A 115,343-nucleotide genomic window follows, 5' to 3' on the forward strand; every position below is an offset into this window, starting at 1 on the left:
CAAAGATGTGGCATTAGAAGACTTTTACTCTCAAATAGAGAAAAAATATAATGAACTTTTAAAATTAGAAATGGCATCTAGTGAATGTGAAGAAATCTTATGGGCATTTATAATGAACAAATTTAAAGATTTAGGCTTCAAAAATGAAAAAGATCACCTAGTAACCCTAAATGAATTAGTTAATTTTGTAGATGCTGAATTAATTGAGCTAATAAAAGAACTTAAACTTAATATCATGAATCTTAATAAAGACTATAGCTTCAATGAAAACGTATTTATATATCTAGCTATTCATCTTGAAGAGGCCATAAAAAGGATAAGGCTTAAGCAACAAATAGTAAACATAAATCTTGGAAAAATAAAGAAAGAACTGAAGAATGAATATGAGATAGCTTTAAGTTTTTCAGAAAAACTTGAAAAGAAAAAGGATATAAAAATACCAGAAGATGAAATTGGTTTTATAGCGATGTATATAAATGCTATGACTGAAAAGAAACCTAATCAGAGCAAAGTTGGAGTGATTGTTCTCTCTCATGGACAAATTGCAACTGAGATAGTAAAAGTAACCAAGCAGTTATTAAACGTAGATTTTCCTATTGCGATAGATATGCCTTTAAGTGAAAGTCCATCAATAATATATGAAAAGGCATTGGTACTATCAAAAATTATTGATGAAGGAAAAGGAATAATTTTTCTAGTGGATATGGGTTCCTTAGTAAAGGTAGGAGAGTTAGTCACTGAGAAACTAGGAATAAAAACTAGAACCATAGACAGAGTAGACTTACTTAGTGTAATTGAAGCAGTAAGGAAGGCATCACTAAAGGATTGTGATCTTGATGAAATATACTTTAGTTTAACTAGGTCCAGGACAAACTATTCGAATTTAGTTGTAGAGGAAACTTCAAAACCAAAGGCAATAGTTACATTATGCTTGACCGGTGATGGAACGGCTTTGTTTATAAAAGAATCATATGCAAGAAAATATCCGAACTTAAAGATATTTCAGCTTGGAATGATGGATGAGAAACTAAAAGATAAAATCAAGGAAATACAGTGTAGTTATAAAATCATAGCAATAGTAGGAACTATAAATCCAGAAATTGAAGGAGTTAATTTTATACCATACGACCCATTATTTATGAATCATGGTTCTAGAGAATTAGAGTTTGTATTGAACCAAAATAAGCCAGATATAGATCCGATTTTTGATGATGACTTAATACTTTTTGAGCCAGATATTAAAAACTCAAAAGAGCTTATTGAAATAATGTGTTCACTCCTTATCAATAAAGGCTATGTAAATAAAGGCTTTATGAAGTCTGTTTTTAAAAGAGAAGAAGTTGTGCCTACATTCTTTAAAGGCGGAGTAGCGATGCCACATGGAGATAATTCGGAAGTTAAAAAATCATCTGTAGTTTTTGTAAAGCTCAAGAGACCAATAAATTGGGGGTTTGGAAATGTGCAGATCGTATGCTTACCAACGCTTATGGTAAATGACAAGAAGATTGTAAAGAGTATGCTTAAACCGTTTTTAAATCAAGAATTTATAGACGAACTAAAGGCAACAGCAAGCTTAGAAGAATTTAAAGAAAAAATTTATTATACATTAAATTAACTTAAGGAGTGAATAAGAGATGTTAGATTTAGATTTAATCGAACTAAAATTAAAAGCAAGTTCATGGAGAGAGGTTATAGAGAAATTAGGCTGTAATATGAAGTCTAAGGGATATGTTCTAGAAAGTTATGTTGATGCAGTAATCAGCAGAGAAGAAAAACTTCCTACAGGATTGCCAATAGATGATTTCAGCGTTGCAATCCCACACACTGACCCTGGACATGTAAACGAATCCGCTATAGCAATAGCGACTTTAGAAGAACCAGTAGAATTTAATATGATGATTGATCCAGAGCAAAAGACTAAAGTTCAACTAGTATTCTTACTAGCTGTGAAAAATCCTAATGCCCAAGTTACATTATTAAAGACATTGATGTCAGTATTCCAAAACAAAGAATTACTAATCAATATCCAAAATGCTGAATCAAAGCAAGAAATAAAAAAGCTATTAGACTGTCTAGCAGTTTAAATATAAAAAAGAGGAGATAAAATTATGAAAACTTTTAGAGTATTATCAGTATGTGGTTCAGGTACAGTTACTTCTTCAATGATTGCTGAAAAGCTTAAGGATGAATTAGAAGAAAGAGGAATAAGGATTACAGCAACAGAAGCAAAACCAACTGAAGCTTTAAATCTTGCACAAGGAGGTGGATTTGATTTTATAACACATACTAGTCCATTGCCAAAGGCTGATTATGGGATACCTACAATAAATGCTGTTGGATTTTTAACTGGCTTTGGTGAAGAAGAATTCTTAGACGAAGTTATGAAAGTTATTAAAGAGTTATCAAAATAGTAAGATAAGGGAGGTATTAATATGTTTTTTCAAATATTAAAACAAGTATTCGACACCTTTGGAGCACCTGTATTTGTGCCAATAATGATCTTTATAATTGCAAAGATATTAAAAGTAAAAACTAAAAAGGCATTTTTCTCAGCTCTATATGCAGGGGTAGGACTTGAAGGTTTCACGCTATTATTAAATTCATTTACACCTATAATATCACCAGTAGTTCAAAAAATGGTTGAAAATACAGGTATCCACCTACCAGTATTCGATGTAGGCTGGCAGGCAACAGCTCTAGTTGCATTTTCAACTGAACCAGGAATGATATTCCTAGCTGTTGGTTTAATAGTTCAAACAGGGTTATTCTTACTTAAATGGACTGACGTATTCCAACCTTCAGATTTGTGGAACAACTACTCATATATAGTTTGGGGATCAATGGTGTTTGTAGTAACCCACAATATGTTATTAGCATTAGGATGTATGATTCTACTAAATATGTATAGTTTATTAGTAGCAGAATTAATGGCAAAAAGATGGTCAACCTATTATGGGTATCCAAACTGTACTATAATAGCAATGCACAATATTGAAGCTGCAGTATTTACAGCTGCAATAGATCCATTATTAAATTTAATTGGATTCAATAAGATAAAGTTAAATCCACAGACTTTACAAAAGAAATTAGGATTCTTTGGTGAACCAATCTCCTTAGGTTTATTATTAGGTATGTTTATAGGAATATTAGGTAACTTTACTGCTTTAAACACATTAGCTGCTTGGGGCGAAGTAGCTAAGATGGGTATAGCAACTAGCTGTATCATGGCTATATTCCCAAGAATAGCTGGACTTTTTGCTCAAGCTTTCCTTCCAATAACTGAAGCAGCAAGAAAATCACTTAAGAAGGATACAAGTTCTACTCGTACTTGGTTCTTAGGAGTTAACGATGCAACAGGTTATGGAGAACCAGCAACTTTAATAAGTGGTGTAATGCTTATACCAATAATGGTAGTAGTAGCAATGGTTTTACCAGGAAATAAAGTTCTTCCAGTAGTTGATTTATTAGCTTTACCATTCATGGTACAAGGAATAATTGCATTAACTAATGGTAATATTGCTAAAACTGTAGTGAACGGTATAATATGGTTTGGTTTAGGATTATACATGTGTACTTATACAGCGCCGTTATTTACTCAGATAGCAGTAAGTGTTGGTGTATCTTTACCAGTAGGAGCTTTAATGATAACAAGCTTCAATATATTAGGAAAACCTTTAATGGGATTAGTTTTCTTAGCTTTCTTGAGCCAAAACCCAATATTTATCGCAATAGCAGTTGGGGTTTATGCAGTACTTCTAATTTTATTCAGAAAGAATAAGAATGCAGTTTATGATTATCTAGAAAAACAAGCAGATAAGAATGCTCAAGAGCAAATGCAAGAGGCCGTATAATAATATAAAATAAAGTTTAGCTGTACGAAGGTATTTGATAAAACCTTTGTACAGCTATTATTTTTTGTCTATTTTTATGGTTAGCTGAAATTAAGGTATAAGTTTTTAGTGATCTATGTAAAAAATAATAGCTTAATTATATTTTAAATTCTATAACCAGAACCCGTGAGGGGTTTAAAAATGCATTTCAGATCGAAGTGAACATTTTTATATAGGGTTTCATTACGAAAACTTAAGTTATGCATGTTCGAAAATCGTGGCTACTGAGGATTTTCGCGGCATGCATAAATTAATAGTTAACAGAAGTATCACTTAGTTTTATTAAATGGAACTGAATTATCTATATATCCAGCTTACAATGTGAAGAAATAATATAGTTAATAAGCTTAAATAAAAAGTCAGAAAAAGTATATACAAAACTCTTAAACATTTTGTGAAATAATAATTATTTTAGGAAAATGTAAGAAAATGCTTACAATTCCTTGAGGGGGGGGCCATTTCATAGATTTTAATTTTATGGAATATGTTTGGCACGGAGTTTGCTTATATAAATTAACGTAAGAAAACTTTTAATAAAAGATCTTTATAGAGGTCTTTGGGAAAGGAGAAATGACTGTTATGAATGGAAAAATGAAAGCAGCAGTTATACATGGAATAGGTGATATAAGATTTGAGATGATAGACATTCCTAAAATAGGAGAAAATGATGTGCTAGTAAAGGTTAAGTATGCGGGGATTTGTGGTTCCGACTTGCCTAGAGCAATGGTTAGCGGTGCAAGAAAATATCCTCTAGTTTTAGGACATGAATTCTGTGGTGAGATAGCTGAAATAGGAACAGCAGTTAATGGTTTTAAGGTAGGAGACAGAGTTGCAGTTGCACCACTGATTCCATGCGGTCAGTGTGAGTATTGCAAAGCAGGTAATTATGGTTTATGCGAAGATTATAACATAATAGGAACTGGAAGCGATGGAGCTTTTGCAGAGTACACTAAGGTACCAAAGGAGCACATATTAAAAATATCAGATGAATTGGATTTTGAAACAGCTGCAGGAATAGAGCCAGCAACTATAGGTTATCATGGCCTTGAAAAAGCTGAAATTAAGCCAGGAGATACTGTAGTTGTTATGGGATGTGGCCCTATAGGTCAGTTTACTATTCAATGGGCTAAGATTTTTGGAGCTTCAAAGATAATAGCAGTAGATATTTTCGCTGAAAAGCTTGAACTTTCTAAGCAGTTAGGTGCTGACATAACTGTTAACTCAAAGGAATGTGATGCAGTACAAACAATTCTTGAGCTTACAAAAGGTGGAGCAGATGTAGTAGCTGAAACTGCTGGAAGCAAGTTTACTCAGGAACAGGCAATCTTGGTTGCTAAGAAGAAAGGAAGGATAGTTTTCTTAGGAATATCACATTCAGATCTACCATTAAAGGAAAATGGAATTGAAAAAGTATTACGTGGAGAGATAAAGATTCAAGGTTCATGGAATTCATATACATCCCCATACCCAGGTAAAGCATGGCATGCAACTATTGATTTTATGGCAAAAGGACAAATACAGTTTAAACCAATGATATCACATAAAATTGGGGTCGAAGAGGTTGGTCAGTATTTATCAGACATGGCAAATAGAAAGATTTACTTTAATAAAGTTCTAGTACAATTTTAGTTAGAAAGGTGATTAAAATGAACTCATTGATACTTAAAAATATTGCGAAAAACATACGTCTTAATATTGTGGATATGATAACAGAAGCAAAGTCTGGACATCCAGGAGGATCCTTATCAATAGTAGAGATACTTACAGTTTTATATTTCAATGAAATGGATATAAATCCGGACAATCCTAAATGGTCAGAAAGAGATAGATTTGTATTGTCAAAAGGACATGCAGCTCCTGCCTTATATGCTACTTTAGCTGAAAGAGGATATTTTTCTAAGGGAGAACTAAAAAACTTAAGAAAATTCGGTTCAATATTACAAGGACATCCTGATATGAAGAAAGCTCCAGGGGTTGATATGTCAACTGGGTCTTTAGGACAAGGTCTGTCAGCAGCAAATGGAATGGCTTTGGCAGCAAAGCTAGATAAAAGTGACTATAGAGTGTATACAATCCTAGGTGATGGTGAGTTACAGGAAGGTCAAGTTTGGGAAGCTGCAATGAGTGCAGCACACTATAAGTTAGACAACTTATTAGCTTTTATAGATTTAAATGGATTGCAAATAGATGGCTCAAATGAAGAAGTTATGAATGTAAGTCCAGTAGATAAAAAGTTTAAAGCTTTTGGATGGAATGTTGAAGTTGTAGATGGACATGATATAGAACAAATAAAAAATGCACTTTCCAATGCAAAGGATGTTAAGAATATGCCTACAGCAATAATTTGTAAGACCGTTAAAGGTAAAGGCGTTTCCTTTATGGAAAATCAAGCTTCTTGGCATGGAACTGCTCCAAATGGAGAACAGAAAGATCAAGCGATAAAAGAACTTAAAGGAGGAGAGTAAAGATGAATATAGCTACTAGAGAAGCTTATGGAGAAGCCTTAAAGGAACTTAGCAAAAATGAAAAGATAGTAGTTCTTGATGCTGATTTAGCTAAGGCTACTAAAAGTATTGAATTTAAAAAATTTGCTCCTGAGAGATTTTTTGATATGGGGATAGCAGAAGGAGATATGATAGGAACTGCAGCGGGACTTGCTGCTTGTGGTAAGATTCCATTTGCTAGTACCTTCGCAATGTTTGCTGCAGGAAGAGCCTTTGAACAGATAAGAAATTCAGTGGCTTATCCAAATCTAAATGTTAAAATAGCAGCTACTCATGCAGGGGTAACTGTAGGTGAAGATGGGGGTAGCCATCAGGCAATAGAGGATATTTCTCTTATGAGAGGCATTCCAAACATGGTTGTTATTAGCCCTTCTGATGCGGTTGAGGCAAAGAAAGCAATTCTTGCAGCAGCAGAATATTACGGACCAGTATATATAAGATTAGGAAGAGCTGCAACTCCAGTGATACATGAAGAAGATTATAATTTCAGAATAGGAAAAGGAGAAATACTTACACACGGAGAGCATGTAGTTATAATAGCTACTGGAATAATGGTTGCAAAAGCGCTAGAGGCCGCAGAGGTTCTAAAAGGCGAAGGAATCAATGCAACAGTGGTAAATATTCATTCAATAAAGCCTTTGGATAGTGAGCTTATAGTTAATTTAGCTAGAAAGATAGGAAAGGTTGTAACTGTGGAGGAGCATAGTGTTGTAGGGGGATTAGGTTCTGCAGTAGCAGAAGTATTATCAGAACAATGCCCAACAATAATGAGAAGAATTGGTCTACAAGATGTTTTTGGTCAGTCAGGAACTCCTGATGCGTTACTAAAACATTATAACCTAACTGTTGAAAACATAGTAGCTACAGTTAAAGAACTTTAAGAAAAGGAGAGTAGAGATGGATATAAAGATATCACCTTCTATACTAGGCGCTAACTTTTGTAATTTAGAAAAGGATATAAAGACTCTCGAAGAGGGAGGAATAAAGGCTATACACATAGATGTTATGGATGGTAATTTTGTTCCTAATATAGCCTTTGGTCCTGATCAGATTAAAATGTTAAGAAAGATAAGCAGCACTCTAGAATTTGATGTTCATCTAGTGGTAGCAAATCCAGAGATATTCATTGATTCTTTAGTTGAAGCAGGTGCTGATACAATAACTGTGCATGTAGAAACTTGCACACATTTATATAAAACCATACACACAATTAAGAGCTTTGGTATTAAGGCTGGTATTGCGTTAAATCCAGCTACACCAATAGAAACAGTTAAACATGTAAGAGAGATGGTTAATAAAGTTCTTATTATGACTGTAGAGCCAGGATTCGGAGGACAAGCTTTTATTCCTGGTATGAAGGAAAAAATAAGAGAACTAAATGAGCTTAAGCTAAGCAATGGTTTAGATTTTGAAATCCAAGTTGATGGGGGGATAAATCTAGAAAATATAAGTAATGTTATTGAACTTGGATGTACAGATATAGTAGTTGGATCTGCAATGTTCGAGAACAACAATATCTGCGAGACTCTAAATCAGTTTAATAGCAAGATTAGCTAAAAATATCTAAGTATTTTTAATAAAAAGAAGGTATTTATTATGATAGAAGAACTTAAAAAACTTCAAAGTGGCACTGATATCAGAGGTGTAGCTATAGAGTATGACAATCTTAAGTGTAATCTTACTGTTGATAAGGTAAGAGCCATAGGTTATGGTTTTGCAGCATGGATAAAAACTAACAAATCAGATAAGGAAGATAAGGTAAAGATATCAGTAGGCATGGATTCGAGGTTGTCAGGACCAAGCTTAAAAACTGCAATAATTGAAGTATTAATGCAGTCTGGGTGTGAAGTTTATGATTGCGGTATGTGTACAACTCCAGCTATGTTTATGACAACCATTGTGGAGCCTTATAAGTGTGATGGAGCAATTATGATAACTGCCAGTCATCTTCCTTATTATTATAATGGACTTAAATTTTTTACGGTGAATGGTGGCTGTGAAAAAGAAGACATAACAAATATATTAAAACTTGCAGCTAACTTTAAAAGTATTGTTTCCAATAGTGGTGAAGTGAAGTCAATAAGTTTTATTGATGAGTATGCAGAGATATTAGTTAACAAAATAAGGAAAGAAGCCGCTTTAACTACTGAAATTAAAGTAGAAAAGCCTTTGGCAGGAAGCAAGATTATTGTGGATGCAGGAAACGGAGCTGGGGGATTTTTTGCAGGTAAGGTTTTAGAAAGCTTAGGAGCAGATACAGAAGGAAGTCAATTTATTGATCCTGATGGAAGGTTTCCGAATCATATACCTAACCCAGAGGACAAAGAAGCTATGAACTCTTTAAGTAGAGCTGTCTTGAGACATAAAGCAGATCTAGGAATAATATTTGACGCTGATGTTGATAGGGCTGCAATAGTTAGTAAAGATGGAAAAGAAGTAAACAAAAATTCATTGATAGCTCTGATTTCATCTATAGTACTTGAAGAACATCCAAAATCTTATATTGTTACTGACTCAGTTACTTCCACAGGGCTAAGTAAATTTATAGCTGATCAAGGTGGAGTTCATCATAGATTCAAACGAGGTTATAAAAATGTAATAAATGAAGCTAAACATCTAAATTTAGAAGGCAAGGAATGTCATTTGGCAATAGAAACTTCAGGCCATGCAGCATTAAAAGAAAACTATTTTTTAGATGATGGAGCATACTTGATTGCTAAAATATTAATAAAGATGGCTAAGTTAAGGAAAGATGGAAAGGAAATTTCTTACCTTATAAATGATTTAAAAGAGCCTAAAGAGAGTTCAGATATTAGATTGAAAATAAATACAGAAGATTTTAGAGCTTATGGTGAAAAAATAATATCCGAACTTAGAACATGTGTAAATGATTTACCTGGATGGAGCATAGAACCGGTAAATTATGAAGGAATAAGAGTAAACTGTGATAAAGCTAATGGCGATGGATGGTTCTTACTAAGGCTTTCCTTACATGAACCAGTACTGCCTTTAAATATAGAGTCCGATTCTTATGGTGGAATTAATATCATACTAGATAGACTTAAAAGTTTTTTAGAAGAATATCCACATTTAGATTGTACGGATATGAAGATCAAGGAGATGATTTAATGCTTGCATTAGGCTGTGATCATGGAGGTTATAGACTTAAAGAGATAATAAAAGATTATCTGGATAAGAAGAGTATTCAATATAAGGATTTTGGGTCCTTTTCGGAAGAAAGTGTTGATTACCCTGAAATAGCTATTAACCTAAGTGAAGAAGTTGCTAAAGGAAATTATGATAAAGGAATTCTTTGCTGTGGTACAGGTGTAGGAGTATCTATAGCTTCTAACAAGGTTAAAGGAATACGTGCTGCTTTGGTTGGAGATTGTTTCACAGCAAAAGCAACAAGAGAACATAATGACTCGAATGTTCTGTGCCTAGGGGGAAGAGTAATAGGAGAAGAATTAGCTCTTATGATTATTGATATCTGGCTTAATACTGAGTTCATAGGTAAGCATCACACTAAGAGATTAGATCAGATTGCAGACTATGAAAATAAATGATTAAAGGTCGTTATAAATACAGGATATTAAATTAAGTGGTCATCCATCTGAAAAAATCATTTAATTCTAATAGCTCGCTCATAGAGCATCTCCTGTATAACCACTTAAATTTAAAGGATCCTATTAACCATATAAAAATATAAAAATTTATGAATATATGATTATATAAATTTTAAAATATATAATTATAAAATTATATAAATATATAGTCATACCAACGATTTGAGAGATAATGGAGGTATATTATAATGTTAGAAGAATTAAAGAAAAAGGTATTAAAAGCAAATTTGGATTTACCTAGGCATGGATTGATTAAGTTTACTTGGGGAAATGTAAGTGCTATAGATAGAGAAAGTGGATTAGTTGTAATTAAACCAAGTGGAGTAGAGTATGACGATATGACTGAAGAGGATTTGGTGGTAGTAGATTTAGAGGGAAATGTGGTTGAAGGAAGCTTAAGACCATCATCAGATACTCCTACTCATTTAGTTTTATATAAAAATTTCAAAGACATCGGAGGAATAGTTCACACTCATTCACAATGGGCTACTACTTGGGCTCAAGCTACAAAGAGTGTTCCAGCTCTTGGTACAACACATGCGGATCATTTTTACGGTACAATTCCTTGTACTAGAGAGTTAAATGAAACTGAGATAAAAGGACAGTATGAGGAAGAGACTGGTAATGTCATAGTTGAGACTTTTAAAGATACAGATCCAAATCATATGCCTGGAGTATTGGTTTATAGTCATGGGCCATTCACTTGGGGAAAAGATGCAGATGACGCAGTACACAATGCAGTTATCTTAGAAGAAGTTTGTAAGATGGCTTACGATACTTTAAATTTAAATTCGGATATAGATTCAATAGATAATAATTTATTAGACAAGCACTTCTTAAGAAAACATGGTGCTAACTCTTATTATGGACAATCAAATAGAGGGTAGATAAAACTTTATAGAGTTCCTAACTCAACTATTAATTTATACATGCCCTAAAATCCCCAGAAGCCGGGATTTTAGAACAAGTATAAATTAAGTTTCGATATAGGAACTCTTTAGTAGCATGATAAATTAAAAATAAATCGTGCTACTAATTTTTTTAAAATGATTAAAGTTGTAATATACATCTAATAGAAATATTGTTTATGAGAGGTAGAGAAGATGTTAGAGAAGTTAAAAGAAGACTTGTTAGAGGTTGCTCAAGAAGCAGATAGACTTATGCTATGTAAGCACAAGTCTGGAAACTTCAGTATTTATGATGTAGAAACAGGATTTGTTGTAGTGACACCAGCAGGAAAAGATCGTAATAAGTTGAGCTCGGACGATATTTGTGTTGTAGATTTAGAGGCAAATGTTATCGAAAGCAAAGCTAATCTAAAACCAACTAGCGAATTACTAATGCATTTACAGATATACAAAGTAAGAAAGGATGTAAAGGCTGTAGTTCATACACATTCTAAATTTGCCACTACCTTTGCAGTATTAAAAAAAGAGATTCCTGCTATAGTATATGAATGCTCAGTACTAGGTTTAAAAAGTGGGGTTATACCAGTGGCACCATATGCAACACCAGGAACAAAAGCTCTTGCCCATAGTGTAATAGATCCAATTCAGATATCCGATGCAATTCTCTTAGAAAGCCATGGAGTAGTAACTTGTGACGAAACAATAGAAGAGGCACTTTTAAAGGCAAGTTATGTTGAAGAATTAGCTGAGATATATTATAGAGCACTTATGTTAAATCAAGGAAAAGAACCTAATATAGTAAGCTTAGAAGAACTAAATAAATGGAAATATCCTTCTGAAATTATTTTTTAAAACTATTACAAAACAATAATCAACTTTCAGTAACACATTCTCGTTATGTAAATATAATGATTAAGTAAATAAATTTCTTCGAGAAATATGGAAAAGTTTTAAAAAAATCCTTCTTTAATTTAGTATTAGGTGGGATTTATGTTTACTTAAATTATTAATTTATAAGGAGAATCTACATGAAAAATTTTAAAAGAATTAGTGTCGTATTTTTGACCCTCATACTTTCAGTTGTAACTTTAATATCTTGCGGTGGACCAAAAACAACTCCAGAAGAGAGTGCGAAAATAATTTTAGATGTAGTGATAAAAGATGATAAGAGTAGTATAGATAAGGTAGGTATAACTGAAAAAGAATATACTGGTATAAGAGAAGCTTTTGAGAATGGGTTGATGAAGGGGATTTCATCTGCAGGAGTAGATAAAAATATATTAACAAATGAAGTAAAAGATAAGTTTAAGAGCGATATACTTACAGGTTTAAAGAAAGTAAAATATGAGGTGAAGAAAATATCTGAAGATAAAGATACTGCAAAGGTAGAAGTGAAATTAAGTGGGTTTGATATGAATAAGATAGGAAAAGCTGCTCAAGATGAACTTAAGAAAAAGTATGAGGCTAATCCATCTATGACTGAAAAAGATATCTACCAAGAATCCTTTAAAATTGTTGGTGGAAAAATAGCTGATGGTGTTCTTGTTGAAAATCCAAAGACTATGACTTTGACTTTTACTAAAGAAAAAAACGTATGGATGCCAAAGGAAAGTGAGTTAGTTAACTTGATGTCTGCAATAGTAAATTAACTATAAATTTACACGATAAGTTGACAGCTTATATAATAAGTGATATCCTATGTTTAACAATTAACCTTTAACTTGATCCAGAGAGATCAATAAGGAAGTTATATTAATGCTAAAAAGAAGATAAACCGAGCAGAGTTATAAGTATATCCTAGTATTTTATGTGTACTTATGTAACATAAATAATTTATGGTTTATCTGTTTGCTACCGTAGCGATATTATGCCTTCCTTTATAGGAAGGCTTTTTTATTGTAAAGAAAAGTGTAAAGTTTTTATGGATGTTAAACATAGAAGTTTTTATGGCTTTACAGTAAAAAATAAAATTTATTCGGCTGCCTAACTTTCAGCATATACATTTGAAAAGGGCAGATTGGCAAAAAAATATTAGCGTTCTATATAGTTTTCCTTCTTTAAATTAACACCGAGATGTTAAAAAGGAGAGATGAATATGTTAAAAGGCAGAAGTCTAATAGATCCTATGGATTTATCAAAAGAAGAATTAGAAGAAATATTTAAATTAGCAAGTGATATAATGTCATGTCCAGAAGAATTTTCTAAAGTTTGCGATGGCAAACTACTAGCAACTCTTTTCTATGAACCAAGTACTAGGACAAGATTCAGTTTTGAAGCCGCTATGATGAGACTAGGTGGCAAAGTAATTGGATTTTCAGAGCCTAATTCAAGTTCTGTCTCTAAAGGTGAATGTCTTGCAGACACAATAAGAACTGTGGGCTGCTATTCAGATATAATTGCAATCAGACATCCAAAGGAAGGTTCAGCAAAGGTAGCGTCTATTTACTCCGAAATTCCAGTTATCAACGCTGGAGATGGAGGTCATCAACACCCTACACAAACTTTAACTGATTTACTGACTATCAAAGAGCTTAAAGGTACCTTTAACAATATGACCATAGGTATATGCGGTGATTTGAAGTTTGGTAGAACAGTACATTCCTTACTTAAAGCCATGTCAAGATATGATAATAATAGATATGTATTAATTTCTCCAAGTGAACTAAAAGTCCCTGATTATATAAGAGAAGAAGTTTTAAAAAAGAACAATATAGAGTTCATGGAAGTGGAAACTTTAGAAAACTCAATAGAATCACTTGATATACTTTACATGACTAGAGTACAAAAAGAAAGATTCTTTAACGAAGCAGAATATCTAAGACTTAGAGATAGTTATATCTTAGATAAAGAAAAATTAAAGAAGGCGAAAAAAGATCTTATGATAATGCATCCACTACCTAGAGTAAATGAGATTGATTATGCTATAGATGAAGATGAAAGAGCCTGTTATTTTAAACAAGCTAAATTCGGAATGTATGCAAGAATGGCACTAATCGCAAAGCTTTTGGGGGTGAGATAATGCTTCAAGTTACAAGCATAAAAAAAGGTATCGTTATAGATCACATCACAGCTGGAATGGGAAACAGCATATATAAGTATCTAAACTTAGATAGTGCGGATTACTCTGTAGCACTCATAAAAAACGTAGAGAGTAAGAAGTTAGGAAAAAAAGATATTATAAAGATTGATAATGTAATTGATATCGATTATGAGATATTAGGACTTATATCACCTTCAATCTCAATAAACATTGTTGAAGGCGAGAATATAGTTAAAAAGCTTAAACCAAAACTTCCAAGTGTAGTTGAAAACTTAATAAAGTGTAAGAATCCAAGATGTATTACTACAGTAGAGGACTATATTCCTCAAAGGTTTGTACTTACAAACTTAGAAAAAGGAACTTATCGATGCAGTTATTGCGATGAAGAACATAAACTTACGATGAGACTGGAGGAATAGATTATGGACTTACTGATAAAGAACGCCAACATTATAGATGCTAGTCATAGCTTTTATGGTGATATATATATAAAAAGTGGAAAGATTGAAGAAATAGCTAGTAATATAAGCGATAAAAACTGTGAGCTTGTAGATGCTGAAGGACTTACTGTTATGCCTGCTTTTGTTGATATGCATGCTCATTTTAGAGAACCAGGCTTCACTTATAAGGAAGATTTATACACTGGTTCAAAAACAGCAGCTAAAGGTGGATATACCACAGTTAATCTAATGGCAAATACAAACCCTATTTGCAGCTCAAAGGAAGTTCTAGATTATGTTTATAAGAAGAACGAAGAGGCTGACTTAATAGATGTACATCAATGTGTATCTATAACAAAGAATTTTGATGGACAGACAATAACCCATTTAGAAGAATTTTCTGATGAAGTAAAGGCAATATCTGATGACGGAAAGGGAGTTTCAGATTCCAAAGTCATGATGGAAGCTATGAAGAAAGCTAAGGAGATGGATTGGTTAGTAATATCTCATGCTGAAAGTCATGAATTTTCCGATATAGATATGCGACTTGCAGAAAATATGATGACTTGGAGAGATGTTAGTCTTGCAAAGTATACTGGTGCGAGGCTTCATATGGCCCATGTAAGTACAAAAGAGGCTATGAAATATGTAATAGACGGAAAATGCGAAGGGGTAGATGTAACATGTGAAGTAACTCCACACCATATAGCATTAAGTGATGAGGTTTCAAATTACAGAGTTAATCCTCCAATAAGACCTATCGAAGACGTGAATTTTCTAGTTAAGGCTATCGAACATGGAGATGTAGATGTAATAGGTACTGATCATGCGCCGCATTCATATGAGGATAAAGAAAAAGGTGCACCTGGACTTATAGGACTTGAGACAGCATTTCCAATATGTTATACCAAGCTTGTAAAGGAAAAATATATAAATTTAAATAGGCTTAGTGAGATGATGAGCTCAAGGCCAGCTGAACTTTTGAAATTAAATAAAGGTAAGATTTGTCCTGGGTATGAAGGGGATTTAGTGATACTTAATCTAGAGAAAAAGTTCAAAGTTAAAGAAGAAGATATACTTTCAAAAAGTAAAAACACTCCATTTTTAGGATGGGAGTTTTATGGAGTAATCGAAAAGACAATAAAAGCTGGGAAGATAATTTTTGATAGGCAGGGGGAAGCGTTAAATGAGTAATCAAATAGTTGATAAATTATATGAAAAGGTAGAAAAAAACGGGGTAGTATGTGTTGGGTTAGACACTGATATAAGCTACATCCCAAAACAATTGCTAAGTAAATTTGCAAATATTGAGGATGCTATCTTTGAATATAATAGGAGAATAATTGATGCAACCTTTGATGTAGCAGCCTGTTTTAAGCTACAAATTGCCTATTATGAAGCTCTAGGAATACCAGGACTTGTGGCATATAGTAAAACACTGAAATATCTTAGAGAGAAAGAGTTAATTACAATCGCAGATATAAAAAGAGGAGACATAGCAGCAACTGCAAAGATGTATGCAAAGGCACATTTTACAGGAGAATTTGAGAGTGATTTCATAACCTTAAATCCATATATGGGGATGGATAGTATAGAACCATACTTACCATATCTAGAAAAGCATAATAAGGGAATCTTTACACTGGTTAAAACCTCAAACAGTGGCTCAGGTGATATACAAGACTGCACAATAGAAGGTAAAAATGAAGTTTACGAACATGTAGGCAGTATGATAGAAACCTTAGGAAAAGATTATATAGGGGATAGTGGATACAGTTCTCTTGGAGTTGTAGTTGGATGTACACATAGAGAGCAAGCAAAAAAGCTTAGAAAAAGTCTTGCAGCATCATACTTCTTAATACCTGGATATGGTGCTCAAGGTGGAAGTGCAGAAGATGTTGCTCTTTCACTAAAAAGTGGTAATGGTGGTGTGGTAAATTCCTCAAGAAAGATATTACTTGCATATAAAGAAGAAGAAAATTTCGTAAACTTTGAAGACAGTGCAAGAAAAGAAACAATAAGGATGAGAGACGATATAAAGAGAGCAGTTCTTGATCTGGAGGGCAAAAATGAAGGCAAACTATAAAAAAGTTAAGATAATAGATAATGTAAACTTAGTAAGTAACATTTATAAGATCTCCTTAGCTTGTGATGATTATATTGTATCTGGTCAATTTTATATGCTTAAGCCTAAAAGAGCGCTTCTAGGTAGGCCAATATCAATCTGTGAGAAAAGAGATGGAGTTATATCATTTTTGTATGCTGTAGTAGGAAAAGGTACTGAAGAATTCAAAGAACTAAAAAAAGATGAATTCATAGAAGTAATTGGCCCCTTAGGAAATGGATTTGATGAAAATAAGCAGTTTGGTAGAGTTGCATTAGTTGCTGGAGGAATAGGCATAGCTCCAATGCTTCAGTTGTCTAAGACAATAAAAGATAATGGTGTTTCAGAAAATATAGACTTATATGCTGGCTTTAGGGATGATATTTACTTAATTGAAGAGTTAAAAGATTATGTAAATGAAGTATTCTTAGCTACTGACAAAGGAACTTATGGACATAAAGGTTTTGTAACTGAGATTATAGATTACTCAAAGTACGATACAGTATTATGCTGTGGACCAGAGGTAATGATGAAGAAGGTAATTGATGGAGCAAAAGCAAATAATGTAGATATATATGCATCTATGGAAAAACATATGGCTTGTGGTGTGGGAGCATGTCTTGTATGTACTTGTAAAACAAAAGAAGGCAATAAAAGAACTTGCAAAGATGGCCCTGTATTTAATGGTCATGATCTAGAACTTTAGGGGGATGAAGCTATGCTAAAAGTAAATATAAATGGGATAGACTTTAAAAATCCAATTATTGCTGCTTCAGGAACGTATGGTTTTGGAGAAGAATATGGAGATTTCTATGATGTAGGAATTTTAGGTGGCATAAGTTCAAAAGGTCTAACCTTAAATAGCAGACAAGGTAATGATGGAATAAGAGTATTTGAAACAGAAGCAGGTATGATGAATAGTGTGGGACTACAAAATCCAGGAGTTGACTCGTTTATAACTGAAGTTTTACCTAAGATGAGACTTTTAAATACAAATATAATAGCTAATCTTGGCGGAAGTACTGTTGAAGATTATGAAAAAGGTGCTGAAAAACTAGATAGAACGGATATAGATATGATTGAGCTAAATATATCATGTCCAAACGTTAAATCTGGAGGTATGGCTTTTGGTATTAAAGCAGATGTGGCATACGAGGTTGTATCTAGAGTAAGAAAGGTCACAAAGAAGCCGCTGATGGTGAAGCTATCACCAAATGCTCAAGATATTGTTGAAATGGCCTTAAGTTGTGAAAGAGCAGGAGCTGATTCACTATCGTTAATAAATACTGTAAAGGGAATGGCAATTGACATAAAGAAAAGAAAACCTGTGTTTAATAATACTTTTGCAGGACTTTCCGGCCCAGCAATAAAACCTATTGCATTAAGAATGGTGTATGAAGTATCAAAAGCTGTAGATATACCTGTAGTAGGACTTGGTGGAATCATGAATGACAACGATGCTATAGAATTCTTGATGGCAGGAGCAAAGGCGGTTCAAATCGGAACTGTAAACTTTGCAAATCCAACAGCAGCACCAGAAATAATTGAAGGAATCGAGAACTTCCTAAAGGATCAGGGAATTAAAGATATCAATGAGATAATAGGAATCATCTAAGATTTACGGTGCGTTGAAATTAATTGGTTATTCATCCGATGTTTAAATGAGCTTACGCAAAGAATTTTTAATTAAAAGGAGATAAGAAATTATGGTTTTAGAAATATTAAAAGAAGTTGAAGCACTACTAGAAGGACATTTTTTACTATCCTCAGGAAAACATTCTAATAGATATTGTCAATGTGCGAAGTTGTTACAACATCCTGATAAAGCAGAGAAAGTATTAAGTGTTGTTGCAGATAAGCTTTCAAATATTGATTTTGACTTAGTTGTAGGACCTGCTATGGGAGGAGTTATAGTAGCCTATGAATTAGGAAGACAAATGAAGAAACCAGCAATTTTCACAGAAAGAGAAAACGGGGAAATGACCCTAAGAAGAGGGTTTTCTATAAAGCCTGGACAAAAAGTTGTTATAACAGAAGATGTAGTTACAACCGGTAAATCCTTTAAGGAAGCTGCAAAAGTTATAGAAAGTTTAGGAGGAGAAGTAGTAGCGGTAGTATGTATAGTTGATAGAACAACTTCGAAAGTTACTGACTATCCTATGTACAGTGCCATAAAGCTAGAGATTGAATCTTACGAAAAAGATGAGTGTCCTATGTGTAAGGAAAACATACCATATATTAAGCCTGGAAGCAGAAATATAAAGTAATTATGAAGTTAGTTCCAATTGAGGGTATGATTTTTAAAAGAAAATGTATCCTCTTTCTCTTGCAATATTTGATTTAATAATTTATTATTTAGATATAAATACGAATCTTATTGTAAAAATGGTTAAAAATGTTTGTGTTAAAAATTAACTTTTGAGGATAAGCTTAATTTATTATAAAGGATATCGTTAAAAAATAAACAAAGTATTAAGGCATATACGATCTGTTTAATATAAAATATGAGATATAATTTTCAAATTATCATGTATATAACTTAAAAATAAATAAAATAATAAAAAAGGTAAATGAAAATGCATTTCAAGTGAAATAAGGTCTTAACAAATGTATACTAATATGGTATAATATTTTTAGAACATCAGATATACATATTATGATAACAATAGAACTTTTAGTGTAGCAATAAAGCTACAGCAAGGAGGATTTTCATGTATAAACAATGGGATGGTTTTAAATCAGGTACATGGCAAGAAAAAATTGACGTAAGAAACTTTATTCAAAAGAATTATACAGTATACGAAGGAGATAAAAACTTTTTAGCTGCTCCAACAGATAAAACAAAAAAGGTTTGGGAAATATCAAGTAATCTTATAGTTGAAGAAATTAAAAAAGGTATTATAGATGTAGCAACTGATAGAGTTTCAGGTATAGATAACTATGAACCAGGATACATTGATAAGGATAATGAAGTAATAGTTGGATTACAAACAGATGCACCACTTAAGAGAATAGTTAATCCATTTGGCGGATTTAGAATGGTAGAACAATCTTTAGAGGCTTATGGATATGAGTTAGACAAAGATATAACTGAAAATTTTCCTAAGTATAGAAAAACTCACAATCAAGGTGTTTTCGATGCATATAGTGATGAAACAAGAGCAGCTAGATCAGCAGGTCTTTTAACTGGACTTCCTGATGCATACGGAAGAGGTAGAATAATTGGTGACTACAGAAGAGTAGCACTTTACGGTATTGATTACCTAATAGAAGAAAAGAAAAATGATTTAAAAGAGCTAAAAGGTGACTTCTTAGATGAGTTAATAAGAAAAAGAGAAGAAGTTTCAGAACAAATAAGAGCTCTTAAGGACATTAAGTCAATGGCAGCTAGATATGGTGTTGATTTATCAGTACCAGCTTCAAATGCAAAAGAAGCAGTTCAAGCAGTTTATTTAGCTTACTTAGCAGCAATTAAAGAAAACAATGGAGCTGCTATGTCACTTGGAAGAACTAGTACATTCTTAGATATCTATATAGAAAGAGATTTAAGAAATGGTGTAATAACTGAAGCTGAAGCTCAAGAGATTATAGACCAATTTATAATCAAACTAAGACTCGTAAGACATTTGAGAACTCCAGAGTATAATGAATTATTTGCAGGAGATCCAACTTGGGTTACTGAATCAATCGGTGGTGTTGGGGTTAATGGTAAGCCATTAGTTACGAAGAACTCCTTTAGATATCTTCATACTTTAACTAACCTTGGAACTTCACCAGAACCAAACTTAACTATACTTTGGTCAGAAAAGCTTCCTGAAAACTTTAAGAAGTATTGTGCTGAAATGTCTATACTTACAGATTCAATTCAATATGAAAATGATGATGTAATGAGACCTATATATGGAGATGATTATGCAATTGCTTGCTGTGTATCCGCTATGAAGGTTGGAAAGCAAATGCAGTTCTTTGGAGCTAGATGTAACTTAGCTAAGGCACTTCTATATGCAATAAATGGTGGTGTTGATGAAAAGAAGGGAACTGTAGTTATAAAGGGACTTAAACCAATAACTGATGAAGTTCTTGATTTCGAAACAGTTAAAGAAAATTATAACAAGGTATTAGAATATGTTGCTAAGCTTTATGTTGATACAATGAATGTAATTCACTACATGCATGATAAGTATGCTTATGAAGCAGGACAAATGGCTTTACATGATACTGAAGTGGGAAGACTTATGGCATTTGGTATAGCTGGTCTATCAGTTGCTGTAGACTCATTAAGTGCTGTTAAATACGCTAAGGTTAAGCCTATAAGAGAAAATGGAATAGCTAAAGATTTTGAAATAGAAGGAGACTTCCCTAAATACGGTAACGATGATGATACTGTAGATGATTTAGCTGTTCAATTAGTAGAAAAGTTCTCAACTGAACTTAAGAAACATCCGTTATATAGAGATGCTAAACATACATTATCTGTACTTACTATAACTTCGAATGTAGTTTATGGTAAGAAGACAGGAGCTACACCAGATGGAAGAAAAGCAGGCGAAGCTTTTGCACCTGGAGCAAACCCAATGCATGGTAGAGATGCAAATGGAGCATTAGCATCATTGAACTCAGTAGCTAAGATACCATATACTCCATATTGTGAAGATGGTGTATCAAATACTTTCTCAATAGTGCCTGATGCATTAGGTAAAGAAGAAGATCTAAGAATAGAAAATCTTGTATCAGTTATGGATGGATACTTCTCACAAGGAGCTCATCATTTAAATGTTAATGTATTTAATAGAGAAACTCTTGTAGATGCTATGGATCATCCAGAAAAGTACCCAACTCTAACAATTAGAGTATCTGGATATGCAGTTAACTTTAACAGATTAACAAGAAACCAACAATTAGAAGTCATAAGCAGAACATTCCACGAAAGTCTATAATATAATTAAAGGAAGCTCAGTAGAGCTTCCTTTATTAAAAATAATTGATAGTTTTTTAACAAGTCATTTCATGTAGGGGATTAAATCTTAAGCGTTTTTAGATAAATCCCCAATTGTATCATGAAAGAGAGGAGAATGAGTATGATAAAAGGAACAATTCATTCAATAGAATCAATGGGGCTTGTAGATGGACCAGGAATAAGAGTAGTAGTCTTTTTTCAGGGGTGTAAACTAAGATGTGCTTATTGCCATAATCCAGATACCTGGGCTGAAAAAGGAAGCGGAACTGAAATAAGTGCTGAAGAATTGATTAAAAAAGTAATGAGATTTAAGCCGTATTTTTCAAAGTCAGGAGGCGGAGTTACTTTTTCAGGCGGGGAGCCATTACTACAGCCAGAATTTTTAATAGAATGTTTAAGGCTATGTAAGGAAAACGGAATACATACAGCATTGGATACGGCTGGATATGGACTGGGAAGTTATGAAGAAATATTAAACTATGTTGATTTAATATTATTTGATGTGAAACATATTAAAAAAGAAAAATATAAGGAATTAACGTTATCTAACATAGATGAATCGTTAAAGTTTTTGGAAGTAGCACAAAGATTAGAAAAGAAAATGTGGATACGACATGTTGTAGTACCAGGTATAACTGATAGTGAAGAACATCTAGAAGAGCTTTCTAAATATATAATGAGTATTAAAAATGTAGAAAAGGTGGAATTACTTCCGTATCATGTATTAGGCGTAAATAAGTATGAAATAATGAATATTAATTATAGACTTAAGGATGTAAAACCTATGAATAAGGAATATACAAAAAAGTGGCAAGACAAGATAAATGAAGCAATAAAAAATCGTCAAGGGAACTAAACCTTGGCGTTTTTTTATTGGCTAAGTTTATGTATTGAAATTAAATAGAGCTTTTTACTGTAAAAGAAAATATAAAATTTTATTTAGATTAAACCTCGATATTCAATACTTTCAGAAGCTTTTTATGGCAGTACAGTAAAAAAATAAAACTCATACGCCTACCAAATTTTCCTCATATTCATTCAGAAAGGCATATGCGCAAAAAATCACTGAAGAAAGTCTCTTCAGTGATTTTTTCTTTAGTAATTATTATTCAACTACTGAAAATTGATCCTTGCCAACTCCGCATAGAGGACATAACCAATCTTCTGGAATATCTTCAAAAGAAGTTCCAGGAGCTACTCCATTGTCCTCATCACCTATAGCTGGATCGTAAACATAACCACATACATCACAAACATAACTTTTCATCTTAAATTACCTCCTAAATTTATATAAAGTGTTATTAACAAATAATAATTATTAATTAATTCAATATTATTATATCATATGAAAACAATAAATCAAGTATATTTTTTCATAATTAGCAGAATTTATACTATAATAATAGTAATAGAGGGAGGTTTAGCAATGAAAAAATTTTTACTCAATACTATTATAATATGCATTTTTTTGTTTTTTATAACGTGCATTTTAACTTTTGCTACTGAATTAAGTGTGAAATCACAACTTAAGGCTAGTAATAAGGTGGAGTATAAGATATCTGATAATAAAGTACAGGTTCCTAACTCTTCAGAAAGAGCAGTAGCAAATTACCAGTTCTCAAAGGTTTTTTTAGTTATAAGACTAATTATAACATTCTTAATACCAGCTTTGTTTATCTATTTAGGTGCAATCAAGCTGGCAAACACTTTTAAAGGAAATGAGTTTCTTAGACTTATTAAATTAACTTCACTTTATTTGTTTTTTGATTTGTTTTTATCTATTCCATTATCATTCTTCAGTTCTTTTTATAGATTGAAACTTATAGGTATATCAAACTCAACATTTTTCTTATGGAGCGAAAATTATGTTAAAAGTTTTGCTTTAAATTTTCTTATAACTGTAGCCTTTGTAATAATTCCTTATATTATATTCATAAAGTTTAAACGCTGGTATATCGTCTTAGGGCTCCTTACAGTGCCAGTAGGTTTTGTAGGTAGTATTTTAGCACCTGTGTTTATAGACCCCTTATTTAACGATTTTAAAGCTATACAGAACGTCCAGGTAAAACAAGAGATATTAACCTTGGCTAAGAAGGCTAATATTGGGGATGTTACTATATTAGAAGTAGATAAAAGTAAAGAAACTAAAGCATTAAATGCCTATATGACTGGACTGTTCAATACTAAGAGAATAGTTATATGGGATAATACGTTGAATCAATTAAGTTCAGAAGAAATTCAATCGGTAGTTGCACATGAAATAGGACATTATAAGCTCAATCATATTCCTAAATCTATAGCACTTTCAGGAATACTTTCAATAATATTGCTAGGACTTACAGATTTAATTTCAAAAAATATAGTGATGAAAGTAGGTTTCTTCAGAAATAATATAAGAAACTATAAATCTTTAGCTGCAATACCTATACTAATACTTATTTTTACAATATTATCCACTTTGTCTGACCCTCTGACAAATTGGTATTCTAGAAAAATTGAAATGGATGCAGATAAGTTTGCAATAGAACTAACTCATGATAATCTAACTAATGCAAAGCTAGAAGCTAGATTTATGGAAACAAATTTATCTATGAATGATGTGAATCCACTTTATAAGTTCTGGTTGTATGATCATCCAACGCCAAAAGAAAGAATTGAGATGAGCAATAATTATAAACCTTGGGAGACAGGGGAGTATAGATTCGATAAGATAATAAATGAAAAATAAAAAAAGTCGCTTCAGCGACTTTTTTACTGTCAAGGAATCACTCATGAAGGTAAAAACTTCACAAAGAATAATGAAAAAGAGATTATTTTTTTCGTAGGAAAGTATAAAGTTTTTTATTAGCTAAACTTAGCAATTTAAATGGTTTAGAGTAGCGGTTTAGGGTGAACAGTAAAAAAATAAATCATATTCGCCTGCCAGATTTTCCTCATATACATTCGGAAAGGCAGATGCGCAAAAAAAAGTCGCTGAAGAAGGATCGCTTCAGCGACTTTTTTTATTTATTAATCATTTTACTAAAGTAACCAGCTGGAATATGCTTTTGTTTTATACCTTCAATAACGGCAAGGTAAGTGGCTGCAGTATCAAAACGTGCATCATGATAATTACCGCTACCTTCAAAAAGATTATCTGCAGTTTGCGCAATCTTTTCTTTAGTAATGTTAAGAAACTTCACTAGTTCTTCTAATTTAGGGTTCTTGTATTCACCGTTAGGTCTTAATAACTTACAGACATTCTTATAATAGTTCATTGTACAGAAGTTATTTTTAGGTTCCCAGTCTTCGCCCATTCCAGACAATTCATGTTTTAAAAACTTGATATCAAAGGACACATTATGTCCTATAACAAAGTCTGCTGTTATAAAGTCTTCATAGAATTCTTCAACTAGGTCTTCAAAATACAATCCATTACTTAAATCATATAACTTTTCCATTGAGAAACCATGAACCTCTTCTGCAGCGGGATCCATTTGATCAACTGTAAAGAAAAAATTCTTGCCTATTGTTGTCTGAGGTTTCACAGAAGAATCGACTACTATGTAACTTAATTGGCATATGCTGCCGGGTCTTATACTTGTTGTTTCAGTATCAAAAAATAAGAGTTTCATTTCTTTCCTCCTAATAAAGAGTTCCTATGTTGAAACTTAATTTATACTTGTTTAAAAATCCTGTCTTCTGGAGATTTTCAGGCATGTATAAATTAATAGTTGAGCTAGGAACTCTAAGCATCGCGTGAAAATTAAATTTGTATCTATACATGTTCATTAAGAATTACGTAAAAATATCAAGTAACTACTATACTCAAAAAATTATTTGCTAACTCTTCAATTATAAATTATATAATAACATAATATAATAAAAAGTTTTATATGAAAAGTTTTATCAGTAAATTAGTAAATTTTAAAATGAAAAAATCTCGGATATGATCCGAGATTAAAGATTTTCAGCTATAACTTGAAGCATCTTAAGGCAATTCTTTAGTGTTGTATCCTCAATATCTAGTTTTGGATTAAACTCTACGAAATCCATTGAACGCACCTTTTTAGTTAATAGCACTGATTTTGTAATTGAAGTAACTTCATCTAAGGATAATCCTTCACTTACAGGGGTACCAGTTCCAGGAACTAAAGATGAGTCTAAACAATCTATATCAAAGCTTAAATGAAAATTATTTACTTTAGAAGAGTCTAAAGCATCATAGAATTCTCTAATAACCTTATCTGTTCCTTTATCCTTTATAGCTTTAGTAGTCCATACATTCAGTCCAAGTTCTTTAATAAGGTCTAACTCACCCTTATCTAAGTCTCTTGCTCCTAGTATGAAAATGTTGGACGGTTTAACTTTTCTTCCTTCAAAATATATATCTACAAGATCTTTATAACCTAGTCCCATTGAAGCAGCTAGTGGCATGCCATGTACATTTCCGCTTGGTGAAGTTGTATCAGTATTTATATCACCATGAGCATCTATCCATATTACGCCGAAATCATCACCATGAAATCTTGCTGATCCAGCAACTGAGCCAAGACCTAAAGAGTGATCTCCACCTACTGTAAAGGGAAAACAATCAGATGTTAATGAATTATATACTACGTGAGCCAAATTAGTATTCACTTCTGTTATTGGAGATAAATACTTCATTACGCTATGGTTAGTATATTTATCTTTTTCATCAACTGTTTCGACATATAAATTTCCTATATCATAAATTTTGTGTTTACCATCTACACTAAGGACTGTTTTTAATTCGTTATCTCTTAAGGCATTTGGTCCAAATTCTACGCCTGGTCTATCACATCCATAGAAAAGAGGAACACCTATCAAATTAATGTTCATATGAAGCACCTCCAATAATCTTTTGTTAGCCAAAAAAGATTATATATTATATTCTTGCAAAATATAAGTATTTTTGAAAAAAAAATAAAAAAAATGTTATTTTTTTTATTATAAAATATATGTTAAAAAATTATCATTACATCTTGATAATTGTTATCAAATGATATAATATATTAATATACAATAGTATATTAAATACAACAAAAAAAGATACTAATTAATATATATAGTTTTGAGTATAAAAAGTATTTTATACCAGTAACAAAAAACAGAAAAAGATTATATTTCTATAATAGTCATAATAAAGAATATAATCAAAAAAGGAGGCTGAATTAAATGTTAAAAGATAAAGCAAGCAAAATATCAATTATAGGAGCAGGTTTTGTTGGTTCCACTACAGCATATGCATTAATGTTAGAAGGCTTAGCTTCAGAAATTGTTATAGTCGATATAAATAAAGATAAAGCAGAAGCGGAGGCAATGGATTTAGCACATGGAGCAGCTTTTGTGAAGGCTGTTAATGTAATGGCAGGAGAGTATTCAGATACAGAAGATTCAGATATTGTTATAATTACTGCAGGAATAGGACAAAAACCAGGAGAAACTAGGTTAGATATCATAAATAAGAACTTGGCGGTGTTTAAACAAATAGTACCTGAAATTGTAAGGTATAGTCCTAATGCAATCTTATTAGTTGTATCAAATCCAGTAGATATATTAACTTATATAACATATAAGTTATCAGGATTACCAGAGCATAGAGTAATTGGATCTGGAACAGTATTAGACACATCAAGATTTAAATCAATGCTTAGTGATCATTTTGAAATTGATGCAAGAAACATTCACACATATATAATAGGAGAACATGGTGATTCGGAGATTGCAGCTTGGAGCCTAACAAATATAGCTGGAATGAGTGCAGAAGATTACTGTCAAAAAACTTGTGAAAAATGTGATGGAAACTTTAAATTCACTATACCAGAAAAAGTTAAGAATGCAGCATATGACATAATCAATAAAAAAGGATATACAAACTATGCAGTAGCTCTAGCAATAAGAAGAATTGTAGAAGCTATTCTTAGAGATGAAAATTCAATCCTTACGGTCTCATCTTTATTTAGAGGACAGTATGATTTAGAGGATGTCTACTTAGCTATACCAACTATCATAAATAGAGATGGTGCTAAAAAGATATTAGAAGTACCATTAGCGGAAGAAGAAAAAAATAAGTTGGCCGAATCAGCAGGGATATTAAAGGCTCACTTAAAAGATGCTAAATTACAATAAATATTAATGAAATTTATATTTAGATTACCACTTTGTCTAATATTCATTTTTCTCGGCTATCCCAAAAAAAGTTTTTGGAAAAGTTCAAGAATTATAATTTAGATGAACGTGGTAATTTTTTTATTAAATAAACTCAATAAAAAATAGTTTTGCACTTATTAATAGTTTTGACAAATTCAATAAGCAAGTAGTAGTCAAATTACATATAAATATATAAAATAACCTAAAGTTTCATATACTGATATTTTTTAATATAATTTTGGTTATACTAATTTGGAATCCTTTATGAAAAATGAAACCTATTAATAAATTTATATTTAATAAAGTAGTCAATAATAAATTTGACAATAATGTTTTTGATAGTTTATCCGAAATATGGAAATAAAATAAGCTTAGGGTGATGTCGATGCAAAAAAGAACAGGAAGTTTCTTAAAGTTTGTTGCAATAATATTTTTATTATTGATTATGCTTTGTTCTTTGGGATATTGGTATCTAAGAAATACTATATATTCTAATGATAAAATTAATTTTACAGAGGAAAACATTGAGGAAAAAGTACAAGTAGGGCAGTACTTTAATAAATCATTTAAAGAAATTAATCCTATAATAGGTAGTATTAGTAATAATGAAATGAATGAGAATATAAATGCGGAAACATATAAAGAACAAGAGGGGATAACCAATATATTATTACTAGGAACTGATGGTAGAACGTTAAATGAAAGTTCTAGATCAGATTCTATAATAATTGCTACCCTAGATAACAATCACAAGAAAATAAAATACACATCTATAATGAGAGATACTTATGTACAGATAAAAGGTCATGGAGAGGATAAGATAAACAGTGCCTTTGCATATGGAGGTGCTAAATTATTAACTGATACAATTTATAGAAACTTTAATATGAAAATAGATAAATATATAGTTGTGAATTTTTGGGGATTTGAAGATATAGTAAATGAATTAGGTGGGATAGATGTTAATATAAAAGAATATGAAATTAATGAGATAAATAAATATATTGGTGAGGTAGATGACATCAAATCACCGAAAATAGCACATGCAGGAATGCAACATTTGGATGGACAACAGGCATTAGCTTACTCCAGAATACGAAAAGTAGGAAACGGAAGTTATGAAAGAACTCAAAGGCAAAGGACAGTAATGACTGAAGTTGGTAAAAAGATAATGAATATTAATCCGATACAATACCCAAATATGTTAAAAGCAATACTTCCATATATAAAAACTAACGTAGAACCAATACAACTTATGAATTACGCATATACAGCATATTCAATGGGGAGTGTAGAATTTGAAGGGTTGCAGCTTCCCGCAAATGAACTGTGCGAAGGAAAAATATATAGAGGTGCATGGGTACTGTTGGCTGACAAAGAACAAAATGCAAAGATGCTGAACGAATTTATTTTTAAGGATAAAAAATACAATCCTAATAATTTCGACAGAAAACAAGTTCAATGGATAATTAATGAATATTCAAGCAGAGAGTAAAAAATAAGATATAGGAAGAATCCTATATCAAAAATATAAAGTAAAAATAAAGTTAAGAGGGCAAATTAAATTCCGTTCAAATAATATATATTCTACATATTATTAAAAATTCCTCCTTTTATATGATAAAACATATAGCAAAGTTAAATAAAGTTAAATAAACTAATAATTCTTGCCTTTATATATTAATAAATAATAATTAATTATTAAATTAAATTTGCTAAACTAAGTTGCAATTATTGAACATATACATTTATAAAGGTACATTTAAAAGTTTAAGCAGAATATTATTAATATAAACGCTTCAGGCACAAATGTATTGCAAATTAATTTTAGCAAAGTGTCTCATTTATAAATACTTTTATGAAGCGAATCTATATAAGGGGGTTGTTAGTTTGAAAAAAACTTATGTACTTGATACCAACGTTTTACTGTACTCACCAGGGGCTGTGTTAACCTTTGAGGATAATGATGTAGTTATTCCAGAAGTTGTATTAGAAGAGCTGGATAATTTGAAGAAGACAAATAATGATTTGGGATTAAACGCTAGGCATGCTGCAAGGCTATTGGATAAATTGAGGAAAGAAGGTAACTTAAGTGAAGGCATTCAATTGCCAGGTGGGGGCAGTTTAAGAGTTGAATCAAATCACTATGAAACTAAAATACCTCCAAGCTGGGATATTGTGAAAGCTGATAATAGGATAATACAAGTGTGTATAGCACTTAAAGAAAGTGGAGAGGACGTTCATTTAATAACAAAAGATATATTCGAGAGAATTAAGGCAGATACAGTAGGAATTGAAGTAGATGATTTTCATGAAGAAGTAGTTCCTGAACAAGATAACCAATATACTGGTAGAATTGAAGTTTATGCTACTCAGGAAGTAATTGAAAAGTTCTATAAAGAAAAACAATTAAAGCCAAGTGAGTTGTCTGTGTATGATAACAGCAGCCAGACATATGCAGAGCCTAAATTAGAGGTAAATCAATTTTTGATTTTGCATTGTGCGGAGAATAATAAGCAAACTGCGTTAGGTAGATTTGATGGACAGATGATAGTACCACTAATCTATAAAGACAGTAAGTCCTTTGGACTCTCAGCTAGAAATGTTGGACAAAAGTTTATGATGGAATGCTTATGGACAGACGCAGCTAAAGCTCCATTAGCAATAATTAAAGGACCTGCTGGAACAGCTAAAACTTTATTTTCATTAGCAACTGGGCTTCAAAAAATTTTAGAAGAGCAAAATAGTCAGTTTAGAAGAATATTAGTATGTAGACCAAATGTGACGATGGACGAAGAAATAGGGTATTTACCGGGGTCTGAGCAGGAAAAGATAGCTCCATTTATGAGACCGATTTTTGATAACTTGGAGATTTTAATTGATTCAGATGAAAATGAAAGATATAAAAATGAGAAAGAGCTAAATGATAAAATAATGGAGTTGTTTGATAGGAAAATTATAACTACTGAAGCAGTTGCTTATCTAAGGGGGAGATCAATAGTTAAAAACTGGGTTATAATTGATGAGGCACAAAATCTTACACCAAAACAAGTAAAAGCAATTATAACTAGAGTTGGTGAAGGCACAAAGTTAATATTAATAGGGGACCCAGATCAGATAGATCAACCATTTTTAGATTCCAGATCAAATGGCTTATGTTATGCTTCGGAAAAGATGAAGGGAAGTAAACTTTGTTATCAAGTAACCTTGAAATATGATGAATGCGAAAGAAGCGCTATTGCTTTTGAAGGAGCAAAAAGATTGTAAAAAAAGTATAAACTCAATTGAATTATAATCTCATTAAAGATATAATAAAGCAGGTAGACGATATGGTTTACCTGCTTTATTATATTGACTTTAATAACTGGCAGTTTTTTAGATATATAGATATACCAATTTAATCTGAAAATATAAGTTTTATTATGAAGTTGAACATCAATATAACCATTAAAGAACTAATGACTATGTATTATATTTTTGTTAAAATTAAATTAAACCGTAGATAAAATTAAGAGGTGTATGGCCAAATGAATAAAAATAACGCTAATAAGAAAACAACATCTATTATAAAAAAAATTATTTTTTTATATACATTTATTTTTACCATGTCTGTAGTATTGTCAGCATCTATAATTTCAATTAATAAGTCGAAAAAGAGTACTCAAATAATGACAAATAAAGAAAATATACCTAGCCAGGATAGTACAGAAAACATTTCTATAAACAGTGGAAATAATATAAGTGAAACTAAACAAAACGTGGATTCTAATGATGATGGAAAGGGTAAGCTTACAAGTGAGATAGTGAATAAAATATCATCAAAAGATTATAGACTTCTTTTAGTAAATAAAGATTATCCTTTAGATAATACATATAAACCAGATAACCTTGTGATTCCTAAGGTGAAAATGATGGGATCTGTTTCGAATGAAAATAGAAAGCTAAAAAAAGAAGCTGCAGAAGCTTTAGAAGATTTATTTAATGATGCAAAGAGAGAAAAAATTAATTTAATATTTGTGTCCGGGTATAGAAGTTTTGAAAGTCAAGCTAGTGTATATGAAAGAAAAGTGAAAAGTGATGGTGCAACAGAAGCTAGCAAGTACGTTGCTAAACAAGGGTCAAGCGAACATCAGACGGGGCTTGCGGTAGACATAAATTCTTCACCTTACTATGATTTGGCTGAAGATTTTGAAAAAACTAAAGAAGGAAAATGGGTAGCAGAAAATGCTTTTAAGTATGGATTTGTTATTAGATATCTAAAGGGAAAGAGTGATGTAACTGGATATAATTATGAACCATGGCATTTAAGATATGTAGGTCAAGAGAATGCTAAATATATGTATGAAAGCAATCTGTGTCTTGAAGAATATATATATAAGCTTGCAACAGAAAAAAATAATTAAGTTGCGAGCAGCTGGAGGAAAAACAATGAAAGAAAACAAAGAAAAGAAGAGAAATCTTTTCAATAAAATAAGCTTAAATTTATTTAACTTTATTTTTGCAAATATTATTATTGGATTGATTATTGCTATACCAATGGTCTTTTACGGACCATTTAAAAACATAAAGGAGTTAGTGGTAACTTCTGCAATGACTACACTTAGCCATCAATATTTAGCTACTTTATTTTTAAATGATACAGAGATAAAGAGTATAATGGCAAGTAATACAATTGATGATAGTAAAAATTCGAATTTAGATGAAATTAGTATTAACAACTCTGTAATCAATGATAATCAAGGCGATAAAGGAATAGAAGTGAAGGAGATAAGTGGAAATTCATTTAGTGGACATTTATTGATAGTAAATGATGCTAAGAGAATTCAGCTTGGGCTCACTGATAATCTTGGGCGTTTTGGTATGAAACTTGATGACATAGTAAAAAAAGAAAATGCGGTAGCTGGTATAAACGCAGGTGGATTTCAAGATGAAAATGGACAAGGTAATGGTGGAGTTCCAACTGGAATAGTAGTTAAGGATGGAAAGATTGTCTTTGACGATAAACTAGAGGAAAAAGTATCGCTTATTGGATTCAATAAGGATGGAATTATGGTTATTGGTAAGTATGGTAGAAGTGATATAACAAGACTAAATATTAAAGATGCAGTTTCGTTCAGTCCTTTTCTAGTGATTAACGGAGAGGGAGTTATTAAAAGTGGAAATGGTGGTTGGGGAATCGCTCCAAGAACAGCCATTGGACAAAGAAAAGATGGTACTGTACTTATGTTAGTTATAGATGGTAGACAAATTGGCAGTTTAGGTGCAACTTTGAAGGATGTACAAGATATAATGCTTGAAAATGGGGCTTATAATGCTGCAAACTTGGATGGAGGTTCTTCCACAACCATGGTGGTTGACGGCAAGATAATTAATAATCCTTCTAGTAAAGATGGGGTTAGATTTATTCCAACTTCATTTATCATAAAATAGGGGGGATTTTTATGGCTAAATATATAAAGAACTTAGGTTTATATTTTATAATAGCAGTTATTCTTCAAGTTGGAGTTTTGTATTATATTAATAATTTTTATTTAAGTGGTTTTAGTAGTGATAATGAAAACAAATCAACTATAGCAGCAAATAGTAGTAATTCAGCAAGTACAAAATCTAATGATATAAACGACATTTCGGTTTCTGGTAAGAATGAAGTTGAGACTACCGTTAAATTTGCAGTACCAGAAGATTCGACTGAAATAGAACTTTCTAAGGAAAATGATAAGGTGGCATATATTAAAGATTCTGTTCTTCAGATAGTGGGTAAAACAACAAATGAAATTGTGGATTTACAAGAGCTTAAACTCCTGAAATATCAATGGTTAGATGAAGGGAATTTAGTTATTGCAACTTCAAAAGAAAATAGTACAAAGGTATCTTTTTATAAATATAGTATATCAACTAAACAAAAAGAGCTTTTGGCATCAATTCAACTTAAAGACAAAAAGTCTTCGATTGATAGTATAATAAGCTCCCCGCTTAAGGATTTAATATTTGTTAGGGTAGCTTTAAGCAATGGTAGCAGTGAATTATATAAATTAAATGTAAGAAATGAATTTGAAAAAGTTACTTTAAGAGAAAGTAAAATTCAAGATATCTATTTAATTCCTCATGAAGACAAATTAATATATAATTCTTCTTTAAGTAGTAATTTATATGTTACATATTTGGAGCAGAAATTATCTTTAGCACAAAAGGGACTTACTAGAATAATTGGAGTAGACAAATCAGAAAATGTGTATATAGGATTAGTGAATGATGGTAATATAAGTAAGATATATTACGGGTCAATAAGTGAAAAAACTTCTACATGGAAACAAGTACCTTTAAATAATGCAGAAAAAGTAGATGATTTAATAGTTATAGAAAGTACTGTATACAAGCTTAACAGTATGAAAAATAAGTTAGAAGATCTGAATGGGACAAGTAGTATTAGTTTTAAAGGTAAGTTCTTAAAGGTTTGTAATGGAAAAGTTTTAAGTATGGAGAATGGAAATATATATATAAATTAAAGGATATTTTAAAAACGCACTACTTGATATAGTACTAGCAAGTGGTGTGTTTTAACTTATAGGATTATTTTCTTTTCAGACTGTTATAACCAATCATCTAGAAATGTTTAAACATTGAAGTAACATGTGTATATGTGTTATAATTTTGAACTAGGCCATTTATTGATTCTTTTTAATATTGTGAATCACATCATGGAAAACTTTGAAAAAGTAACGGATACTATAGAAACTTTAAGAATGGAGATAAAATATGAGAGAAAAGTTGTTAGAGTTAATTTTGATTATTCCAGCTATATTAATTGGATTTACTTTTCATGAGTATGCGCATGCAAAAGTTGCAGACATGCTTGGAGATAAGACACCAAGATTTCAGGGGAGACTTACCCTTAATCCTTTAGCACATATAGATCCAATAGGACTCATCATGATACTTATAGTGAAGTTTGGATGGGCGAAACCTGTACAAATAAATAGAAGGGCTTTTAAGAATGGTTACAAAGATGATTTGAAGGTGACAATAGCGGGACCTTTAGCGAATTTGTTAGTAGCTATCATATTTTCAGTTATATTTGGATTAGCATATAAGTTTTACTTTATAAATAACTATACTGATATAACAAACATAATAGTTCAAATATTAAACTTGATAATCATTATAAATGTAAACTTATTTGTTTTTAACTTATTACCTTTGCCAGGACTTGATGGTTTTGGAATTCTTGAAGATTTATTTCCTTCAACTTTCAGTAGAATAGCAGATTCTTTATATAGATATCAATTTATAATATTTGCTTTGATAGCTTTTGGTGGAGTAAGGTTTCTAGAGAAACCAACAGGATTTATATTAGATATTTGTGCGAAGATAGTGACAGGCATTATAGCATAATTAATTAGGAGGAAAATATGAGACTTAGGAAAAAATGGTGGGCAAGACCAGAATTAGAAGAAGCAAAAAATGTTGTAACGAACCCATCCGAATTTAAAGGAAGATGGAATGAAGCATTTGGTGATAGTAATCCAGTGCATTTAGAATTAGGATGCGGTAGAGGCAAGTTTATAAGCGAAAAGGCTGCTGTAAATCCTAATATAAATCATGTTGCAATAGACTTAAAAGACGAAGTATTAATATATGCTCTTAGAAAGGTAAATGAAGCAGAGGTTCCAAATGTAAGGCTTATACCTATGAATATATCTTTTATTGGAGATGTATTTGATAAAGACGAAATAAGCAAGATTTATATAAACTTTTGTAATCCATGGCCTAAAGAAAGACATAAGAAGAGAAGACTTACACATAGCAGCTTTTTAAAGATATATAAAACTTTTCTTAAGCCTAGTAGTGAGATTTGGTTTAAAACAGATGATAAAGGGCTATTTGAAGAATCACAAGAATACTTTAAAGAGAGTGGTTTTACATTAGAATACCTAACTTATGATTTGCATAACGATGATTTTAAAGAAAATATAATGACTGAATACGAAGCAAAGTTTACTTCTTTAGGGATGAAGACAATGTTTTTAATTGCAAGACTTAATTCTTAAAATGATAGAGACTATTATATATAAAATATATGATAGTCTCTATTTTGTTGTCTTAGAAAATATAAAGCTTTTAGAGCAATGTGACCTAGATATTATATGGATGTACCACTTCATAATAAAGCTTATATTTTTAAATTCTCTCACCAGAAGCTGTGAGAGTTTTAAAAATAGATTTCGGTTCGAAGTGGTACATCTTTATAGAGTTACTAACCCAACCATTAATTTATACATGCCCGAAGGCCTTCAGAAGCTGAGATTTTCGAACAAGTATAAAAATTCCCAACTTCAACTATTAAGTTATGCATGCCGCGAAAATCCTCAGTAGCCACGATTTTCGAACATGCATAACTTAAGTTTTCGTAATGGAATCTTATAGTAATTGTTTATATGTGATACATAAAAAAAGTAATAAAAATTAATAATATAATAAAATAAGTAAATTCATTATGTAAATGTTAATAGATAAGGTGAATTACTTAAGCAGCTTGGATCTTTGTTTTTTACATAAATATAAATGAATATTTAACTTTTGTTTTATAGAATGCATAAGAATCTAAGCTAAGTTCAATAATCAGTTTTGTATCTATATAATTTATATAAAGGAGTGAGGAATATGAGTGAAAATTCAACAAGAACCATTGTAGGAGTTATAAAAGATAGTAATGATGAAATAGAAGCATATAAGCTTGATAGTGGAGAAATAGTAGAGAAAGAACAAGCAATTAGCTTAGCTAAAGAAGGAAAGATAAGTGGAGTCCAGGTCTCAACTTCTCGTAAAGGAGAAAAATACCTTAGAAGTTATCCTGATGGCACAAAAAACAATAACTTAGATAATTTACCTGAAATAGAATAATATAATTTTAAATGCCCCAAAGTTTGTAAATAAGATAAACTTTGGGGCATTCATATAGGGATGCTTGAAATCTGAAAAGTATTTCTAAAATATAATCACATAAACAATTATCAATTTTGCTTTAGTACAAGCAAGTTTCTGTTGTATACTTCCTGGAACTTATTCCCTGCTCTCATTGCTTGACCAATTTCTAAGATAAGTTCAGATTCTGATTTTAGGATTAGTGTAATAGTATCATCACTAATTGTAACATCAAAATCATTTACGGCACCTTCTAAGCTTCTATCAAGACCTTCTGCAATTCTTAGTAGTACCCCAATACTTTCTACAGCCTCTATATCCAATCTATTAATGATGCTAGTAAATTTTATAAAAGGAAGCTGATAATTATTATTTCTATGCATAGATGCAACTAATGCACTCATTAAAATCTCTCTATGGGAAAGACCACTTATAGCTGAATTAAGTATAATATAAAACGAATGTATATGATGGTCATAATACCGTATACTAATACCACAATCGTGGAGTAAGGAGGATGTTTTAATTATATTGTTATATTCATCACCGAGCTTGTGAATTGGTTTTAAGGCTTCAAAAAGTTTTTTTGTAATGTTGTAGACTTTTTGAGCATGTTTTTTGTTTATATTAAGAGTTTCGATTATTCCTTCAATACTATAGTCCAGTATATCATTCCAAGCAGTTTTATAATTATTGTTAAGGTATTCTTGAACTATACCTTCCCTAAGACCTCTTCCGCAAATTTTGATGTTCTTTATTGAAAGAAGCTCTACCAATTTATTTAAAAGAATAAGGCCACCAAATATTACATCGGCTCTGTCAACGGATAATCCTTCTACCTTACTTCGTCCTTTTAGGTTTTTACATTTTAAAAGATTATATATCTGACAGATATCATAATCATCAAATGAATAATTATGTAAGGTACCTATTGGATATCTTTTTGTATGCTTTTGTATTTTTGCAATATTTCTTATAGTGCCTCCAATTCCTATGATACTTTCAAATTCTGTTTCAAAAAGCCATGGAATACTTTTTATAGTTTCATGAACGAAATTATTTGCAGCTATCGAATTGTTATAAGTGATAACATCAGTAAGCTCATAGTCATTTGAAAGGTTTATACAACCTAGAGGTATAGTTATTTTTTTTATTATCTCATTATTTCTTATCCAGGCTAAATGAGTATGATTACCGCTTATATCTACCATCAGAGCATTATTATAGTAAAGACTATTTTTTATACTTAGGTGATTATAATAGATTTCTTCATCAAAGTTTAAAATTCTTATATCTAACGATAACTCCTTTTTTATTTTATCCTTAAGGATTTTCTTGTTAGTAGCACATCTTAATGCTTCTGTTGCAACTAAGATTATCTCAGATGCACCCGATTCGATGCATAGAGATTTAAAAGCTTTTAATGTTGCTAAAGTCTTTTCAATCTTTTCTACTGAAATAGATGAGGTCTTAGAAATATCTTCTCCAAGTCTTATAGTTTCTTTTATTTCATCAATTATCTTAAAGTATCCTGTATCTTCAACTTGTGCAAGCATTACTCGTACTGAATTAGAGCCAAGGTCAATTACCCCAAATCTTTTCATAGACAAATCTCCTTATTGTAACATATAATAAAATAGTATATAAAAAAAGGAAAGTTTTCAACTGCTTTTGAATTATTATTTTAAAAATGATTTCATAACTCAATGAGTTATGGAGGAAATCATGGAAATAAAAAATGCATATTGACAAAAAAAATTTTTTTTGGATATAATATAAATAATTAAATAATTAAAATCTAAGAAAAGAAGAGTACTTTATTTGAATCTTTAAGCGAACAGGAGATGGTGTAAGCCCTGTAAGATTAGATTAAAGGAAGAGAGCCTTGGAGATGCTGCTTGAAAATAATAGTAGGGCATGCCGCAATATGCGTTAAATATATGAGTGGGTTTTTTAAACCAATAGAAGTGGTACCGCGGATATAAGTTCGTCTCTAAAAAAGAGATGAGCTTTTTTTATTTTCTAGGTAAAAATAAAGTTTGCAATATATTAAGTACTATTTAATCTACTTAATAAACTAATGTTTAGAAGTAAAAAAGATTAAATTACAAACTTTTTAGGAAAAGAATTATAAAAGTTGCAGAGTAAATTGAGCTAATTGAGTACGAAATAAAATCAATGGCCATTGGCCTTAGGATTTTTATATAAGATATACAGGAGGAGATATAATGGATTACAAAAAACTTACAGCTGAAAGATTAAACGAGCATTTAGAAATAGATGTAGATACATTAGAAGGATTAATTGAAGTGCCACCAAGACCTGAGATGGGTGATTATGCATTTCCTTGTTTTCAGTTAGCCAAGACTTTAAAGAAAGCGCCAAATATAATTGCAGCAGAACTAAAGGATAAGATAAATGCAGAAGGATATGAGAAGGTAGAAAACTTAGGTCCGTATGTCAACTTCTTTGTAGACAAAGGAACTTTTACAAAAAATACTGTAAGTAAGATATTAGAAGAAAAAGAGTGCTATGGTTCATCAACAATAGGTGATGGTGAAAATATAATAGTTGAATACTCATCACCAAATATTGCTAAACCGTTCCACGTTGGTCATCTTTCTACTACAGTAATAGGTAATTCTTTATATAAAATGTTTTCTTTCCAAGGATATGATGTTGAAAGAATAAATCATTTAGGTGATTGGGGAACGCAGTTCGGAAAACTTATATCAGCTTATAAGAAATGGGTTGATGAAGAAGCGCTAGAGAAACATCCAATAGCGGAATTATTAAGAATATATGTAAAATTCCATGATGAAGCAGAAAAGGATCCATCATTAGAAGATGAAGGAAGAATGTATTTTAAGAAGCTTGAAGATGGAGATAGTGAAGCAGTTGCTCTTTGGGAGAGATTCAGAAACTTATCATTGAAAGAATTTAATAAAATATACGAAATTTTGAATGTAGATTTTGACTCTTGGGCTGGAGAAAGTTTCTACAACGACAAGATGGAAAGTATAGTAAAAGAACTTGAAGAAAAAGAGCTGTTAGTTGAAAGCAACGGAGCTAAGGTTGTTATGTTAGATGAGTACAACATGCCTCCATGCATCGTATTAAAGTCAGATGGAGCATCTATATATGCAACTAGAGATCTTGCAGCTGCAATGTATAGAAAGAAAACTTATGATTTCTCAAAGGCTATATACGTGGTGGGAAAGGACCAATCACTACATTTTAATCAAGTATTTAAGGTGTTAGAACTAGCTGGTCACGATTGGGCTAAAAACTGTGTGCATGTACCATTTGGTATAGTAAGATTCGCAGAGAAAAAGCTATCTACTAGAAAAGGCGATGTAATACTTTTAGATGAATTATTGTCAGAGGCTGTTTCAAAGACTTTGGAAGTAATAAACGAAAAAAATCCAACACTTGAGGATAAAGAAGTAGTAGCTCAAAAAGTAGGTATAGGAGCAGTTGTATTTACTTATTTGAGAAATAGTAGAGAAAGAGATATAGTATTTGATTGGAAAGAGATTCTTAACTTTGAAGGTGAAACAGGTCCTTACGTTCAATATACTTACGCAAGAGCTAAGAGTATATTAAGAAAAGTTGGAGAGGTAACTGAAGAGGGGGATTTCTCAAAGCTACAATCAAAGGAGGAATTTGAACTTGTAAAAACTTTAGATGGATTCCAAAGTAGTATATTATATGCAATAGAAAAACTTGAGCCATCTGTTGTAACTAGATATGTAATTGATGTAGCAAAAGCATTCAACAAGTTCTACAATGCACATTCTGTTGGAAATGTGGATGATATGAAGTTAAAGAGTGCAAGAATAAAACTAGTAGAAGCAACTTGCCAGGTAATTAAAAACGGCCTTGGTTTAATAGGCATAGAAACAGTTGAGAAGATGTAGATATGGAGCTCGTAACAACTCAAAGAGTATTGAAGCTTGAAAGGGCTTTGCATGATAAATATGACTTCAGTAATATAGCATTTATTGATATAGAGGCAACTGGTTTTGATAAAATAAATAATAAAGTTTTTGCTGTTTCAGTAGGAAAGTTTAAGGATAGCATATTTATAAATGAAATTTTATTTTGTGAACACAATGAAGAGAAACAGTTGTTAGAAAGTTTTTTGAAATTAATTAAAGAGAAAAAGATATGGTGTACATTCAACGGATTGGCATTTGATGAACCTTTTATATTTCAAAGACTTTCGATCAATGGATTCAAAACGCCGATTATAGATAGGCATATAGATTTTTATAGGGAGATAGCTCCCTATAGAAATTCATTAAATTTAGATGGATATTCTTTAAAAGATATGGAGAAGTATCTAGGTATTCAAAGAAAAGATAGCTTCAATGGAAAGGAATGCAGAGATGCATATTTCGAATATTTAAGTACTGGAGATGAAGCTATAAAGAACAAGATAATTCTTCATAATCAAGAAGATGTATCGAATCTACCGCTATTGTTTTTAATCCTAAAAGATATAGAAGATAGAGGATTAAAAAGAGATGATATGCTTTCGAAGAATCAGAAGCAATATATTAAGTATTTGGTCAGGAAAAAGGGTATATCTTTTGACAAGTCTTCATTTCTTAATATGCCTAAGAAAGTAGCATCTAGAATTATTTATGAGTTAATACAAAATAAAGTAAATATAAATAAGATAGAAGAGATTTTAGGAAACAAAAAAAGTGAGCATCTATGATGCTCACTTTTTTATTCTTTAGGAAATTATATCTCAATTATATCCGTTGATAATTATGCGAACACACTTAAGACATTTTATAATCTAAAGAATAAAAATAAAGAATATGTCGCCTGCCAAGTTTTCCTCATATACATTCGGAAAGGCAGATGCGCAAAAAACTCACTGAAAAAGGTCGCTTCAGCGACCTTTTTTTATGGTAATGGTGTCAATTTTTGAATCGTATTTTGGACAATGTGTCGCTGAGCAGCTACTATTACTACTGCAATTACATTCTCCTTTAGCTGAACTTTTTACATTTTTAAATAATATAAAACCCGCTAATGCTACAATTATAAGAGTTATTAGTATCTCCATATAAACACCTTCTTTAAAATATTAAATTGCCGAGAATATATACTATAAATGCTCCTACCCAAGCAAGTACAAATTGATAACCTGCTGAGAAAACTGCCATTTTTGTGCCATATTCTTTTTTCATAGTACCTATAGCTGTAACACATGAAGTGTAAAGTAATACGAATACCATAAATCCTAATGCACTTACTGTATTAAAAGTTGAAGCTATAGCAGCATCTAAGTTACCGCCGTATATAACGGTCATAGTAGAAACTACAGTTTCTTTTGCTAAAATACCAGTTAATAGTGAAACAGAAGCTTGCCAGTTTCCAAAGCCTAAAGGTGCGAAAATTGGAGCTAAGAAATTACCTATATTAAATAAGAAACTTTGGTTTATATCATCAACTTTACCTGAGAAGTTAAAGCTTTGTAAAAGCCATATTAAAACTGTCATTGCAAATATTATTGTACCAGCTTTAGCTAAGAAACCCTTACCTTTATCCCAAGTGTTTTTCATAACTGTTCTAAATTCAGGAATTTTATATTCTGGTAACTCAATTATAAATGGTTCTTCATCTTTTTTGAATAAAGTATTCTTAAATAGCATACCAACAAGGAAGGCTACTACGATACCTAAGAAGTATAGACCTCCTACAACTAGTCCTGCTTTTGATCCAAAGAAAAGTGGAGCAAATACTGCATATATTGGTAGTCTTGCATTACAACTCATAAGTGGAATTAGTAAAGCTGTAAGCTTTCTGTCTTTTTCGCTTTCAAGTGTTCTTGCTGACATTATTGCTGGAACATTACAACCAAATCCCATAAGCATTGGGATGAAGGCTTTTCCTGAAAGTCCGGCTTTCCTCATAAGGCTATCCATTATGAATGCTGATCTTGCCATATATCCGCTGTCTTCTAATGCTGAAACACATAAGAATAATGCCATGATTATAGGTAAGAAGGTCATTATTCCACCAACACCAGCAACTATCCCATCAACAATTAATGATTGGAACCAAGGTGCCGTTCCTGACAGAAGATTAGATAAAAAAGGAATTATATTATCATTTAAAAATCCATCCAATAAATCTGCAAGGGGTTGGCCTACCCAAGCGAAAGTAAATTGAAACATAAATATCATAATTGCGATAAAAATTGGATATGCTAAAAATGGATTAAGTACTATTCTATCAATTTTATCGGTAAAAGAAAGGTTTCCTTTTCCGTTCTTCATTCTTGAAGAATCTATAATTCCATCTATAAAATTATAAGCATCCTTTTCGGAATTGAAATAATAGTCATTATCATCTATAGTTAGAGGTAATTCATTGTTGACTAACATGTTCTTTACATGATCAATGCCTTTTTTCTTAGAGGCCACCATTGGAATGACTTTAACCTTAAGTTTTTCTTCTAAGGCTTTACAGTCTATTTTAAACCCTTTCTTTTCAGCAACGTCAACCATATTTAGTAAGATAACTATAGGCTTTTTAAATTGTTTAAGTTGAAGTGTCAAGTATAGATTTCTATCTAGGTTTGAAGCGTCAACTATATTAATTATTAAATCTACATTTTCATTTTCTAAAAAAGACTTTGATACTTTTTCTTCATTTGAAAATGTGTCCATGGCATAAATTCCAGGTAAATCTACAATTTTTATATTATTAAGCTTACCTTCTTTTTTTTCTACTGTTACACCAGGCCAGTTTCCTACATATTGATTTGAGCCAGTCAGTGCATTGAAAAGAGTAGTTTTACCCACATTTGGGTTTCCTAATAGTGCTACTGTAGTCATCAAAAATCCTCCTTTTAAACATTAATTACTTCTTTAGTAGTATGTTTTTTGCATCATTTTTTCTTATTGCTATGTTGAAGCCTCTTAGATTTATTATTAGTGGATCGCCTAAAGGAGCTACTCTCTTAAGAGTTACTTCAGTTCCTTCAATACAACCTAGCGCTAGTAATCTTTTAACTAATTTATCATCACCAGAAATCTTGTCCACAACACCAACTTGACCTGGTCTTAAATCATAAACGCACATTCTTTCCACCTCACATTGAAAATCATTCTCAAGAAAATAATACCACCCTGTTAATTAAAAGTCAAGGTAATACACGAAATAATAATATTGTAAAAATAAAGAATATTAAGAAAATAGTCTGATAGTACAATTAATTTGCTGAATAAGATAATAATATATGTAATAAGGAGAATAGAAAAAGATAATAATTATTGACGAATAAATAATATTAACAATAATAAGTTGTTAAAATATAAACATAACTTTACTTTGCTATAAGTTTCAATATATAATAGAATGCAAAATTATATAAAGATTTACAAGTTCGAACCGAAACCTATTTATTAAGTATATTATCATTAATAATTAAAATGATTTCGGTATACTTTTGAATCACGAAAATGGAATATCTATATATTAGGATACTAATAATTGAACTATAATTTACAGGAGGGATAATATGAAGAAGATAGCAGCATTTTTTGATATTGATGGAACATTATATAGAGAAGGCTTAATAACAGAAATGTTCAAGAAAATGATAAAATATGAAATAATAGAGTCAGAAAAATGGTATAATGAAGTTAGACCTGAATTTTTGAAATGGGATAAAAGGCAGGGGGACTATGACGGTTACTTGCTAAAGATGATCGATATATATCTTGAGGCAATAAAAGGTCTTTACAAACATCAAATAGAGTTTATTGCCAAAAAAGTAATTGAACAAAAAGGTGAAAGACTATATACATTTTCAAGAGATAGAATTAAGTGGCATAAGGAACAGGGACACATGCTTATAACTATTTCAGGTAGTCCAGAAGAATTGGTTAAAGAAATGTCTTTAAAACACGGATTTGATGCTTATGAAGGCGCAAAATATTTGCTAGATAGCAAAGGAAGATATACTGGAGATGTGATGCCTATGTGGGATCATAAAAGCAAAATGGAAGCTATAAATTGTTTTGTAAATAAATATGATATAGACTTAGATAATAGTTTTGCTTATGGTGACACTGCAGGAGATTTCACAATGATGAGCCTGGTAAAAAATCCTTACTGCATAAATCCTACAAGAGAATTGCTAAATAAAATACAAAATGATAAGGAGGTTAAAGAGAAAATAAGTATCATAGTTGAAAGAAAAGATCTAATTTATAGTTTAAAGCCTGACAGATTTGAAATTCTATAAGGAAAGAGTGATAAAGTGATAATAAAGGAGCGAGATGTGCCCGTAGGGGAAATTGATGACAGTTTCATCATCAAAGTCAATGATGAAGAGTATGATTGCTCTAAATCAATATTCTTTGATTTAGAGCACTATGTTTATAAGAAACCTAAATGTGTTGGTGTTTTTGGTGCCTGCATATATGATAAGGAAAGAGCAGAGCTTTTAGTTACTCAATATATGATTGAAAATAAATATGAAATTAGAGATATACTTATCTTAGCTCAGAAGTATTTTATAAAAGCTTATGAAGAAGGAAAAAGATACATAGTTACTTTTTCAGGGAATAATGATTTTACTGTTATAAATTATCTATTTAATCAATATGGTGTTGAGTTTAAGTTTGATGATTATTTTGTTTCAGTAGATATTCAAAAAGAATATGAAAAGCTTATAAAGATGGGAATAGGTCTTAAAGCATTAGAAAAGAAGTTTGATATAGTTAGGGAGGGTGAGCTAATGAGTGGTTCAAACCTAGCTAAAACATTCCATAAGGTGATAAAGGACAAAGACTATATACTGAGAATGCCAAAGGAAAAGGTTGATAAAATATTACAATATAATGAGCAAGACGTGGTCAATCTCTTTCATATATGTATAAATTGGAACAAATACATAAAAGTAGATGAGGGAGATAATAACAGCACCTGTATTAATGAATAATACAGGTGCTGTTATTTTATTCTTTAGAAATTTATAACTTAATTATATATGTAAATAAATATGAGTAAAGACTTAAAAGATAATACGATTTAAAGAATAAAAAAATAAAAATTTGTCGCCTGTAAGATTCTTCACTATGTTCAGAAAAGGCAGATGTGCAAAAAAAATCACTGAAGAAAGTCGCTTCAGCAATTTTTTTATATTATGTTTTATATGATTTACAAGCGAAATTGAATGTGTTTGAATTCTAAAAGTTCTATTTTACGGTGACATTATTTCCATCTGAAATAATTACTATTGTTCCAGACACATCGGTCCTATATACTTTAACTTTTCCATCTCCAAGCGTTTTAAGAGTTTCTTTGTGAGGATGGCCATAATCATTATCTTTTCCACATGATATGACAGCTATTGAAGGAGAAACCTTAGAAAGGAAATCTCTTCCGGTAGAACTGCTGCTTCCATGATGACCTACCTTTAGAACGTCTGCTTTAATATCATATTTTTTCTGAAGCACTTCATTTTCTTCTAGTTTCTCAGCGTCTCCAGTGAAAAGAAAAGAATTCTTTCCATAAGTAACTTTGATAATTGGGGAATAGTTATTAAGATCATCGTACTTTGAGCTGTTTGGAGAAAAAACTTCTACCTTGGTATTTTCTCCTAAATCTATATTGCCTCCCATTCCGGGTTTTAGAACATTAACATTCATGTTTTTGTCTTTTAATGCAAGCATCATGTTCTGAAAAGTTTTAGTTGTATTTGTTACTTTAGGCGCATAAAACTTACCAATATCATAGGCTTTTATAATATTTGTCATGCCACCAATATGGTCTTCATGTGGATGAGTGGCTATAACATAATCTAGTCTTTTTATATTTAGTTTTTTTAGGTATGATAATAGCTTATCTTCATTTTCTTTGGGACCAGCATCGATAAGAAAGTTTTTTTCCTTTGTTTGAATCAAAATTGAATCGCCTTGTCCTACATCTATATAATGAACTACAAGTTTTTCGGAAATTAAAGTATTGGAAGCATTTGAAGTATTAGTATTTGTTTTTGAATTAGAGCATCCAGCTATAAATAGAGACAGAGATAAAATTATTATAATAGGTAATCTAAATAGTTTTTTCATGATAATCCTTTCTACTAATAAGTTAATATAGTGTGTTATACATAAATGTATATTATAATATAAGTAACCTTAACAAAAATAGTGTATTATCAAGTTAACTAAATGTAAAGGTAAATTACTGAAATCTTGCTTTAAATAATTCATCCAAGTATAATAATATATGCAAGATATAAGAAAAAGTTTGAGGTGTAATATAGTGAAAATTTATTTTTTGATGATTTGGTATGGTTTGTACATGATTTTAGAATTCTTTAGAGGTGGAGTTATAGTTGTTCTTAAGAAATTTGCAGGCGAAAAAGCTGCAGATAGATATGTAAGAAATAAATATGTTGCATGGGCGAAATTTAGTATCAATATATTAAATCATAAAGTTGATTCGGTTGGAGTAGAAAACATCCCAAACGGGCCGTGTGTATTTGTAATGAACCATCAAAGTTTATTTGACATTCCAGCTTTGGTATTAAATGCAGACAGATCAATAGGATTTATTGCTAAAAAGGAATTGCTAAAGGTTCCTATATTAGGACAATGGTTAAAGGCTGTACATAGCGTACCTATCGATAGAGAGAATGTAAGAGAAGCTATAAATGTAATAAATAAAGGCGTTGAAAATCTTCAAAATGGGTATTCGATGGCGATTTTCCCAGAAGGAACAAGAGCAAAAGATGGTAAGCTTAAGGAGTTTAAAAAAGGAAGCCTAAAGCTTGCTACAAAAGCCAATGTTCCAATCGTACCTGTAACAATAGATGGGTCATATAAAGGGTATGAAGAAGAAAATAAATTTAAAAGTACTAATATAAAAATAATATTTGATGAACCAATATATCCAGATAAGCTCACTAAAGAAGAGCAAAGAGAATTAGCAACAATAATACACGATAAGATAGAAGCAAATTTAAAGAAAATTAGGCTAGAATCTTAAAATAAAAGCACTGAATAGATTGCTGGAGGTTATTAACAATCTATTTAGTGTTTTTTTCTTATTATAAAAGCAAATATTATAGATGTACCACTTTGTAATAAAATTCATATTTTTAAATTATATCACCAGAAATAGTGATAGTTTTAAAAATAGATCTATCATAGAATTGGTACATCTTATCTTTATTAAAGTAATATTTTGATTGCAAATTGAAAGTATTTTTAATAAAAAGCTATTTGCATTTCATAAAATTTCAAAAATCAATTTCAGAACACGTTAAAATACTATTAAATGATAGCATGTTAAATAACAAATGAATATGTTAATATGAAAGAAAATGAAAAAAGGTATTGGTTAAATTGCATAAGTTATGGTATAATCGAGATAAGGTTTATGTATTTATTATGAATATGCAATTTATAAAAAAAAATCATGCATGAGGGGGCAGAAAATGCGTAAAGAATTTTCAATGAGTAATGATAAGGTAACTATTAATTTTACAGAGAAATATTGCAGTAATTATGAAAGTTTATTGCAAAGCTATGGATTTAAAAGGGTAGTAGATACATTTTTAAAGAGAGCTCAAGTGAGAAACTCCCATAGTTATAAATTACTTGCACAAAAGTTGGGGACTACAGACACAAGAGAAATCAGAAAAGCTCTAGTAAGAACCTTTCAATTATTAACCATAATGAGCGCTGATGAAATAATCTCTTACAATGAAGATGTTGAAAAAATAGTTGAGGACAGAGAAGGCTTTTTGTCTATAATTGAAGACATCTATTCTTTCTGGAGAAGGCTAGAAAGATATACTATTATTCATAATAATACAATCAGAGACGGAATTGCCTCAGTTAGCTTTTTAGATGCAAATTCTCAATTTTCGATGCTTATACTAAATTTTTATAGAACTATAGAAAAGAATGTAATCGGAATTATGCCAAATATATTTAGACAATTACCAGCAGGCGGAAATGCATGTATTCTTATAAATAATCCTATATGGACTGCTCCTGAGGAATATAAGGTTTTGCAAGATGTTCCTTTTATTGAAACAATAGCATTAGAAACTCCGTTTATAACATACCCTAAGAAAAATACAAGAGATGGTATGTTTACTGAAGTTTATGAGAATCCTTTAGTAAATGGGAAGATAGAGAAAGATAAGTGGTTCTGCTATCCAGCGAAAATCGGAGAACTTTTAGCTTTTGTTTACTTCCACAGAGATTTCATGGAGCACGGCATAACTCTAAGTAATTTATTTGAACTTGCAAGAGAAGATGAATATAAAGGGAAAAAACCTGACATTGTATACACTTTTGGTGTTGAAGAAGACACAGAAGAACTTAAAACAGTTTTCTATGAGGATAAAAAGAATGATATAATGTATGGTTATGTTAACCATAATGAAAATATAGATTATTTTGGGTATATGAAAAAGATGTGTTTAACATTACACAATCTTATAATGATAAAAAGAGGATATTTACCAATACATGGCGCTATGGTAAATATAGTTCTTAAAAATGGAAAGAATGCTAATGTAGTAATTATAGGAGATAGTGGAGCTGGTAAGTCAGAAAGCTTAGAAGCATTCAGAGCCTTGAGCGAAGATCACGTAAGTGAAATGACAGTTGTATTTGATGATATGGGGTCATTTAAGCTTAAAGATGAAGGCGTTTATGGATACGGAACTGAAGTAGGTGCTTTTGTTAGACTTGACGATTTAGATCAAGGATATGCATTTAAAGAGATTGATAGAAGTATATTTATGAATCCTGATAAGATAAATGCAAGACTTGTAATGCCGGTTTCAACTTATAAAGAGATTGTTAAAGGTTACAAAGTAGATATCTTACTTTATGCCAACAATTATGAAAGAATAGAGCAAGACGGAGATGCTATTGAATTATTTGAGTCTCCTGCAAAAGCTATCGATGTATTTAAGGCTGGAGCAAGAATGGCTAAAGGTACAACTACGGAAACTGGATTAGTTACATCATATTTCGCAAATCCATTTGGACCAGCACAAAAGCAAGCGGAAACTGATATATTAATTGACAAATACTTTAACAAAAGTTTTGAAGATGGTATAAAGGTTGGACAAATAAAAACTTGTCTAGCAGTATCAGGGCTAGAAAAGAATGGGCCTAAAACTGCAGCACTTGAATTGTTTGAACTTATCAAATCACTTTAATTTAAGAACTTAGTGTATAAGGAGAGGCACTGCTAAATGAACTAGTATTCATTTAGCAGTGCCTTTTTAAATTTAGAGTTCATAATGAAGTTTTGGCATTTAAAGTTATTTTATTAAATCTTTTAATGATGAAATCTTTTCTTTTAATTCTGATATTATAGAGTCAAAATAAGTTGATTTCATATTAGGAAAAGCTTTTATAAGACGTTTATGATTAAAATTAATTTTTGACAGATTTTTATTATAATTATCAATCAAATCTTTAAAGCCCTCTTCCATTTCTTGTGCAGTTCCTATTGCTTTTTCTTTAGTTACAGATATTATATATGAATATCTCCTTTTTAATTCACTGCTTATAAATGTTAATTTAGATAGAATTATATTAAGTTGAATTAATGAACTAATTGTTAGTATTAAGTCTATCATAAAGTAGCTGATAAGCACGTAAAAAATATAAATACCTATATTTAAAGGTAAAATATTTACAAAGATAAAGAAAATAGGATGAATTATTTTTATAATTGCAACTGCAGCAACGCCCCAGGCTAATGAAAAATGAAGACATATTCTTCCATGAAGATTAAATGGGTCTTCAGTGTAGTCCCACCATTTGGATTTAAATATCTTTTCTAATAGGTAGCCCGTAACATACTCTATTGTTGATGTTAATAATGTAGATAGTATATATAATGCAATCAAGTTATCTTTGTAATGGTCAAGAAAAACAATAATTGATACAAATCCTAGCCCGTATATTGGACAGAATGGACCATATAAAAAACCCCTATTTACAAAGTAGCCTCTATTTGTGTAAGCATAAGCAACCTCAATGCACCACCCTAAAAAGGAGTAAATAGCAAAGAAAAAGACTATTTCATATAATGAAAATCCATTTAGTACTTGTATAAGCATAATTCACCTCCTTTTGAAGATTCTAGACATTTACTATTTATTATATACTAAATTTATCAATATTGATTTAATAAAATGTAAATATTATATAATATATAAGGAAGTAAGGGAATATTATAAGAATTATGGAACTTTAGAAGTGTTAAAATATTTATTTAAATACTCAATATTATTGTGAAAGCATTGGGGTGTTAGGTTTTAGAAGACACATTTTATTATATATTTATAAATAATAAATCCTCTTATAAAATAAGAGGATTTATTATTAATTATTCACAGTTGTTGCTGCTATTTGAGCTAGTGTTCCTATCTTTTGCAAAAAATGAAATAGCATAAAGTCCGGCAATACCAACAAGTGCGTAAATCACTCTGCTTATAGCTGTCATATTACCAAATAGAGCAGCTACTAGATCAAATTGGAAGAAGCCAATTAGCCCCCAGTTTATTGCACCAATTATAACTAAAACTAGTGCTATTATATCTAGAGTTTTCATTTAAATCACTCCTTTACTTACTTTTCTCTTATATTTTTTCCGAAAAGCAATAAATTATGTAGTGATAAAAAAGAAGTTTAATGGAAAACAAAAAAACGCAAAAAAAAGAGCTGGTTAGCTCTTTAAAGTTGTATATTACGATCTATAGGTTGTGATAATGATATAAATGTATCTGTTCTTTCAATACCTGTAACTGTATTTATTTTATTCATCAAGATATCCTGAAGGTCAGAAATACTCTTACAAATTACTTTGGCAAAAACAGAATAATTTCCTGTAATAAGATGAAGTTCAACAACTTCTTTTATTTTAGATAATTCATCAAATACTGAAGAGAAAGATGATGTCTTATCTACATAAATACCTACATAGCAACAAACGTCATAACCTAGTTTTGGAAGATTTAAAAGTATCCTTGTCCCAGTAATTATTCCTAAGTCTTCCATCTTTTTCATTCTAACGTGGATAGTTCCTCCACTAACATGACACATTCTTGCTATTTCTAAATAAGGAGTTCTACAATCTTTAATTAAAATATCTAATATTTGTAAATCTAATTCATCCAAATTAACATTTTGCATAAGCAAAAATTCACCTCTTCTATGTTTTATATCCTATCATTGTAAGTATCTATATACTCAATTTATATTTTATCAAAAAAAGTATTTTAATTCTACTAAAAAGTTAAAAAAATACTATACTATTTTTTATAATCATCATTTTCTTCACAATTATTGTAAAATAGTTGCATAATCTTGATTATATTAAGAAGTTGATGTAAGTGTTTATTTTATAACTAAGTTTTTTATAAACCAAAATTAATTACATAATATATATGAAAACTATATAAGTTAAGCTTATTCTATTGAAAATGTTTAGATTTTCGTCTAATATAGATTATAAGATGTTAATTTTGCTAGATTAGAGGAGTGGTAGAATGGAAATTGCTAAAAGTATTGGACTTCTTTTGTTGTTTGCAATAATTGTTTTAGCTATATTTAATCTTTTGAAGATATTTGTTTTGGGTAAATTAAATGTGAACAAATGGATAATCCTAGTGGTAGCGGCAGTAGTATTTATTTTGCCTATAGCATTAGGGATACAAGGAAATATGGTAGCAAATTTATTGTCTTCAGGTATATTTATTATATTATTATTATGGTTCATGGAGATACATCAAGCAAAGAACAAGAAGAAACAAGAAAACAAAGTTACTATAAGACCTAAAGCTAAACCTAATAGGGTTAAGAATATGAATAAAGATAAAAAATAAAAAAACTCCATCAGGAGTTTTTTATTTTTATAAAGATAGGGGAACTGATAGCTTCCCTATTATTTTTTTGGATTAGCCTAATTACGTACCATTTCTCTTTTTCAGAAGCAGGAAATGAAATTGAGTATTTTAAATTGTGAAGAGAGATTTCTTTGAGAGCCTTAAGGATTTTTCCTCCTGAGGTGATTATTTGAACTTCTTCGATAATATTAACTCTATCTTCAGCATGGATGTAAAAGTTTAGGCTATTATTTTTTTCTATAATAAGTTCTTCTCCCATAAAGGAATTGTTAATAGTAAAGTAGAATTTTAGCGTTCTAGATTCACTAGAAAAACATCTTCTATTTTTGAGAGAGCTTATTATAGACGGTTTATCTAATTTGTTTACTAACACTCCTGTAAGATTTTCAGTATCGCCAAAGTTCATCAGGTGGTTATCCTGAGCATTTACTGCACCTAGCATCCAACCTTTATCAAGCATTGAGAAATATCTTTTTGAATATCTATGATACTTATTGGGATAAGAGCCATTTCCAACTTCTATTGTATTAATGAACTTATTTAAAAAGGGGCTAAAAGGTATTTGTTCTACGATACGCCCAGGATGATTGATTGATATATAACAATTTCCGTTGGCAATCATCCACAGCATTAAGTTATTAAAGTTTCTAATAACTCCTGTAAAGCAGGACGAAGAATTGACTATATTTAGATGCCCCCAAGGGTTAGAACTTGCCTCAAAACCAACTATTCCTACAAAGTCTTCATTTTTTTTATTAAATCTATCCAATGCTTTCTTTAGCTCATCCCATTTTGAGTTATGCTCTTTATGTGAGTTGCTTGAGAAATAGCGATTATGATCAGTTATTATTAGAAAATCCAGTCTATTCTTTTTAGCATATTCTAAGGCTTCTACAGCTGAACATTTTCCAGTCGATATATTTGTGTGGCAGTGAGGTATTCCGTATAATATTTTAATATTCTTTGGATCAAAATTTTGTAAGTCTTCCGATCTATGTTTCCTATGTTTACTCAAATTATGACTCCTACAAATTGCTTTATTATATAATATTATTTTTTCTTATTTTTATTAACCACTAATTGCATATAAATAATAAATTTTATTAGGAACTATAAATATATTTTTAATTTAAAATAAATTTACTCTTATAAAATATGGCTATAAAACATTTACTATGGTAAAATAATAGTCATGCATAGGAGGCGATATAAAATGGAGTATTCATTTGATAAAGTTTATCCAAAGGTACATGATGAGGCTTATATTGCAGATAATGTAGATATAATAGGCAAAGTAGACATACAGAAGGATGTAAGTGTTTGGTTTGGCACAGTAATACGAGGTGACATTAATAGTATAAGTATAGATGAGAGATCAAATATTCAAGATAACAGTACTGTGCATGTAGATACTAATAATCCAGTAGTAATTGGAAAGAATGTTACTATAGGGCATAATTCAATTATCCACGGCTGCACCATTGGCAATAATGTTTTGATTGGTATGGGCTCAATAGTATTAAATGGAGCAACTATTGGAGAAAATACAATAATAGGGGCAGGCAGCATAGTAACAGAAAATAAAAATATACCTTCAGGTGTCTTATGTTTTGGTTCTCCTGCGAAAGTTATAAGAGAACTTTCAGAAGAGGAGATTAACAATATAAGTGCATCTGCAGAGAGATATATGAAACTTTCAAAAAAATATAAGAAAAGTACGGAGGATGTATGATTAAATTAGGTGATTTTAACAATCTAGAGGTTGTAAGAGAAAGTTCGGTTGGATATTATCTAAGTGGAACTGATGATGGTATATTGTTACCATACGGAAATACCCTAGATAGAAAACTTGCAGTAGGTGAAGAGGTTCATGCTTTTATATACAGAGATTCTAAAGATAGGCTTATTGCAACGCTTAAGACCCCTCTTGCAACTATTCATACTGTAGCATATCTTGAAGTTAAATCTATAACTGAATTAGGCGCATTTATTGACTTTGGTCTTGAAAGAGATATATTTGTGCCTATAAGGGAACAGAAATTTAAATTAGAAATAGGAAAAAAATATTTGTTCTACATATATGAAGATAAAACTAAGAGATTAGCTGCAACAACTGATATTGATAGAGCGCTTGATATATGGGAAGACGTTACTTTAGGTGAAGAAACAACTGGTATTGTATATGGATATCAGACGAATGGTTCTCTTATGGTGGCAGTAAATGGTCTATGCAGAGGGGTTATTTTGAATAATGAGTATTTCTCTGATGTAAGACCTGGAGATGAAATAAAGGCAAGAGTAAAGAAGATATATGAGGATGGGAAAGTTGGTCTAACCCCTAGAAGACAAAAGCTTGAAGAAAGAAGTGTGCTTCAAGAAAAAATATTGCAATATCTTAAAGATAATGGTGGCGCAATGAAATATAACGATAAGTCTTCACCAGATGTTATAAAGGAAGTTTTTAACTCAAGCAAAAATTACTTTAAAATGGCATTGGGTGGGCTTATGAGAGAAGGCATTATAAGTCAAGACGTAAATGGAACAAAATTAATAGAGAAATAGGTAGCTTAGGCTGCCTATTTTTTCGCTTTATAAGAAAAATCACGTTTATTAGTATATGCAAAAATGAGGGCTATTATAAGCTCTTAGAATAGCATATGAAAATATAAATTAATTGATAAACTTGTGTATCTATAGAAGTTATATGAACCATACTAGTATCAAAGGAAAAAAGGAGGTTCATACATATGAGAAAATTTAGTAAAAGAGTAATCGCAATTATGATTTTATTTCTATTTACTACAAGTTTAAAGGTGTTTGGAATTGAGAATCTTTCAAATGTTACAAGAGTTCAGGTATTAAGCACTGGGCAAAGTGATGCAATATTACTACTAAGTAAAGATTTTAATATTCTTATTGATACTGGAGTTGAAGAATATAGTTCCAAGCTTATATCCCAGCTTAAAAGTGAATCAATTGATAAGTTAGATTATGTAATACTTACCCATTACCATGATGATCATTTTGGGGGGCTAGAAGCTGTATTAAAATCTGTAAAGGTATCACATTTGATGCTGCCAGAATTTTGCGTAAATAAAGCTGAAAAAGAAAAAGTTATGAAAGTTGTAGAAGCCTCCAAGGTGAAATATGAATATGTAAAAGCTGGATGGTATCTAGAGCACAACGATATACATCTTAAAGCACTTACTCCAACTAAACCAAGTAAGGTTCTAGAAAACAATAATTCAATGGTGCTATTAGGGGAAATAGCTGATTTAAGATATTTATTTATGGCAGATGCTGAAAGAGATTTAGAAAAGCAAATTATGAAAAATAAAGATATTAAGGATATAGATGTTTTAAAAGTTGCACATCATGGAATTGGCAGTGGAACATATAAAGACTTTGTAAGAAAGGTTAAGCCAAGTGTAGCAATAATAACTTCTAATGGTGAAGAGAGTCCTAATAGTGAAGTGGTGAAAAATCTTACAGATATCAAATGCAATGTCTTTAGAACAGATCAATATGGAGACGTAATGGTTTTAAGCGAGAAAGATGATGCTGGAGTTGTTCACTTAGAAGTATATTCGAGAAAAAATTAGCTTTTAAATTAAAAAATCATATGTTATCAGTTAAAAAATAAGTTGATTTATATGTGAGAAATTTTTGTTAATTATGTAAATCATAAAAGATAAAACCACTGTAGAGTTTTTAATATAAAGCTATCTACAGTGGTTTTTATTATATTTCTTTATTTCTTAAAATTATCTTGAATAACTCATTTATCAATAATGGGACTAAAGATAATAATATTACAAATCCCCAATCTTTAAAGGTAAGCGAATATACCTTAAATAGTTCTGCTATAGGTGTTATTGTTATAACAGAGGCTTGAAGAATAATTCCTATTATTATAGCTATAATCAAGAATCTGTTAGAAAATAAACCGATTTGGAAAATGGATTTTCTATCATTCCTGATTGAAAGTGCATAGAATAACTGTGAAACACTAAGTACTACGAAAGCCATTGTTCTAGCATGTGGAACTGAATTCGGATATAAGTATTCACCAACTCTAAAAGCCACTAATGTTAATCCACCTATTAGTATTCCGTTAAGTGGTAGCATTAACTTTGTTCTTCCACCAAAGATGCTCTCCTTTGGGTTTCTTGGAGGAAGATCCATAACGCCTTTGTCACCAGGATCAACACCTAACGCTAAAGCAGGTAAACTATCAGTTATTAGATTTACCCAAAGTAAATGTATTGGAAGCAGCGGAGAATCCCAGTTTAACAGTATTGCTACAAATAAAGTTATTATTTCACCAAGATTACAAGAAAGTAAGAAAACTATAGATTTCTTTATATTGCTAAAAATGTTTCTTCCTTCTTCAACAGCAGATACAATGGTGGTAAAGTTATCATCCGTTAATACCATGTCTGCAGCACCTTTTGCAACGTCAGTACCTGTTATACCCATAGCTACACCAATATCAGCTGCTTTTAACGAAGGGGCGTCATTTACTCCATCACCGGTCATTGAAACAATGTTGCCGTGTGCTTTAAAAGCTTTAACTATCTTTACTTTGTGTTCAGGAGATACTCTTGCGAACACTCTTAGGTCTCTTACTTTATTACTGAAGTCTTCATCATTTAATTTATCTATATCTTCACCAGAGATTGATTGAGTTAAGCTATCTGCAATTCCAAGTTCTTTAGCAATGGCAAAGGCGGTGTTTTTATAATCACCAGTAATCATAACTGGTGTAATTCCAGCCTTTTTGCATAATGAAATAGAGTCTTTAACTTCCAATCTTGGAGGGTCAATCATTCCAACCATTCCTATAAAGGTTAGATTGTTCTCTATTTCATCTAAACCAATATGTGGTGGAGCGTCAATATCTTTATATGCGCCAGCTAGAACTCTGAGTGCATCATCAGACATTAAGTCTACGGCTTTTAGAATATCTTTTTTCATATTTTCAGTTAAATCGAGTATTTCGCCATTAAGCATAAGCTTAGTAGAAATCTTTAGAATGCTGTCAATAGCACCTTTAGTAAAGACCTTATATTTCTGCCCATATGAATTAACCGTTGACATAAGCTTTCTATCTGAGTCGAAAGGAACTTCATCAATTCTTTTATGTTCAGAATTAATAATATCCTTAGTTATATCATATCTAAAACCAGCTTCCAATAAAGCGATTTCTGTAGGGTCACCTGTTTTTGAGCTCTCTGAATATGTAGCATCATTACAGAGCATCATACATTCAATTAATAGCTTATTAGTTTCAGTATTGAAATCTAAATCTTCTATATGAAGTAACTTATCATTTGCATAAAATTTAGTTACAGTCATTTTATTCTGTGTGAGAGTACCTGTTTTATCTGAACATATTATATTTACTGAACCAAGAGTTTCAACTGCAGGAAGTTTTCTTATAATAGCGTTCTCTTTAATCATTCTCTGAACACCCATGGCTAAAACAATCGCCACTATCGCAGGAAGTCCTTCTGGTATAGCTGCAACAGCTAAGCTTATAGAGGTAAGTAACATTTCAAAAACATCTCTTTTTTGGAACATAGACACAATAAAGATGATAAAGCATATTCCTATAGAACCTATACCTAAATACTTTCCTAACTGTTCAAGCTTTTTTTGAAGTGGAGTGGAATCTTCAACCTCTTCATCAAGCATTTTTGCTATTTTACCTATTTCGGTATCCATCCCTGTACCCACAACAACACCTACACCTCTTCCGTATGTAGCTAGAGTGGACATGAATACCATGTTGTGTTGATCTCCAACACCTACTTTTCCTTCAATTATTGCATTTGCATCTTTATCCGCCGGTACGGATTCGCCTGTAAAAGCGGATTCTTCCATTTTAAGATTTGCGCTTTCAATTAATCTTAAGTCAGCTGGTATATACCTGCCAGCATCTATTATGACAATATCTCCTGGAACTACTTGTTCAGATGGAATTTCTGTTAGTTCTCCATTTCTTTTTACAACAGCTTTTGGAGTAGAAAGTTCCTTTAAAGCTTCCAAAGCTTTTTCAGCTTTAGATTCCTGAACAACGCCAACAACTGCATTTACAAGTATTACAATTATAATTATTATTGCATCGCTGATTTCGCCCATTATTCCAGATATAAGAGCAGCTGCTAAAAGTATATAAATCATAAAATCAGCTAACTGTGCGACGAATAGCTGAAATATACTTTTTTTCTTTTTGCTGGCTAATTTATTTTCACCATACTTTTCTATTCTTTTTTCAGCTTCTTCAGTAGACAAACCAACAGATTCATCTACGTTTAAATCTTTTAATACTTCGGAAGTATTTTTTGTGTACCACATAGAATATATCACCTCATTATACAGTATAAAATAACCTTAATTAGGACATCTAATATAAGTATATCACATATTGAATATTATGAAATAATTACCATGAAAAAACAATTCGACATAATGCACCATAAACTTAGTTGTTACTTTAATTATATTTTGATATAATAATACACATTAATATTAGTAATTAGCAAAATAAATATGCAAGTAGTATATAGATTTTAAAACTTTCCTTGTTTGACAGGAAAACGATTAAAAATAAATTAGGGTTAATGAATTATTTTGGTAGTACTCAAAGATTAAATAGCTAAAATCAATTGATAAGTAGGTGGAATTTCATGGAGATATCAAGAGTAGGTAGGAAAACTGCTGTCCAAAGTGAAGAAAGAAAAAAAATCGATAGTAAAAAGGATTTTTCTCAGAACTTTAATCAAGAAAGACAAAAAAAATCTGAAGAGCAATTGAAGGACTTGATGGATGATATAAAGAAAAAGGGTAATAGACTTGTAATTACTAAAAGTTATGCTGATGTTAGAGCTTATAAAAATCAAATTAAAGAGTATTTAAAATCGGTACTGGAATATATGTATAATGTAAAAAAAGATATAAGTTTCTGGCAGACTCAATACTTTATAACAGTTGATACAATCGATGCAAAACTTCAAGAAATTACTGATGCTCTTTTATCTGAAGAAAAAGATAATATTTCTATTGCATCTACTGTGGATGAAATCCAAGGATTAATGGTGGATATTTATAAATAGAAGTGTTTATTATAAAGTTATAAGAAAAATTTCTGAAAAAAATTATTTATCTGCAAGTTTCATCATATACATTCAAAAAGGCAAATGCGCAAAAAACCTCACTGAAGAAAGCCACTTCAGTGAGGTTTTTAAGACAATATGATATTAATATTTTAGCCAGCTGCTAACAGAAGCATCCGATGGCATTCTCCAATCGCCTCTTGGAGAAAGGCTGATTGTACCAACCTTTGGACCATCAGGTAAAGCAGATCTTTTAAATTGTTGAGAAAAGAATCTATTCAAGAATTTATCTAACCATTTTCTAATTGTGTTTTCATCATATAGATCCTTAAAAGCAACCTTTGCAAGGAACAATATTCTTTCAGGTGAAGAACCGTGTCTTATAAAGTGATATAGGAAGAAATCGTGAAGTTCGTATGGTCCAACAATATCTTCAGTTTTTTGTGCGATATCACCATTTTCATCTTTTGGTAGAAGTTCAGGGCTCACTGGGGTATCTAGTATATCGTACAACGTATCAGAAGCATTTTTGTTTACTTCGTATTTAGCGACATAATCAACTAAGTATCTAACTAAAGTCTTAGGTATAGAGCAGTTTACAGAATACATTGACATATGATCTCCATTATAAGTACACCAACCAAGTGCAAGTTCTGAAAGATCACCGGTTCCTATAAGTAAGCCACTTTCTTTGTTTGCTAAATCCATAAGGATTTGAGTTCTTTCTCTTGCTTGAACATTTTCATAGGTAACATCATGAATGTTTTTATCATGACCTATATCTTCAAAATGTTGAAGTGCGGCATTTACTATATTTATTTCTCTAAGATCGCAGCCGAGCTCAGTGCATAGAGTAAGAGCGTTGTTGTAAGTTCTGTCAGTAGTACCAAAGCCAGGCATTGTTATTGTTATTATATTTTTTCTAGGTAGTTTTAGCATATCAAAGGTTTTAACTGCTACTAAAAGTGCAAGAGTAGAGTCAAGTCCCCCTGAAATTCCTATGACAACTTTATTTAGTGTAGTGTGTTCTAATCTCTTTGCTAAGGCTGATGCTTGAATGTTAAATATCTCTTTGCATCTGTCTTTTCTTTGTATCTCAGAAGATGGAACAAAAGGATGTTTGTCAATAAATCTATTGAAATCCGAAATATTAACATTATCAAAAGCAAACTCAATATTTCTGAATTCTAAAGTATTAAGTCTTGCAGTATCTCTGAAACTTACATTTTTTAATCTTTCTGAATTTAATTTATACAAGTCTACGATTGATGAAATAACCTCATTATCTCTTTGGAAACGCTCATTTTCGCTTAGTTTAGAACCGTTTTCGGTAATGAGCATATGTCCACTAAAAAGTAAATCTGTGGTGGATTCATGTACACCAGCAGAACTGTAGATGTACGAACTCATACATCTAGCGCTTTGATCAGATACTAAAGATTTTCTATAGTCACTTTTGGATACAAGTTCATTTGATGCAGAAAGATTGCCAATTATATTTGCACCAGCTATAGATAAATATGAGCTTGGTGGCACTACAGTCCATAGATCTTCGCATACTTCGAATCCAAAATGGGCATCTTCGTAATTGAAAATAAGATCTGTACCAAAAGGAATAGCTTTTTGGAAAGGTAAATCAATGATTTTACCTTTAAGGCCAATGCCTTCGGTGAACCATCGTTTTTCATAAAACTCTGTATAATTAGGTATATAGCTTTTTGGCACAATACCAAGGACTTTTCCTTCAAATATAATAAAAGCACAATTATAAAGACAGTTATTATATATAAGTGGATTGCCTACAGCTACGAGCATATCTTTTCCCATAGTATATTCACATATATTTTCTACAGCGTTTATAGATTCTTTTATTAATCTAGACTGTGTAAATAAATCACCACAAGTGTAAGCTGTAACAGCAAGCTCAGGAAAAACTAAAGCTTTAACTTCTTCTTTTAAACCTTCATCTATGCATTTTTTTATGTTTTCAACATTATATTTTATATCTGCTACTTTTATCTTAGGGCAAGCAGCACCTACTTTAATGAATTCCATATAATCAACTCCATTCTAATTAAACAATCTGAAAGGTTATCTATACTAATGTTAATTGTAAATACAAATAAAATCAATATTTGCTAAAATAAATTACAATATGAAGCGAGACAGTTATGTATTAATAGATATTTTTAAACTAAAATATATTGACATAAAATTTAAAAAGTGATATATAAAAAATAGGGGTTAGCACTCGCTAGCTATGAGTGCTAACAGTGAGCTTCTTATTACTTTTAGTATAGACAAATAAGAAGCTGTTTATTAGGTATATTGCTTTTTAGAAATTAAGAGAGATAAGTAAAAAAGTTTTTAGAGGGCAGATACCATGTACAATGATATAAAGCTAGGCTCACATATATAAATGCCTGGTTTCAATTGCGAAAGGAGAGGTTTTATAATGGAAACAAAACAATTTAAAGCAGAATCCAAGAGACTTTTGGATCTTATGATTAACTCAATCTATACTCATAGGGAGATATTTTTAAGAGAACTTATATCAAATGCTAGTGATGCTATTGATAAGATTTACTACAAAGCATTAACAGACGAATCTATATCTTTCGAAAAGGATGATTACTTTATTAAGGTTAGCGTTGATAAAGAAAGCAGAACTGTAAAAATATCTGATACTGGTATAGGGATGACTAAGGAAGACCTTGACGATAATCTAGGGGTTATCGCAAAAAGTGGTTCATTGAAGTTCAAAAAAGAAAATGAAATAAAAGATGGATATGATATAATAGGACAATTTGGTGTTGGATTTTATTCTGCATTTTTAGTAGCTGATAATGTTACTGTTATAAGTAAAGCTTTTGGTAGTACAGAAGCATATAAATGGGAATCCAAAGGTGTAGAAGGCTACACTATTGAACCTTGTGAAAAGGATACTGTAGGTACAGATATAATCCTTAAGATAAAAGATAATACAGAAGATGAGAGCTTTGATGAATACTTAGAAGAATATAGACTAAAGTCCATAATCAAGAAGTACTCTGACTTTATTAGATATCCAATTAAGATGGATGTCACTGAAAGTAAGCTTAAAGAAGGTAGTGAAAGTGAATATGAAAACTATACTGAAGAAAAAACTATAAACAGTATGGTTCCAATTTGGAGAAAAAATAAGTCAGAACTTAAAGAAGAAGATTATAACAATTTTTATTCAGAAAAACATTTTGGTTATGATAAGCCATTAAAGCATGTTCATATAAGTGTCGATGGTGCTATTAGTTACAATGCAATATTATATATACCAGAAAAAACTCCATATGACTTCTACACTAAGGAATATGAAAAAGGTTTAGAATTATATTCAAGTGGTGTAATGATAATGGATAAGTGTGGAGATTTACTTCCAGACTATTTTGGCTTTGTAAAGGGAATTGTTGACTCAGAGGATTTGTCTTTAAATATTTCCAGAGAAATATTGCAGCATGATAGACAGCTTAAGCTTATTGCAAAGAACATAAAGAATAAAATTAAGAGTGAACTTGAAACTATGCTTAAGAATGATAGAGAAAAGTATGAAAAATTCTATGAAGCTTTTGGCAGACAGTTAAAGTATGGTTTATATAGTGAATATGGTAGCAATAAAGATGTTCTTCAAGATTTGATAATGTTCTATTCCTCAAAAGAAAAGAAGATGGTTACTCTTGCAGAATATGTAGATAGAATGGCAGAAAGTCAAAAGTATATTTACTATGCTTCAGGGGAATCTAATGAGAGAATAGAAAAACTTCCTCAAACTGAACTTTTACTTGATAAAGGATACGAAATATTATACTTTACTGATGAAGTAGATGAATTTGCTATAAAGATGCTTATGTCTTATAAAGAAAAGGAATTCAGATCAGTTTCAAGCAATGATCTTGGTATTGAAGAGGATGATAACAAAGAAACTTCAAAGGAAGAAGAAAAAGAAAACAAAGATATCTTTGAAGGAATGAAATCTATATTAACTGGAAAGGTTAAGGAAGTTAGAGCTTCAAAGAGATTAAAAAATCATCCAGTATGCCTTGCAAATGATGGTGAGCTTTCAATTGAGATGGAAAAGATACTTAACGCAATGCCAAACAATCAAGGGGTTAAGGCTGATAAGGTATTAGAGATAAATGTAAATCATGATGTGTTTAAGTCATTAAAAACTGCTTATGAAGCAGATAAAGATAAGTTCAATTTATATACAGATATATTATATAATCAGGCTCTACTTATAGAAGGTTTATCAATAGGAGATCCTGTGGAATTTACAAATAATATTTGTAAGATAATGAAGTAATAATAAGGCCATCCTCATTATAATTTGATAGGGGATGGCTTTATTAATTTTAATGGTATTCTTAAATGTAGGACTAATTTATTTAAGGGAGTGAAATATGAGAGGCAGTATAGATTTGTTTAATTGTGATGGATATGAATGTAGTATATATACGCCACAGAATTATAGTGATATGGAATTACGGTTTCCTGTTGTATATATAAATGGAGTAAATGATATAAGAGAAATAGTTGATTCAATAGAGCCGTATTTTTATAAAGATTGTGCTTCTTTTATTATTGTAAATATCAAGCCTAAAAATTGGAATGATGATTACACTCCTTGGCCTGCAAAAAGTATAGCTAGTAATGCAGAAGACTTTGGAGGTAAAGCTGATAATTATATAGAGACTCTTTTATATAAAATAAAACTATATATTGATACCAACTACAGAACAAAGGCCGATTATAAAAACAACGTATTGATTGGATATTCCCTTGGAGGACTTTTATCTTTATATGCACTTTATAGATGTGAAGGTTTCGGTAGAATAGGGAGTCTTTCAGGCTCTTTATGGTACGACAAATGGATAGAATATATGAGTTTAAATAATCCTCACAATAAAGACGCTAAAGTTTATTTGTCTCTTGGTATAAAAGAAAGTAAAAGCAGAAATCTGCGTATGGCTAAGGTAGGAGTATGTACGGAAAAAGCATTTGAAATACTACAAGAACAACTTAGTAGTGAGGATGATACTATACTAGAATGGAATAATGGAGGACACTTTACAGAAATAAATAAAAGATTTATAAAAGCTATTTTATGGCTTATAAAAGATCTATAACTTGATATGATTTCATAAATTAAATGAATAGTTATAATGTTGTAAAAATGAAGTAAAGAAAGTTATCCTATATCTTTCAAAATATATACATATAAGGATTGAGATGGTATGATATGTTTAACAAGGATTGATTTATAAAATTTAATGATGGGTGGGTATTATGAAGAGAAGAGGCATTATAGGTATATTAATCGCCATTATACTAGTATTAACAATTCTACTGGGGATGAAGCTTTTTAAAGGTAATCCAGTTGTAGTCTATAAGACGGACATAATAGCTGATGACTTAAGAATTAACAATTTAACATTAGTATCATTTGATGATAAGTTATATGTCCAAGATGGATATATATTGAAGCTTACAAGAGAAGAAAATAAAGTAGATTCAATGCATATTGATATCCAAGCAGCTGGAAAAAGTATTGTTGGCTTTGTTGCTGGAGATGTTTTTAGGAAATCTAATGAGAGTGTTAGAGATAATTTTAACGTTATTGATGATGTTAAAATATCTAAAGATTCTAAAATGACAGTTAAGATTAAATATACAATAGATGGAAAAGAGAAAGAATACAAAGATACAATTAAGATGAGCTCGATCATTAAGTTTGATGAAAAGAACCCAAATGCTGTTAGAAGGTAATAAATATAAAAAGTGATGATTTTGAGGATTTTTATTTTCATGGGTTCTATCAATGAGTGATTTATAATTAAGGCTGTATAGGTAAAACTAAACTTAAATGTATGAATAAAAGCATTATCCTTATTTGGATAATGCTTTTATTCATAGTGGTTATTTTCAATATATGAAATACTGTTCAATTAAGAATTTTAACAAAGTTAATTGTCAAACCATGCTTCTTTTAGCGCTTTTATTCCATTAATGATTTGTTCCTCCGTCATACCACCGAAACCAAGTAAAACCATATTGTTTGAATATTTTTCTACGTTAATCCAAAACTGTGACACAGGATAAACAACTGCACCAAATTTAGCTGCTTTTTCTATTAGTTCATGCTCGGTAAGACCGTTGTTTACCTCAACTAAAACATGAAGACCAGCATTTCTTCCGTGAACTATAACTCTATTTTCCAAAGTCTTATGAATTTCACTTATTAATAAATCATGTTTTCGTTTATTTGCTAGAGAGATTTTTCTTAGGTGGCTTTCATAGTGTCCCAAGTGCATAAATTGATAAAGTACTCTCTGCTGTATTAGTGGGACAGAAGATTGATAAATCCTAAATAATTTATCATATCTATCTAAATAGGCTTCCGGGAGTACCATATAATTTACACGTAAGCTAGGTGAAAGTGACTTTGAAAAAGTTCCTATATATATAACTTTTTCTTTGTGTCCGATGTTTTGTATTGAGGGGATTGGTCTTGAGCTATACCTTAATTCGCTGTCATAATCATCTTCAATAATTATTCCATCATTTTTAATAGCCCAATCTAAAAGTTTTAATCTCTTTTGTATAGGCATTACAGCTCCAGTAGGAAATTGATGTGAAGGAGTTATATATACTATTCGTGCTGAAGATTTTTCAAGTTCAGTAATATTTATTCCATCCTTATCTAGAGGTATAGGAGATACTTTATAACCGTTATTAGCAAATATATCTCTAGTACCAAAGTAGCCTGGGTCCTCAATTGCTATCTCGTTAAAATTCTGCCTAAGTAGTTGACAAATTAGGCTTAAACAATATGCAAATCCCGTACATACAATAATCTGATCGGTAGTGCAAGATACACCTCTTGATTTATTTAGGTATTTCATGATTTCAATTCTAAAATTAAGTTCTCCCTTACTTTCACTATATGAAATCATATCTTCAGCAGTCAATGTTGCTAATGCTTTATTAGATATTCTACGCCAAGTCTTTAAGGGGAAATCAGAACTGCTGAGTTTTCCGTATTCGAAATCGTAACTAAAATCCATAGTGTTAATTTTCTTAATTAAATTATCCGCAGTACTTTTTGAATAATTGTTTATAGTGTAGGGCTTAGTATTATTAGTGGATAATATTTCGGGAATAACTTCTAATACAATATAACCACTGCCAGGTTTACTTTCAATATAACCTTCAGAACATAGTTGAAGATAAGCATTTTCTACGGTATTTCTACTAACATTTAATATAGTAGAAAGAGTGCGAGTAGAGGTGATCTTAGCTCCAGCTGAAAGTTTGCCACTTATTATTTGATCCTTTAGTTGCTCATATATCTGTTGATATAAAGGCTTATCTGAATCAGTATTTAAAATAATCATAATTATCTATACTCCTTAAAACTGTATCCAAAAAAATAAACAAAATTGGCACTTTTTATAGTGCCAATTTGATTATATAATTATCACATAAGTAAGTCAATTACTAATAAATAAAAGCTTTTTTATAAGGAGGACGTTTTATGTTAAACGAAAAATTACTTGAAGTTATTTCCCATGAAGGTGTAGTTGCTATTGTAACATGTGCAAATAATGAAGCTCACGTAGTTAATACTTGGAACTCATATCTTAATGCTACAGAAGATGGAAGACTACTTATACCTGCAGCGGGAATGAGAAGAACTCAAAAAAATATAGAACTAAATAATAATGTTAAACTTACTTTTGGAAGTAAAGAAGTAATGGGACATCAATACATGGGTGCTGGATTTTTAATTGAGGGTACTGCAAAGTTCTTGGAATCAGGTTCTGATTACGATATGATGAAAGAAAAATTCCCGTTCTTAAGCAGAGTATTAGAAATAACAGTTGTATCTGCAAAACAAACTATATAAAGAAAAAATAAACCAAGCTCCTTTCTATGTGATGTGCGTAGAAAGGAGCTTGAGTTTAATTAAATTTATAAAACTGTAACTTAAGTCACAGAACTTTATTTTTATAAATGTTACTATTATCATAGCAAAGTTATGATATAGGGTTCCATTACGAAAACTTAATAGTTGAAGTTGGAAACCTATAAAGATGTACCACCTCGAACCGAAATCTATTTTTAAAACTCTCACGGCTTCTGGTGAGAGAATTTAAAAATAATAAGTTTTATTACGAAGTGGTACATCCATAATAGTATATTATTTGTGAAAGGATGGTTCATTATGAGTGATGATATAAAAGAACTTAATATTAATGAGAAAACGTTAATAGGAGATATAGCTAAAGAATACCCGTTTATAAGAGAGTTTTTAATTGAACTCTCACCCAAATTTGCAAAGCTAAAAAATCCAGTATTGTTTAAAGCCATGTCATCAAAGGCGACTATAGCACTTGTTAGTGAAAAAAGTGGCTTTGAAGTCGAAGATTTAATTAGAATGATAACAAAGCACATAAGAGAAAAAGACATATAAAGTTGCATCACTTGGATCCAATATCGTCATGATAAAGCTTTCTATGAAGTTACTAAATATATTGTGAGAGATTTAAAATGATTAAGATTATATAAAAAGAAAAGCTTAAAACACTGTTAGTCTTAAGGATAATATTATTTTGATTAAAAATAGTAAATAATTAATAAAACACCTTGTAGGATAGAAAAACTATCATACAAGGTGTTTTTATGTGATGAAAATTAGTGATGATGAATATCATTAAAAATTTACATATACAGAATTTTTCAATCTTTTTATATCACTTATAGGTGGTAAGCCAAACATTCTTGCGTATTCACGGCTAAATTGGGAAGGACTCTCATAGCCTACTTGAAATGCTGCATCAGCAGCTTCTAAGGTTTCTGAAAGCAATAATCTTCGCGCTTCTTGTAGTCTCACTTGTTTCTGATATTGAAGAGGACTCATTGCAGTTACCTTTTTAAAATGATGATGCAATGATGATGTACTCATATTTATGCTTTTTGCAAGTTCATCAATACTCAAGGATTTTGAAAAATCTTTGTTAATTAAATTAATAGCACTTGAAATTGCTTGAGCATGACTTCCAATCATAGCAAATTGTTTTACAACGTAACCTTGATCATCTTGTAAAATTCTATAAAGAATTTCTCTAATAAAGAGAGGAGCGAGAACTGGAATATCCTTTGGTGTCTCTAAAAGACTAACAAGCCTTAAAAGAGCATCTAGTAATGATAGATTAGTTTCATTCACAATTAGTCCACGAGGGGAGTTTTGATTTTTTATGGGTACCTGCTTAGTTTCTTTTATTATATCTAGAATTTGATCGCTGCTAAAACCAAGCCTTAAGCTCAAATATGGAGTAGCAGATGAAGCTTCAATAATCTGACCAGTAATAGGCAATTGGACAGAAGCCACCAAATATGAATTTTTATCATATCTATAACTGTCAGTTCCTAGCATAACCACTTTTGCTCCTTGCACTATTACGCATAAGGATGGTGTATAAATTGAATGTAAAAGCTCTAATTTACTTGAGGAACGGATAAAGTCTAGTGAAGGTATTGACGAGGATTGAAGTCCTTCTCTATCAGTGTAACGTTCTATGAGATTTGTTAATTGTTTTAGTTTAGCTTCAAACAATGGATTTTCTTTATCTAACCTTCTATTTTTCATAGTGAATTCTCCTTAAGATTATGTAAAGATTATAGTTCTTTTTGGAGGATTAGGCAATGATTAAAGATGAATAGGCTACCAGTAACAGCTTTTTATACATTAAAATTAAGTTACATCAAATAAATGTATTGAAACTTAGGCCTAGTTAGATATGATTGTTAGAATAACTTTGAAAAGAACTAACATGATTTTGGGTACAATAAGTTAATATACAAGCGAGTATACCAGATATATAATGAAAGGATTGATATATGATGAAAGAATTAAGTGGAAAAGTAGCAATTATTACTGGAGCATCAAGAGGTATAGGAAGTTCTATTGCAAAACAATTAGCTGAAGCTGGAGCTAAAGTAGTAGTTAATTATTCTAGTAGCGCTGAAAAGGCAGCTGAGGTAGTAAATGAAATTAAAAGGAATGGTGGAGAAGCTGTTGCAGTGCAGGCTGATGTAAGTAAAGTAAATGATGTAGAAAAGTTGTTTTTAGAGACAATAGATGCCTATGGAAAGATAGATATATTAATCAATAATGCAGGGGTAATACTATATAAACTACTTCCTGATGTTACAGAAGCGGACTTTGATAAGCTTTTTGATATAAACGTAAAAGGAACTTATTTTGCATGTCAGCAGGCTATGAAGTTAATGGAGAATAACGGCAGGATAGTTAACTTCTCTACATCTGTAGTAGGAAGTATGCTTCCTACCTATAGTGTGTATGCAGCTACTAAAGGTGCGGTTGAGCAGATAACTCGTCAATTAGCTAAAGAATTTGGACTAAAGGGAATAACAATAAATACTGTTGCTCCTGGACCGGTTAATACCGATCTATTTAACGTAGGAAAAACAGAGCAGCAAATAGATGCAATGAAAAAAGCCAATGCTTTTGGAAGACTTGGTGAAACTGAAGATATAGCAAATGTAATTGAATTTTTAGTAAGTGACAAAGCACAATGGGTTACAGGACAGACACTTAGAGTTAATGGGGGATTTGTGTAATATTGATTTTGGAATAGTGAAGGGTTAATTATAAGAGTTTTAAATTCACAGGATTTATTACAGAACTTTAATATAATGTGTATATAATGGTGCTGATTATGAAAAATTGTTAATTAATAATGAACAAATCTATATTGACATATAGGATGTCCTGTTGTACACTGTTTATATAATTTAATAAGGCCTCACTTTAACTTAGTGAGGTAGAGGCGCGATATTTAACAGTTCTTAGTGGAGTTTGAGAGTACCATGATCCTAAGAAGAAGGAAATGTCGCCGAAGCTTATAATATTTCTCGGTATTATTTGCTGGGTCTGCAGTTAAGAATTGCAGGACTGTCTCAATAAACATCCCGGTTTATTGAGTTGTGCTATCTCATTTGGGAAAAAGAAGGGGTATTAGGCTAATTTTGTGTATTAGGACCTGAGCTCATCTCAGGTCTTTTTTTATTACAACAAAATAAGCAAAATTTATAATATGTGGATAAGTTTACATGTTATAAAGCTTAATAACTTTACAAATTCAAAGTGTAGTAAATAATGAGAACTTATTAATCAGTCAAATAATGTCTTAAGATAGGACAAGTAACATATTACAAATCTAAATTAAATAAAAAGGGGATATTTAAACATGAAAAAGAAATTAGCGTTATTAATAGCAATGACAATATCGGCTACAGTGCTTTTAGCGGGATGTGGAACAAAGGCAAGTGATGATAAGAGTTCATCTTCTAACGGAACTTTTAAGATAGGTCTTGAAGCTGGATATGCACCTTTTAACTGGACTCAAAAAGACGATTCAAATGGAGCTGTAAAAATAGATGGAAGCTCAGAGTATGCAGGTGGATACGATATAGAAATAGCTAAAAAGATAGCTAAGGATTTAGGTAAGGACTTAGTTGTAGTAAAAACTGAATGGGATGGTCTTGTACCAGCATTAACTTCAGGTAAAATTGATGCCATTATAGCAGGTATGTCACCTACTGCAGAACGTAAGAAAACTATAGATTTTTCTGATAACTACTACAGATCAAACTTAGTTATGGTAGTTAAAAAGGGTGGCAAGTATGAAAGTGCTACATCAATCCAAGATTTCAAAGGAGCAAAAGTAACTGCTCAGTTAAATACATTCCACTATTCAGTAATAGACCAAATACAAGGTGTATCAAAACAACCAGCTATGGATAACTTCCCAGCAATGAGAGTCGCACTTGAATCAGGTATAATAGATGGCTATGTTTCAGAACGTCCAGAAGGTGTAAGTGCTGAAACTGCAAATTCAAAATACAAAATGGTAGAATTCAAAACTGGATTTACTACATCTGATGATGATACAGCAATAGCTGTAGGTGTTGCAAAGGGTAGTGAGTTAACTTCAAAGATTAATAAAACATTAGCAGGTATCTCAGAAGAACAAAGAAAGACAATAATGGATACAGCTATAAAAAATCAACCAGCTGCAAAATAGTAATGTTAAAGACATGCTAGATTTTTCAAAGATAAGAGTTGGAAGATAGTTTGAAAAAAATCACTAATTAAGGTTATAAAAACAGTTTTTTATTAGGAACCGAATGTATTTAAGGATGTGCTGCTTCTTTTTAGACTTTTTAGAATATTCCTAAGTTGTGAGGAAAAGATTTGAAAGGTGTTGTGTAATTATGAAGCGGTGTATCTGTACCACATTCGGTTTCATTATTGAAGGAGGAAAATATGAGTTTTGATTGGGTTGTAAAGATTGTTTCAGAGAACTGGCAGATGTTCCTTAGAGGGGCTGGAACTACGTTGTTAGTTGCACTGACTGGTACTATAATAGGATTTGTAATAGGTTTATTAATAGGAGTTATAAGAACTGTGCCAATGCCTGAAAAAGGTATTAAAAGATATTTTCTTAAGCTCGTAAATGCACTTTTATTTATTTATATAGAAATATTCCGTGGAACTCCGATGATTGTACAGGCTATGGTAATTTACTATGGTACAGCTTTGGCATTTAATTTAAATATGGATAGACTTTTTGCTGCTATACTAATAGTATCTATAAACACTGGTGCTTATATGTCAGAAATTATTCGTGGTGGTATAGTATCAATAGATAAAGGACAGTTTGAAGCAGCAGATGCTATAGGAATGAAGCATTTTCAAGTTATGACTAATGTTATATTACCTCAAGCTATACGTAATATATTACCAGCAACAGGTAATGAGTTTGTAATAAACATAAAAGATACTTCAGTACTTAACGTAATTTCGGTAACAGAACTATACTTCCAAACAAAGTCTGTTGCAGGAAATAACTTTAGATATTTTGAATCATTCTTTGTTGCGTGTGTACTTTATTTTATAATGACTTTTACAGTAACAAGAATACTTAGATTAATTGAAAGAAAATTAGATGGACCAGATAACTATATTATGTATGCAAATCAAATGCAGGTAGAAACACCTGAAGATATAGCTAGAAAAAATAAAGAAGTTAATATGTATTAAACGAAGGAGGGAATAGTATGGAAAATGTAATTGATATTAAACATTTAAATAAATCTTTTGGAACTCATGAAGTACTTAAGGACATAGACTTTTCAGTAAAAAAAGGAGAAGTTGTATGTATAATAGGATCATCAGGCTCAGGAAAATCTACCCTTCTACGTTGTGTTAATCTACTTGAAAAACCAACTGGTGGAGAAATCATATATAAAGGTGAAAACATCCTTGATGATAAACACGATATTTATGCATACCGTACAAAATTAGGCATGGTATTTCAATCCTTTAATCTGTTCAATAATCACAATGTTTTAAGTAATTGCGTTGTTGGACAGGTAAAAGTACTAAAACGTTCAAAGGCAGAAGCAGAGGAAGTTGCAAGAAAGTATTTGAAGGTTGTAGGCATGGAGCAATATATCAATGCTAAGCCAAAGCAATTATCTGGTGGACAAAGACAGCGTGTAGCTATAGCTAGAGCTCTTTCAATGGAGCCAGATGTAATGTTATTCGATGAACCAACTTCAGCGCTTGACCCAGAAATGGTAGGAGAAGTTCTTAAGGTTATGAAAGAACTTGCTGAAAGTGGACTTACAATGCTTATAGTGACTCATGAAATGGGCTTTGCTGAAGAAGTATCTGATCGTGTAGTGTTCATGGATAAAGGCGTTATAGCAGAAGAGGGAACTCCAGAGCAAATCTTTAAGAATCCAACTCAAGATCGTACTAGAGAGTTCTTAAAGCGTACATTAAAATAATAAAGTTTAAGTGTTTAAAACAGCAGTAAATTAAAATATTTACTGCTGTTTTATTTTATTTATGGGGTTATAAAAGCGATGTGTTTTAATTAAGTGATTAGTCATCCTATACTCTTTAGACGAATAGCTCTATAATCAATCTTGTATTTTCAAAAGTAGATGCAGTCTTATTTTTGATTTGGGTTATCCATAACTCCCATGAACAGAGGAAGATTAGTAGTATCATCTATTATAAGGTATACAAAAGGATGATTGAAGTTTATTATCTTTGCTTGAGATATACCCTTAGTTATCACTTCGCTTTTGGTTGCAGTAGAGGCTTCAGTTCCTTTTTCACCTACCTTAATGTAGGTATTTTGAGTTATATCTTTTACAAAAATATTGCCCTTTGTTGAACCCATTTTTGAGAGATTTGCTTTTTCTTCATCAAATATAGTGCTTATACCAAGTGAAGATAAATTATTATTTAGGGATTTTTTAGACTCAACTTGGAATTTTGGAAGTATAAGATGTATATTGCTTGATTGTAAAGAATTTATTTTAGTAGCAAGGGTGTCTTTATCGAGCTTTGAAATATAATCTCGGATATTAGTATTTTCATTAGGCATCATTGCTATAAAAGATAAATTTCCTTGTTTATATGGAAGAGAGATAATTTGTTCAGTTTCAGTTGAAATACTTTTTATATTCATTTCTTTACTCATAAAATTTACATTAATGCTCTTATTATCACTTGCTGTAAAATCAGCTTTACGGGTGCCTTCAGTAAAAGGAAACTTCCAAGCATCATTAAAACAAATAGTAGAAAACATGAGCATAACTGCATTTTTATCTATAGTATCGATCATTGAATTTATTTTGTTGTTCGTAACTTTATTAATCCAAGCATTAATAGACTTTGGTGCATTATCTGATTGAAGGTCAAGTTTATAAGCATTGGTTTCATAATAAGTTTTATTGAGCTTAAGAAAGTTATTATCTATATTAAGATCATCATCATACCATATAGAATTTGATATATTTAATACTGAACTATTGCTATTTTTCGATAATCTTGAGGTTAAAGTTTTATAATAAATATTTAAATCCGCCTCACTTACTCCGTACTTAGATAATGTTTTTAAGATTTCATCCTTTGTACTACCGTCAGCTCCATTTAAAACTGTTCCTAAGGCTAGATACAAAGATGTAGGTGAATAAACAACATTTTGTTCTTTTGAAAGTTCTTTAAACATTGATATGGAAAATTCAGAAGTTGAATCTATAAACTCCTTAGAAAGTTTATCTTTTAAAGTTATATTTTCAGAACTAATACCCTGCATTAAATCTCTTGCGTTTACTGAATTATTAAAAGGTCCGTTGATTACAGTTATAACCACAATAAGTATTATAAGTACAAAAGAAGTAATAGCAAAGATAAAAGATTTTCTTGAAAAGAATACATTTCTTGAGGTTTGCTCTTTATATAACGTCTGCTTTATCATATCAGCAGTTTTGTTCTTTAAGTTATCATTAAGTTTTATATTATCTAGATCTTTTTTAAATTTATCACTCATAAAATTCATCCCTCTCCAATTTGTTTTTAAGCCTTTCACGGGTAAATGTAATCTACATATCTTATAAACTGTATTTCCATGGGTCTCTATTTTTTGCAGTAGTAGTCACTATCATATTGGGATATAGTATACATACCTTAGCACCCTTTCAATATATAAACGATTGATAAGTGAGAAATGTTTCAGTTAATGTAATAAATTTCTATATATATTTAAGGTTAATTGATTTTTTCTAATAGTAAATATGATGCATTGTATGAACCTCGAAAGTCGCTGCTAATTTTTCTATTTGGAGATTAGCAAAGTGCCGTGTAGAGGATTTAATCAATGCAATAATTATTTTTGAAACTATGAAAATTATAACTATTTGTAACATATTTGTAATATGTAATTCTATTATAAATACGTAATGGTTACTAATTTTCTTGAAATGTATCGGAAAAGCTTGAAAAATAATTTTATAATGATATGATTAAGTGCAAGCAACTTGAATTTCTGATAGGTTTGTACTTAATTGTTATAAAGAACTTAGCTTTAATCTCGATAATAATAGTACTATAAATAGTTTACGTATATGAGGAAAATGGATAATTTAAGTATAGATTTATTTGAATACGTAGTGCGCTAAAGATTTAAGCTTTATTACTAAATTGTACAGCTTCAATAAGAGAGTGAGTTTGAAAAGTATTATAATTTTATGTAGAAAATTTTAAGAATGTAAAGTTTATTTAGAAGCTATACAACTATAAAGTATTGTAAAGATTGGAAGTGATTTTGATATATGGATAGTGATATAACGATAGATTTTATTGAGAATAATTTAAATATATTCCAGAAACTATATGATGTTATAAGAGTAGTTGATCCAATCACAAAGAGAGTTTTACTATATAATGGTAATACTTTGATTGAAAAGGGAAGCTCATGTTTTAATAAGATTGGGAAGGAAACTATTTGTGAAAATTGTATATCTATTAGAGCTCTAAAGGATAAAAAAACTTATATGAAAATAGAAACTGTAGATAATAAGTCTTATTTGATTACAGTATTACCAATTGAGGTTGACAACAAGACATTAATAGTAGAACTTATTAAGGAAGCTACAGATAGTCTTTTCTATGGACATAGTCTAGATGGTAAAGGCTGTAAGGTAAGCAATATAATAAATGATTTGAAACTTATGACTATAAGGGATTCATTAACAGACATAGGAAATAGAAGATTTATTGATGAAACACTGCCTATAGATATGAAGCTATGTTTTAAGAAGAACGAGCCTATTTCTATAATAATGGTAGATGTGGATTACTTTAAGAATGTCAATGATAAGTTTGGACACATCACAGGAGATTATGTCTTAAAGGAACTAGCAGGATGCTTAAAAAAATGTATAAGAAATAAGAAGGATTGGATTGGCAGGTATGGAGGAGAAGAGTTTTTAGTATGTATACCAGGTGCTGATGAAAAAGCTGCATTGGTAATAGCTAAAAGGATGCATGAACATATATTAAAAAAGAAGTTTACTCACAATAATGAAGATATAAAAATAACAGCTTCCTTTGGAATATGCTCAACTTCAGATAAAAAAATAACAGTAGAAGCATTTTTAAATTGTGCCGATAAAAAGTTATACGAAGCTAAAAATACTGGAAGAAATAGAATTGTATTTTAATAGTTAGGAGAGAAATCTATATTTTAAGATTTCTCTCCTATTTTTACTGTATAGATAATAATATTCGTCTATGTTAATAGTGTTTTCTAATAAGAGGAAAATATAAAATTTTCAAGTTAGCTAAGTCTAGAGATTTCAACGGGTTTGTAAGCTTTTTATTGCATCTGTTTTACCATTTCATGTATATTATGTACCATATATGGTGCATCCATCTTATCACAGATCATTTCTATGAAGCAGAGTCTTTCTTTACATTGAACTTCAGCTTCCTTGATTGCTTCTTCTAGCTCGCCGTTTGTATAAACTTTTCTAGTATACGAATTTCCTCCATAGGATTCAACAAGTTTTGTGTAGTCCCAGTTTTGAAGCTCATTATAGTGAGCTTTATTAGGCTTGTTAAGATAAGCTTCTATAGTATAAAAATTGTTATTAAGTAGAAAAATTATCGGTTTACAATTATTGTGTAGCATAGAACTTATCTCTTGTGTAGTCAATTGGTGTGATCCATCTCCTGTAAATAAAATCACACGCTTATCTTTAGCTGCAACAGACGCTCCAAAAGCAGCAGGAGTTGCGTATCCAATACTGCCCCAGCCACTTTGATTGATGTAAATTACTCCCTTTGGAAGTCTTAATTGAGATATTCCATATGCAAATGTCCCTGCTTCAGCAATAATTATATCATCTTCTTTGATGAATTCTTGTATTCTAGGATAATAGAAATTAGATGAAATCTTATCTTCTAGACTTGCCACACTGTCGGTGTAAGGAAAATGTACATCAGGCTTTGGCGTTGATTTCTTTTTTGCAACTTTTAAAAGTTCATCTAGTGAGTCCTGTATTAGTATATTTTCATATACAGACATTCCTACTTTAACATAAGTAGGTTGGATTTCTATTATATTTAGTGGATTTAGATTTGCGCTAAAGGAACCGGTATTATAGTCTGACCAAATGGCTCCTATAGTTATGAGACAGTCTGAGCTTTCTACTATCTTTTGAACTTCATTGCTTCCCCAATTTCCAGCATATAAGCCTATATAATTAGGATGACTTTCATTAAAAGAGCTTTTTCCCATCATCATTGTAGCGACAGGTATATCCATTTTATCTACTAGTTGTTCTACTTTACCTTGTAGTCCATATCTTAATACTAATATATCAGGAATTATAATAGGGTTTTTGCACTTTGTAAGCATTAAGTTTATATGATCAATAGCTGATTTTAGTGACTTTTCATCAGTTTGTTCTTCAGCTGTAACTATATCTCTAGTAATAACTTTCTGTTCTGCTACATCTATAGCAATAAGTAAATATACTGGTTTTTTTGTATTTTTTGCAATACTAATAGCTTTAGGTATTTCTATTTCGGCATTTTCTTTTGTAATAACTGCAGTATATGCGGTTATGTTCTCATAAATTTTTATAAATGCGTCGTAGTAGCCATCAAGTAAAGTATGATGCATCTTTTTATGTTCTAATTGAACCGTGGTTTTAGGGGCTCCTACTATATGAATGACGGGGACGTTTTCACTATAGGAGCCTGCAATTGCATTACATGCGCTTAATTCCCCTACTCCAAAGGTTGTAATCATAGCTCCTATTCCTTTTATTCTTGCATAGCTATCAGCTGCATATCCAGAATTTAGCTCGTTGCAGCAATTTACAAAATTGATTTTTTTATAGTTCTCTAAAGTATCCAAAAGTGAAAAATTATAATCTCCAGGTACTCCGAATATCTCAGTTATTCCTTCTTTATATAAACAATCATATAAATATTGACTTACAATTGGATTATTAGTAGAATTTCCTTTTTGTTGTTGAAGCATATTAGTATACCTCCTAGATTAATCAAATTGTGTTTTAAAATATTGCTTATAAATTATTTTGAACACAAATATTAATTATTATTTTAACCAAGGTTACAAACCTTATGCCTAGGATATAAAAAGGAGAAGTATCTTATGTACACATGTTAATAAATTTAGAAACCTAAAAAAGAGGAAGATATGTGGAAAGTGGAAATTACGTTCAATTATGTTTTGTGTTTTTTAAAATTTAAACAATGAGCATATTTGACAAACATAATAGCGTATATTTAAACAAAATAGAAATATTTATGGCAAAGTATATGATGTTGTAAATGGAGGTTAATATGTACACATTTTCGGAACTTATTTCAAAGGGAGTTGAAATCTTTTTTATCAATTTGGTTCTTTCTGGTGATAATGTAGGAGTAATAGCATTGGCAATAAAAGACCTACCACCAAAGAAGGCCAAGCTTGCCAATATTATGGGAGTATGGGTAGCACTTTTACTTAGAATATTTTTTGTTGGTATTATTGGCTTTTTATATACTTTAGAGTGGCTCCATATCAATATAATAGGAGCAATATTGCTTTTATATATTACTTTTAATATGATTCAAGACCAAGGTAATAGTGTTTATGGAAAAAGAGGACAAACAGGTGGTTTTTTTAAAGCAATTATATCTATAACAGTGGCAGATATAAGTATGAGCCTAGATAATGTACTAGCTATAGTTTCAATTGCTATGACAGATACTGAGAAGATAACAGGTCAGCAAATGGGGCTGGTAATCTTCGGGTTAATGATATGTATGCCTATTATATTTTGGGGAAGTGAATTTATTGCAGAGATGATGGTAAGGTTTCCTATAATTATATACATGTGTGCAGCTTTACTAGTTTATACTGCAGTGAAAATGATTTTTGACGATAAATTAGTGTCAGGTGTGATAAATAGTATAAATCCTGCGTTAGGTTTAATTTTTTCAATTCTATGCGCATTGGCAGTGTTGGTTTATGGTATTGAAAATCTATAAGAAATAGTATAATAAAAATTACATAAATGAGCGATTGGATGGATGAAAGTGGGAGACTTAAGGGATACATTAAAATTTATAAATTAAAAAAACTAAAGATTAAGTTTGAAAAATGTATATAATGTGGAAAAGTGTATATAATACGTAATGACCGGTTTGGTCATTACGTAGGATCTTGCTGCCCAGTGGCAGCTTTTTTTTCGTTATTTAAAGATGTACATATAAAAATAAAAATAACTTAAAAACTTTTTTGAATTTCAAGAAAAAAATTTTAAATATACAACTTGTTAAGAAGTGATATGAGCTCAATTTGTGTAAAAATTAATTTTAAATTGTATATCTATGGTATATAATATTGAATTAAGATGTATTATGGCAGTTGTAATGTAAAAAATATAAATTCTAGTACTAAGTAGTATGTCTATTGATAAAGATGTACCACTTCGAACCGCAATCTATTTTTAAAACTCTCACGGTTTCTGGTGAGAGAGTTTAAAAATAATAAATTTCATTACGAAGTGGTACATCCATAATGAGAAGGTGAAATATATGGATACCGCAACAATTGTTAAGGCTGTAATAATAATACTTTTAGGCAGTGCTTATATATGGACAAATTCAAAAAGGTACAAGGATTAAACATAGAAAGGGAACATCATATGAAGAATTTTTGGTGCGATGTGTACTTAGATAAGATAAAAAACAATGTAGATAGAATAAAAGAGTTGACTAATAACAAAAAAATAATTGCAGTTGTTAAGGGAAATGCCTATGGATTAGGAATTGAAGGAGTGACTGAATATTTAGATCAATTTGTAGATTTCTTCGCTGTGGGAGATTTAGAAGAAGCTAAAAGAGTTAAGAGTCAAAAAGAAATCCTACTTTTGACGCCACTGGTAACCTTAACTGATTTTAATACAGACATGGATAATGTAATTTTTACTATAGATAACGAAGCTATATTGGATAAACTTTCACCTGAAACAAATATAAAAGTACACTTATATATTGACAGTGGAATGAATAGAATGGGGATAAGCACAGATAGAATTGATAGTGTAATTGAAAGAATAAAAAATGAATTTCAAAATATAAAAATAGATGGAATATATACTCACTTACATAATGGAAGTAATTTAAAGTATACAAAAAATCAGATTAACATATTCAAAGCGGCAGTTGAGAAATATATAGGTGTGATACCTCATATACACTGCCTAAATTCTACATGTACACTAAACAGTGAATATAGACAGTTATCTGAGTTTACTAATACAGTTAGAACAGGAAACATTTTATATGGTTATGATGGGTTGAATCAGGGGTTCAAAAAAGCTTATGGGTTTTATGCAAAACCAGTTAATACTCACTTTGTAAAAAAAGGAGGGTATGTTGGGTACGGCTGTAAATATAAAGCTAAAAAAGATATGTATGTTGGCGTATTAGGTTTTGGGAATATAGAGCATTTTGGCTTTAATAAGGCAGTAAAGCATAATATGTTTTATGATATATTAAAAGCCATTTATAATCATGTTAAGTTTAGACCAGTAATTTTTTCAGGGAACATTGGAGTAAGAGTTCTTGGTACCGCTAATATGAATACTACCTTAATATCAATGGAGGGTATAAATATAGAAAATATACTTAGAGTTGACATATCTCCTATACTTGCAGATTCATCTGTGGAGAAAAATTACATAACGAATCAATGATGTTTATAAATAAGTTAATGTTCGTTTATATGCGAATTATAACTTATTTTTTTCTTTTATTATTGACAAAACATGGAGCGAGTGTTATTTTATTTCTATAAAGACGAATAATTTTTTTATTAATTATAATATAATTCGTAATCAAGGGGGATTGCTTTCCTAAGTATGCCCTTAGGATTTTTTTATGTTTTCATACATTAAGTACAATGGTAATCTATAAAAGTTTAGTTATAAGGTTATTCCTTGAAGGTATGTATAAGATAACTATTAAAATTGATGCCGCGTATTTCAAATCTGAATATTTGTGTTTTGGGAGGAAATCATGATTAGAACTTTATATGTAGAAAAAAGACAAGGCTTTGATATCGAAGCAAAAGCACTACTAGAGGACTTCAAGACAAATTTAGGAATAAATACTATTAAAGAGGTGCGTTTAATAAATAAATATTCTTTCAATGAAGTTGAAAGTGAAGTTTATGAAAAAGCAAAGGCTATAATCTTTTCTGAACCTATGGTAGATAAAGTTTATGAAGACCAATTTCCTATTTCAGAAGGAGAAGCTGTTTTTGCAGTAGAATACCTTCCAGGCCAATATGATCAAAGAGCAGACTCAGCTGAGCAATGCTTTCAAATTCTTACAGCAGGAGATAAGCTTGAAATAAAGTCATCAAAGGTTGTATGCATTAGCGGTAATATAAGTGAAGATGAACTAAAAAAGATAAAGCAATATTACATAAATCCTGTTGATTCAAGAGAGGTAGATCCTCTATCTAAAGAGTTATTCTCGTCCTATGAAATTCCCAGTGAAGTTAAAAATATAGATAATTTTATAAATATGAATGAAGCTAAGTTAATCTCCCTTCATAAAGAATTAGGCTTAGCAATGACAATAGAAGATCTGTCACTAATAAAAGAATATTTCTCAGAGGAAAAAAGAGATCCAAGTATTACAGAGATAAAGGTTATAGACACTTATTGGTCAGATCATTGTAGACACACAACTTTCTTGACTTCAATAGAAAGTGTTGAAATAGAAGAAAGTATCTATTCAAGTCCGATCCTAAAGAGTTTTAATAGATATAAAGAAGCGAGAGAACTTTTATATAAGAATAAAGATAAAGATATGACTTTAATGGATATAGCTGTAATAGCAATGAAAGAACTTAAGAGTAAAGGAATGCTTGAAGATCTAGATATTTCTGATGAGATAAATGCATGTTCTATAAAAGTAAAAGTTGAAACAGAAAAAGGTACTGAAGATTATCTAGTAATGTTTAAGAATGAAACCCACAATCATCCTACTGAAATAGAACCATTTGGTGGGGCAGCTACTTGTCTTGGCGGGGCAATCAGAGACCCACTATCAGGCAGAACCTATGTATATCAGGCCATGAGAGTTACTGGAAGTGGAGATCCTACAGTTTCTATAGAAAACACTTTAAAAGGGAAATTACCTCAAAGAAAGATAACTTTAGGGGCAGCACATGGGTATAGTTCTTATGGAAATCAAATAGGTCTTGCTACTGGACAGGTTAGTGAAATATATGATGCTGGCTATGTTGCTAAGAGAATGGAAATCGGTGCAGTGATAGCGGCGGCGCCACTTAAGAATGTAAGAAGAGAAGAACCTGTAAAGGGAGATATAATAATTCTTCTTGGTGGAAGAACAGGAAGAGATGGTTGTGGTGGAGCAACTGGATCATCTAAGGAGCATACAGTTGATTCAATAGAACAATGCGGAGCTGAAGTGCAGAAGGGAAATGCACCAACGGAAAGAAAATTACAAAGACTTTTTAGAAACCCAATGGTTTCTACTATGATAAAAAGATGTAATGATTTTGGTGCTGGTGGAGTTTCGGTAGCAATTGGAGAACTTTGCAGAGGTCTTGATATTAACCTAGATCTAGTACCTAAAAAGTATGAAGGTCTTGATGGAACAGAACTAGCTATTTCAGAATCTCAGGAAAGAATGGCAGTAGTTGTTTCAAAAGAAGATGGACAAAAATTTGTTGAACTAGCTCTTGAGGAAAACTTAGAAGCAACTATCGTAGCTGAAGTTACTGATCTTGAAAGAATGAGAATGTTTTGGAATGGTAAGAAGATTGTAGATTTATCAAGAGTCTTTTTAGATACAAACGGAGCAAAGCAAAGTACGGATGCTATATTAAAGGCACCTAAATCTGAACAAAATGTATTTAACGAAGAAAATGGTGAAAGCTTAAGGGAACAATGGATAGAAACTTTAAAGAGCTTAAATGTTGCATCACAAAAAGGTTTAGTTGAAAGATTTGACTCAACAATAGGAGCAGGAACTGTACTGATGCCTTTTGGAGGAAAGTATCAGCTTACTCCTGCCGAAGGGATGGCAGCTAAGATACCTACAGTGAACGGAGAAGCTGAAGAAGCAACTATAATGTCCTTTGGATTTAATCCTAAAATTGCTAAATGGAGTCCATACCACAGTGCCTATAATGCAGTGGTAGAATCTGTAGCAAAGATAGTTGCTTGTGGTGGTAAAAGTAAAAAGGTTTGGCTAACTTTCCAAGAGTACTTTGAAAGACTTGGTAAGAATCCTGAAAGGTGGGGAAAACCACTTGCAGCATTACTTGGAGCATATCAAGCTCAAATAGATTTAGGGATAGCGGCTATAGGTGGAAAAGATAGTATGTCTGGAAGTTTTGGAGAAATGGATGTACCACCTACTTTAGTATCCTTTGCAGTAGCAGTTGAAAAAGCGAAAAATATAATCTCTCCTGAGTTTAAGAAAATAAATTCTAAGGTAGTTTATGTTAGTGTAAGCAGAGATGAAAGCGAACTTATTAATATAGATGAATTTAAGAGAAATATAGAAATAATTGAAAGATTAATTGAAGAGAAAAAAGTTATATCAGCATATTCCTTAAAAAATGGGGGCATTTGTGAAGGAATATCTAAGATGTGTTTCGGAAACAAAATTGGGGTTAGGCTTTCAGCATTAAGCAAAGAAGAACTTTTCAGTATTAACTATGGAACTTTTATACTTGAAGTTCCAGGTGGAGTGGATATTGTAAGTGAATTCAAAGGGGCTAGTTACAAGATTATTGGTGAAACAATAGAAGAAGAAGCAATTAAAGTTTTAGATGAAAGCTTTGACATCGATGAACTTATATTACAGTGGGAAAGAAAATTAAGTAAAGTATTTAAGATTAAGACTGAAGAAGAAATTGAAAAGATAACTTCTATTTTGTATGAAAGCAATTATAAAAAGTCGCCTGCAATTAAAACTGCAAAGCCAAGAGTGCTAATACCTGTGTTCCCAGGTACAAACTGTGAATATGATTGTGCAAGAGCTTTTGAAAAAGAAGGTGCAGAAGTAAAACAATTAGTTCTGAAGAATCTTACGAAAGAAAGTCTTTTAGATTCTTTAGTGCAGATGGAAAAAGAGATACAAAATAGTCAAATTATAATGCTTCCAGGAGGTTTTAGTGCTGGAGATGAACCGGATGGATCAGCAAAATTCATTGCTACAGTGTTTAGAAATGAAAGAATTAGTAATGCTGTGATGGAACTTCTAAAAAACAGAGACGGGCTTATGTTAGGTATTTGTAATGGCTTCCAAGCGCTAGTGAAACTTGGGCTACTTCCATACGGAGAAATAATTAATATGGAAGAGGATATGGCTACCTTAACCTTTAATACTATAGGAAGACATATGAGTTCAATAGTAAATACTAAGGTAGTTTCAAAGCTGTCACCATGGTTCAATGAAGTTAATTTAGCAGTCATTCATGCTGTTCCAATATCTCATGGTGAAGGAAGATTTGTTGCACCAGAGGAGCTTCTAACAGTGCTTCAAGCTAAGGGTCAAATAGCAACTCAATATGTGGATATGAATGGAGAAGCTACACTTAATATGCCATACAATCCAAATGGATCAATGCTTGCTATAGAAGGTATAACAAGTCCTGATGGAAGAATACTTGGTAAGATGGGGCATTCAGAAAGAATAGGTGACAACTTGTATAAAAACATTATTGGAGAGTTTGACCAAAAACTCTTCAAGTCTGGTGTGAATTACTTTAAATAGTGTTGAAATTTTATGTGCTCATACCTCCGATACTTTGATGAGCTACGCTGAGAATTAATATGATCTTCTCCAATGAAATAGCTAAAATTGTATAACTCACTACGTTCGGACAATACAATTTCTTAACGCCATTTCATTTACGAAGATCATTTAATTCTAACAGCTCGCTCATAGAGTATCTCCAGTATAAGCACATAAAATTCGTTACTAATTTAAATAGAACGAGGGAAGATGAAAAAATCAAACTCAGAAAAGTTTTAAGCGCTGAACCTGATAGTGCTATTAAATATTATGATTGTAATGATTTAATGATAAAAATAATTTTATGTTAAGTGGAGGTATAAGATGAAAGTAGCAATTTTCTTTGGTTCAAAATCAGATACTGATGTAATGAAGGGAGCAGCTAATGCTCTTAAGGAGTTTGGAGTGGAGTATAAGGCTTTTGTGTTATCTGCTCATAGAGTTCCTGAAAAACTTATGGAAACTCTACATGAAATAGATGAACAAGGTTTTGAGGTAATCATTGCTGGTGCTGGACTTGCAGCACACTTGCCAGGAGTTATAGCATCACATACAACAATGCCTGTAATAGGAGTACCTGTAAACGCAGCAATAAATGGTTTAGATGCTCTTTATTCAATAGTTCAAATGCCTAAATCAATACCAGTAGCAACAGTTGGAATAAATAACAGCTATAATGCAGGGATGCTTGCAGTACAGATGCTTTCATTAAAATATCCTGAGCTTAAAGAAAAGCTAATAAATTTCCGTAAAGATATGAAAGAAAAATTTATAAAAGAAAATGGAGAAGGAGTGGAACTATAATGGAAAAAAGAGAAATGATGTATGAAGGAAAAGCAAAGAAAATATACGCAACTGATAAGGCTGATGAGGTAATAGTTTATTATAAAGATGATGCAACAGCGTTTAACGGAGAGAAGAAAGGGCAAATAGAAGATAAAGGTGTGTTAAACAATGCAATAACTTCAGTGCTTTTTGAACTTCTTGAAAAAGAGGGCGTTAAGACTCACTTTATAGAAAAGTTAAGTGAAAGAGAACAACTTTGCAGAAAGGTTGAAATAGTACCTCTTGAAGTTATCGTTAGAAATGTAGCAGCTGGAAGTATGGCTAAGAGACTTGGTCTTGAAGAAGGTTTTGCTCTTAAGACTACCGTTTTTGAAATCTGTTTAAAGGATGATTCATTAGGAGATCCACTAATAAATGATTTTCATGCAGTAGGAATTGGCGCGGCTACCTTTGAAGAATTAAAAGCAATGTATGAAATAACTGCAAAGGTTAATGAAGTATTAAAAGCATTCTTCTTAAAGCAGAACATAAAGTTAATAGATTTCAAATTAGAGTTTGGAAGATTTAACGGAGAAATAATACTAGCTGATGAAATATCACCAGACACTTGCAGATTCTGGGATGCAACTACTAATGAAAAGCTAGATAAAGATAGATTTAGAAGAGATCTTGGCAATGTTAAAGATGCATATGTAGAAATACTTAATAGAATTAACCAGTAATTATTAGAAAGGAATCTGATTATGAGAATAGAGCCAATAGAAGATAAGTTTAAAGAAGAATGTGGAGTATTTGGAGTATTTTCCAAGAATGACTTAGATGTAGCAAGAATCACATACTATGGACTTTATGCATTACAACACAGAGGACAAGAGAGTGCGGGTATTGCAGTTTCTGATGGTGAAAATTTAAAGTATCATAAAGACTTAGGTCTTATAACTGAAGCTTTTAAAGAAAGGCACCTAGAGGAACTAAAGGGACATATAGCAATTGGACACGTTAGATATTCAACTACAGGATCTACTAATGTGGAAAATGCACAACCACTTTTAAGCTCATACAAGCTTGGCTCTATTGCCATAGCACATAACGGAAATCTGGTTAATGCAGATGTGCTTAGAGAACTTCTAGAAGATTCTGGTCATGTATTTCATACGTCAATAGACTCAGAAGTAATTATAAGCTTAATAGCTAGAGGAGCGAAAAGAGGAATAGAAAGAGCAATAGCAGATGCAGTTCAAACCATAAAAGGTTCTTTTGCTTTAGTTATGATGACTAAGGATAAGCTGATAGGTGTTAGAGATTCTAATGGAATAAGACCTTTATGTATTGGAAGAATTGGTGACAGCTATATATTAGCCTCTGAGAGCTGTGCTTTAGATACTGTTGGAGCTGAATTTGTAAGGGATGTGGAACCAGCAGAAATTGTAATAATAGATGAACACGGTATTGAAAGTGTAAAATATTCAGAACAAACTCAGTGCGAAACTTGTGTGTTTGAGTATATCTATTTTGCAAGACCAGACAGCACAATAGACGGCATAAATGTGCATCAATCAAGAATTAAAGTAGGAGAAATGTTATTCAAAGAATCTCAGGTTGACGCTGATATTGTAATAGGTGTTCCTGATTCTGGAATCTCCGCTGCAATTGGATATTCGAGGGCTTCGGGTATTCCTTATGAAACAGGTTTTGTGAAGAATAAGTATGTTGGAAGAACCTTTATAACACCAAATCAAGAGATGAGAGAGAGAGCAGTATCAGTAAAACTTAATCCATTAAAAGTAAATGTAGAAGGTAAAAGAGTAATTCTTATTGATGATTCAATAGTTAGAGGAACAACTTCAAGACATCTTGTTGAAGCTCTTAGAAAAGCAGGAGCTACAGAAGTTCACTTTAGAGTTGCATCACCAGTAGTAAAATTTCCATGCTACTTTGGAATAGATATATCTTATAGAAAAGAATTAATTGGTTCAGATAGAACAGTTGAAGAAATAAATGAGGTAATTGGTGCAGATTCCCTATCTTATATCTCTTTAGAAGGTTTATTAAGGTGTTTTGGAGAAAAGAAGGGGTATTGTTTAGGCTGCTTTAATGGAGTTTATCCAGTATCAACCCCAATAGAAACAGCAAAAGATCATCTTGAAAGGTAGTGAAGAAATGTTAACATACAAACAAGCGGGAGTAGATATCGAAGAAGGATATAAATCCGTTAAACTTATAAAAGAGTATGCAAGCAGAACTTTATCAAAATATGTCTTAAATGGACTTGGAAGCTTTGCTGGAATGGTAGAACTTCCAGAAGGTTATAAAAAACCTGTACTAGTTTCAGGAACAGATGGAGTTGGTACAAAACTTGATATAGCTTTTAAGACAAAGAAGTATGATACTGTAGGAATAGACTGCGTTGCTATGTGTGTAAATGATATATTATGTCATGGTGCAAAGCCACTATTTTTCCTAGATTATATAGCTTGCGGTAAACTTGAGGCAGAAGTAGCTTCAGATTTAGTAAAAGGTGTATCTGAAGGATGTCTTCAAGGTGATTGTTCCCTAGTTGGTGGTGAAACAGCAGAAATGCCTGGCTTCTATAAAGAAGGCGAATATGATGTAGCAGGATTTGCAGTAGGAATTGTAGATAAAGATAAGATAATAAACGGAAGTACCATAGAAGAAGGAAATGTTTTAATAGGATTAGCTTCTTCAGGAATACATTCTAATGGATTTTCTTTAGTAAGAAAAATATTTACTGATTTAAATGAAGAGTTTGATGGAAGACCAGTATGGGAAACTTTAATTGAACCTACTAAGATATATGTAAAACCAGTGATGAAGGTCTTAGAAAGTTATGATATAAAAGGAATGGCACACATAACTGGCGGAGGCTTTATAGAAAATGTTCCAAGAATGTTTGGAGATAGAGAACTTACTGCTGTAATTAATAAGAATAGCTATCCTCTTCCAAATATTTTTCAGGAAATAATAAAAAGAGGCGTTGAAAAGGAACATATGTACAATACGTTCAACATGGGAATAGGCTTTATACTAGCAGTAGATAAAAAAGATAAAGATGCTGTGATTGAGCTTTTAACATCTCAAGGTGAAAGCGCTTATGAGATAGGATATGTTAAGAACGGAGGTACAGGAATTTGTTTAGAATAGCAGTGTTAGTTTCAGGTGGAGGAAGTAATCTTGGTTCTATAATTGATAGTATTGAGGCAGGATACTTAAACTGCTCCATTGAGGCTGTTATCTCTGATAAAAAAGATGCCTTCGCTTTAACAAGGGCAAAGGAAAAAAATATCTCTGCATATGTAGTAGATAAGAGGGAATTTGGATCTGAATCTTCAAATAGGATATTAGAGCTTTTAAGAGATAAGGTAGATTTAGTTGTGCTTGCAGGATACTTATCCATTTTAAGCGGAGATTTGCTGAGATACTTTAAAGACAGGATAATAAATATCCATCCTTCTCTTATTCCAGCATTTTCAGGAGCTGGAATGTATGGGATAAAAGTTCACCAGGCTGCTATTAAAAAAGGAGTTAGATTTTCAGGCTGTACAGTACATTTTGTAAATGAAGAGGTTGATGGGGGAGAGATACTTCTTCAAGAGGTGGTTGAAGTTCATGAAGAGGATGAACCAAAAACACTTCAAGAAAGAATTCTTGTAAAAGAGCATGAGATTTTACCTAAAGCTATAAAACTTATAAGTGAAGGAAAAGTTATAATAAAAGATGGAAAAACTTTTATTACTGAATAGGTTTAATTCTAAGGAGGTTTTTTAATGATAAAAAGAGCTTTGTTAAGCGTATATGATAAAACTGGCATACTTGATTTTGCTAAGTTTCTTGTAAAGAACGATGTAGAGATAATATCTTCTGGAGGTACTTACAAATATCTTTTAGAAAATGGTGTATCTGTCAAGGAAATAGCTGAGATTACAAAAGCACCTGAGATGCTTGATGGAAGAGTTAAGACTCTTCATCCAGTGATTCATGGAGGAATTTTAGCTATAAGAGACAACGAAGAACATATGAACACTATAAAAGAAAGAGGAATAGATACTATAGATTTAGTAGTTGTTAACTTGTATCCTTTCTTTGAAAAGGTAAAAGAAGATTTAAGCTTTGAAGAAAAGGTTGAATTTATAGATATCGGTGGTCCTACAATGCTTAGAGCAGCAGCAAAGAACTTTAAAGATGTTGTAGTGATAAGCAATATAGAAGATTACAGCAAGGTTCAAGAAGAAATTGAGCAAAGTGAAGATGTAAGTTTAAAAACAAGGAAAGTACTAGCTGGTAAAGTATTTAATCTTATGAGCGCTTATGATGGAGCTATTAGTAACTTTTTACTTGAAGGAGAAGAAGAGTATCCAGAATATCTTTCGATTTCTTACAAGAAGAAACAAGAACTAAGATATGGTGAAAATCCTCATCAAAGTGCTGCTTACTACTCAAACAATGAAATAGATGGGGCTATGAATACCTTTGAAGTACTTAATGGAAAAGAGCTTTCTTATAACAACTTAAAGGATCTTGATATAGCTTGGAAGGTTGTAAATGAATTTGATGAAATAGTTACTTGTGGGTTAAAGCATAATACACCTTGTGGAGTAGCTATTGGAGAAACTGTTTATGATAGTTATATGAAAGCCTATGAGTGTGATCCTACTTCGATCTTTGGTGGTATAGTTGCAGTAAACAGAAAGTTAGACAAAGCTACAGCAGAAGAGATGAGTAAGATATTCTTAGAAGTAGTAGCAGCACCAGAATTTGATGAAGAGGCTTTAGAAGTTTTAAGAAAAAAGAAAAACTTAAGAGTGATCAAGGTAAATTCCTCTCCAAAGGCTAAGAATTATATGGTTACAGTAGATGGCGGAATATTAGTACAAGAAGAAGATAAGAAGCTTATAGAGGAATTAAAAGTAGTTACTGAAAACACCCCATCCGAAACAGAAATGAAGGATATGATTTTTGGTATGAAGGTAGTAAAGTATGTTAAATCAAATGCAATTGTTGTAATAAATGATGGAAAAGCAGTGGGAATAGGTGGAGGTCAAGTTAATAGAATATGGCCTACAATAGATGCTTTAAAGAGGGGAACAGGAGCTACAGTTCTTGCGTCAGATGCTTTCTTCCCATTTGGTGATGTAGTAGAAGAAGCTTCAAAATACGATATAAAGGCAATTATTCAACCAGGTGGATCTGTTAGAGATCAAGAATCCATAGATCAGTGCAACAAACATGGTATAAGCATGGTGTTCACTGGAATAAGACATTTCAAACACTAAGATAGATGGAGTGATTATTGATGAAGCTTTTACTAATTGGAGGCGGTGGCAGAGAACATGCAATAGCTTGGAAGCTAGCCAAAAGCCCAAAGGTTGAAAAAATATATGTAGCGCCTGGTAATGGCGGAACAGCACTAGAGGATAAATGTGAGAATATAGGGTTAGAAACTTACGAACAAATGGTTAAGTTTGTAAAGGAAAACAACATCGATTTGACTGTGGTAGGTCCGGAAGAACCATTAACAAAGGGTATAGTGGATTTATTCAAGAAGGAAGACTTAAAGATATTTGGACCAGAGCAAAAAGCTGCTATGCTTGAAGGTAGCAAAAGTTTTTCCAAGGATTTTATGAGAAAATACAATATAAAAACTGCAGCTTATGAAGTTTTTTATGATAGTGAGAAAGCTATTGAGTACTTAAAAAATGCTCAGTATCCTATAGTGATAAAAGCAGATGGATTAGCTGCAGGAAAAGGCGTAAGCATATGTGAAGACTTTAAACAAGCAGAAGATACAATAAAAGACTTTATGGTACAAGATAAGTTTAAAGGTGCAGGCAAAAAGATAGTTATCGAAGAATTTTTACAAGGTGTTGAAGCTTCAATATTATCAATAACTGATGGGAAGACTATAATTCCTTTTATATCTGCAAAAGATCATAAACAGATCTTTGACGGAGGGGTAGGTCCTAATACTGGTGGTATGGGAGTGATAGCGCCTAATCCTTATGTTACTGATGCGATTTTCCAGGACTTTGAGAAAAATATAATGGAGCCAACGCTTGTTGGAATAAGAGAAGAAGGCTTTGATTATAAAGGAATAATATTTTTTGGTGTAATGATTACCGAAAAAGGATGTTATCTGCTTGAATATAATGTAAGAATGGGAGATCCTGAAACTCAATCAGTACTTTCTTTAATGGATAGTGATCTTCTAGAGCTTATAGAAGCTTCACTTGAAGAAAGATTAAGTGCTGCTGAGGTAAAATGGAAAAAAGGTGCCTGCTGTAATGTAGTTTTAGCTTCAAAAGGATATCCAGAAGCCTTTGAAAAAGGCTTCAAGATAGACATTAATCCTGCTGTAAAAGAAAATGTATTCATTGCTGGTGGAATTATTAAAGATGACGTTTTAGTAACTTCAGGAGGAAGAGTACTTTCGGTAGTTGGAGTAGGAGATACTATTGAAGCAGCTAGAGAAAAAGCATACTCTAATATAGATTCAGTAACTTTTGAAGGCAGATATTTTAGAAAAGATATAGGGTTAATATCTGAGTAAAAATTCAGTGTGTTAAAGCACCGTGTTGAAATTAAAATCTGAATTTTATTACAAAGGGATACATCTTAATAGACGAAGAACTGTCAAAGTTAAAGATTATTATTTGGCAGTTCTTTTTTACTGTATAGGAAATTATAAAATATTTTGTTTATATATTTAATGAATAATAAATTAGAAACTCCAATATATTTGTAAAGATTAGTAATGTTGAATTGGAGAATTTAATTTATTGGGGGAATATATAACGGTGGAAGATTTAAAAGAAGATTTATTAATTAGTAGAAACAAGGAAAAGTATGTTAGAAATATTCAAAAGTTAATAGTTTTCATACTATCAGTTATAGCTATAATATCTTTAGGAATAATTTATAAATACATAGTTACAAATAATCCTCTTCTAGGAATAAAAACACTAATCTTTTTTATTATTGTAATGGCTGCTGATATTTTTGTTTTATATAAGTTTATTCATAATGAAGTTCAACAAATCAACATGAAATTAGCTAAACTTGAAGAAGAAAATCTTAGATTAAAAGAAGAAGTTTTAGTGGACAAACTTACTGGAGCCTTTAATAGAAGAAAACTTCAGGAAATAGCTGATATAGAGCTTGAAAGATCTAAGAGATATAGTATCCCAATATCGATTATAATCTTTGATATTGACGATTTTAAAAAGATTAATGATAAGCATGGACATAGTAGAGGAGATATAGTTTTAAAAAATATCACAAAGGTTATAACCTCTAAACTAAGAAAAACTGACTTTTTTATACGTTGGGGTGGAGAAGAGTTTGTGATACTAGCCCCAGAAACCAATATTCAAGGCGCTTTAATATTAGGAGAAAAGATAAGAAAATTAGTTTCAGAAAATATATATGTTGCACTTGAAAGAGTAACTGTAAGTGTTGGAGTGGCAGAATACAAAAAGGAACTAACATATAAAGAATTTTTTGATAATGCGGACAAGGCACTTTATATAGCAAAGAATAGTGGAAAAAACAATGTTAAATTTGTAGATTAAAATATATTTTTAAAGTATATACATTAAGAGGATTTTTATTTGTTTTGTAGAAATATTAACTATGAAAAAGTATCATTATTTAGTTTGATAAGGAAGTTTTCTGTTTTAGATATATTGTTTAAGATAAGTTTTCTATTCTGCTATGATTATAGTGAGCTTTGTAAAGATTTTATATGATTTTCGTTAAGTCATAGTTTCAAGGAGAGGTTTATAATGAGGAGGAATTTCGAACAAAAACTGAATTATAGTCAAATAAAGGATGTAGACTTTAGAGTTTCTTGCATAAATACAGAGGAGTTTAATGGTTATGTACACTTAGCATCAATTCATAAAGTCAGTGAGGCCATTTTTAGAAGTGTAGATGACAAAAGGATAAAAATAATGGATAATGAATATAAGTGGCTTCAAATTACTCCATTAAATGCTAATTATAATCTCATTACTATACTTGATGATGAAGATCAAATACTTCAGTGGGAATTTCATATAATAGAAAATAATGAAGCTGATGGTAAAATGAGTTTGATGTTTGAAGATCTTATATTAAGCTTACTAGTTCTTCCTAATGGCATTAAAAAGATACTTGGTGAGGAAGAAATTAAGAAAGCTCTATATAATAATGATATTAATCTGTGTCAGTATGATAAAGCTTATAGGGAGATAAAAATATTAGATCAAATTGTATCTATAGAGAAATTAATAACCTTAAGTAGAGGCATGCTAAATAATATTTTAGGAGATTGCAAACCTAAAAATAAGCTTAGATGTGAAGCCTAAAGTAGAGATACAATATCTTGGAGGTGTCCATGTTTAATAATTCTTTTTTCAAAGATACTAATGGAAAAGATAATTATAGAGATGAAAATAATTACACCTATATAAAGAAAGCAACTTTTAAAATACTAAAGGTCAATTCTATATATGATAGTGAAGAAGATCAATATATGACATTAGCTACTTGTATGAACGAAAAATACGAAATTGAGACAGTTAATATAGAAGGGTTTACTATAGAGTATACTGTTTCAGCACTTGAAGGGGCTTATATTGAAATTGATATTTTTGAAGACGATAATGAAGAGTATTATAAAGGAAGAATCTACAATCAATAACGTAGCAATAAACGAAATTTTGGGGATTAGGGGGTAAACATTATGAAATTATTCTTAATGGGAAAACAAAGCACTGATAAGGAGAACCCTCTAAACAAGGCTCTTATCAGTGAGATAAAAAAAGGAAAAGGTAGAATTGCATATATACCATCTTCTTCTGAGAAAAGTATAGAGTATTACAAGGAGATTTCTGAGTTTTATAAGGAACTTGGATATGGTGACATACTTTATTTTGATCTTGCAGCGCAGTACAATCCTTCATTAATAACAAAGCTTCTAAATTCAGATGTTATATACTTATCAGGGGAGAATACTTATAAATTCTTATTGCTTTTAAGGAAAAGAAAGCTCACAGAGGCGCTAAAAGAGTTTGCAAAGAGAAATGGAATAATTGTTGGAGTAGGCGGGGGCAGCATACTTTTAACTCAAGATATTTCTCTATCTTCATTAATTTATGAAAATTCTTACGAAGCTCTTCAGGCAAGGGGATTCTCGTTAACTAAGTTTGAGGTTTTACCGCATTGGCAGGAAAATAAGGTATTACTGCCAAAGCTTATAGATTATACAATAAATACTGATAAAAATATCTTCGCGTTTAATGATGGATATGGAGTATCTCTACTCGGGGATAAAGTTGAATTTTATGGAGATATAATAAATATAAAGAATGGATCTGTTTCAGTGTATAAGGGTAACTACAAGGTGTTTTAATAGCATAAGGAGGAGGACAAAAGATGTCAGTTGATTTTATAACAAACCTTGAAAAAGGAATGGAAAAATTACATAAAAGAGGAGCTTTTCTTACTGTAAAATCAGGAGAAAAGGTTAATACAATGACTATAAGCTGGGGAAGCATAGGATTCATTTGGGGAAAACCTGCTTTAACAGCTTTAATTAGAAAATCAAGATTTACTCATGAACTAATAGAAAAGGCAGATAGTTTTACTATAAGCATACCTTATGGAGATGAAATGAAAGTAGCCCTTGGAATATGCGGAACTAAATCAGGAAGAGATATAGACAAAGTAGCTGAAGCTGGAATTAAGTTTGTACCTTCAAATGATGTTGAAAGTCCTGTAGTTGATGGCTGCAATATGTACTATGAATGTAAGATTGTTTACAAACAGGATATGGATGAAAGTCTTGTGAGTCCAGAAGTGAAAGAAAGATCATACGCAAAAGGCGACTATCATACCATGTATTATGGAGAAATAGTTTCTTGCTACGAAAAATAGAATTAAAAGAATGTATGGATAACTTATCACAGTGGTTTTGTGGTAAGTTATTTTGTTTTTTTAAGGGCTAACATATATGTGCTAAATTTGTATTTGAAATTACAACTGAAAAAGTCATATAATTGAAGGGCAAGTATTTCACTACACTTGGACAATTCACCATCAAAGAGTCAGCTCATTTTAAAAATATAACAATTTAAGAACTTAAAAATTTATAAACATAAAAGTTTTATAATAAAAAAACATAACAGTTTAAGAATAAAAGAATTTTAAAATTTAAAATCTTAAAAATATAAGAATATAAAAATTTAAGAAGTTCAGAATTTAAGAAGTTAAAAAGTTAAGAATTTATAGGAAAAATGCGGGTTTAAAAGATGACAGAGTCATTTATTTGATTTTTATAAACAGATATTAATTAGGATGTGAGTATTGTGTATAGACCCTTAGCGGATAAGATAAGACCAGCAACATTAGAAGAGGTAGTTGGTCAACAACATATTTTAGGAAAAGGCAAGATACTGAATAGAATAGTAGAAGGTGGAACCATATCAAATATGATTTTTTACGGGCCACCAGGAGTAGGCAAGACCACTGTTGCAAATATAATAGCGGCAAAAGCAAAGAAGAAGTTTTATAAGTTAAACGCAACAAATGCTTCTATAAAAGATATACAACAAATAATAGAAGGACTTGATAGTTTCGATGGGCTCAATGGCGTAGTTCTTTATTTAGATGAGATTCAAAACTTCAACAAGAAGCAGCAGCAATCTTTACTTGAATTTATAGAAGACGGTAGGATAACTCTAATTTCAAGTACTACAGAGAACCCATACCACTACATATTTAAAGCGATAATAAGTAGATCCACTGTGTTTGAGTTTAAGCCAATGCAGGACAGAGACGTTATAAAAGCCTTAGTTAGAGCTGTAGATATATTAAAGGAAGATCATAAGAATACTACCATAGAGATTGATGATAAAGCATTAAATTATTTTGCGGCATCATCAAACGGGGATGTAAGAAAAGCTATAAATGGTTTAGAGGTAGCAATAAATTCAACAAATCCAAGTAGTGAAGGTGTTATATTAATAGATGAAGAAGTAGCTAGAGATTGTACTCAAAGTAAGGTGTTTAATTATGATATGTCAGGAGATAGCCACTATGATATCTTAAGCGCCTTCCAAAAATCTATTAGAGGTAGTGATGCAGATGCTGCAGTTCATTATCTAGCAAGGCTCGTTAAAGCTGGCGATATTCAATCAATCTGTAGAAGACTTATGGTAATTGCATCCGAAGATATTGGTCTTGCATATCCAAATGCTGCAATGATAGTTAAGGCTTGTGTTGATTCAGCTAATATGTTAGGTTTTCCAGAAGCTCGTATTCCACTGGCACAAGCGACATTAGTTCTTGCAACAGCACCAAAGTCAAACTCAGTGGTATGCGCTATTGATGCTGCACTCCAGGATATAGAACAGGTGAACATTGGTGATATACCAGTTCATCTAAAGGATGCTCATTATAATGGGGCAAAGGCCTTAGGTAGAGGAATAGAATATAAGTATCCACATAACTATGAAAATAATTATATTAAGCAGCAGTACCTGCCAGATAACTTAAAAAGCAGAAATTATTATGTACCAGGAAAGAATAAGAATGAGAAGGTTATATTTGATTATTGGAAGAAGGTAAAGGAATAGCTAAATATATCAGAATAAATATAGTTAAATAGGATAACTTAGGAAGGTTAATAAATTTGATAATTTATGTTTAAAGGATTGATAGAATTATCAATCCTTTAAACATTTATAGATAAATCAATAAAAAAGTATACTTAGTATTGATTAGTAAGCACTGATTGCTAAAAGTAAAGGAAAAATGTTCTTTTTTAATTGTTGACAGTTTAAGTCGGATTTGCTATTATATGAAATGGAAAGTTTAGTGTTTTACTCAACATTAAGGGGTGATAGTATGAAGTTGTCAACCAAAGGACGTTATGGAGTAAAGGCTATGGTTGAATTAGCCATTAATTATGGAGAATCACCCGTATCCATTAAGACCATTTCAGAAAGACAAAGCATTTCCGAATATTATTTAGAGCAGCTTTTTAGTCCTTTGCGAAAGGCGAAGCTTATCAAGAGTATTAGAGGAGCTCAAGGTGGCTACGTTTTGAACAAAGAACCTAAAGATATAACTGTTGCAGATATTATGAATGTATTGGAAGGCCCTATAGAAATCGCGGAATGCGTAGATGGAACAGCTTGTGACAACATAGATTGTTGTGCTACAACGTTGTTATGGAAAAAAATAAAAAATAGTATTGATGACGTAATGGAATCAGTGACTTTACAAGATATAGTTAATGATTACAATGGCATAAAAGCCAGACAAAGCAGCATCAAAATAGCTGAAAAATAGCTGATAGGAGTGAAGGTTAATGAATAAAGTTGTGTATATGGACTATGCAGCTACTACTTATGTTAAACCAGAAGTTTTAGAAGAGATGATGCCTTATTTTACTGAAAAGTTTGGCAATCCTTCATCATTCTATAGTATATCAAGGGATACCAAGATGGCTATAGATCTAGGTAGAGATAGAGTAGCTAAAGCCCTAGGTTGTGAATCAAGTGAAGTTTACTTTACTGGTGGTGGCTCAGAAGCAGATAACTGGGCGCTAAAAGGTATTGCTTTTGCCCATAAGAAAAAAGGAAACCACATAATAACTACAAAGATAGAGCATCATGCTGTACTTCATGCTTGTGAATATCTTGAAAAGCATGGTTTTGAAGTTACATATTTAGATGTAGATAGTGAAGGTTTCATAAACTTAGAAGATTTAAAGAATGCAATAACTGATAAAACTATATTAGTTTCTATCATGTTTGCAAACAATGAGATAGGTACAATTCAACCAATAAAAGAGATTGGACAGATTTGTAAGGAAAGAAAAGTATTATTCCATACTGATGCTGTTCAGGCTGTTGGTAATGTTCATATAAATGTTAAGGAATTAAATATTGATTTATTATCCCTAGCTGGTCATAAGATATATGGTCCTAAGGGAATAGGTGCTCTTTATATAAGAAAAGGTGTTAGAATAGATAATCTTGTTCACGGTGGTGGTCAAGAAAGAGCAAGAAGAGCAGGAACAGAGAATGTACCTGCAATAGTTGGTCTTGGAAAAGCAATTGAACTTGCAACTTCAAGTATTGATGAACATGCTGAGAGACTTGAAAAATTAAGAGATAAGTTAATAGATGGATTATTAAAGGTTCCATATTCAAGACTTAACGGACCAAGAGGAAAGAACAGATTAGCAGGTAATGCTAATATTATATTTGAATTCATAGAAGGTGAATCAATACTATTGATGTTAGACTTTGAAGGAGTTTGCGCATCTTCAGGAAGTGCTTGTACTTCAGGATCACTTGATCCTTCACATGTGCTTTTAGCAATAGGATGTAAGCATGAAATTGCTCATGGTTCACTAAGACTATCTTTAGGAGACGGAACTACTGAAGAAGACGTAGACTATGTAATAAATGCAGTACCACCAATTATACAAAGATTAAGAGATATGTCACCATTATGGGAAGACCATCTAAAGAAGGGAGCTAAATAATTATGATGTACAGTGAAAAGGTAATGGACCATTTTAGAAATCCAAGAAATGTAGGGGAAATAGTTGATGCAAACGGCGTAGGAGAAGTTGGAAACGCTAAGTGTGGAGACATAATGAAGATATATTTAAAGGTAGAAGATAATGTAATTAGCGATGTTAAGTTTAAAACTTATGGATGTGGTTCAGCTATAGCATCATCAAGCATGGCTACAGAATTAATCATGGGAAAAACACTTGAAGAAGCTTGGACATTAACAAACAAAGCTGTTGCAGAAGCTCTTGATGGACTTCCACCAGTAAAGATGCACTGTTCAGTATTAGCTGAAGAAGCTATACATAAGGCAATTAATGACTACAGAATAAGTCAAGGATTAGAAGCATGGGATTATGAAGAACATGACGATATCCACGACCAAGTTCATGGAGAATAATTAATATATGAAGAAAAAAGTAGTTGTAGGTATGAGCGGCGGAGTTGATAGCTCCGTTGCTGCTTATCTTTTAAAGGAACAAGGCTATGATGTTATAGGTGTTACTATGCAGATATGGCAAGAGGATAAGGAGTTTGAAGAAAGAGAAGGCGGATGCTGTTCCCTTTCTGCTATTGATGATGCTAGAAGAGTGGCTGATAGAATAGGCATACCTTTTTATGTACTCAACTTTAGAGATTCCTTCAAAGAAAAAGTAATTGATTACTTTGTAGATGAATACATAGAAGGAAAAACTCCTAACCCTTGTATAGCTTGCAACAAATACCTAAAGTTTGATGAACTTTTAATGAAAGCTAGAGCTATAGGTGCAGAATATGTTGCAACTGGTCATTATGCAACTGTAACTAATGAAAATGGAAGATATGTTCTTAGAAGATCAGAAGATGATAGAAAAGATCAGACTTATGCATTATACAATTTAACTCAAGAACAGCTTGCTCACACTTTGATGCCTTGTGGTGAATACACAAAGGATAGAATAAGAGAAATAGCTAAAGAAATAGGTCTTGCTGTCCATAACAAAAAAGACAGTGAGGAAATATGTTTTATACCTGATAATGACCATGGAAGCTACATAAAGCTTGCAAAACCTGAAAAGGTTAAGCAAGGTAACTTTGTAGATAAAAATGGGAATATATTAGGCAAACATAAAGGTATAGTATACTACACTATTGGTCAAAGAAAAGGTTTAGGTTTAGCTCTTGGAAGACCAGTATTTGTAACAGATATAAATCCTTTGAGAAATGAAGTTGTAATAGGGCCAGAAGAAGATATCTTCAAAACTGACCTTATAGCAAAAGACTTAAACTTTATAACTCTTGACAAGCTTAATAAAGAGATAAAGGTAAAAGCAAAGATAAGATATTCTGCAAAAGCTTCAGATGCTACTATTAGACCGTTAGAAGATGGTAGAGTTGTAGTGTCCTTCAAAGAAAAGCAAAGAGCGATAACTAAGGGACAGTCCGTAGTTTTCTACGATGAAGACTTAGTTGTTGGTGGCGGAATAATAGAGAAAATAATTTAAAGCTACTTATAGGACTTCTTTAGAGAAATCCTACAAGTAGTTTTTTTCTTATATTAAATTTATGAGTGAAAACATAAATATATTGCTTTAAAGGTCAAAATAATAGAGTATAAAACTATTACTTTAAAGAACATTGTTTAAAAATAGTTTTTACCTATCACATAAAGTTCACATAATTTATCTAAAATGTTTCTAAGGTTGTATGATAAAATAAATACATAAAATAACTAAACTATGAAAGATAAATAATTTGAGGTGAGATTAATGGATAAGACATTGTATCTAGTAGAAGATGAAAAGAGTTTAAATCTTTTACTAGAAAAATATTTGAAAAGAGAAGGCTACTCTGTTACTACCTTTTCGGATGGATTATCTGCTATGGAAAGAATAAAAGATAAACCAGATGTATGGATATTAGACATAATGCTTCCAGATATTGATGGTTATGAGCTGATAAAATGCATAAAAGCTAATGATAAAACTACTCCCGTTATATTTATGTCTGCAAGAAATGAAGAACTAGACAGAGTTGTTGGTCTAGAGATGGGAAGTGATGACTACCTATCAAAGCCTTTTCTTCCAAGGGAATTAGTTATAAGAACGAATAGATTGATAGAAAGAGTATATGGAAAAGAAATTGCAGAAACTCAAGATGTAATATTAAAAATTGGTGAATATAAGATAAGTAAAAGGCAAAGAACTGTATTTTTAGAAGAGGAAGAAATTCAACTTACTAATAAAGAGTTTGAGTTATTGGTGTACTTAGTTGAAAATAAAAATGCTCTTTTATCAAGAGATCAAATCCTTGATCATGTATGGGGAGACGATTATTTCGGATCGGATAGAGTTGTAGATGATACTATCAGAAGACTTAGAAGAAAAGTTTTGAGCTTAAACATAGAAACAATATATGGATGTGGTTATAAATTGGTATATAAATCATGAAAAATTTAAAATTTAAATTAAACATATTTAACAAATTTAAGTTTAAATCCTTAACAATGAGAATATGGACCACCTTTACGGCATTTATTTTAATAATAATCTTTAGTATTTCTTTAGTATATATTTTTGCATATAGAAGGACTAGAGAAAATGCTATAATGGGTGATTTAAAGACTGTACATCAGATCGTACTAGAAAGAGAAGAGAATAGCATAAATCAAGATAGATTCGGTGAGTTTGGGAACTTAAAAGGGAGCAGGTATTTTACAGTTAAGGCTGATGAAAGTTGGAAGGTTTTACTTGATTCTAGCGGAAATCCTGTAATAAAAAGTGAGTCTAATAATAAAAAAGAAATCCAAGAACCACAATTAGGGCCTAATCAAAATATAGAGATGCCTCCGGTAAATAAAAATGATAGGGGCGCAGGGCAAGGAATACCTAACTTCTCCATGGGAGATAAGGGCTTTGGATATAATGAGAAGGATGCGAAGAAATGGATGGTAAATCTAATTTCTGGTGAAAAGGTTTATGAAAAACAAATTAAAGAGACCTACAATGGAAGAAAGTTCTTTATAATTATTAGCTCTAAAGAGACAACTGGCGGAGAAAAACAATATTTAGTCTCATATGTTCCTAGTATGCAAGATAATTCTCTACTATATACAGTGTTAGGTATAGGATTAACGTTCATAGTGATAGGTTTTTTTACTGCTAAACTTATCGCTAATTACTTATCTAAACCGCTTAAGCAACTCGAAGAGTATACAAAAAGAATAGCTCATAAGGATTGGACAGATCCGATTGAAGTTAAGACGGTTGATGAAATAGGAAGACTTGTAAGTTCCATGAATACGATGCAGACAGAACTTCAAAAGATAGATAGAGAGGAAAAACTTTTCCTTCAAAGTATATCACATGATTTAAAAACTCCTGTAATGGTTATAATGAGTCATGCTGACGCCATAATGGACGGAGTATATATAGATTCTATAGAGAAAACTGCTGAGATAATAAGAGATGAAGCCATAAGTCTTGAAAAGAAGATAAAACAAATGCTTTATCTAAATACCCTAGATTATGTAATGAGTAACACAAATGAAGATACAGAAATAAATCTTCATAAATTAATGCATCATATTATAAATAGGTTTGAAGTTATAAAAAGTGAAATAGACTGGAACTTAGATCTTGAGGAACTTGTGATAAATGGAAATGTGGAAAAAATACAAGTTGCTATAGAAAATATTCTAGATAATGGACTTAGATATGCTAAAGAGCAGATATCCGTAGGTTTAAAAAAGCAAGGGAACTTTGCAATTTTAGACATATATAATGATGGACCAATTATAGATCAAATTCATATGAATCGTATCTTCGACAATCTTTATAAGGATAAAACAGGAAACTTTGGACTTGGGCTAGCAATTAGTAAGAAAATAATTAATTTCTATGGTGGAGAAATATCTGCTATAAACAGAGATAAAGGAGTTAGCTTTATAATTAAATTCCCATTAGCTAACGAAGATTATGTGTAAAAAAACAGCCTATATATACTGTGAAATACAGTTATAGGCTGTTTTTTTATATATCACACAATTTTCACATAATTCCTTGATAATACCTCGGCAATTTGCATCTATAATTCAAATATGAAGATTTAGGAAGTTAATAATTTAAAGTGTAATTAAGGGATTGATATTGTTAATCATATTTATAGGAGGATTAAGATGAAAAGTAAAGTAATCAAAGGAATAGTTGCAGGAATAGTTATTATAGCTCTAGGTGTGGGAGGATATTTTGCATATAAGACATTCTTTGCTAAGAAAACCGTAGCTTCAGCTGTACAATATTATACTGTTTCTGCTAGAAAAATGAATCTTAATGTTACAGTACAAGGTACTGGTACTGCCTATGCAGCAGTAACTAAACAAGTCACTGCAAACAATACTGGAACAATAAAAGATTTAAATGTGAAAGTAGGAGACACTGTAACTGCAGGACAGAAGTTGTTTGTATCTGATAGTGATGCTTTAAGAAAGGCAGTAACTACAGCACAAAATAACTTAGCAAAGCAAAATCTTACTTTATCAAGTGATCAAAGTGCTGAGAAAGTTGATGCTAATAGAGTAGCTATGGATAAATTGAATGTTTCAGATGCTCAAACTCAACTAAATGAAGCATATACAAACCTTAATAATATGACAGTAAAAGCTCCTATAGGAGGGGTTATTACAGCCGTTAATGCTTCAAATGGCGATAGCAGTCAATCATCAGGTTCTGGCTCAAATTCAAGCTCTAGTTCAGCTTCATCTAGTTCATCCGGTGGAGTATTAACAATAGTTGATATGAATTCAATTAAGATTAAGCTGTCAGTTGATGAACTTGACATCGAAAAAGTAAAAGCTGGACAAACAGCACAGGTTAAGTTTGATGCAATAAAAGACAAGACATTTGAGGGAACGGTTGAAACAGTTGCAGCTGTAGGAACTACTTCAAATAATGTTACGACTTATGATGTTGTTGTTGGAATAAAAGATCCAGCAGGAATTAAGCTTGGAATGAACGGAAATGTAACTATATCAGTAGAAAGCAAGCAGGATGCCTTAGTAATACCGGCAGAAGCTTTAGTGGATAACAATGGACAAAAGTTTGTAAGAGTGGAAAGTGCTAGTACTACAACTAGTGCCCAAAGTAGCAGTAACAATAGTACAAGCGATTCAAACCAACAAGCACAAACAAATAATACACAAAATACAAATGGCAATAAAACTGCGAGTAACGGAAAGAACTCAAATGGTGGATATGGTCAAAGAAATTCACAAGGATACGGAAATGGAAGTAATGCAGCAAGAGGAATGGCAACTACTGCAAGCAGTGGAAGATTAATAGCAGTTAAGACAGGAATGGAAACAGAGAATTATGTTGAGATTACTGAAGGAGTTACTGAAGGAGAAAAGGTTCTAGTTCAATTACCACAAACAACAACTACAACAAATAGTAACAGAAGCGGTCAAAACTCAGCCTTTGGAGGGAACATGGGTGGCTTTGGCGGCGGTATGCAAGGTGGCTTCGGCGGAGGTCAAGGAGGTCAAAGAAGTAATAGTGGCAGCACTGGTGGTAAAAACTAGTATAAATAAGTGAGGTATTCAGTATATGGAAGAGAATTTAAATAAAGAGATAATTAAAATGACAGGGATTGAAAAAGTATATAAAATGGGCAGTAATACCTTCAAAGCTCTAAGTAATGTAAATTTGACTATTTCAAAGGGAGAATACGTAGCTATAGTAGGACCATCTGGTGCGGGAAAGTCTACTCTTATGAATTTAATAGGATGTTTAGATCAACCTACCTCTGGAGAATACATTTTAGATGGACTAGATACCAAATGCAATGATAATAAGCTGGCAGAAATAAGAAACAAGAAAATCGGCTTTATCTTTCAAAATTATAATCTTCTTCCTAAGTTAAATATATATGAAAATGTTGAATTGCCACTATTATATTTAGGATATCCCAACGGAAAGACTAAAGAAAAAGTAAAAGAAGCCATTGAGAAGGTTGGGCTTACAAGTCATTTAAAACATAAGCCTTCTGAGCTTTCTGGAGGACAGATGCAAAGAGTTGCAATTGCTAGAGCATTGGTTACAGAACCGCAAATGATTTTGGCAGATGAGCCTACTGGAGCTCTTGATAGTAAGACTGGAAAAGAAGTGCTTAAGATGTTAACAGACCTTAATAATGAAGGCAATACAATCGTAATGATTACTCATGATATGGATATTGCAGCGAACGCAAAGAGAATCATAACTGTTAGGGATGGAATGATAACCTCTGATACGCTCAATGATAGTGAGGTGAGAGCATGAAACTAACAAAACTTATAAAGATTGCTTTAACTTCAGTTTGGCAAAATAAGATTAGATCCTTCCTTACAATGCTTGGGATAATAATAGGTATCTCATCAGTTATTATACTGGTTGGAATGGGACAAGGAACTCAAAAGCAAGTAAGTGACCAAATAGAAAAGCTAGGTACTAACCTTATAACTGTAAGTATAACAGGTAATAGAACACCTACAATCACAACTGAAGAGTTAGCAGAACTTAAAACAAAGCCTGGAATTAAAGAAATTGCACCTCAAATAACAAGCAGTGTTAATGTAAAAAATGGAGATGTATCAAGTACAACCACTTTAGAAGGATCTACTCCAAATTATACAGAGATAAGAAAGCTTTCAATTAGTGCAGGTAGATTTATACAGCAAAGAGATATTGACAATAGATATAATGTTCTTGTAATCGGAAGTGAAACTGCTCAAACTTTATTTAGTACTACAAATGTTGTAGGTAAAACAATGTATGTAAATGGCATTGAGTTTACTATAGTAGGACTTCTTCAATCTGAAGGAACTTCAGCAACTGGTTCAAGTGATGATAGGATAATAGTTCCACTAACAACTGGTGAAAGACTATTAAAGAGTGCAAATCCAAAGACTTTCTATATAGAAGCAGAGAGTAAGGAAAAAGTAGATACTGCTATGTCATATTTGCAACTATTCTTAAACAAGAAATATAAGTTGAATAGTGCAACAAGTAATTCTAATACAACTAGAAGTTATTATAGAATCATGAATCAAACAAGTATACTAGATACTGCAAATGCAACAAATAAGAGTCTAACTACAATGCTTGCTGGAATAGCAGCAATATCCCTTGTAGTTGGTGGTATTGGTATCATGAACATAATGCTTGTTTCAGTAATTGAAAGAACTAGAGAAATAGGTACTAGAAAAGCTATTGGAGCAAAAAGAAGGACAATACTTCTTCAGTTCCTTATCGAAGCAGCAAGTGTAAGCGGATTTGGTGGAATACTTGGGGTACTTGTAGGATATTTAGGTGGGTATATTGCAGAAAAATTCTTCTCAACTACAGTGTTGATTTCTAATAATATTGTACTTGCAGCATTTGTTTTTTCATTAGCGGTAGGTATAATATTCGGAATTTACCCAGCAAGTAAGGCATCAAAGCTAAATCCAATTGAAGCTTTAAGATTTGAATAGTAAATAATATATACAGTAAGTTAAGAGTTCTTTTACAATTAATAGGTTGTGAAGGGGCTCTTTCTTTTTTATGAAATTTTAGATTCTGCAACAATCAATATTACTTTCTCTATCGCCACAAGATGGAGATGTTAATGTACTTATATAAAATAGTTATAGGGTGTTAAAAATGCTTAGATAGAGTTAAAATTTTAAAACGTATAGTTGATTTATATAGAAAAGAAGAATATAATAAGTAGTAAGTAGTAAGTAACAATAAAGTTGAAAATTTGTGGAGGTGTGTCGAATATGAAGGTTAAACATTTAGAGTTGTCAATAGCAGAGGAGTTTGCAGTTTTATCTTTGCTTGGAAAAGATCTAGCTAAATCAAAAAAAGTCAAGATTGGAAATAGTAAAATATATTCAATAGCAGCAATATTTATTGAACTGTTTTTAGAAGATAAGGTAATCCTTAATGAAAATAAGCAAGTTGTTATTAAAGATTCTAACCCTACTGGAATAGAGTATAAAGATACTATGCTACAGATATTGAGTTCAAAAAAAGTAATAGATTTTAAGAGTTGGATGCAGTATTTTTATTCTCATTCTAAAATACGCAATAGTATATACGACTCTATTATAAAAAGTATTGAAGAAAAAAAGGATATTCAGAGCTTGAGTGATACTTCGGCAATGGGAAAAGCAAAAAAGCAATATGTGGATATCTACAATACTGGAGATTTAATTATTCAAAGGATAAGAGCAGAATTATTAGAAGAGGGCGCTATAGATGAAAAAACAATGTATCTTTCTTTAATTTTAGACAGCAACAAACTGTTAATGTCCTATTTCTCTGAATATGAATATAAAGCTATAAAAAACAAGATGAATCAATTATATGAAAATAAGGCCACTGAAAAGTTTAAAATAATCAAGAAATCTATTTCAGATATTGAAGTATTTTCTTTTGTAACGCTAGTTGTTGATATCCTAACAGGCCTAGTATAAAGATGTCTAGACCAAGAAGTATAGATAAAATACAAAATTCTGAATTAGTAACAATTAGTGAACTAGTTCAGCTTTCTGGTATGAGGTATAGCACATTAAAATATTATACGGAAGAAGGCTTAATACCTTTTGAACAGGTGGATAATAGACTAGTTAGAAGGTACCCTAGAATAGATTCTCTTAAACGGTTAGATGAAATTAATAAATTGAAAATCAGTGGATTAACTATAGAAGAAATAAAGAAAATACTATTAAAAAATTGATGAAAATAAGATCTGCACTAAAATTTATAAAGATTTGAGTGCAGATCTTTTATATTTATTAGCATATTAAATCATCGAAATCCTAACCAAGTAGTTAGATTGAAGAAGGAGTGACATACTATTGTAATCCATAAGGAATCAAATTCATTAAAAATGTAGCCGTATAGCAAGCTAACTATATAGATAGATATAGAGGAATGTATTAGATTTATGTTATTAGATATCCATAAAGGATAATGCATAATTACAAAAAGAAAACTGGTTATAAGATTCGCTATAAAAAAACCAGTCTTTGATTTAAGTTTCTGAAGTAAAAAACCTCTAAAAGGAATTTCTTCTAATATACCTACAAATAAAAAGCTTATCCATAATACCCCAATGTTAAAATTAGGTGTTTTCCACCCGGTGATGAGATTTTTTATAAGTAATAGTAATATATAGATTGATGAAAGTAAAAGTCCAATGAGTACTCCTTTTGCAGGACTATTGCTAAGCTTTAAAAAAGATGTTGGACTAACTTTATCCTTGAATTTTAAGCGACAGTATATTGGTATAATAAAAAATAGAAAGTAATACAAAAAACTAAGTATTAAGTAGCCAATGTTATACATTAATTTTCCGCCTTTCATTTAAATAAAACAATTAACTTAACAACTATAATTTTTATAATTGTTATATTGTTTTTTGAAGATTCGATACATTATAGGTGTTGTAAGTAGTGCGGCTTCAAAAATTGATAAAATAATTATGCTGGAGTATATATTATTTATATAATATATTGAAATTAGTCCAAGAATAGTAGCTGATATAATTGAGAAGAGCTTGAGCTTACGTCGCAATTTTTTGCTTAGCAAGGGTCTGTCTTCAGTATCAGCAGGTGAATATAACACTAATAGTACTAAGCTTAAAATAATTATAATTACTTTTGAAATGTGAACTAAGTTGAGAGTACTGCTGAGGTATATGTTTCCAAAAAATAAAATAATATTGGTAATATTACACTTAAAATTAGAATCAGCATGTAGGCCGCAACTAAAAATTCTCAAAGCTCCAAAACTTATTAAGGCAACTGCTATATAATTAGTAACTTTGAAAATAAAAGAAATAATTAGAATTAGTGAGAGTTTTATAAAGTTTATAATAATAACTTGGATTCCATACTCTACTTTTTTCAAATTTATATCTGGTATATCAATGTTATTTTTTATAAATTGTGTACAAGCAATACTTAGCTTTTCTGCTACATCCATATAAACAACCTCCATATACAACAATTGCGTTATAGTTACAATTATAACATATATTTACAAAGGAGTCATGCTTACCCCTTTTGAAAATATAATAACAGAAAATTGAAAAAAAATAAACATAATGTTATTATATTACAAGTGAGTGTTATAATTGTAAATTGAAGGGGGAAATGGTGATGGATATTATGATTTGTGAAGATAATGACGTGCAAAGACTTCAACTTGAGGAAGCTATCATGAAAGAAGCTGAAAAATTAAGGCTTAATATTAATTTAGCTGTTAGTACTTGCAATCCTAAAGAGATACTTGAAAAGATAATGCTACACAAAGATAAAGATTATGTGTATTTTTTAGATGTAGAGCTTGAAGATAAAATAAATGGGATAGAGTTGGCTAGACTAATAAGAAGACATGATCCAAAAGGGTATATAATATTTGTAACATCTCATGCAGAATTAACGCTTCTAACCTTCGAATACAAGGTACAAGCTATGGACTATATAATTAAAGGAAATATGGAAAACTTAAAAGTCAAGATTAGAGAATGTCTAAAAGAGATAAGTGATGATCTTAACAGGGTAAAAAGTTATGAAAAAGATTATATTTCCTTAGATATAGGAAACAGAATTATTAATTTAATTCCTGATGATATTATGTTTTTTGAAACCGGAAAAGATCATAGAATAAGATTACACACTAAAGATGAGATTATAGATTTTTACAGCTCACTTAAAGAAATAGAGAAGATAGTGCCTGGTTATTTTTATAAATGTCATAGGTCATATATTGTAAACACAAGAAATATAAAATCATTAGATAAATCTAATTTAGTTATAAATATGAAAAATGGTGATACATGCTATATTTCCAAGCGGTATATGAAGGGGATACTAAAAAATGTATAACTTAGCATATTACTGTATGTATATAATGGTTTTATCTTTAGGTTTTTTAAGCATTTTTCATATTTTGAGTGGGGCTAATATAAATAAGAGTATTATTTTATTTATTATAGGTAATACATCTATAGGTTTAATTTTTGTTATGTATGGAAAGCACTTTTTACTTATGCCTTTTACAACTATAATTCTATTATTTTACTGTTTAAAAAATGTAGGAAAATTAAATTATTCTATATTTCTAGTTATTCTTACTGATCTTGTTTTTGCTCTTAGTGATGCTGTAGTTGGTTTTTGTGCTGCAATATTTTTTAATATAAATTTTAATATTATACCAAAAGTGTCTTTAGAATATTTAATTATAGCATTAATAATAGTAATCCTATCCTGTGTAATAAGTGCTATATTAAGAAGGATTTTCGCTATATCATATATATACGATGATGGAATTGTAAAAAAACTGAGAAACAATGTTCCTATATTACTTTATATAGGATTTGTTTTATGTAATATATATATAGATGTATTTGCATATAAATATTTTGTTAGGAATATAGACAACTTTGTAATAACTCTTAACGCTTGTAGCACAGCAATTAACTTTATTGTAGTAATTATAGTACTATATTTTTATCGTAAAGATATTATGAATAAGCTTCAATGCGAATTTAAAGATTTAGAATTGCAACGATTATCGGAATATACTAATATGATTGAAAAAATGACCGCTGATTTGAAAAAGTTTAAACATGATTACAATAATATAATGACTATATTATCAAGTTATATAGAAAGGGAAGATATTAACGGATTAAAATACTTTTACGAAAACGAATTAGAGTTAGAAAATAAAAAAATGATGAAAATGGATAGTAACCTATATTTGCTTAAAAATATTCAGATGAGCTCTTTAAAAGGGCTATTGTCTTCTAAAATCATTAATGCTACCTCAAAAAAAATTAAAGTTGTAGTAGAAATCTTAGATCCTATAGAAAAGTTACATATGGCTGAGATTGATATCTGTAGGATTATAGGTATACTTTTGGATAATGCAATAGAAGCAGCAGAGCTATGTGATGACAAGTTTATTAACTTAACAGTAGTTAAACAAGAAAAAAACACAACATTTATAATCCGTAATTCTTGCTCTGAAGACACCCCTTCTGTATATATGATATATAGAGATAACTTCTCAACAAAAGGAAATGGTAGAGGACTTGGGTTGAATATAGTTAGGACGATAATTGAAGAAAAGTATGCAAATGTGTTTTTGCATACTAAAGTCAAAGATTTAATATTTCAACAGGAATTGGTAATTAGGAACACAAACTAATCTCTTTTGTATAAAGATTCGGGCATCTTAGGTTCCTTAGCCAGCAAAAACAGGCACATTGAGGAAGCAGTTTCTGCAAGAACCATAGATAATGCACAAATAGTAAGAGCTAACCCTTTTTTAAAATTAAGTTTTTTCATAGTATACCTCCTATGTAAAGTTTTTCTGTAATTGTTTTTATTATAGCATTAAAGAAATATATTTTGGAACTAATTTCCTAAAAGCTTAAATATTTTTCCTAAAAGGCTAGATTGATTATATTAACTATTTAAGGTGTAAATTGCATTAATTATGAAAATGAATAGTATTATGAAGTCTATTATTAAAGATGAACAAAGCTAAAACTATACATATCTTTTTAAATTTTTGTAGAATTATAAGTAGAGTTTATTAAGATATAGGTTTAATTATAAAATTGTCATGTAGATAGTAAGATTGGCATAGATAAAATAAATACGTTTAGAAGGTGAGTGGAATCTATTTTTAGTAGAATTCGCTTACCTTTTTTTCCTGAATAATATAAAATGTGTCCTAAAATGGTCTGAATAACTAAATGTTCTATTTATGATTAATAAGAGATACATTAAGGAAAATATATTTAACAAAATTACAATATATGTTATTAATAAATTGTCCCTGATTTCCAGTGAACGATAAGAAGGGTTACATATACTTCTAGAAAATGAAAAAAAGATACAAATATTAAATGGATAGGTGATAATATGGAGATTACTACGCAAGATGTTAAAAAATATTGGTTAAAGATAGTTCCGGAGGCTTCCAATGAAGACAAGCTAAGAGAATTAACTAAGAAAGTTTCGGAATGTGATATTGATAATTTAGCAGATGCTTTATTGAATAAAGAAATTATAGATGAAAATTTTAATGATATTTTGAATGAAGAAAGATTTGATAGATTAGATCAGTTTGTTTCAGAGTTCAGAAACACAATTCCATTTTTCTTTTTTTATGAACCGTATATCAATTTATGCCTTAAAAAGTGGGTGGCGCTAATAAGTGAATTAGACCTTGTATATAACATAGAGAAATTTTTTAACGAGTGCATATATAGCCTGTTACAGCAGCTATCAAGTTATGCATCTAGGGTTCTTATTTTAGAGGTTAATATTGCTAGAATGGATAAAAAATTAAAAGGTAATACAGATAGAGCTAGATTTGAGTATTTTCATTTCTCAGTATTGAATGATAAAAAATATTTATCGAATTTATATTCAGAATATAAAGAACTCACTAAAATAATGCGAGTAAAATCGGAACATTACTTTGAATTTATCTATGAAGTTTTGACCAATATAAAGAATAACTTAGATGATATTTCTTTAGTTTATGAAAGAAATATTAAGGAATTAAAGATTGAAAGTATCAAAACTGGCATGGGAGATGAACATCACTCAGGAAAGACTGTTACAAAAATAGAATTTATAAATGGCTTTAAATTAATGTATAAGCCTAGAAATTTAAAAATGGATATTGGTTTTCAAAGTATTTTAGAATGGATAGAAAAGAAAGAAAAAACAAATATATTACCAATAAAGAAATTAAAAATAATTAATAAAATCGATTTTGGATTAGTTGGGTACGTTGATAATAATGAATGTAAATCAATTAAAGAAGTTGAAGAATTCTATAAAAGAATGGGACAACTTATTGCCATATTACATTCATTAAATGCAGTAGATTTTCATTGTGAAAATATAATTGCTGATGGTGCAAACCCTATGCTTATTGATTTAGAAACCTTATTCCATCCATATGTAAAGGTTCATTATGATGGGTATGAAACTGAGTCTCAAAAAATGGCAAATACGGTTATAGAAAACTCAGTACAGTCAATAGGTATTTTACCTTATTATCTGATGAATGAAGAAAACTCTGATGCAATGCTTGATATAAGTGGTCTCGGTGGTGCTACAGATCAAAAATCACCTTTCAAGTCTTATGTGATAAAAGATCAGAATACCGATCATGTGGAAGTAATAAGAGAACATTTAAAAATGGAACCTGAAAAAAACAATCCAAAATTAAACGGAATGATTCAGAAATCTGAATGCTTTATTGATAATTTAATAGACGGGTTTAAAACTAGTTACAATGTAATACTGGCAAACAAAGAGCAGTATTACGATTTAATAAAAGATATTTTTGAAGGTAGCATCAATAGGATAATACTAAGACCTACTAGGGATTATACTCAATTGCTTAATACAAGCTACCATCCGGATTTACTAAGAAATTACGAAGATAGAGTTGTATTTTTTAGTAGGATAGGAAGTAATATAGACGAAGATAAGAATGATATCGTAAAGCTGGAGTTTAATAGCTTACTTAATACCGAAGTTCCTTGCTTTAATTGTAAGCTGAATTGTAGAAATATATATGATATGAGAGGAAACGAGTATATAAATTTCTTAACTGAAACTCCTTTAGATACAGTATATAAAAGGATTATGTCCTTTTCAAAAGAGGATTTGAATTTACAGTTAAGAATCATTGAGATTGCATTTAAGAGCAAAGAGAATGATTATGATAAAGATAAAACACCAATAAGTTTTGATAAGCTTAGAGGTAAAAAAACTAGTATTGATACGACTAAATATATAGATTTAGCAGTTGAAATTGGAAATTATATTTTAGAGAACAGTATTTTAGATAGTAGTGATAAGAACAATAGAACATGGGTAAGTGCTATATTATCTGGAAGAAATGAAGTAGGCGTAGGAATAAGTCCAATAGGAGACGATCTTTATAATGGAAATGGAGGTATTGCACTATTTCTCATATACCTAGGATTTGTTACAGGTAAGGAAGAGTTTATAAAAGCAGCTAGTGAAGCTTTGGAATCCAGGAGGAAATTTATAGACAATGCACCTAGAAATCATCCGTTTTCTATTGGAGCCTTTAACGGGCTAAGTGGAACTATTTATGTATTTGATAAGCTTGTTAGATATAGCGGAGTAGAATCTGATAAAAAATATATTGAAAAATATATTAGATATCTAGATGATATAGTTTTGATGGACAAACAATACGATCTGATAGGTGGATCAGTTGGGTGTATAGCTGTGCTATTACCAATGATAAAAGCTAATAATTATCCTGAATTGGATTCTATTATGAAATCAATAGTCAATAAGTGCTGTAAACACTTAATTAATGAAAAGGAAAGTACTGATATTGGCGGAGTAGCTTGGGGACATATAATGAAATCAACAGGATTTTCACATGGAAATGCAGGGGTAATAGCATATCTTAGTCAACTACTAGAAGAGTGTTGGATAGAAAATACAAGTGATTTGAAAGTGGTAATAAAAGAAGCACTTGAGTTTGAGCGGGCTCTATATATAAAAGAAGAAGAC

The 115,343-nt window shown here is 31.1% G+C and carries 104 protein-coding genes, 1 riboswitch and 1 other annotated feature (2 of these 106 cut by a window edge); of the genes, 83 read left to right on the forward strand and 21 right to left on the reverse strand.

Going from position 1 to position 115,343, the window contains the following annotated elements; all coding sequences use genetic code 11:
- The 22 genes from JHL18_RS23880 to pflA form a co-directional block, all read left to right on the forward strand.
- A protein-coding gene (locus JHL18_RS23880) for a sigma 54-interacting transcriptional regulator (protein ID WP_200273979.1) crosses the window boundary here: on the forward strand, positions 1-1,615 show its 3' portion. It extends 1,256 nt beyond the left edge of the window; 1,615 of the gene's 2,871 nt are visible here — the last part of the coding sequence; the start codon falls outside the window, past its left edge; it ends in the stop codon at positions 1,613-1,615.
- Positions 1,616-1,634: 19 nt separating this feature from the next.
- Positions 1,635-2,084, forward strand: coding sequence for a PTS sugar transporter subunit IIA (locus tag JHL18_RS23885; protein ID WP_200273981.1), 450 nt, complete (start codon positions 1,635-1,637; stop codon positions 2,082-2,084).
- Between the two features lie 24 nt (positions 2,085-2,108).
- Entirely contained in the window at positions 2,109-2,411 is a 303-nt protein-coding gene (locus JHL18_RS23890) for a PTS sugar transporter subunit IIB (protein WP_200273983.1), read from the forward strand.
- A 21-nt stretch (positions 2,412-2,432) separates the two neighbouring features.
- Positions 2,433-3,851 (forward strand): PTS galactitol transporter subunit IIC, encoded by a 1,419-nt coding sequence (locus tag JHL18_RS23895; RefSeq protein WP_200273985.1) that lies wholly within the window; start codon positions 2,433-2,435, stop codon positions 3,849-3,851.
- Positions 3,852-4,469: 618 nt separating this feature from the next.
- Positions 4,470-5,519 (forward strand): galactitol-1-phosphate 5-dehydrogenase, encoded by a 1,050-nt coding sequence (locus JHL18_RS23900; protein ID WP_200273987.1) that lies wholly within the window; start codon positions 4,470-4,472, stop codon positions 5,517-5,519.
- Positions 5,520-5,536: 17 nt separating this feature from the next.
- On the forward strand, positions 5,537-6,355 hold the full coding sequence (locus JHL18_RS23905) for a transketolase (protein WP_200273989.1): 819 nt from the start codon (positions 5,537-5,539) through the stop codon (positions 6,353-6,355).
- Positions 6,356-6,357: 2 nt separating this feature from the next.
- The gene (locus tag JHL18_RS23910) at positions 6,358-7,275 is read left to right on the forward strand and encodes a transketolase family protein (RefSeq protein WP_200273991.1); all 918 of its coding nucleotides are present in this window, start codon (positions 6,358-6,360) and stop codon (positions 7,273-7,275) included.
- Positions 7,276-7,291: 16 nt separating this feature from the next.
- Complete coding sequence (rpe, locus tag JHL18_RS23915) at positions 7,292-7,951, forward strand: ribulose-phosphate 3-epimerase (RefSeq protein ID WP_200273993.1); 660 nt, start codon at positions 7,292-7,294, stop codon at positions 7,949-7,951.
- A gap of 39 nt (positions 7,952-7,990) precedes the next feature.
- Positions 7,991-9,523 carry a phosphohexomutase domain-containing protein gene (locus JHL18_RS23920; RefSeq protein WP_200273995.1) on the forward strand — a complete coding sequence of 511 codons (1,533 nt, stop codon included), beginning with the start codon at positions 7,991-7,993 and terminating at the stop codon, positions 9,521-9,523.
- A complete protein-coding gene (gene rpiB / locus JHL18_RS23925; protein ID WP_200274370.1) occupies positions 9,523-9,960 on the forward strand; it encodes a ribose 5-phosphate isomerase B in 438 nt (145 codons plus the stop codon). Before JHL18_RS23920 ends, rpiB begins: the two co-directional genes overlap by 1 nt.
- A 248-nt stretch (positions 9,961-10,208) precedes the next feature.
- Positions 10,209-10,907 carry an L-ribulose-5-phosphate 4-epimerase gene (gene araD / locus JHL18_RS23930; protein ID WP_200273997.1) on the forward strand — a complete coding sequence of 233 codons (699 nt, stop codon included), beginning with the start codon at positions 10,209-10,211 and terminating at the stop codon, positions 10,905-10,907.
- A gap of 216 nt (positions 10,908-11,123) precedes the next feature.
- Positions 11,124-11,780: a class II aldolase/adducin family protein gene (locus tag JHL18_RS23935; protein ID WP_200273999.1), complete on the forward strand. Its 657-nt coding sequence runs from the start codon at positions 11,124-11,126 to the stop codon at positions 11,778-11,780.
- Positions 11,781-11,956: 176 nt separating this feature from the next.
- On the forward strand, positions 11,957-12,577 hold the full coding sequence (locus tag JHL18_RS23940; protein WP_200274001.1) for a DUF5105 domain-containing protein: 621 nt from the start codon (positions 11,957-11,959) through the stop codon (positions 12,575-12,577).
- Between the two features lie 446 nt (positions 12,578-13,023).
- Positions 13,024-13,947, forward strand: coding sequence for an aspartate carbamoyltransferase (gene pyrB / locus JHL18_RS23945; protein ID WP_200274003.1), 924 nt, complete (start codon positions 13,024-13,026; stop codon positions 13,945-13,947).
- Positions 13,947-14,387 carry an aspartate carbamoyltransferase regulatory subunit gene (locus tag JHL18_RS23950; protein WP_200274005.1) on the forward strand — a complete coding sequence of 147 codons (441 nt, stop codon included), beginning with the start codon at positions 13,947-13,949 and terminating at the stop codon, positions 14,385-14,387. Before pyrB ends, JHL18_RS23950 begins: the two co-directional genes overlap by 1 nt.
- Before the next feature lie 3 nt (positions 14,388-14,390).
- Positions 14,391-15,602 carry a dihydroorotase gene (locus tag JHL18_RS23955; RefSeq protein WP_200274007.1) on the forward strand — a complete coding sequence of 404 codons (1,212 nt, stop codon included), beginning with the start codon at positions 14,391-14,393 and terminating at the stop codon, positions 15,600-15,602.
- Positions 15,595-16,494, forward strand: a complete 900-nt coding sequence (gene pyrF, locus JHL18_RS23960) for an orotidine-5'-phosphate decarboxylase (RefSeq protein WP_200274009.1) — start codon at positions 15,595-15,597, stop codon at positions 16,492-16,494. The genes JHL18_RS23955 and pyrF overlap by 8 nt, the downstream gene beginning before the upstream one ends.
- Positions 16,478-17,218: a dihydroorotate dehydrogenase electron transfer subunit gene (locus JHL18_RS23965; protein ID WP_200274011.1), complete on the forward strand. Its 741-nt coding sequence runs from the start codon at positions 16,478-16,480 to the stop codon at positions 17,216-17,218. The genes pyrF and JHL18_RS23965 overlap by 17 nt, the downstream gene beginning before the upstream one ends.
- A 12-nt stretch (positions 17,219-17,230) precedes the next feature.
- Positions 17,231-18,127, forward strand: coding sequence for a dihydroorotate dehydrogenase (locus JHL18_RS23970; protein ID WP_200274012.1), 897 nt, complete (start codon positions 17,231-17,233; stop codon positions 18,125-18,127).
- Positions 18,128-18,218: 91 nt separating this feature from the next.
- Positions 18,219-18,779 (forward strand): orotate phosphoribosyltransferase, encoded by a 561-nt coding sequence (gene pyrE, locus JHL18_RS23975; RefSeq protein ID WP_200274014.1) that lies wholly within the window; start codon positions 18,219-18,221, stop codon positions 18,777-18,779.
- 444 nt (positions 18,780-19,223) lie between these two features.
- Complete coding sequence (gene pflB / locus JHL18_RS23980; protein ID WP_200274016.1) at positions 19,224-21,449, forward strand: formate C-acetyltransferase; 2,226 nt, start codon at positions 19,224-19,226, stop codon at positions 21,447-21,449.
- A 141-nt stretch (positions 21,450-21,590) separates the two neighbouring features.
- The gene (gene pflA / locus JHL18_RS23985) at positions 21,591-22,325 is read left to right on the forward strand and encodes a pyruvate formate-lyase-activating protein (RefSeq protein ID WP_200274018.1); all 735 of its coding nucleotides are present in this window, start codon (positions 21,591-21,593) and stop codon (positions 22,323-22,325) included.
- Between the two features lie 249 nt (positions 22,326-22,574).
- Here pflA and rd read toward each other — a convergent pair whose 3' ends face one another.
- Positions 22,575-22,736 carry a rubredoxin gene (gene rd, locus JHL18_RS23990; protein ID WP_183276709.1) on the reverse strand — a complete coding sequence of 54 codons (162 nt, stop codon included), beginning with the start codon at positions 22,734-22,736 and terminating at the stop codon, positions 22,575-22,577.
- 159 nt (positions 22,737-22,895) lie between these two features.
- Here rd and JHL18_RS23995 point away from each other — a divergent pair, with 159 nt between their 5' ends.
- The gene (locus JHL18_RS23995) at positions 22,896-24,197 is read left to right on the forward strand and encodes a M48 family metallopeptidase (RefSeq protein WP_200274020.1); all 1,302 of its coding nucleotides are present in this window, start codon (positions 22,896-22,898) and stop codon (positions 24,195-24,197) included.
- Positions 24,198-24,471: 274 nt separating this feature from the next.
- Here JHL18_RS23995 and JHL18_RS24000 read toward each other — a convergent pair whose 3' ends face one another.
- Positions 24,472-25,083: a 3'-5' exonuclease gene (locus JHL18_RS24000; protein ID WP_200274022.1), complete on the reverse strand. Its 612-nt coding sequence runs from the start codon at positions 25,081-25,083 to the stop codon at positions 24,472-24,474.
- Between the two features lie 325 nt (positions 25,084-25,408).
- Positions 25,409-26,311: an arginase gene (gene rocF, locus JHL18_RS24005; protein WP_200274024.1), complete on the reverse strand. Its 903-nt coding sequence runs from the start codon at positions 26,309-26,311 to the stop codon at positions 25,409-25,411.
- 336 nt (positions 26,312-26,647) lie between these two features.
- On the opposite strand from rocF, the gene JHL18_RS24010 reads away from it, so the two are divergent.
- The 9 genes from JHL18_RS24010 to JHL18_RS24050 all read left to right on the forward strand — a co-directional run bounded on the left by JHL18_RS24010 (position 26,648) and on the right by JHL18_RS24050 (position 36,523).
- Positions 26,648-27,601, forward strand: a complete 954-nt coding sequence (locus tag JHL18_RS24010) for an L-lactate dehydrogenase (RefSeq protein WP_200274026.1) — start codon at positions 26,648-26,650, stop codon at positions 27,599-27,601.
- Positions 27,602-28,007: 406 nt separating this feature from the next.
- Entirely contained in the window at positions 28,008-29,117 is a 1,110-nt protein-coding gene (locus JHL18_RS24015) for an LCP family protein (RefSeq protein WP_200274028.1), read from the forward strand.
- A 395-nt stretch (positions 29,118-29,512) separates the two neighbouring features.
- On the forward strand, positions 29,513-30,889 hold the full coding sequence (locus JHL18_RS24020; RefSeq protein ID WP_200274030.1) for a PhoH family protein: 1,377 nt from the start codon (positions 29,513-29,515) through the stop codon (positions 30,887-30,889).
- A gap of 260 nt (positions 30,890-31,149) precedes the next feature.
- Positions 31,150-32,025, forward strand: coding sequence for a M15 family metallopeptidase (locus JHL18_RS24025; protein WP_200274032.1), 876 nt, complete (start codon positions 31,150-31,152; stop codon positions 32,023-32,025).
- Between the two features lie 25 nt (positions 32,026-32,050).
- A complete protein-coding gene (locus JHL18_RS24030) occupies positions 32,051-33,052 on the forward strand; it encodes a phosphodiester glycosidase family protein (protein WP_200274034.1) in 1,002 nt (333 codons plus the stop codon).
- Between the two features lie 11 nt (positions 33,053-33,063).
- The gene (locus JHL18_RS24035) at positions 33,064-34,128 is read left to right on the forward strand and encodes a hypothetical protein (protein WP_200274036.1); all 1,065 of its coding nucleotides are present in this window, start codon (positions 33,064-33,066) and stop codon (positions 34,126-34,128) included.
- A gap of 250 nt (positions 34,129-34,378) precedes the next feature.
- Positions 34,379-35,014 carry a site-2 protease family protein gene (locus tag JHL18_RS24040; RefSeq protein ID WP_200274038.1) on the forward strand — a complete coding sequence of 212 codons (636 nt, stop codon included), beginning with the start codon at positions 34,379-34,381 and terminating at the stop codon, positions 35,012-35,014.
- Positions 35,015-35,031: 17 nt separating this feature from the next.
- Positions 35,032-35,670, forward strand: coding sequence for a tRNA (guanosine(46)-N7)-methyltransferase TrmB (trmB, locus tag JHL18_RS24045; RefSeq protein WP_200274040.1), 639 nt, complete (start codon positions 35,032-35,034; stop codon positions 35,668-35,670).
- A gap of 613 nt (positions 35,671-36,283) precedes the next feature.
- Complete coding sequence (locus tag JHL18_RS24050; RefSeq protein WP_200274042.1) at positions 36,284-36,523, forward strand: DUF3892 domain-containing protein; 240 nt, start codon at positions 36,284-36,286, stop codon at positions 36,521-36,523.
- Positions 36,524-36,633: 110 nt separating this feature from the next.
- Here the strand turns inward: JHL18_RS24050 and JHL18_RS24055 are convergent, their stop codons facing one another.
- Positions 36,634-38,148, reverse strand: a complete 1,515-nt coding sequence (locus JHL18_RS24055; RefSeq protein WP_200274044.1) for a Ppx/GppA phosphatase family protein — start codon at positions 38,146-38,148, stop codon at positions 36,634-36,636.
- Between the two features lie 187 nt (positions 38,149-38,335).
- Positions 38,336-38,542, forward strand: a binding site (T-box leader).
- Positions 38,543-38,772: 230 nt separating this feature from the next.
- Here JHL18_RS24055 and argS point away from each other — a divergent pair.
- Positions 38,773-40,464: an arginine--tRNA ligase gene (gene argS, locus JHL18_RS24060; RefSeq protein WP_200274046.1), complete on the forward strand. Its 1,692-nt coding sequence runs from the start codon at positions 38,773-38,775 to the stop codon at positions 40,462-40,464.
- Between the two features lie 2 nt (positions 40,465-40,466).
- On the forward strand, positions 40,467-41,270 hold the full coding sequence (locus JHL18_RS24065) for a ribonuclease H-like domain-containing protein (RefSeq protein WP_200274048.1): 804 nt from the start codon (positions 40,467-40,469) through the stop codon (positions 41,268-41,270).
- A gap of 180 nt (positions 41,271-41,450) precedes the next feature.
- Here JHL18_RS24065 and JHL18_RS24070 read toward each other — a convergent pair whose 3' ends face one another.
- Genes JHL18_RS24070 through JHL18_RS24080 form a run of 3 tightly spaced genes read right to left on the reverse strand, consistent with a single transcriptional unit; the run spans position 41,451 to position 43,651 of the window.
- Positions 41,451-41,627 (reverse strand): FeoB-associated Cys-rich membrane protein, encoded by a 177-nt coding sequence (locus JHL18_RS24070; protein ID WP_200274050.1) that lies wholly within the window; start codon positions 41,625-41,627, stop codon positions 41,451-41,453.
- 13 nt (positions 41,628-41,640) lie between these two features.
- Positions 41,641-43,404 carry a ferrous iron transport protein B gene (feoB, locus tag JHL18_RS24075; protein WP_200274052.1) on the reverse strand — a complete coding sequence of 588 codons (1,764 nt, stop codon included), beginning with the start codon at positions 43,402-43,404 and terminating at the stop codon, positions 41,641-41,643.
- A 25-nt stretch (positions 43,405-43,429) separates the two neighbouring features.
- Positions 43,430-43,651, reverse strand: coding sequence for a FeoA family protein (locus tag JHL18_RS24080; protein ID WP_200274054.1), 222 nt, complete (start codon positions 43,649-43,651; stop codon positions 43,430-43,432).
- Between the two features lie 439 nt (positions 43,652-44,090).
- Between JHL18_RS24080 and JHL18_RS24085 the strand changes: the two genes are divergently transcribed.
- Together JHL18_RS24085 and JHL18_RS24090 are read left to right on the forward strand one after the other, a co-directional pair.
- Positions 44,091-44,819, forward strand: a complete 729-nt coding sequence (locus tag JHL18_RS24085; RefSeq protein WP_200274056.1) for an HAD-IB family hydrolase — start codon at positions 44,091-44,093, stop codon at positions 44,817-44,819.
- Between the two features lie 15 nt (positions 44,820-44,834).
- Entirely contained in the window at positions 44,835-45,518 is a 684-nt protein-coding gene (locus JHL18_RS24090) for a ribonuclease H-like domain-containing protein (RefSeq protein ID WP_200274058.1), read from the forward strand.
- A 256-nt stretch (positions 45,519-45,774) separates the two neighbouring features.
- Here the strand turns inward: JHL18_RS24090 and JHL18_RS24095 are convergent, their stop codons facing one another.
- Positions 45,775-46,650 carry a ComEC/Rec2 family competence protein gene (locus tag JHL18_RS24095; protein WP_200274060.1) on the reverse strand — a complete coding sequence of 292 codons (876 nt, stop codon included), beginning with the start codon at positions 46,648-46,650 and terminating at the stop codon, positions 45,775-45,777.
- A gap of 196 nt (positions 46,651-46,846) precedes the next feature.
- On the opposite strand from JHL18_RS24095, the gene JHL18_RS24100 reads away from it, so the two are divergent.
- Both JHL18_RS24100 and JHL18_RS24105 read left to right on the forward strand, forming a co-directional pair.
- The gene (locus JHL18_RS24100; RefSeq protein WP_200274062.1) at positions 46,847-47,572 is read left to right on the forward strand and encodes a 1-acylglycerol-3-phosphate O-acyltransferase; all 726 of its coding nucleotides are present in this window, start codon (positions 46,847-46,849) and stop codon (positions 47,570-47,572) included.
- Between the two features lie 451 nt (positions 47,573-48,023).
- The gene (locus JHL18_RS24105; RefSeq protein WP_200274064.1) at positions 48,024-49,769 is read left to right on the forward strand and encodes a phosphoenolpyruvate carboxykinase; all 1,746 of its coding nucleotides are present in this window, start codon (positions 48,024-48,026) and stop codon (positions 49,767-49,769) included.
- A gap of 105 nt (positions 49,770-49,874) precedes the next feature.
- On the opposite strand, the gene JHL18_RS24110 is transcribed toward JHL18_RS24105, so the two are convergent.
- The 3 genes from JHL18_RS24110 to JHL18_RS24120 all read right to left on the reverse strand — a co-directional run bounded on the left by JHL18_RS24110 (position 49,875) and on the right by JHL18_RS24120 (position 51,756).
- On the reverse strand, positions 49,875-50,681 hold the full coding sequence (locus tag JHL18_RS24110) for a putative ABC transporter permease (protein ID WP_207753105.1): 807 nt from the start codon (positions 50,679-50,681) through the stop codon (positions 49,875-49,877).
- 269 nt (positions 50,682-50,950) lie between these two features.
- On the reverse strand, positions 50,951-51,175 hold the full coding sequence (locus tag JHL18_RS24115) for a DUF378 domain-containing protein (RefSeq protein WP_200274066.1): 225 nt from the start codon (positions 51,173-51,175) through the stop codon (positions 50,951-50,953).
- A gap of 122 nt (positions 51,176-51,297) precedes the next feature.
- The gene (locus JHL18_RS24120; protein WP_183276733.1) at positions 51,298-51,756 is read right to left on the reverse strand and encodes an Lrp/AsnC ligand binding domain-containing protein; all 459 of its coding nucleotides are present in this window, start codon (positions 51,754-51,756) and stop codon (positions 51,298-51,300) included.
- 356 nt (positions 51,757-52,112) lie between these two features.
- Between JHL18_RS24120 and JHL18_RS24125 the strand changes: the two genes are divergently transcribed.
- Positions 52,113-52,448, forward strand: a complete 336-nt coding sequence (locus tag JHL18_RS24125) for a hypothetical protein (RefSeq protein ID WP_200274068.1) — start codon at positions 52,113-52,115, stop codon at positions 52,446-52,448.
- Positions 52,449-52,458: 10 nt separating this feature from the next.
- On the opposite strand, the gene JHL18_RS24130 is transcribed toward JHL18_RS24125, so the two are convergent.
- The gene (locus JHL18_RS24130; protein WP_200274070.1) at positions 52,459-53,484 is read right to left on the reverse strand and encodes a CehA/McbA family metallohydrolase; all 1,026 of its coding nucleotides are present in this window, start codon (positions 53,482-53,484) and stop codon (positions 52,459-52,461) included.
- A 198-nt stretch (positions 53,485-53,682) separates the two neighbouring features.
- On the opposite strand from JHL18_RS24130, the gene JHL18_RS24135 reads away from it, so the two are divergent.
- The 3 genes from JHL18_RS24135 to JHL18_RS24145 all read left to right on the forward strand — a co-directional run bounded on the left by JHL18_RS24135 (position 53,683) and on the right by JHL18_RS24145 (position 56,071).
- Positions 53,683-54,201: a gamma carbonic anhydrase family protein gene (locus tag JHL18_RS24135; protein ID WP_200274072.1), complete on the forward strand. Its 519-nt coding sequence runs from the start codon at positions 53,683-53,685 to the stop codon at positions 54,199-54,201.
- Positions 54,198-55,031: a CvfB family protein gene (locus JHL18_RS24140; RefSeq protein ID WP_200274074.1), complete on the forward strand. Its 834-nt coding sequence runs from the start codon at positions 54,198-54,200 to the stop codon at positions 55,029-55,031. Before JHL18_RS24135 ends, JHL18_RS24140 begins: the two co-directional genes overlap by 4 nt.
- A gap of 185 nt (positions 55,032-55,216) precedes the next feature.
- Positions 55,217-56,071: a ComEC/Rec2 family competence protein gene (locus JHL18_RS24145; protein WP_200274076.1), complete on the forward strand. Its 855-nt coding sequence runs from the start codon at positions 55,217-55,219 to the stop codon at positions 56,069-56,071.
- Between the two features lie 139 nt (positions 56,072-56,210).
- Here the strand turns inward: JHL18_RS24145 and JHL18_RS24150 are convergent, their stop codons facing one another.
- On the reverse strand, positions 56,211-58,829 hold the full coding sequence (locus JHL18_RS24150) for a calcium-translocating P-type ATPase, PMCA-type (protein ID WP_200274078.1): 2,619 nt from the start codon (positions 58,827-58,829) through the stop codon (positions 56,211-56,213).
- Between the two features lie 332 nt (positions 58,830-59,161).
- Here JHL18_RS24150 and JHL18_RS24155 point away from each other — a divergent pair, with 332 nt between their 5' ends.
- Positions 59,162-59,587, forward strand: a complete 426-nt coding sequence (locus JHL18_RS24155) for a YaaR family protein (RefSeq protein WP_200274080.1) — start codon at positions 59,162-59,164, stop codon at positions 59,585-59,587.
- A 144-nt stretch (positions 59,588-59,731) separates the two neighbouring features.
- On the opposite strand, the gene JHL18_RS24160 is transcribed toward JHL18_RS24155, so the two are convergent.
- A complete protein-coding gene (locus tag JHL18_RS24160) occupies positions 59,732-61,642 on the reverse strand; it encodes an NAD(+) synthase (RefSeq protein WP_200274082.1) in 1,911 nt (636 codons plus the stop codon).
- A 400-nt stretch (positions 61,643-62,042) separates the two neighbouring features.
- Between JHL18_RS24160 and htpG the strand changes: the two genes are divergently transcribed.
- The 3 genes from htpG (at position 62,043) to JHL18_RS24175 (ending at position 65,386) form a co-directional block, all read left to right on the forward strand.
- Entirely contained in the window at positions 62,043-63,923 is a 1,881-nt protein-coding gene (htpG, locus tag JHL18_RS24165; RefSeq protein WP_200274085.1) for a molecular chaperone HtpG, read from the forward strand.
- Positions 63,924-64,020: 97 nt separating this feature from the next.
- Entirely contained in the window at positions 64,021-64,746 is a 726-nt protein-coding gene (locus tag JHL18_RS24170; RefSeq protein ID WP_200274087.1) for an alpha/beta hydrolase, read from the forward strand.
- Between the two features lie 160 nt (positions 64,747-64,906).
- The gene (locus JHL18_RS24175; protein WP_200274089.1) at positions 64,907-65,386 is read left to right on the forward strand and encodes a hypothetical protein; all 480 of its coding nucleotides are present in this window, start codon (positions 64,907-64,909) and stop codon (positions 65,384-65,386) included.
- 197 nt (positions 65,387-65,583) lie between these two features.
- Here the strand turns inward: JHL18_RS24175 and pdxR are convergent, their stop codons facing one another.
- Complete coding sequence (pdxR, locus tag JHL18_RS24180; protein WP_200274091.1) at positions 65,584-67,014, reverse strand: MocR-like pyridoxine biosynthesis transcription factor PdxR; 1,431 nt, start codon at positions 67,012-67,014, stop codon at positions 65,584-65,586.
- 140 nt (positions 67,015-67,154) lie between these two features.
- Between pdxR and JHL18_RS24185 the strand changes: the two genes are divergently transcribed.
- Positions 67,155-67,526 (forward strand): pyridoxamine 5'-phosphate oxidase family protein, encoded by a 372-nt coding sequence (locus JHL18_RS24185; RefSeq protein ID WP_200274093.1) that lies wholly within the window; start codon positions 67,155-67,157, stop codon positions 67,524-67,526.
- A gap of 318 nt (positions 67,527-67,844) precedes the next feature.
- Positions 67,845-68,093, forward strand: a complete 249-nt coding sequence (locus JHL18_RS24190) for a DUF1858 domain-containing protein (protein ID WP_200274095.1) — start codon at positions 67,845-67,847, stop codon at positions 68,091-68,093.
- Between the two features lie 240 nt (positions 68,094-68,333).
- Here JHL18_RS24190 and JHL18_RS24195 read toward each other — a convergent pair whose 3' ends face one another.
- Complete coding sequence (locus tag JHL18_RS24195) at positions 68,334-69,269, reverse strand: AraC family transcriptional regulator (protein ID WP_200274097.1); 936 nt, start codon at positions 69,267-69,269, stop codon at positions 68,334-68,336.
- A 251-nt stretch (positions 69,270-69,520) separates the two neighbouring features.
- Here JHL18_RS24195 and JHL18_RS24200 point away from each other — a divergent pair, with 251 nt between their 5' ends.
- The 4 genes from JHL18_RS24200 (at position 69,521) to JHL18_RS24215 (ending at position 73,501) form a co-directional block, all read left to right on the forward strand.
- Complete coding sequence (locus JHL18_RS24200) at positions 69,521-70,264, forward strand: SDR family oxidoreductase (protein ID WP_243278152.1); 744 nt, start codon at positions 69,521-69,523, stop codon at positions 70,262-70,264.
- A 196-nt stretch (positions 70,265-70,460) separates the two neighbouring features.
- Positions 70,461-70,644: riboswitch (Lysine riboswitch) on the forward strand.
- A 249-nt stretch (positions 70,645-70,893) separates the two neighbouring features.
- Positions 70,894-71,730 carry a transporter substrate-binding domain-containing protein gene (locus tag JHL18_RS24205; protein WP_200274099.1) on the forward strand — a complete coding sequence of 279 codons (837 nt, stop codon included), beginning with the start codon at positions 70,894-70,896 and terminating at the stop codon, positions 71,728-71,730.
- Between the two features lie 242 nt (positions 71,731-71,972).
- A complete protein-coding gene (locus JHL18_RS24210) occupies positions 71,973-72,749 on the forward strand; it encodes an amino acid ABC transporter permease (RefSeq protein WP_200274101.1) in 777 nt (258 codons plus the stop codon).
- Between the two features lie 17 nt (positions 72,750-72,766).
- Entirely contained in the window at positions 72,767-73,501 is a 735-nt protein-coding gene (locus tag JHL18_RS24215; protein ID WP_200274103.1) for an amino acid ABC transporter ATP-binding protein, read from the forward strand.
- 167 nt (positions 73,502-73,668) lie between these two features.
- Here JHL18_RS24215 and JHL18_RS24220 read toward each other — a convergent pair whose 3' ends face one another.
- On the reverse strand, positions 73,669-75,057 hold the full coding sequence (locus JHL18_RS24220) for a serpin family protein (RefSeq protein WP_200274106.1): 1,389 nt from the start codon (positions 75,055-75,057) through the stop codon (positions 73,669-73,671).
- A 781-nt stretch (positions 75,058-75,838) separates the two neighbouring features.
- Between JHL18_RS24220 and JHL18_RS24225 the strand changes: the two genes are divergently transcribed.
- Complete coding sequence (locus tag JHL18_RS24225) at positions 75,839-76,729, forward strand: GGDEF domain-containing protein (RefSeq protein WP_200274109.1); 891 nt, start codon at positions 75,839-75,841, stop codon at positions 76,727-76,729.
- Positions 76,730-76,884: 155 nt separating this feature from the next.
- Here JHL18_RS24225 and JHL18_RS24230 read toward each other — a convergent pair whose 3' ends face one another.
- Positions 76,885-78,558 carry an alpha-keto acid decarboxylase family protein gene (locus tag JHL18_RS24230; RefSeq protein WP_200274111.1) on the reverse strand — a complete coding sequence of 558 codons (1,674 nt, stop codon included), beginning with the start codon at positions 78,556-78,558 and terminating at the stop codon, positions 76,885-76,887.
- Between the two features lie 326 nt (positions 78,559-78,884).
- Here JHL18_RS24230 and JHL18_RS24235 point away from each other — a divergent pair, with 326 nt between their 5' ends.
- The 27 genes from JHL18_RS24235 to JHL18_RS24365 all read left to right on the forward strand — a co-directional run bounded on the left by JHL18_RS24235 (position 78,885) and on the right by JHL18_RS24365 (position 108,484).
- The gene (locus JHL18_RS24235) at positions 78,885-79,574 is read left to right on the forward strand and encodes a YjbE family putative metal transport protein (RefSeq protein ID WP_200274113.1); all 690 of its coding nucleotides are present in this window, start codon (positions 78,885-78,887) and stop codon (positions 79,572-79,574) included.
- A gap of 659 nt (positions 79,575-80,233) precedes the next feature.
- Positions 80,234-81,286 carry an alanine racemase gene (locus JHL18_RS24240; protein ID WP_200274376.1) on the forward strand — a complete coding sequence of 351 codons (1,053 nt, stop codon included), beginning with the start codon at positions 80,234-80,236 and terminating at the stop codon, positions 81,284-81,286.
- A 322-nt stretch (positions 81,287-81,608) separates the two neighbouring features.
- Positions 81,609-85,352 carry a phosphoribosylformylglycinamidine synthase gene (locus tag JHL18_RS24245; protein ID WP_200274115.1) on the forward strand — a complete coding sequence of 1,248 codons (3,744 nt, stop codon included), beginning with the start codon at positions 81,609-81,611 and terminating at the stop codon, positions 85,350-85,352.
- Between the two features lie 345 nt (positions 85,353-85,697).
- Positions 85,698-86,177: a 5-(carboxyamino)imidazole ribonucleotide mutase gene (gene purE, locus JHL18_RS24250; RefSeq protein ID WP_128214549.1), complete on the forward strand. Its 480-nt coding sequence runs from the start codon at positions 85,698-85,700 to the stop codon at positions 86,175-86,177.
- Positions 86,177-86,881, forward strand: a complete 705-nt coding sequence (purC, locus tag JHL18_RS24255) for a phosphoribosylaminoimidazolesuccinocarboxamide synthase (RefSeq protein WP_200274117.1) — start codon at positions 86,177-86,179, stop codon at positions 86,879-86,881. Before purE ends, purC begins: the two co-directional genes overlap by 1 nt.
- A 21-nt stretch (positions 86,882-86,902) precedes the next feature.
- On the forward strand, positions 86,903-88,312 hold the full coding sequence (purF, locus tag JHL18_RS24260) for an amidophosphoribosyltransferase (RefSeq protein WP_200274119.1): 1,410 nt from the start codon (positions 86,903-86,905) through the stop codon (positions 88,310-88,312).
- Positions 88,313-88,319: 7 nt separating this feature from the next.
- Positions 88,320-89,321, forward strand: coding sequence for a phosphoribosylformylglycinamidine cyclo-ligase (purM, locus tag JHL18_RS24265; RefSeq protein WP_200274120.1), 1,002 nt, complete (start codon positions 88,320-88,322; stop codon positions 89,319-89,321).
- Positions 89,309-89,920, forward strand: a complete 612-nt coding sequence (purN, locus tag JHL18_RS24270) for a phosphoribosylglycinamide formyltransferase (protein WP_200274122.1) — start codon at positions 89,309-89,311, stop codon at positions 89,918-89,920. The genes purM and purN overlap by 13 nt, the downstream gene beginning before the upstream one ends.
- Positions 89,921-89,944: 24 nt before the next feature.
- Positions 89,945-91,450, forward strand: a complete 1,506-nt coding sequence (gene purH / locus JHL18_RS24275; RefSeq protein ID WP_200274124.1) for a bifunctional phosphoribosylaminoimidazolecarboxamide formyltransferase/IMP cyclohydrolase — start codon at positions 89,945-89,947, stop codon at positions 91,448-91,450.
- A 20-nt stretch (positions 91,451-91,470) separates the two neighbouring features.
- The gene (gene purD / locus JHL18_RS24280; protein ID WP_200274126.1) at positions 91,471-92,724 is read left to right on the forward strand and encodes a phosphoribosylamine--glycine ligase; all 1,254 of its coding nucleotides are present in this window, start codon (positions 91,471-91,473) and stop codon (positions 92,722-92,724) included.
- A 247-nt stretch (positions 92,725-92,971) separates the two neighbouring features.
- The gene (locus JHL18_RS24285; RefSeq protein ID WP_200274128.1) at positions 92,972-93,745 is read left to right on the forward strand and encodes a diguanylate cyclase; all 774 of its coding nucleotides are present in this window, start codon (positions 92,972-92,974) and stop codon (positions 93,743-93,745) included.
- Between the two features lie 213 nt (positions 93,746-93,958).
- Positions 93,959-94,522, forward strand: a complete 564-nt coding sequence (locus tag JHL18_RS24290; RefSeq protein ID WP_200274130.1) for a hypothetical protein — start codon at positions 93,959-93,961, stop codon at positions 94,520-94,522.
- 29 nt (positions 94,523-94,551) lie between these two features.
- Positions 94,552-94,857 carry a hypothetical protein gene (locus JHL18_RS24295; RefSeq protein WP_200274132.1) on the forward strand — a complete coding sequence of 102 codons (306 nt, stop codon included), beginning with the start codon at positions 94,552-94,554 and terminating at the stop codon, positions 94,855-94,857.
- Positions 94,858-94,899: 42 nt separating this feature from the next.
- Positions 94,900-95,568, forward strand: coding sequence for a Type 1 glutamine amidotransferase-like domain-containing protein (locus JHL18_RS24300; protein WP_200274135.1), 669 nt, complete (start codon positions 94,900-94,902; stop codon positions 95,566-95,568).
- Between the two features lie 23 nt (positions 95,569-95,591).
- Positions 95,592-96,092 carry a flavin reductase family protein gene (locus JHL18_RS24305; RefSeq protein ID WP_200274137.1) on the forward strand — a complete coding sequence of 167 codons (501 nt, stop codon included), beginning with the start codon at positions 95,592-95,594 and terminating at the stop codon, positions 96,090-96,092.
- Positions 96,093-96,523: 431 nt separating this feature from the next.
- Positions 96,524-97,792, forward strand: coding sequence for a replication-associated recombination protein A (locus JHL18_RS24310; protein ID WP_338025504.1), 1,269 nt, complete (start codon positions 96,524-96,526; stop codon positions 97,790-97,792).
- Between the two features lie 271 nt (positions 97,793-98,063).
- Positions 98,064-98,510, forward strand: a complete 447-nt coding sequence (locus JHL18_RS24315) for an RrF2 family transcriptional regulator (protein ID WP_200274139.1) — start codon at positions 98,064-98,066, stop codon at positions 98,508-98,510.
- 19 nt (positions 98,511-98,529) lie between these two features.
- Positions 98,530-99,714 (forward strand): cysteine desulfurase NifS, encoded by a 1,185-nt coding sequence (gene nifS / locus JHL18_RS24320; protein ID WP_200274141.1) that lies wholly within the window; start codon positions 98,530-98,532, stop codon positions 99,712-99,714.
- 2 nt (positions 99,715-99,716) lie between these two features.
- The gene (gene nifU, locus JHL18_RS24325; protein ID WP_183276773.1) at positions 99,717-100,145 is read left to right on the forward strand and encodes a Fe-S cluster assembly scaffold protein NifU; all 429 of its coding nucleotides are present in this window, start codon (positions 99,717-99,719) and stop codon (positions 100,143-100,145) included.
- A 7-nt stretch (positions 100,146-100,152) separates the two neighbouring features.
- Positions 100,153-101,229, forward strand: coding sequence for a tRNA 2-thiouridine(34) synthase MnmA (mnmA, locus tag JHL18_RS24330; RefSeq protein WP_200274143.1), 1,077 nt, complete (start codon positions 100,153-100,155; stop codon positions 101,227-101,229).
- A 264-nt stretch (positions 101,230-101,493) separates the two neighbouring features.
- The gene (locus JHL18_RS24335) at positions 101,494-102,174 is read left to right on the forward strand and encodes a response regulator transcription factor (RefSeq protein WP_200274145.1); all 681 of its coding nucleotides are present in this window, start codon (positions 101,494-101,496) and stop codon (positions 102,172-102,174) included.
- Complete coding sequence (locus tag JHL18_RS24340) at positions 102,171-103,709, forward strand: sensor histidine kinase (protein ID WP_207753106.1); 1,539 nt, start codon at positions 102,171-102,173, stop codon at positions 103,707-103,709. Before JHL18_RS24335 ends, JHL18_RS24340 begins: the two co-directional genes overlap by 4 nt.
- 192 nt (positions 103,710-103,901) lie before the next feature.
- Positions 103,902-105,302 carry an efflux RND transporter periplasmic adaptor subunit gene (locus JHL18_RS24345; protein ID WP_200274147.1) on the forward strand — a complete coding sequence of 467 codons (1,401 nt, stop codon included), beginning with the start codon at positions 103,902-103,904 and terminating at the stop codon, positions 105,300-105,302.
- Between the two features lie 25 nt (positions 105,303-105,327).
- Complete coding sequence (locus JHL18_RS24350; RefSeq protein ID WP_207753107.1) at positions 105,328-106,041, forward strand: ABC transporter ATP-binding protein; 714 nt, start codon at positions 105,328-105,330, stop codon at positions 106,039-106,041.
- Positions 106,038-107,234, forward strand: coding sequence for an ABC transporter permease (locus tag JHL18_RS24355; RefSeq protein WP_200274149.1), 1,197 nt, complete (start codon positions 106,038-106,040; stop codon positions 107,232-107,234). Before JHL18_RS24350 ends, JHL18_RS24355 begins: the two co-directional genes overlap by 4 nt.
- Positions 107,235-107,522: 288 nt before the next feature.
- Positions 107,523-108,221: a GPP34 family phosphoprotein gene (locus JHL18_RS24360; RefSeq protein WP_200274151.1), complete on the forward strand. Its 699-nt coding sequence runs from the start codon at positions 107,523-107,525 to the stop codon at positions 108,219-108,221.
- A gap of 2 nt (positions 108,222-108,223) precedes the next feature.
- Positions 108,224-108,484: a helix-turn-helix domain-containing protein gene (locus tag JHL18_RS24365; RefSeq protein ID WP_200274153.1), complete on the forward strand. Its 261-nt coding sequence runs from the start codon at positions 108,224-108,226 to the stop codon at positions 108,482-108,484.
- Between the two features lie 71 nt (positions 108,485-108,555).
- Here JHL18_RS24365 and JHL18_RS24370 read toward each other — a convergent pair whose 3' ends face one another.
- Entirely contained in the window at positions 108,556-109,113 is a 558-nt protein-coding gene (locus tag JHL18_RS24370; protein WP_338025505.1) for a CPBP family intramembrane glutamic endopeptidase, read from the reverse strand.
- Between the two features lie 18 nt (positions 109,114-109,131).
- Positions 109,132-109,734: an accessory gene regulator B family protein gene (locus JHL18_RS24375; protein WP_200274157.1), complete on the reverse strand. Its 603-nt coding sequence runs from the start codon at positions 109,732-109,734 to the stop codon at positions 109,132-109,134.
- A gap of 176 nt (positions 109,735-109,910) precedes the next feature.
- Here JHL18_RS24375 and JHL18_RS24380 point away from each other — a divergent pair, with 176 nt between their 5' ends.
- Together JHL18_RS24380 and JHL18_RS24385 are read left to right on the forward strand one after the other, a co-directional pair.
- The gene (locus JHL18_RS24380) at positions 109,911-110,639 is read left to right on the forward strand and encodes a LytR/AlgR family response regulator transcription factor (RefSeq protein WP_243278154.1); all 729 of its coding nucleotides are present in this window, start codon (positions 109,911-109,913) and stop codon (positions 110,637-110,639) included.
- A complete protein-coding gene (locus tag JHL18_RS24385; protein ID WP_200274161.1) occupies positions 110,632-111,966 on the forward strand; it encodes a sensor histidine kinase in 1,335 nt (444 codons plus the stop codon). Before JHL18_RS24380 ends, JHL18_RS24385 begins: the two co-directional genes overlap by 8 nt.
- Here JHL18_RS24385 and JHL18_RS24390 read toward each other — a convergent pair.
- A complete protein-coding gene (locus tag JHL18_RS24390) occupies positions 111,963-112,106 on the reverse strand; it encodes a cyclic lactone autoinducer peptide (protein ID WP_200274163.1) in 144 nt (47 codons plus the stop codon). The two genes, JHL18_RS24385 and JHL18_RS24390, sit on opposite strands and share 4 nt — an antisense overlap.
- Positions 112,107-112,688: 582 nt before the next feature.
- On the opposite strand from JHL18_RS24390, the gene JHL18_RS24395 reads away from it, so the two are divergent.
- Positions 112,689-115,343, forward strand: the 5' portion of a protein-coding gene (locus JHL18_RS24395; RefSeq protein WP_200274165.1) for a type 2 lanthipeptide synthetase LanM family protein. It continues 435 nt past the right edge of the window; only the first 2,655 of its 3,090 coding nucleotides appear in the window; its start codon is at positions 112,689-112,691; its stop codon lies beyond the right edge, outside the window.

Source organism: Clostridium yunnanense (assembly GCF_016595795.1).
GTDB lineage: Bacteria > Bacillota > Clostridia > Clostridiales > Clostridiaceae > Clostridium_AR > Clostridium_AR yunnanense.

Bases quoted from the DNA above. Each gene is read 5' to 3' on its own strand.
- JHL18_RS23885 (WP_200273981.1), top strand. From the start codon at position 1,635: ATGTTAGATTTAGATTTAATCGAACTAAAATTAAAAGCAAGTTCATGG.
- JHL18_RS23890 (WP_200273983.1), top strand. From the start codon at position 2,109: ATGAAAACTTTTAGAGTATTATCAGTATGTGGTTCAGGTACAGTTACT.
- JHL18_RS23895 (WP_200273985.1), top strand. From the start codon at position 2,433: ATGTTTTTTCAAATATTAAAACAAGTATTCGACACCTTTGGAGCACCT.
- JHL18_RS23900 (WP_200273987.1), top strand. From the start codon at position 4,470: ATGAATGGAAAAATGAAAGCAGCAGTTATACATGGAATAGGTGATATA.
- JHL18_RS23905 (WP_200273989.1), top strand. From the start codon at position 5,537: ATGAACTCATTGATACTTAAAAATATTGCGAAAAACATACGTCTTAAT.
- JHL18_RS23910 (WP_200273991.1), top strand. From the start codon at position 6,358: ATGAATATAGCTACTAGAGAAGCTTATGGAGAAGCCTTAAAGGAACTT.
- rpe (WP_200273993.1), top strand. From the start codon at position 7,292: ATGGATATAAAGATATCACCTTCTATACTAGGCGCTAACTTTTGTAAT.
- JHL18_RS23920 (WP_200273995.1), top strand. From the start codon at position 7,991: ATGATAGAAGAACTTAAAAAACTTCAAAGTGGCACTGATATCAGAGGT.
- rpiB (WP_200274370.1), top strand. From the start codon at position 9,523: ATGCTTGCATTAGGCTGTGATCATGGAGGTTATAGACTTAAAGAGATA.
- araD (WP_200273997.1), top strand. From the start codon at position 10,209: ATGTTAGAAGAATTAAAGAAAAAGGTATTAAAAGCAAATTTGGATTTA.
- JHL18_RS23935 (WP_200273999.1), top strand. From the start codon at position 11,124: ATGTTAGAGAAGTTAAAAGAAGACTTGTTAGAGGTTGCTCAAGAAGCA.
- JHL18_RS23940 (WP_200274001.1), top strand. From the start codon at position 11,957: ATGAAAAATTTTAAAAGAATTAGTGTCGTATTTTTGACCCTCATACTT.
- pyrB (WP_200274003.1), top strand. From the start codon at position 13,024: ATGTTAAAAGGCAGAAGTCTAATAGATCCTATGGATTTATCAAAAGAA.
- JHL18_RS23950 (WP_200274005.1), top strand. From the start codon at position 13,947: ATGCTTCAAGTTACAAGCATAAAAAAAGGTATCGTTATAGATCACATC.
- JHL18_RS23955 (WP_200274007.1), top strand. From the start codon at position 14,391: ATGGACTTACTGATAAAGAACGCCAACATTATAGATGCTAGTCATAGC.
- pyrF (WP_200274009.1), top strand. From the start codon at position 15,595: ATGAGTAATCAAATAGTTGATAAATTATATGAAAAGGTAGAAAAAAAC.
- JHL18_RS23965 (WP_200274011.1), top strand. From the start codon at position 16,478: ATGAAGGCAAACTATAAAAAAGTTAAGATAATAGATAATGTAAACTTA.
- JHL18_RS23970 (WP_200274012.1), top strand. From the start codon at position 17,231: ATGCTAAAAGTAAATATAAATGGGATAGACTTTAAAAATCCAATTATT.
- pyrE (WP_200274014.1), top strand. From the start codon at position 18,219: ATGGTTTTAGAAATATTAAAAGAAGTTGAAGCACTACTAGAAGGACAT.
- pflB (WP_200274016.1), top strand. From the start codon at position 19,224: ATGTATAAACAATGGGATGGTTTTAAATCAGGTACATGGCAAGAAAAA.
- pflA (WP_200274018.1), top strand. From the start codon at position 21,591: ATGATAAAAGGAACAATTCATTCAATAGAATCAATGGGGCTTGTAGAT.
- rd (WP_183276709.1), bottom strand. From the start codon at position 22,736: ATGAAAAGTTATGTTTGTGATGTATGTGGTTATGTTTACGATCCAGCT.
- JHL18_RS23995 (WP_200274020.1), top strand. From the start codon at position 22,896: ATGAAAAAATTTTTACTCAATACTATTATAATATGCATTTTTTTGTTT.
- JHL18_RS24000 (WP_200274022.1), bottom strand. From the start codon at position 25,083: ATGAAACTCTTATTTTTTGATACTGAAACAACAAGTATAAGACCCGGC.
- rocF (WP_200274024.1), bottom strand. From the start codon at position 26,311: ATGAACATTAATTTGATAGGTGTTCCTCTTTTCTATGGATGTGATAGA.
- JHL18_RS24010 (WP_200274026.1), top strand. From the start codon at position 26,648: ATGTTAAAAGATAAAGCAAGCAAAATATCAATTATAGGAGCAGGTTTT.
- JHL18_RS24015 (WP_200274028.1), top strand. From the start codon at position 28,008: ATGCAAAAAAGAACAGGAAGTTTCTTAAAGTTTGTTGCAATAATATTT.
- JHL18_RS24025 (WP_200274032.1), top strand. From the start codon at position 31,150: ATGAATAAAAATAACGCTAATAAGAAAACAACATCTATTATAAAAAAA.
- JHL18_RS24030 (WP_200274034.1), top strand. From the start codon at position 32,051: ATGAAAGAAAACAAAGAAAAGAAGAGAAATCTTTTCAATAAAATAAGC.
- JHL18_RS24035 (WP_200274036.1), top strand. From the start codon at position 33,064: ATGGCTAAATATATAAAGAACTTAGGTTTATATTTTATAATAGCAGTT.
- JHL18_RS24040 (WP_200274038.1), top strand. From the start codon at position 34,379: ATGAGAGAAAAGTTGTTAGAGTTAATTTTGATTATTCCAGCTATATTA.
- trmB (WP_200274040.1), top strand. From the start codon at position 35,032: ATGAGACTTAGGAAAAAATGGTGGGCAAGACCAGAATTAGAAGAAGCA.
- JHL18_RS24050 (WP_200274042.1), top strand. From the start codon at position 36,284: ATGAGTGAAAATTCAACAAGAACCATTGTAGGAGTTATAAAAGATAGT.
- JHL18_RS24055 (WP_200274044.1), bottom strand. From the start codon at position 38,148: ATGAAAAGATTTGGGGTAATTGACCTTGGCTCTAATTCAGTACGAGTA.
- argS (WP_200274046.1), top strand. From the start codon at position 38,773: ATGGATTACAAAAAACTTACAGCTGAAAGATTAAACGAGCATTTAGAA.
- JHL18_RS24065 (WP_200274048.1), top strand. From the start codon at position 40,467: ATGGAGCTCGTAACAACTCAAAGAGTATTGAAGCTTGAAAGGGCTTTG.
- JHL18_RS24070 (WP_200274050.1), bottom strand. From the start codon at position 41,627: ATGGAGATACTAATAACTCTTATAATTGTAGCATTAGCGGGTTTTATA.
- feoB (WP_200274052.1), bottom strand. From the start codon at position 43,404: ATGACTACAGTAGCACTATTAGGAAACCCAAATGTGGGTAAAACTACT.
- JHL18_RS24080 (WP_200274054.1), bottom strand. From the start codon at position 43,651: ATGTGCGTTTATGATTTAAGACCAGGTCAAGTTGGTGTTGTGGACAAG.
- JHL18_RS24085 (WP_200274056.1), top strand. From the start codon at position 44,091: ATGAAGAAGATAGCAGCATTTTTTGATATTGATGGAACATTATATAGA.
- JHL18_RS24095 (WP_200274060.1), bottom strand. From the start codon at position 46,650: ATGAAAAAACTATTTAGATTACCTATTATAATAATTTTATCTCTGTCT.
- JHL18_RS24105 (WP_200274064.1), top strand. From the start codon at position 48,024: ATGCGTAAAGAATTTTCAATGAGTAATGATAAGGTAACTATTAATTTT.
- JHL18_RS24110 (WP_207753105.1), bottom strand. From the start codon at position 50,681: ATGCTTATACAAGTACTAAATGGATTTTCATTATATGAAATAGTCTTT.
- JHL18_RS24115 (WP_200274066.1), bottom strand. From the start codon at position 51,175: ATGAAAACTCTAGATATAATAGCACTAGTTTTAGTTATAATTGGTGCA.
- JHL18_RS24120 (WP_183276733.1), bottom strand. From the start codon at position 51,756: ATGCAAAATGTTAATTTGGATGAATTAGATTTACAAATATTAGATATT.
- JHL18_RS24125 (WP_200274068.1), top strand. From the start codon at position 52,113: ATGGAAATTGCTAAAAGTATTGGACTTCTTTTGTTGTTTGCAATAATT.
- JHL18_RS24135 (WP_200274072.1), top strand. From the start codon at position 53,683: ATGGAGTATTCATTTGATAAAGTTTATCCAAAGGTACATGATGAGGCT.
- JHL18_RS24140 (WP_200274074.1), top strand. From the start codon at position 54,198: ATGATTAAATTAGGTGATTTTAACAATCTAGAGGTTGTAAGAGAAAGT.
- JHL18_RS24145 (WP_200274076.1), top strand. From the start codon at position 55,217: ATGAGAAAATTTAGTAAAAGAGTAATCGCAATTATGATTTTATTTCTA.
- JHL18_RS24150 (WP_200274078.1), bottom strand. From the start codon at position 58,829: ATGTGGTACACAAAAAATACTTCCGAAGTATTAAAAGATTTAAACGTA.
- JHL18_RS24155 (WP_200274080.1), top strand. From the start codon at position 59,162: ATGGAGATATCAAGAGTAGGTAGGAAAACTGCTGTCCAAAGTGAAGAA.
- JHL18_RS24160 (WP_200274082.1), bottom strand. From the start codon at position 61,642: ATGGAATTCATTAAAGTAGGTGCTGCTTGCCCTAAGATAAAAGTAGCA.
- htpG (WP_200274085.1), top strand. From the start codon at position 62,043: ATGGAAACAAAACAATTTAAAGCAGAATCCAAGAGACTTTTGGATCTT.
- JHL18_RS24170 (WP_200274087.1), top strand. From the start codon at position 64,021: ATGAGAGGCAGTATAGATTTGTTTAATTGTGATGGATATGAATGTAGT.
- JHL18_RS24175 (WP_200274089.1), top strand. From the start codon at position 64,907: ATGAAGAGAAGAGGCATTATAGGTATATTAATCGCCATTATACTAGTA.
- pdxR (WP_200274091.1), bottom strand. From the start codon at position 67,014: ATGATTATTTTAAATACTGATTCAGATAAGCCTTTATATCAACAGATA.
- JHL18_RS24185 (WP_200274093.1), top strand. From the start codon at position 67,155: ATGTTAAACGAAAAATTACTTGAAGTTATTTCCCATGAAGGTGTAGTT.
- JHL18_RS24190 (WP_200274095.1), top strand. From the start codon at position 67,845: ATGAGTGATGATATAAAAGAACTTAATATTAATGAGAAAACGTTAATA.
- JHL18_RS24195 (WP_200274097.1), bottom strand. From the start codon at position 69,269: ATGAAAAATAGAAGGTTAGATAAAGAAAATCCATTGTTTGAAGCTAAA.
- JHL18_RS24200 (WP_243278152.1), top strand. From the start codon at position 69,521: ATGATGAAAGAATTAAGTGGAAAAGTAGCAATTATTACTGGAGCATCA.
- JHL18_RS24205 (WP_200274099.1), top strand. From the start codon at position 70,894: ATGAAAAAGAAATTAGCGTTATTAATAGCAATGACAATATCGGCTACA.
- JHL18_RS24210 (WP_200274101.1), top strand. From the start codon at position 71,973: ATGAGTTTTGATTGGGTTGTAAAGATTGTTTCAGAGAACTGGCAGATG.
- JHL18_RS24215 (WP_200274103.1), top strand. From the start codon at position 72,767: ATGGAAAATGTAATTGATATTAAACATTTAAATAAATCTTTTGGAACT.
- JHL18_RS24220 (WP_200274106.1), bottom strand. From the start codon at position 75,057: ATGAGTGATAAATTTAAAAAAGATCTAGATAATATAAAACTTAATGAT.
- JHL18_RS24225 (WP_200274109.1), top strand. From the start codon at position 75,839: ATGGATAGTGATATAACGATAGATTTTATTGAGAATAATTTAAATATA.
- JHL18_RS24230 (WP_200274111.1), bottom strand. From the start codon at position 78,558: ATGCTTCAACAACAAAAAGGAAATTCTACTAATAATCCAATTGTAAGT.
- JHL18_RS24235 (WP_200274113.1), top strand. From the start codon at position 78,885: ATGTACACATTTTCGGAACTTATTTCAAAGGGAGTTGAAATCTTTTTT.
- JHL18_RS24240 (WP_200274376.1), top strand. From the start codon at position 80,234: ATGAAGAATTTTTGGTGCGATGTGTACTTAGATAAGATAAAAAACAAT.
- JHL18_RS24245 (WP_200274115.1), top strand. From the start codon at position 81,609: ATGATTAGAACTTTATATGTAGAAAAAAGACAAGGCTTTGATATCGAA.
- purE (WP_128214549.1), top strand. From the start codon at position 85,698: ATGAAAGTAGCAATTTTCTTTGGTTCAAAATCAGATACTGATGTAATG.
- purC (WP_200274117.1), top strand. From the start codon at position 86,177: ATGGAAAAAAGAGAAATGATGTATGAAGGAAAAGCAAAGAAAATATAC.
- purF (WP_200274119.1), top strand. From the start codon at position 86,903: ATGAGAATAGAGCCAATAGAAGATAAGTTTAAAGAAGAATGTGGAGTA.
- purM (WP_200274120.1), top strand. From the start codon at position 88,320: ATGTTAACATACAAACAAGCGGGAGTAGATATCGAAGAAGGATATAAA.
- purH (WP_200274124.1), top strand. From the start codon at position 89,945: ATGATAAAAAGAGCTTTGTTAAGCGTATATGATAAAACTGGCATACTT.
- purD (WP_200274126.1), top strand. From the start codon at position 91,471: ATGAAGCTTTTACTAATTGGAGGCGGTGGCAGAGAACATGCAATAGCT.
- JHL18_RS24290 (WP_200274130.1), top strand. From the start codon at position 93,959: ATGAGGAGGAATTTCGAACAAAAACTGAATTATAGTCAAATAAAGGAT.
- JHL18_RS24295 (WP_200274132.1), top strand. From the start codon at position 94,552: ATGTTTAATAATTCTTTTTTCAAAGATACTAATGGAAAAGATAATTAT.
- JHL18_RS24300 (WP_200274135.1), top strand. From the start codon at position 94,900: ATGAAATTATTCTTAATGGGAAAACAAAGCACTGATAAGGAGAACCCT.
- JHL18_RS24305 (WP_200274137.1), top strand. From the start codon at position 95,592: ATGTCAGTTGATTTTATAACAAACCTTGAAAAAGGAATGGAAAAATTA.
- JHL18_RS24315 (WP_200274139.1), top strand. From the start codon at position 98,064: ATGAAGTTGTCAACCAAAGGACGTTATGGAGTAAAGGCTATGGTTGAA.
- nifS (WP_200274141.1), top strand. From the start codon at position 98,530: ATGAATAAAGTTGTGTATATGGACTATGCAGCTACTACTTATGTTAAA.
- nifU (WP_183276773.1), top strand. From the start codon at position 99,717: ATGATGTACAGTGAAAAGGTAATGGACCATTTTAGAAATCCAAGAAAT.
- mnmA (WP_200274143.1), top strand. From the start codon at position 100,153: ATGAAGAAAAAAGTAGTTGTAGGTATGAGCGGCGGAGTTGATAGCTCC.
- JHL18_RS24335 (WP_200274145.1), top strand. From the start codon at position 101,494: ATGGATAAGACATTGTATCTAGTAGAAGATGAAAAGAGTTTAAATCTT.
- JHL18_RS24340 (WP_207753106.1), top strand. From the start codon at position 102,171: ATGAAAAATTTAAAATTTAAATTAAACATATTTAACAAATTTAAGTTT.
- JHL18_RS24345 (WP_200274147.1), top strand. From the start codon at position 103,902: ATGAAAAGTAAAGTAATCAAAGGAATAGTTGCAGGAATAGTTATTATA.
- JHL18_RS24350 (WP_207753107.1), top strand. From the start codon at position 105,328: ATGGAAGAGAATTTAAATAAAGAGATAATTAAAATGACAGGGATTGAA.
- JHL18_RS24355 (WP_200274149.1), top strand. From the start codon at position 106,038: ATGAAACTAACAAAACTTATAAAGATTGCTTTAACTTCAGTTTGGCAA.
- JHL18_RS24360 (WP_200274151.1), top strand. From the start codon at position 107,523: ATGAAGGTTAAACATTTAGAGTTGTCAATAGCAGAGGAGTTTGCAGTT.
- JHL18_RS24365 (WP_200274153.1), top strand. From the start codon at position 108,224: ATGTCTAGACCAAGAAGTATAGATAAAATACAAAATTCTGAATTAGTA.
- JHL18_RS24370 (WP_338025505.1), bottom strand. From the start codon at position 109,113: ATGAAAGGCGGAAAATTAATGTATAACATTGGCTACTTAATACTTAGT.
- JHL18_RS24375 (WP_200274157.1), bottom strand. From the start codon at position 109,734: ATGGATGTAGCAGAAAAGCTAAGTATTGCTTGTACACAATTTATAAAA.
- JHL18_RS24380 (WP_243278154.1), top strand. From the start codon at position 109,911: ATGGATATTATGATTTGTGAAGATAATGACGTGCAAAGACTTCAACTT.
- JHL18_RS24385 (WP_200274161.1), top strand. From the start codon at position 110,632: ATGTATAACTTAGCATATTACTGTATGTATATAATGGTTTTATCTTTA.
- JHL18_RS24390 (WP_200274163.1), bottom strand. From the start codon at position 112,106: ATGAAAAAACTTAATTTTAAAAAAGGGTTAGCTCTTACTATTTGTGCA.